102 protein-coding genes, 1 tRNA gene and 1 pseudogene (1 of these 104 running past the window's edge) are annotated in these 113,576 nt (G+C 63.3%); 56 read left to right on the top strand and 48 right to left on the bottom strand.

Going from position 1 to position 113,576, the window contains the following annotated elements:
• A protein-coding gene (locus tag JOY50_RS18830) for an ABC transporter permease (RefSeq protein WP_132842650.1) crosses the window boundary here: on the top strand, window positions 1–410 show its 3' end. Its footprint begins 454 nt before the window's first position; only the last 410 of its 864 coding nucleotides appear in the window; its start codon lies beyond the left edge, outside the window; it ends in the stop codon at window positions 408–410.
• Window positions 411–521: 111 nt separating this feature from the next.
• On the opposite strand, the gene JOY50_RS18825 is transcribed toward JOY50_RS18830, so the two are convergent.
• A complete protein-coding gene (locus JOY50_RS18825; protein WP_132842652.1) occupies window positions 522–1,079 on the bottom strand; it encodes a WYL domain-containing protein in 558 nt (185 codons plus the stop codon).
• A 207-nt stretch (window positions 1,080–1,286) separates the two neighbouring features.
• On the opposite strand from JOY50_RS18825, the gene JOY50_RS18820 reads away from it, so the two are divergent.
• From JOY50_RS18820 to JOY50_RS18790, 7 genes and pseudogenes are all read left to right on the top strand, one after another.
• Window positions 1,287–2,081 (top strand): tetratricopeptide repeat protein, encoded by a 795-nt coding sequence (locus JOY50_RS18820; protein ID WP_023047948.1) that lies wholly within the window; start codon window positions 1,287–1,289, stop codon window positions 2,079–2,081.
• A 243-nt stretch (window positions 2,082–2,324) separates the two neighbouring features.
• Window positions 2,325–2,777: a MarR family winged helix-turn-helix transcriptional regulator gene (locus tag JOY50_RS18815; protein ID WP_132842654.1), complete on the top strand. Its 453-nt coding sequence runs from the start codon at window positions 2,325–2,327 to the stop codon at window positions 2,775–2,777.
• Window positions 2,774–4,861 (top strand): FUSC family protein, encoded by a 2,088-nt coding sequence (locus tag JOY50_RS18810; RefSeq protein ID WP_132842656.1) that lies wholly within the window; start codon window positions 2,774–2,776, stop codon window positions 4,859–4,861. Before JOY50_RS18815 ends, JOY50_RS18810 begins: the two co-directional genes overlap by 4 nt.
• The gene (locus JOY50_RS18805) at window positions 4,858–5,070 is read left to right on the top strand and encodes a DUF1656 domain-containing protein (protein WP_016497473.1); all 213 of its coding nucleotides are present in this window, start codon (window positions 4,858–4,860) and stop codon (window positions 5,068–5,070) included. The genes JOY50_RS18810 and JOY50_RS18805 overlap by 4 nt, the downstream gene beginning before the upstream one ends.
• On the top strand, window positions 5,067–5,942 hold the full coding sequence (locus JOY50_RS18800; protein WP_019471695.1) for an HlyD family secretion protein: 876 nt from the start codon (window positions 5,067–5,069) through the stop codon (window positions 5,940–5,942). The genes JOY50_RS18805 and JOY50_RS18800 overlap by 4 nt, the downstream gene beginning before the upstream one ends.
• Window positions 5,939–7,369, top strand: a complete 1,431-nt coding sequence (locus JOY50_RS18795) for an efflux transporter outer membrane subunit (protein WP_132842661.1) — start codon at window positions 5,939–5,941, stop codon at window positions 7,367–7,369. Before JOY50_RS18800 ends, JOY50_RS18795 begins: the two co-directional genes overlap by 4 nt.
• Before the next feature lie 523 nt (window positions 7,370–7,892).
• A pseudogene (locus JOY50_RS18790) lies at window positions 7,893–8,136 on the top strand (DUF3077 domain-containing protein).
• A gap of 138 nt (window positions 8,137–8,274) precedes the next feature.
• Here JOY50_RS18790 and JOY50_RS18785 read toward each other — a convergent pair.
• Window positions 8,275–8,730, bottom strand: a complete 456-nt coding sequence (locus tag JOY50_RS18785; protein WP_138737773.1) for an REP-associated tyrosine transposase — start codon at window positions 8,728–8,730, stop codon at window positions 8,275–8,277.
• A 237-nt stretch (window positions 8,731–8,967) separates the two neighbouring features.
• On the opposite strand from JOY50_RS18785, the gene JOY50_RS18780 reads away from it, so the two are divergent.
• A complete protein-coding gene (locus tag JOY50_RS18780; protein ID WP_243055624.1) occupies window positions 8,968–10,911 on the top strand; it encodes an FTR1 family protein in 1,944 nt (647 codons plus the stop codon).
• A gap of 134 nt (window positions 10,912–11,045) precedes the next feature.
• Here JOY50_RS18780 and JOY50_RS18775 read toward each other — a convergent pair whose 3' ends face one another.
• Together JOY50_RS18775 and JOY50_RS18770 are read right to left on the bottom strand one after the other, a co-directional pair.
• The gene (locus JOY50_RS18775) at window positions 11,046–11,291 is read right to left on the bottom strand and encodes a TIGR02647 family protein (RefSeq protein ID WP_016484337.1); all 246 of its coding nucleotides are present in this window, start codon (window positions 11,289–11,291) and stop codon (window positions 11,046–11,048) included.
• Window positions 11,292–11,360: 69 nt separating this feature from the next.
• On the bottom strand, window positions 11,361–11,672 hold the full coding sequence (locus JOY50_RS18770; RefSeq protein WP_243055623.1) for a hypothetical protein: 312 nt from the start codon (window positions 11,670–11,672) through the stop codon (window positions 11,361–11,363).
• 146 nt (window positions 11,673–11,818) lie between these two features.
• On the opposite strand from JOY50_RS18770, the gene JOY50_RS18765 reads away from it, so the two are divergent.
• Entirely contained in the window at window positions 11,819–12,481 is a 663-nt protein-coding gene (locus JOY50_RS18765; RefSeq protein ID WP_243055622.1) for a glutathione S-transferase, read from the top strand.
• A 131-nt stretch (window positions 12,482–12,612) separates the two neighbouring features.
• Here the strand turns inward: JOY50_RS18765 and argH are convergent, their stop codons facing one another.
• Window positions 12,613–14,007: an argininosuccinate lyase gene (gene argH, locus JOY50_RS18760; protein WP_019471704.1), complete on the bottom strand. Its 1,395-nt coding sequence runs from the start codon at window positions 14,005–14,007 to the stop codon at window positions 12,613–12,615.
• Window positions 14,008–14,303: 296 nt separating this feature from the next.
• Here argH and JOY50_RS18755 point away from each other — a divergent pair, with 296 nt between their 5' ends.
• The 7 genes from JOY50_RS18755 (at window position 14,304) to JOY50_RS18725 (ending at window position 20,764) form a co-directional block, all read left to right on the top strand.
• A complete protein-coding gene (locus JOY50_RS18755) occupies window positions 14,304–15,047 on the top strand; it encodes a LytTR family DNA-binding domain-containing protein (protein WP_015268539.1) in 744 nt (247 codons plus the stop codon).
• A gap of 199 nt (window positions 15,048–15,246) precedes the next feature.
• On the top strand, window positions 15,247–16,188 hold the full coding sequence (hemC, locus tag JOY50_RS18750) for a hydroxymethylbilane synthase (protein WP_132842676.1): 942 nt from the start codon (window positions 15,247–15,249) through the stop codon (window positions 16,186–16,188).
• The gene (locus tag JOY50_RS18745) at window positions 16,185–16,952 is read left to right on the top strand and encodes a uroporphyrinogen-III synthase (protein WP_132842679.1); all 768 of its coding nucleotides are present in this window, start codon (window positions 16,185–16,187) and stop codon (window positions 16,950–16,952) included. The genes hemC and JOY50_RS18745 overlap by 4 nt, the downstream gene beginning before the upstream one ends.
• Window positions 16,953–16,997: 45 nt before the next feature.
• Entirely contained in the window at window positions 16,998–18,098 is a 1,101-nt protein-coding gene (locus tag JOY50_RS18740) for a uroporphyrinogen-III C-methyltransferase (RefSeq protein ID WP_132842681.1), read from the top strand.
• Complete coding sequence (locus tag JOY50_RS18735) at window positions 18,095–19,333, top strand: heme biosynthesis protein HemY (protein ID WP_132842683.1); 1,239 nt, start codon at window positions 18,095–18,097, stop codon at window positions 19,331–19,333. Before JOY50_RS18740 ends, JOY50_RS18735 begins: the two co-directional genes overlap by 4 nt.
• Window positions 19,334–19,555: 222 nt before the next feature.
• Window positions 19,556–20,062, top strand: coding sequence for a disulfide bond formation protein B (locus tag JOY50_RS18730; RefSeq protein ID WP_132842685.1), 507 nt, complete (start codon window positions 19,556–19,558; stop codon window positions 20,060–20,062).
• Window positions 20,063–20,293: 231 nt separating this feature from the next.
• Entirely contained in the window at window positions 20,294–20,764 is a 471-nt protein-coding gene (locus tag JOY50_RS18725) for an Rsd/AlgQ family anti-sigma factor (RefSeq protein ID WP_019471710.1), read from the top strand.
• Between the two features lie 9 nt (window positions 20,765–20,773).
• Here JOY50_RS18725 and JOY50_RS18720 read toward each other — a convergent pair whose 3' ends face one another.
• On the bottom strand, window positions 20,774–21,412 hold the full coding sequence (locus JOY50_RS18720) for an FKBP-type peptidyl-prolyl cis-trans isomerase (protein WP_243055621.1): 639 nt from the start codon (window positions 21,410–21,412) through the stop codon (window positions 20,774–20,776).
• A 179-nt stretch (window positions 21,413–21,591) separates the two neighbouring features.
• Between JOY50_RS18720 and JOY50_RS18715 the strand changes: the two genes are divergently transcribed.
• On the top strand, window positions 21,592–22,626 hold the full coding sequence (locus JOY50_RS18715) for an AlgP family protein (protein ID WP_243055620.1): 1,035 nt from the start codon (window positions 21,592–21,594) through the stop codon (window positions 22,624–22,626).
• Here the strand turns inward: JOY50_RS18715 and JOY50_RS18710 are convergent.
• On the bottom strand, window positions 22,602–23,084 hold the full coding sequence (locus JOY50_RS18710; RefSeq protein ID WP_132842691.1) for a TIGR02444 family protein: 483 nt from the start codon (window positions 23,082–23,084) through the stop codon (window positions 22,602–22,604). The genes JOY50_RS18715 and JOY50_RS18710 overlap by 25 nt on opposite strands.
• 50 nt (window positions 23,085–23,134) lie before the next feature.
• Between JOY50_RS18710 and JOY50_RS18705 the strand changes: the two genes are divergently transcribed.
• From JOY50_RS18705 to JOY50_RS18695, 3 genes are all read left to right on the top strand, one after another.
• Window positions 23,135–25,045, top strand: a complete 1,911-nt coding sequence (locus JOY50_RS18705; RefSeq protein ID WP_138737770.1) for an ATP-binding cassette domain-containing protein — start codon at window positions 23,135–23,137, stop codon at window positions 25,043–25,045.
• Window positions 25,045–25,632: a mechanosensitive ion channel family protein gene (locus JOY50_RS18700; protein WP_063423175.1), complete on the top strand. Its 588-nt coding sequence runs from the start codon at window positions 25,045–25,047 to the stop codon at window positions 25,630–25,632. Before JOY50_RS18705 ends, JOY50_RS18700 begins: the two co-directional genes overlap by 1 nt.
• A gap of 199 nt (window positions 25,633–25,831) precedes the next feature.
• Window positions 25,832–26,464, top strand: a complete 633-nt coding sequence (locus tag JOY50_RS18695; protein ID WP_019473108.1) for a LysE family transporter — start codon at window positions 25,832–25,834, stop codon at window positions 26,462–26,464.
• Between the two features lie 32 nt (window positions 26,465–26,496).
• On the opposite strand, the gene JOY50_RS18690 is transcribed toward JOY50_RS18695, so the two are convergent.
• The gene (locus JOY50_RS18690; RefSeq protein ID WP_132842693.1) at window positions 26,497–27,249 is read right to left on the bottom strand and encodes a slipin family protein; all 753 of its coding nucleotides are present in this window, start codon (window positions 27,247–27,249) and stop codon (window positions 26,497–26,499) included.
• Between the two features lie 11 nt (window positions 27,250–27,260).
• Window positions 27,261–28,598, bottom strand: a complete 1,338-nt coding sequence (locus JOY50_RS18685) for a nodulation protein NfeD (protein ID WP_132842695.1) — start codon at window positions 28,596–28,598, stop codon at window positions 27,261–27,263.
• A gap of 98 nt (window positions 28,599–28,696) precedes the next feature.
• Between JOY50_RS18685 and JOY50_RS18680 the strand changes: the two genes are divergently transcribed.
• From JOY50_RS18680 to JOY50_RS18670, 3 genes are all read left to right on the top strand, one after another.
• Window positions 28,697–29,155, top strand: a complete 459-nt coding sequence (locus tag JOY50_RS18680) for an aminoacyl-tRNA deacylase (RefSeq protein ID WP_019473110.1) — start codon at window positions 28,697–28,699, stop codon at window positions 29,153–29,155.
• Window positions 29,156–29,216: 61 nt separating this feature from the next.
• Complete coding sequence (locus JOY50_RS18675) at window positions 29,217–29,459, top strand: DUF2789 domain-containing protein (protein WP_019473111.1); 243 nt, start codon at window positions 29,217–29,219, stop codon at window positions 29,457–29,459.
• A 69-nt stretch (window positions 29,460–29,528) separates the two neighbouring features.
• The gene (locus JOY50_RS18670; protein ID WP_132842698.1) at window positions 29,529–30,167 is read left to right on the top strand and encodes an NADH:ubiquinone oxidoreductase subunit N; all 639 of its coding nucleotides are present in this window, start codon (window positions 29,529–29,531) and stop codon (window positions 30,165–30,167) included.
• Window positions 30,168–30,173: 6 nt separating this feature from the next.
• On the opposite strand, the gene JOY50_RS18665 is transcribed toward JOY50_RS18670, so the two are convergent.
• The 13 genes from JOY50_RS18665 to JOY50_RS18605 all read right to left on the bottom strand — a co-directional run bounded on the left by JOY50_RS18665 (window position 30,174) and on the right by JOY50_RS18605 (window position 48,353).
• Window positions 30,174–30,611 (bottom strand): CBS domain-containing protein, encoded by a 438-nt coding sequence (locus JOY50_RS18665; protein WP_019473113.1) that lies wholly within the window; start codon window positions 30,609–30,611, stop codon window positions 30,174–30,176.
• A 125-nt stretch (window positions 30,612–30,736) separates the two neighbouring features.
• A complete protein-coding gene (locus tag JOY50_RS18660; RefSeq protein ID WP_132842700.1) occupies window positions 30,737–32,029 on the bottom strand; it encodes a VWA domain-containing protein in 1,293 nt (430 codons plus the stop codon).
• An 8-nt stretch (window positions 32,030–32,037) separates the two neighbouring features.
• The gene (locus JOY50_RS18655; RefSeq protein WP_132842703.1) at window positions 32,038–33,273 is read right to left on the bottom strand and encodes a VWA domain-containing protein; all 1,236 of its coding nucleotides are present in this window, start codon (window positions 33,271–33,273) and stop codon (window positions 32,038–32,040) included.
• Window positions 33,274–33,319: 46 nt separating this feature from the next.
• Window positions 33,320–33,823, bottom strand: coding sequence for a hypothetical protein (locus JOY50_RS18650; protein ID WP_138736447.1), 504 nt, complete (start codon window positions 33,821–33,823; stop codon window positions 33,320–33,322).
• Window positions 33,824–33,836: 13 nt separating this feature from the next.
• The gene (locus JOY50_RS18645) at window positions 33,837–34,571 is read right to left on the bottom strand and encodes a hypothetical protein (RefSeq protein WP_243055619.1); all 735 of its coding nucleotides are present in this window, start codon (window positions 34,569–34,571) and stop codon (window positions 33,837–33,839) included.
• Between the two features lie 25 nt (window positions 34,572–34,596).
• Window positions 34,597–36,147, bottom strand: coding sequence for an SUMF1/EgtB/PvdO family nonheme iron enzyme (locus JOY50_RS18640; protein WP_243055618.1), 1,551 nt, complete (start codon window positions 36,145–36,147; stop codon window positions 34,597–34,599).
• Complete coding sequence (locus JOY50_RS18635; RefSeq protein WP_132842712.1) at window positions 36,137–37,360, bottom strand: ABC transporter permease; 1,224 nt, start codon at window positions 37,358–37,360, stop codon at window positions 36,137–36,139. The genes JOY50_RS18640 and JOY50_RS18635 overlap by 11 nt, the downstream gene beginning before the upstream one ends.
• Window positions 37,344–38,042, bottom strand: a complete 699-nt coding sequence (locus JOY50_RS18630) for an ABC transporter ATP-binding protein (protein ID WP_132842714.1) — start codon at window positions 38,040–38,042, stop codon at window positions 37,344–37,346. Before JOY50_RS18630 ends, JOY50_RS18635 begins: the two co-directional genes overlap by 17 nt.
• A 6-nt stretch (window positions 38,043–38,048) precedes the next feature.
• Window positions 38,049–40,001 carry a vWA domain-containing protein gene (locus JOY50_RS18625; RefSeq protein ID WP_132842716.1) on the bottom strand — a complete coding sequence of 651 codons (1,953 nt, stop codon included), beginning with the start codon at window positions 39,999–40,001 and terminating at the stop codon, window positions 38,049–38,051.
• The gene (locus JOY50_RS18620; RefSeq protein WP_132842719.1) at window positions 39,998–41,038 is read right to left on the bottom strand and encodes a hypothetical protein; all 1,041 of its coding nucleotides are present in this window, start codon (window positions 41,036–41,038) and stop codon (window positions 39,998–40,000) included. Before JOY50_RS18620 ends, JOY50_RS18625 begins: the two co-directional genes overlap by 4 nt.
• A 5-nt stretch (window positions 41,039–41,043) precedes the next feature.
• Window positions 41,044–43,752 (bottom strand): virulence factor SrfC family protein, encoded by a 2,709-nt coding sequence (locus JOY50_RS18615; RefSeq protein ID WP_132842721.1) that lies wholly within the window; start codon window positions 43,750–43,752, stop codon window positions 41,044–41,046.
• Window positions 43,749–46,826, bottom strand: coding sequence for a virulence factor SrfB (locus tag JOY50_RS18610; RefSeq protein ID WP_243055617.1), 3,078 nt, complete (start codon window positions 46,824–46,826; stop codon window positions 43,749–43,751). The genes JOY50_RS18615 and JOY50_RS18610 overlap by 4 nt, the downstream gene beginning before the upstream one ends.
• Window positions 46,827–46,847: 21 nt before the next feature.
• On the bottom strand, window positions 46,848–48,353 hold the full coding sequence (locus JOY50_RS18605) for an SrfA family protein (protein WP_243055616.1): 1,506 nt from the start codon (window positions 48,351–48,353) through the stop codon (window positions 46,848–46,850).
• A gap of 210 nt (window positions 48,354–48,563) precedes the next feature.
• Between JOY50_RS18605 and JOY50_RS18600 the strand changes: the two genes are divergently transcribed.
• Window positions 48,564–49,469 carry a hypothetical protein gene (locus JOY50_RS18600; protein WP_138736450.1) on the top strand — a complete coding sequence of 302 codons (906 nt, stop codon included), beginning with the start codon at window positions 48,564–48,566 and terminating at the stop codon, window positions 49,467–49,469.
• Between the two features lie 41 nt (window positions 49,470–49,510).
• On the opposite strand, the gene JOY50_RS18595 is transcribed toward JOY50_RS18600, so the two are convergent.
• A tRNA-Arg gene (locus JOY50_RS18595) sits at window positions 49,511–49,587 on the bottom strand.
• A 214-nt stretch (window positions 49,588–49,801) separates the two neighbouring features.
• Here JOY50_RS18595 and JOY50_RS18590 point away from each other — a divergent pair.
• The 8 genes from JOY50_RS18590 to JOY50_RS18555 all read left to right on the top strand — a co-directional run bounded on the left by JOY50_RS18590 (window position 49,802) and on the right by JOY50_RS18555 (window position 57,153).
• Window positions 49,802–50,551 (top strand): GntR family transcriptional regulator, encoded by a 750-nt coding sequence (locus JOY50_RS18590; protein ID WP_243055615.1) that lies wholly within the window; start codon window positions 49,802–49,804, stop codon window positions 50,549–50,551.
• Entirely contained in the window at window positions 50,548–52,272 is a 1,725-nt protein-coding gene (locus tag JOY50_RS18585; RefSeq protein ID WP_132842736.1) for a fumarate reductase/succinate dehydrogenase flavoprotein subunit, read from the top strand. The genes JOY50_RS18590 and JOY50_RS18585 overlap by 4 nt, the downstream gene beginning before the upstream one ends.
• A 163-nt stretch (window positions 52,273–52,435) precedes the next feature.
• A complete protein-coding gene (locus JOY50_RS18580) occupies window positions 52,436–52,681 on the top strand; it encodes a ferredoxin family protein (RefSeq protein ID WP_008096634.1) in 246 nt (81 codons plus the stop codon).
• Window positions 52,682–52,800: 119 nt separating this feature from the next.
• On the top strand, window positions 52,801–54,207 hold the full coding sequence (locus tag JOY50_RS18575; RefSeq protein ID WP_138736451.1) for an ABC transporter substrate-binding protein: 1,407 nt from the start codon (window positions 52,801–52,803) through the stop codon (window positions 54,205–54,207).
• A gap of 15 nt (window positions 54,208–54,222) precedes the next feature.
• The gene (locus JOY50_RS18570; protein ID WP_138736452.1) at window positions 54,223–55,005 is read left to right on the top strand and encodes an ABC transporter permease; all 783 of its coding nucleotides are present in this window, start codon (window positions 54,223–54,225) and stop codon (window positions 55,003–55,005) included.
• Window positions 55,005–55,856 carry an ABC transporter ATP-binding protein gene (locus JOY50_RS18565; RefSeq protein WP_132842740.1) on the top strand — a complete coding sequence of 284 codons (852 nt, stop codon included), beginning with the start codon at window positions 55,005–55,007 and terminating at the stop codon, window positions 55,854–55,856. Before JOY50_RS18570 ends, JOY50_RS18565 begins: the two co-directional genes overlap by 1 nt.
• Complete coding sequence (locus JOY50_RS18560) at window positions 55,853–56,818, top strand: HEAT repeat domain-containing protein (protein WP_132842743.1); 966 nt, start codon at window positions 55,853–55,855, stop codon at window positions 56,816–56,818. Before JOY50_RS18565 ends, JOY50_RS18560 begins: the two co-directional genes overlap by 4 nt.
• Entirely contained in the window at window positions 56,818–57,153 is a 336-nt protein-coding gene (locus JOY50_RS18555) for a gamma-butyrobetaine hydroxylase-like domain-containing protein (RefSeq protein WP_132842745.1), read from the top strand. The genes JOY50_RS18560 and JOY50_RS18555 overlap by 1 nt, the downstream gene beginning before the upstream one ends.
• Here the strand turns inward: JOY50_RS18555 and JOY50_RS18550 are convergent.
• Window positions 57,093–57,956, bottom strand: a complete 864-nt coding sequence (locus tag JOY50_RS18550) for an ABC transporter ATP-binding protein (protein ID WP_132842747.1) — start codon at window positions 57,954–57,956, stop codon at window positions 57,093–57,095. The genes JOY50_RS18555 and JOY50_RS18550 overlap by 61 nt on opposite strands.
• Window positions 57,953–59,554 (bottom strand): ABC transporter permease, encoded by a 1,602-nt coding sequence (locus JOY50_RS18545; RefSeq protein WP_238342092.1) that lies wholly within the window; start codon window positions 59,552–59,554, stop codon window positions 57,953–57,955. Before JOY50_RS18545 ends, JOY50_RS18550 begins: the two co-directional genes overlap by 4 nt.
• 297 nt (window positions 59,555–59,851) lie before the next feature.
• On the opposite strand from JOY50_RS18545, the gene JOY50_RS18540 reads away from it, so the two are divergent.
• Together JOY50_RS18540 and JOY50_RS18535 are read left to right on the top strand one after the other, a co-directional pair.
• The gene (locus JOY50_RS18540; protein WP_243055614.1) at window positions 59,852–60,889 is read left to right on the top strand and encodes an ABC transporter substrate-binding protein; all 1,038 of its coding nucleotides are present in this window, start codon (window positions 59,852–59,854) and stop codon (window positions 60,887–60,889) included.
• 40 nt (window positions 60,890–60,929) lie between these two features.
• On the top strand, window positions 60,930–61,835 hold the full coding sequence (locus JOY50_RS18535) for a TauD/TfdA family dioxygenase (protein ID WP_138736455.1): 906 nt from the start codon (window positions 60,930–60,932) through the stop codon (window positions 61,833–61,835).
• Between the two features lie 138 nt (window positions 61,836–61,973).
• On the opposite strand, the gene JOY50_RS18530 is transcribed toward JOY50_RS18535, so the two are convergent.
• Window positions 61,974–62,888: a LysR family transcriptional regulator gene (locus JOY50_RS18530; protein WP_019471769.1), complete on the bottom strand. Its 915-nt coding sequence runs from the start codon at window positions 62,886–62,888 to the stop codon at window positions 61,974–61,976.
• Window positions 62,889–63,080: 192 nt separating this feature from the next.
• Between JOY50_RS18530 and JOY50_RS18525 the strand changes: the two genes are divergently transcribed.
• The 5 genes from JOY50_RS18525 to JOY50_RS18505 all read left to right on the top strand — a co-directional run bounded on the left by JOY50_RS18525 (window position 63,081) and on the right by JOY50_RS18505 (window position 71,688).
• On the top strand, window positions 63,081–65,417 hold the full coding sequence (locus JOY50_RS18525) for a TonB-dependent receptor (protein ID WP_243055613.1): 2,337 nt from the start codon (window positions 63,081–63,083) through the stop codon (window positions 65,415–65,417).
• Between the two features lie 17 nt (window positions 65,418–65,434).
• Window positions 65,435–67,111 (top strand): aryl-sulfate sulfotransferase, encoded by a 1,677-nt coding sequence (locus JOY50_RS18520; RefSeq protein WP_132842756.1) that lies wholly within the window; start codon window positions 65,435–65,437, stop codon window positions 67,109–67,111.
• Between the two features lie 276 nt (window positions 67,112–67,387).
• Window positions 67,388–68,830: an NADP-dependent succinate-semialdehyde dehydrogenase gene (gene gabD / locus JOY50_RS18515; protein ID WP_016484375.1), complete on the top strand. Its 1,443-nt coding sequence runs from the start codon at window positions 67,388–67,390 to the stop codon at window positions 68,828–68,830.
• Window positions 68,831–69,012: 182 nt separating this feature from the next.
• Window positions 69,013–70,290: a 4-aminobutyrate--2-oxoglutarate transaminase gene (gabT, locus tag JOY50_RS18510; protein WP_019473946.1), complete on the top strand. Its 1,278-nt coding sequence runs from the start codon at window positions 69,013–69,015 to the stop codon at window positions 70,288–70,290.
• A gap of 138 nt (window positions 70,291–70,428) precedes the next feature.
• Window positions 70,429–71,688, top strand: coding sequence for a response regulator (locus tag JOY50_RS18505; RefSeq protein WP_132842758.1), 1,260 nt, complete (start codon window positions 70,429–70,431; stop codon window positions 71,686–71,688).
• A 52-nt stretch (window positions 71,689–71,740) separates the two neighbouring features.
• Here the strand turns inward: JOY50_RS18505 and JOY50_RS18500 are convergent, their stop codons facing one another.
• Together JOY50_RS18500 and desA are read right to left on the bottom strand one after the other, a co-directional pair.
• Window positions 71,741–72,769: a sensor domain-containing diguanylate cyclase gene (locus tag JOY50_RS18500; RefSeq protein ID WP_243055612.1), complete on the bottom strand. Its 1,029-nt coding sequence runs from the start codon at window positions 72,767–72,769 to the stop codon at window positions 71,741–71,743.
• Window positions 72,770–72,868: 99 nt separating this feature from the next.
• Window positions 72,869–74,053 carry a delta-9 fatty acid desaturase DesA gene (gene desA, locus JOY50_RS18495; protein WP_019473677.1) on the bottom strand — a complete coding sequence of 395 codons (1,185 nt, stop codon included), beginning with the start codon at window positions 74,051–74,053 and terminating at the stop codon, window positions 72,869–72,871.
• Window positions 74,054–74,237: 184 nt separating this feature from the next.
• Between desA and dibA the strand changes: the two genes are divergently transcribed.
• A complete protein-coding gene (dibA, locus tag JOY50_RS18490; RefSeq protein ID WP_132842763.1) occupies window positions 74,238–76,133 on the top strand; it encodes a phosphodiesterase DibA in 1,896 nt (631 codons plus the stop codon).
• Between the two features lie 128 nt (window positions 76,134–76,261).
• On the opposite strand, the gene JOY50_RS18485 is transcribed toward dibA, so the two are convergent.
• The 9 genes from JOY50_RS18485 to tcyJ all read right to left on the bottom strand — a co-directional run bounded on the left by JOY50_RS18485 (window position 76,262) and on the right by tcyJ (window position 85,302).
• A complete protein-coding gene (locus tag JOY50_RS18485) occupies window positions 76,262–76,906 on the bottom strand; it encodes a methionine ABC transporter permease (RefSeq protein ID WP_019473680.1) in 645 nt (214 codons plus the stop codon).
• Window positions 76,896–78,005 carry a methionine ABC transporter ATP-binding protein gene (locus tag JOY50_RS18480; RefSeq protein ID WP_243055611.1) on the bottom strand — a complete coding sequence of 370 codons (1,110 nt, stop codon included), beginning with the start codon at window positions 78,003–78,005 and terminating at the stop codon, window positions 76,896–76,898. The genes JOY50_RS18485 and JOY50_RS18480 overlap by 11 nt, the downstream gene beginning before the upstream one ends.
• 1 nt (window position 78,006) lies before the next feature.
• Window positions 78,007–78,807, bottom strand: a complete 801-nt coding sequence (locus tag JOY50_RS18475) for a MetQ/NlpA family ABC transporter substrate-binding protein (protein ID WP_019473682.1) — start codon at window positions 78,805–78,807, stop codon at window positions 78,007–78,009.
• Window positions 78,800–80,191 (bottom strand): LLM class flavin-dependent oxidoreductase, encoded by a 1,392-nt coding sequence (locus JOY50_RS18470; protein WP_132842768.1) that lies wholly within the window; start codon window positions 80,189–80,191, stop codon window positions 78,800–78,802. Before JOY50_RS18470 ends, JOY50_RS18475 begins: the two co-directional genes overlap by 8 nt.
• Window positions 80,191–81,372: an SfnB family sulfur acquisition oxidoreductase gene (locus JOY50_RS18465; RefSeq protein WP_243055610.1), complete on the bottom strand. Its 1,182-nt coding sequence runs from the start codon at window positions 81,370–81,372 to the stop codon at window positions 80,191–80,193. Before JOY50_RS18465 ends, JOY50_RS18470 begins: the two co-directional genes overlap by 1 nt.
• A gap of 141 nt (window positions 81,373–81,513) precedes the next feature.
• Window positions 81,514–82,755 (bottom strand): SfnB family sulfur acquisition oxidoreductase, encoded by a 1,242-nt coding sequence (locus JOY50_RS18460; RefSeq protein WP_132842772.1) that lies wholly within the window; start codon window positions 82,753–82,755, stop codon window positions 81,514–81,516.
• A gap of 326 nt (window positions 82,756–83,081) precedes the next feature.
• Window positions 83,082–83,840, bottom strand: a complete 759-nt coding sequence (tcyN, locus tag JOY50_RS18455) for an L-cystine ABC transporter ATP-binding protein TcyN (RefSeq protein WP_086976025.1) — start codon at window positions 83,838–83,840, stop codon at window positions 83,082–83,084.
• Window positions 83,841–83,842: 2 nt separating this feature from the next.
• The gene (tcyL, locus tag JOY50_RS18450) at window positions 83,843–84,511 is read right to left on the bottom strand and encodes a cystine ABC transporter permease (protein ID WP_016497537.1); all 669 of its coding nucleotides are present in this window, start codon (window positions 84,509–84,511) and stop codon (window positions 83,843–83,845) included.
• On the bottom strand, window positions 84,508–85,302 hold the full coding sequence (tcyJ, locus tag JOY50_RS18445) for a cystine ABC transporter substrate-binding protein (RefSeq protein ID WP_132842774.1): 795 nt from the start codon (window positions 85,300–85,302) through the stop codon (window positions 84,508–84,510). Before tcyJ ends, tcyL begins: the two co-directional genes overlap by 4 nt.
• Before the next feature lie 390 nt (window positions 85,303–85,692).
• Here tcyJ and epsC point away from each other — a divergent pair, with 390 nt between their 5' ends.
• Window positions 85,693–86,625, top strand: a complete 933-nt coding sequence (epsC, locus tag JOY50_RS18440; RefSeq protein ID WP_243055609.1) for a serine O-acetyltransferase EpsC — start codon at window positions 85,693–85,695, stop codon at window positions 86,623–86,625.
• Window positions 86,626–86,854: 229 nt separating this feature from the next.
• Entirely contained in the window at window positions 86,855–88,858 is a 2,004-nt protein-coding gene (betT, locus tag JOY50_RS18435) for a choline transporter BetT (protein WP_019472328.1), read from the top strand.
• A gap of 134 nt (window positions 88,859–88,992) precedes the next feature.
• Here the strand turns inward: betT and tauD are convergent, their stop codons facing one another.
• Genes tauD through tauA form a run of 4 tightly spaced genes read right to left on the bottom strand, consistent with a single transcriptional unit; the run spans window position 88,993 to window position 92,484 of the window.
• The gene (tauD, locus tag JOY50_RS18430) at window positions 88,993–89,826 is read right to left on the bottom strand and encodes a taurine dioxygenase (RefSeq protein ID WP_019472327.1); all 834 of its coding nucleotides are present in this window, start codon (window positions 89,824–89,826) and stop codon (window positions 88,993–88,995) included.
• A gap of 48 nt (window positions 89,827–89,874) precedes the next feature.
• Window positions 89,875–90,714, bottom strand: a complete 840-nt coding sequence (gene tauC, locus JOY50_RS18425) for a taurine ABC transporter permease TauC (RefSeq protein ID WP_132842778.1) — start codon at window positions 90,712–90,714, stop codon at window positions 89,875–89,877.
• A complete protein-coding gene (gene tauB / locus JOY50_RS18420; RefSeq protein WP_016497543.1) occupies window positions 90,711–91,499 on the bottom strand; it encodes a taurine ABC transporter ATP-binding subunit in 789 nt (262 codons plus the stop codon). The genes tauC and tauB overlap by 4 nt, the downstream gene beginning before the upstream one ends.
• 13 nt (window positions 91,500–91,512) lie before the next feature.
• Window positions 91,513–92,484, bottom strand: coding sequence for a taurine ABC transporter substrate-binding protein (gene tauA, locus JOY50_RS18415; RefSeq protein ID WP_132842780.1), 972 nt, complete (start codon window positions 92,482–92,484; stop codon window positions 91,513–91,515).
• 626 nt (window positions 92,485–93,110) lie between these two features.
• Between tauA and JOY50_RS18410 the strand changes: the two genes are divergently transcribed.
• The 8 genes from JOY50_RS18410 (at window position 93,111) to JOY50_RS18375 (ending at window position 100,265) form a co-directional block, all read left to right on the top strand.
• Window positions 93,111–94,445: an OprD family porin gene (locus JOY50_RS18410; RefSeq protein ID WP_243055608.1), complete on the top strand. Its 1,335-nt coding sequence runs from the start codon at window positions 93,111–93,113 to the stop codon at window positions 94,443–94,445.
• 165 nt (window positions 94,446–94,610) lie between these two features.
• Window positions 94,611–95,249 carry a peroxiredoxin gene (locus tag JOY50_RS18405; RefSeq protein WP_019472323.1) on the top strand — a complete coding sequence of 213 codons (639 nt, stop codon included), beginning with the start codon at window positions 94,611–94,613 and terminating at the stop codon, window positions 95,247–95,249.
• 286 nt (window positions 95,250–95,535) lie between these two features.
• Complete coding sequence (gene ssuE, locus JOY50_RS18400; RefSeq protein WP_019472322.1) at window positions 95,536–96,129, top strand: NADPH-dependent FMN reductase; 594 nt, start codon at window positions 95,536–95,538, stop codon at window positions 96,127–96,129.
• 85 nt (window positions 96,130–96,214) lie between these two features.
• Entirely contained in the window at window positions 96,215–97,180 is a 966-nt protein-coding gene (locus JOY50_RS18395) for a sulfonate ABC transporter substrate-binding protein (protein WP_243055607.1), read from the top strand.
• 59 nt (window positions 97,181–97,239) lie between these two features.
• The gene (gene ssuD / locus JOY50_RS18390; protein ID WP_016484400.1) at window positions 97,240–98,388 is read left to right on the top strand and encodes an FMNH2-dependent alkanesulfonate monooxygenase; all 1,149 of its coding nucleotides are present in this window, start codon (window positions 97,240–97,242) and stop codon (window positions 98,386–98,388) included.
• 10 nt (window positions 98,389–98,398) lie between these two features.
• Entirely contained in the window at window positions 98,399–99,196 is a 798-nt protein-coding gene (gene ssuC / locus JOY50_RS18385; protein WP_016484401.1) for an aliphatic sulfonate ABC transporter permease SsuC, read from the top strand.
• Complete coding sequence (gene ssuB, locus JOY50_RS18380; RefSeq protein WP_019472320.1) at window positions 99,193–100,005, top strand: aliphatic sulfonates ABC transporter ATP-binding protein; 813 nt, start codon at window positions 99,193–99,195, stop codon at window positions 100,003–100,005. Before ssuC ends, ssuB begins: the two co-directional genes overlap by 4 nt.
• Window positions 100,006–100,049: 44 nt before the next feature.
• The gene (locus JOY50_RS18375) at window positions 100,050–100,265 is read left to right on the top strand and encodes a molybdopterin-binding protein (RefSeq protein ID WP_008095172.1); all 216 of its coding nucleotides are present in this window, start codon (window positions 100,050–100,052) and stop codon (window positions 100,263–100,265) included.
• Between the two features lie 122 nt (window positions 100,266–100,387).
• Here JOY50_RS18375 and JOY50_RS18370 read toward each other — a convergent pair whose 3' ends face one another.
• From JOY50_RS18370 to JOY50_RS18355, 4 genes are all read right to left on the bottom strand, one after another.
• Entirely contained in the window at window positions 100,388–101,020 is a 633-nt protein-coding gene (locus JOY50_RS18370) for a TetR/AcrR family transcriptional regulator (protein ID WP_063423216.1), read from the bottom strand.
• A complete protein-coding gene (gene gshA, locus JOY50_RS18365) occupies window positions 101,020–102,597 on the bottom strand; it encodes a glutamate--cysteine ligase (RefSeq protein WP_165931619.1) in 1,578 nt (525 codons plus the stop codon). Before gshA ends, JOY50_RS18370 begins: the two co-directional genes overlap by 1 nt.
• A gap of 153 nt (window positions 102,598–102,750) precedes the next feature.
• The gene (locus JOY50_RS18360; RefSeq protein ID WP_243055606.1) at window positions 102,751–103,134 is read right to left on the bottom strand and encodes a PaaI family thioesterase; all 384 of its coding nucleotides are present in this window, start codon (window positions 103,132–103,134) and stop codon (window positions 102,751–102,753) included.
• On the bottom strand, window positions 103,134–105,458 hold the full coding sequence (locus tag JOY50_RS18355) for a Tex family protein (RefSeq protein WP_243055605.1): 2,325 nt from the start codon (window positions 105,456–105,458) through the stop codon (window positions 103,134–103,136). The genes JOY50_RS18360 and JOY50_RS18355 overlap by 1 nt, the downstream gene beginning before the upstream one ends.
• 217 nt (window positions 105,459–105,675) lie before the next feature.
• On the opposite strand from JOY50_RS18355, the gene ompR reads away from it, so the two are divergent.
• Both ompR and JOY50_RS18345 read left to right on the top strand, forming a co-directional pair.
• Window positions 105,676–106,416: a two-component system response regulator OmpR gene (gene ompR, locus JOY50_RS18350; protein WP_016484407.1), complete on the top strand. Its 741-nt coding sequence runs from the start codon at window positions 105,676–105,678 to the stop codon at window positions 106,414–106,416.
• Between the two features lie 13 nt (window positions 106,417–106,429).
• On the top strand, window positions 106,430–107,743 hold the full coding sequence (locus tag JOY50_RS18345; protein ID WP_132842800.1) for an ATP-binding protein: 1,314 nt from the start codon (window positions 106,430–106,432) through the stop codon (window positions 107,741–107,743).
• A 124-nt stretch (window positions 107,744–107,867) separates the two neighbouring features.
• Here JOY50_RS18345 and rimK read toward each other — a convergent pair whose 3' ends face one another.
• Complete coding sequence (gene rimK, locus JOY50_RS18340) at window positions 107,868–108,773, bottom strand: 30S ribosomal protein S6--L-glutamate ligase (protein WP_012316721.1); 906 nt, start codon at window positions 108,771–108,773, stop codon at window positions 107,868–107,870.
• A complete protein-coding gene (locus JOY50_RS18335; protein WP_132842803.1) occupies window positions 108,770–109,252 on the bottom strand; it encodes an ATP-dependent zinc protease in 483 nt (160 codons plus the stop codon). Before JOY50_RS18335 ends, rimK begins: the two co-directional genes overlap by 4 nt.
• Window positions 109,253–109,361: 109 nt before the next feature.
• Here JOY50_RS18335 and JOY50_RS18330 point away from each other — a divergent pair, with 109 nt between their 5' ends.
• Window positions 109,362–109,763, top strand: coding sequence for an RNA-binding S4 domain-containing protein (locus JOY50_RS18330; RefSeq protein ID WP_243055604.1), 402 nt, complete (start codon window positions 109,362–109,364; stop codon window positions 109,761–109,763).
• A 113-nt stretch (window positions 109,764–109,876) separates the two neighbouring features.
• Here JOY50_RS18330 and JOY50_RS18325 read toward each other — a convergent pair whose 3' ends face one another.
• Window positions 109,877–110,671, bottom strand: a complete 795-nt coding sequence (locus tag JOY50_RS18325) for a phosphatase PAP2 family protein (RefSeq protein WP_138736461.1) — start codon at window positions 110,669–110,671, stop codon at window positions 109,877–109,879.
• 120 nt (window positions 110,672–110,791) lie between these two features.
• Here JOY50_RS18325 and hslO point away from each other — a divergent pair, with 120 nt between their 5' ends.
• Window positions 110,792–111,691, top strand: a complete 900-nt coding sequence (gene hslO / locus JOY50_RS18320) for an Hsp33 family molecular chaperone HslO (protein ID WP_019472835.1) — start codon at window positions 110,792–110,794, stop codon at window positions 111,689–111,691.
• A 179-nt stretch (window positions 111,692–111,870) separates the two neighbouring features.
• On the top strand, window positions 111,871–113,412 hold the full coding sequence (locus JOY50_RS18315; RefSeq protein WP_063423222.1) for a phosphoenolpyruvate carboxykinase: 1,542 nt from the start codon (window positions 111,871–111,873) through the stop codon (window positions 113,410–113,412).
• The last annotated feature ends 164 nt before the right edge of the window (window positions 113,413–113,576 follow it).

The raw sequence follows: 113,576 nt of genomic DNA, 5'->3' as shown, positions 1-113,576 counted from the left end.
TGATCTTCGTGCTGGTGCATTCGGTGCTGTGGGCGTTGGCGCTGAATACCTACGCGGGCTTTCTTGGCGTCTCGGAAACACTGCGCATGGCGGGCCGCAACTATGGTCTGAAAGGGCTGCGGCTGGTGCTGCATATCCTCGTGCCGGCGGCCTTGCCGTCGATCCTGTCGGGGCTGAAGATCGGCTGGGCTTTTGCCTGGCGCACCCTGATCGCCGCCGAACTGGTGTTTGGTGCCAGCAGCGGTAAAGGCGGGCTGGGCTGGTACATCTTCCAGAACCGTAACGAGCTGTATACCGACAAGGTATTTGCCGGGTTGGCGGTGGTGATCCTGATCGGTTTGCTGGTGGAAGGCTTGGTGTTCAACACCCTGGAGCGGTTGACCGTGCGGCGTTGGGGGATGCAGCGCTGACCTGTACTGGCCCTATCCCCGGCAAGCCAGCTCCCACAGGTACTCCACAGGTCGCGAGGCTTGTGGCTTTCGTGGGAGCTGGCTTGCCGGCGATAGGGCCAGTACAGGCTATCAACTCAGGTACTGAGCTGCCGCATTGCTCAGGATCTTGCCAATCTCTTCCCGCAACACCGCAGGCTGCTCCACCACCAACCCATCCCCGTGGCTCAACAGCCACCAGCGCAATGGCCAGCCGTCACTCACCGTGGCCCGCAACCGATGCCCATGCTCCAGCGCCGTCAGCTGCATGTCGCTGCTCAACGGCGCATCGCGCAACTGCCGCGCCAGTGCATCGCTGATCCGCGCCACCAGCTCAACGCCCTCACCCTGCGCCGGTTGCAACGCATCCCCCCGCAGGTGTGTCAGCAAGTCGAAGTTACCGCGCAACTCGCCCACCGCACTCGCTGACCAGTGCCAGCCGAACGGGATGCTCTTGTCGTTGCGCTCCAGCGGAAAGATCAGCGACAGCTCGTTGAGGTCACGCTCGACAGTGCGTTTGCTGACCGTGAAGCCGACATCGCGCAGGCCCCAGACAAGCTCGGCGCTGGTAATGCCTGGGGAGCGGCTGGGCAGCAGGCGCAGCAGCGCCCACTGACGGCTGAGGGTGGCGCGAGTGGTGGCGAACGGCAAAATGTAACGTCCTTGTCTAGGCTTGCCGCAATAGGATGGCGGCACGCGTGTTGTATGGCAATTGGCCACAGCCTGCTCAGATCAAGGAACTCGCATTTGGTTGCCGTGTGCCGAATCGTTCGCGACAGGTTTTGACGTGACGTCACGCAGAATCACGCCTCATCACAGCCGAAGGTTGGGGTTGTGCGTCGTTCAATGAGGATGAACATGTCTGCTGCCAGCAATATCCATTCGCTGCTTGCCCGCCTTCTTCCCGAGCGGGTCATTGCGCCGCCGGCCCCGGTCGGGAGGCGACAGCGGCTGTTTGCCGGTGTGGGTTTGCCCAGCCAGCGCTCGATGCTGGTCAACCGACTGGATGAGGCCAGCGACCTGCAGGCGGTATATGCCGACCTGCGGCGCCAGGCGTTGCTGGGCAGCGTGGCGGCACTCAACGACCTCGGCTGGATCTGGCTCAACGGCAAGTACTGGCGTGCCGATACCGTGCTGGCCGGCCACCTGCTGCGCATGGCGGCCCTGCAAGGCAATGCCGCAGCCTGGTTCAACCTGGGGCAGCAGCATTACTTTGGCAAAGGCATCGACCCTTCCTACGTGCAGGCAGCGGAGTGCTACCGGCAGGCCTTCGAGCGGGGCATGCTCCACGCGGCCGCGGCATTGGGTGACCTGTATGAGGAGGAGGTGTGCGATGGCGACCTGGACTGGCAGGTCGACCTGGTTCAGGCCTACCAATGGTTCATGCGCGGGGCCGAGCGGGGTGAAGCACGCTGCCGCTTCGAGGTGGGTTACCGGTTGATGCACGGGCTGTATGTAGAGGCCGACCTCAAGGCCGCGCTGTACTGGCTGGAGCTGGCGGCAGCGGCCGGGGTGGTGCAGGCGGCGGAGGAGCTGGCGGTGCACTTCAGCAGCCGTGATGCAGCGCGCTATCAGGAGTGGCGGGACCGGGCGGTGCAGATGGGCAGCACACTGGCACTGACCATGAAGCTGGAAGACCAGATCCAGCCCTGAAATTTCTGCTGCTTGTACCGGCCCTATCGCCGGCGAGCCAGCTCCCACAGGGAATCCCAGCCTTCAGAATCTGTGGAGTACCTGTAGGAGCTGGCTTGCCGGCGATAGGGCCAGCACAGGCAGAAACAAAGCCCATCATGAACAACAATTCATCCTTACCCCTCATCGCCAGCTGTTGACGACAGGGGGAGGGCAAGGCGTATATTGATAGTTAGCAAACTATGAATATCCTTGGTTCCCGTCATGTCCCTTGATCTCCTGCGCCTGCAAGTCAGCAGTGGCATGGTGGTCGCCGCCCGTCATTGGCGGCGCATCTGCCATGCCGCCCTGACCGGTTACGGCATTTCCGAAGCCTGCGCTGCGCCGCTGCTGATGATCGTGCGCCTGGGCGACGGTGTGCACCAGGTGGCCGTGGCCCAGGCTGCCGGCCTGGAAAGCCCATCGCTGGTGCGTCTGCTTGACCAACTGTGCAAGGCCGGCCTGGTATGCCGCAGCGAGGACCCACTGGACCGCCGCGCCAAGGCCCTGAGCCTGACCGCCGAAGGCCGTGCCCTGGCCGAAGCCATCGAAGCCGAACTGGTACGCCTGCGCCGCGATGTGCTCAACGGTATCGACCAGGCCGACCTGGAAGCTGCCCTGCGCGTGCTGCGCGCTTTCGAAGCTGCCGGCCTGGGCAGTGCGGGCGGGGTGGCATGAACGGCTTCTTCAGCTCTGTACCGCCGGCCCGCGACTGGTTCTACGGCGTGCGTACCTTCGCCGCCTCCATGATTGCCCTGTACATCGCGTTGCTCATGCAGTTGCCGCGCCCCTACTGGGCCATGGCCACGGTATACATTGTCTCCAGCCCCTTCGTCGGCCCGACAAGTTCCAAAGCCCTGTACCGCGCCGTGGGCACGCTGCTGGGTGCCGGCGGGGCGATTTTCCTGGTGCCGCCGCTGGTGCAGTCGCCGTTGCTGCTGAGCGTCGCCATCGCCCTGTGGACCGGCACCTTGCTGTTCCTGTCGCTCAACCTGCGCACGGCCAACAACTACGTGCTGATGCTGGCTGGCTATACCCTGCCGATGATCGCCCTGGCGGTGGTCGACAACCCGCTGGCGGTGTTCGACGTGGCGTCCTCCCGTGCCCAGGAAATTTGCCTGGGGATCGTCTGCGCGGCAGTGGTCGGCGCCATTTTCTGGCCACGCCGGCTGGCCCCTGTGGTGGTCGGTGCCACCGGTAACTGGTTCACTGAAGCGATCCGCTACAGCGACACCTACCTTGCCCGCGAAGCCAGCGCCGACAAGGTCGGCGGCATGCGCGGGTCGATGGTTACCACCTTCAACTCGCTGGAGCTGATGATCGGCCAGCTAGGCCACGAAGGCGCCGGCCCCCATACCCTGAAGAATGCCCGTGAGCTGCGCGGGCGGATGATTCACCTGCTGCCGGTAATCGACGCGCTCGACGACGCCCTGGTGGCCCTGGAAGGCCGCGCCCCGGCCCAGTTCGCCCAGCTTCAACCCGTGCTTGAAGCCGCGCGCGAGTGGCTCAAAGGCACTGCCGACAGCGCTTCGGTGGCGCGCTGGACTGCGCTGCACGAGCAGATCGATCGCTTGCAGCCCGGTGCCGCCGCCCTCGACCAGCGCGCCGAGCTGCTGCTGTCCAACGCTCTGTACCGCCTGACCGAGTGGGCCGACTTGTGGCAGGACTGCTGCACCCTGCAGCACGCCTTGCGCACCGACGATGCAAAGCCTTGGCGCGCGGTGTACCGCCACTGGCGCCTGGGCCGCCTGACGGCGTTCTTCGACCGTGGCCTGATGCTGTACTCGGTGGCCTCCACCGTACTGGCGATTGTGGTCGCGTGCGGCCTGTGGATCGGCCTGGGCTGGAACGACGGCGCCAGCGCTGTGATCCTGGCTGCAGTATCGTGCAGCTTCTTCGCCGCCATGGACGACCCCGCGCCGCAGATCTACCGGTTCTTCTTCTGGACGCTGATGTCGGTCATCTTCTCCAGCTTGTACCTGTTCCTGGTGCTGCCCAACCTGCACGATTTCCCGATGCTGGTGCTGGCGTTTGCCGTGCCGTTCATTTGCATCGGTACCCTCACCGTGCAGCCGCGTTTCTACCTGGGCACCTTGCTGACCATCGTCAACACTTCGACGTTCATCAGCATCCAGGGTGCCTATGACGCCGACTTCTTCACCTTCCTCAACGCCAACCTGGCCGGCCCCGTAGGCCTGTTGTTCGCTTTCATCTGGACCCTGGTGATGCGCCCGTTCGGCGTGGAGCTGGCGGCCAAGCGCATGACCCGCTTCGCCTGGCGCGACATTGTCGAAATGACCGAACCGGCGACCCTGGCCGAACACCGTCAGGTTGGCGTGCAGATGCTCGACCGCCTGATGCAGCACCTGCCGCGGTTGTCGCAAACCGGCCAGGACAGCGGGGTGGCACTGCGTGACCTGCGTGTGGGGCTGAACCTGCTCGACCTGCTGGCCTATATGCCGCGCGCCGGCCAGCTGGCTCGCGAGCGCCTGAACACGGTGGTCGAGGAAGTCGGGGCGCACTACGCCGCCTGCCTGCGTGCCGGTGAGCGCCTGCATGCTCCAGCCGCGCTGCTGCGCAACATGGAACGTGCGCGGCTGGCGCTGAACCTGGATGAGCTGTACGAGCGTGGCGATGCCCGCACCCACCTGCTGCATGCCCTGAGCGGCCTGCGGCTGGCGCTGTTGCCAGGCGTGGAAGTGATGCTCGAACCCGCCGAACAACCGCAACTGCCCCCTGGCCTCGACGGAGCGCCCCTGTGATTGGTGAACTGGATATCAGCGGGGTGTTTCTGCCCACGCTGCTGGTGATGATGTTTGGCACCTACCTGGTGTTCCTGGGGGTGCACGCGGTGCTGGTGCGCCTGCATTTCTACCGCCTGGTCTGGCACCGGGCGTTGTTCAACGTTGCTCTGTATGCCGTGCTGCTTGGCGCGGTGGACCACTTTTGCCGAAACCTGATGCTGCCATGAAAAAACCTTTGCTGACCTTGGGCCGTGTGGTCCTGACCTTGCTGGTAGTGACCTTCGCCGCCGTGCTCGTGTGGCAGATGGTGGTGTACTACATGTTTGCCCCTTGGACCCGCGACGGCCACATTCGCGCTGACGTGATCCAGATTGCCCCCGATGTGTCGGGGTTGATCCAGAAGGTCGAGGTGCGCGACAACCAGACCGTCAAGCGCGGCGACGTGCTGTTCACCATCGACCAGGACCGCTTCAGCCTGGCCCTGCGCCAGGCCAAGGCGACCCTGGGCGAGCGCCAGGAAACCCTGGCCCAGGCTTCGCGCGAAGCGCAGCGCAACCGCAAGCTGGGCAACCTGGTGGCCGCCGAGCAGCTGGAAGAAAGCCAGTCCCGCGAGGCCCGCGCCCGCTCTGCTGTCAGCGAGGCCCAGGTGGCGGTCGACACCGCCCAGCTCAACCTCGACCGTTCGGTGGTGCGCAGCCCGGTGGACGGCTACCTCAACGACCGCGCGCCGCGTAACCACGAATTTGTCACTGCCGGCCGCCCAGTACTGTCGGTGGTCGACAGTGCCTCGTATCACGTTGATGGCTACTTTGAAGAAACCAAGCTGGGTGGCATTCACATTGGCGATGCGGTGGACATTCGCGTGATGGGCGACAACACCCGCCTGCGCGGCCATGTGCAGAGCTTTGCCGCGGGCATCGAAGACCGCGACCGCAGCAGCGGCGCCAACCTGCTGCCCAACGTCAACCCGGCGTTCAGCTGGGTGCGTCTGGCCCAGCGTATTCCGGTGCGCATCGCCTTCGATGAAGTGCCGCAGGACTTCCGCATGATTGCCGGGCGCACGGCCACGGTGTCGATCATCGAGGGCGAGCGCCCATGAAGCAGCTGATCCTGGCCGGCCTGTGCCTGTCGCTGGGGGCCTGCATGATGGTCGGGCCCGACTATGAGGTGCCCAAGGACGCGGCGGTGCAACGCAGCGACCTGAGCGGCCCGCTGCGCCAGGATGCCGACAGCGTGGTCTCGGCGCCGGTGCCCGAGGACTGGTGGCAGCTGTATCAGGACCAGCGGCTCAACACGCTGGTGCGTCAGGCCCTGAGTGCCAACACCGAGTTGCGCGTGGCGGCGGCCAACATCGCCAAGGCCCGCGCCCAGGTCGAAGTAGCCGAATCGCAAGGGGGCTTCAACGGTGGCGTCAAGCTCGGCGCCCAGCGCCTGCAGGAGTCGGGCGAAGCCTTCCTGCAGCCCGAGAAGGTTCCGGTGGCCAACATCGGCGAGGCTATCATCAGTGCCTCGTACCAATTCGACCTGTGGGGTACCTTCAAGCGCGGCACCGAGGCCGCCAAGGCCAATGCCGACGCGGTGCAGGCCGCTGCCGATACCGCCCGTATTACCCTGGTGGCGGATGTGGTCAAGGCTTACACCCAGGTGTGTTCGGCCAACGAGGAACTCCACATCGCCCGCGAGTCGCTGGACCTGCAGGAGCAGAGCGTCACGCTCAACCAGCGCCTGCGCGATGCTGGCCGCGGTGATGAAACCCAGGTCACGCGCTCGCAGACCCAGTTCAAATCCTTGCGCGCCGAACTGCCACGCTTCAAGGCCGAGCGCGAGACGGGTATGTACACCCTGGCTGCGCTGCTGGCCAAGCCGGTCGACCAGTTGCCTGCCGGCACCGCCGATTGTGCCGAGCTGCCGCACCTGAACCAGCTGGTCCCGGTGGGTGATGGCGCCGCGCTGCTCAAACGTCGCCCGGACGTGCGCCAGGCCGAGCGCCAGTTGGCTGCTGCCACTGCCTACATCGGCGTGGCCACCGGCGCGCTGTACCCGGACATCAGCATTGGTGCCCAGGTTGGCACCATCGGCATCCTGGAAAACCTCGGCGAACCGTCGACCAACCGCTGGGGCTTCGGCCCGCAGATCAGCTGGGCCATCCCCACCAACGGCACCCGTGCGCGTATTCGCATGGCCGAAGCCTCTACCCAGGCGGCGTTGGCAAACTTCGATGGCGTGGTGCTGAACGCCATTCGTGAAACCCAGACCCGCCTGGCGCAGTACAGCGCCCTGCTGGACCGGCGTGATGCGCTGGCCGAGGCAGAGAAGTCGGCCAAGGAAGCGGCCGACCAGACTCACCGGTACTATCAGGCCGGGCGTGAGTCGTTCCTGGCGGATTTGCAGGCCACACGCACCTATACCGACATGCGTGCGCAGTTGGCAGCGGCCAATAGTCAGGTAGCCATGGGGCAGATTGGGGTGTTTCTGGCATTGGGTGGGGGCTGGAAGGCAGGTACGGCTGAGCCGCCACGCCCGTAGATCTGCTAGTTACTTGTCCGAGTGAGAGTTCGCCATGCTCTGCCTGACTTAATCAGGTAGGCGGAACATGGCAAAAGTTACGTGTGGTATGCCTGATGGCACTGTGAAAGAGCGGGCTGAGCGCTCTTGTGAAAAGTTCAGCTATGCGCCCTACGGTTTTAATGTTGCCCCGTTAGCGGGCGTGTTGGGTTGGGAATAACGTCCTTGGGTCGCCTAGCAAGGCAATCGGGATTGAGCCCCCCGGCCATATAGAGTTGCACCGCTTCATGGCGGTCGTGCGCGGGCAGGCTTTAGCCTGGTCGGGTTTTCCCTGTGGCCCGGGTGTCACCCCTCGCACGACTGCCACCCTAATCCGTGAGACGAGGAGGAGTGCAGTTCATAGAAATCCACAAGGGAATCAACTATGAAAAAGCTCGTCCCCGACCCACCTCTCACCGATCTGCTCCTACTCGACCCACCAAACTTGTCACTCATCGACCCGCTCAGCATCGATGACTGCAAGCTGGTTACCAGCGCCGTAACCCTGAGCAACGACCCAAGAGACACTTCCACCGTTGGCGTGGGACCTGTTTCGCCTGCAGCCCAATGTGCCGTTCAATCACGCATTCTCCCAACTGTCAGTGTTACTTGACTGCATCCGCCACCTCACTACCGAGGCGGAAATGGAGAACGACCTCATTGCCGGGAGCGCTGCGCGGATACTCAGCGAGATGGCCAAAGCATTGATCGATGATATGGAGCGAGGACTGAACAAGGTTCTCCAATAGCCTTCAAAAACCTGGGGCCGCTGTGCGGCCCATCGCCGCCAAGCCAGCTCCCACAGGTACGTCACTTCGTTCAAGCCTCGTGAGTCACCTGTAGGAGCTGGCTTGCCGGCGATAGGGCCCTATCAGGCAACGCCCAATTCAAACCCAAATCGCATCCCAATGAGGATAATCCCCAACCCTCGCGACCAAACCCGCTCGCTTCGGGTTCAGGACAATGTACCGTGCCACCGTCTGCACATCCTCTTCCCGGCGCAAAGCCCGGTCATGAAACCCCTTTTGCCACAGCCGCCCGCTTCGTCCGTTATGCCTGTTGATCATCATGGTGCTACGGGACTTAACCAGGCGCATCAAGCGCTTCAGGCTGCCCAGGCCAAGCTCGACTAGCCAATGAAAGTGGTCAGGCATCACTACCCAGGCCAAAGATCTGATTGCACCTTCCTCTTCAGCCTGGCGGAGCTCAGCCACGAGCAAGCGGGCCGAGTGAAAATCACTGAATATCGGTGCCCTACCAAGGGTTGTGCTGGTAAGCAGATACAAGTGACTGGTTTCCGAAAACCGGCCAAGCCGTAACTGGTCTGAATGGGGACGATCCATGTTCCCTGCCTTATGTTGGTTTGCCCATCAGGCTAGTGGCAATGGCTCTATTGGCGATTAATCAATTGGTACCCGGTGTTTCCTGTGACATCGGCGTGGCCCATCATCGCCGGCAAGCCAGCTCCCGCTGATTAGCGCAGGTTATGAGGGCGGCGTGATACTTGTCATCTGATTTGTAGCAAGATTTTTCATGAAATCCTCCCAGCACCCTTGAGGGAAGGCAAGTCGGAGTGAACAATGTTCTCTTTCGCATTCCCTTCGAGACTGGCCATGAAAACCCGTTCACGTCTGCTTGCCTGGTTGCCGGCTTTATTACTCGGCCCAGTGCTGGCGCTGTGCAGTTCCCTGGCACTGGCCGAGGCCCCCGCCGAGGCCGGCAAAGCCCTGCACCTGCTGGACTACATCGGCGCCGACTACCCGCCGACCGTACAAGATGGCAAGGTGATCGACGATGGCGAGTATCGCGAACAACAGGAGTTCAGCGCGGTATTGACCGATCTGGTCAAAGGCCTGCCGGCAAACGCGGAGCAAAATGGTCTGGAGCAAGGTGTTCAAGCGCTACGCCAGGCCATCGACCAACGCCAGGAGGGCGCCGCAGTCGCCAAGCAGGCGCGCCAACTGGGCGCGCGCCTTGCCGTGGCCTATGAGGTCAGCCAAGCTCCGGTAATCACACCTGACCCGGCCCGTGGCGCTGCGTTGTACGCGCAAAACTGCTCGATCTGCCACGGCGACACCGGCGCAGGCGACGGCCCGGCTGGCGTGGGCCTGGAGCCTGCGCCCGCCAACCTGCGCGATGTTTCACGCCTGGACCAGTTGAGCCTGTTCGACCTCTACAACACCCTGGCCCTGGGTATCGACGGCACCGAGATGCCGTCCTTTGCCGACCAGCTGGATGACCGTCAGCGCTGGGATGTGGCTGCCTATATCGCCAGCTTCACCGCCAAGCCGGCAGCCGGCAAAGGTGACAAGGCCTGGAACATCGCCGACCTGGCCCGGCAAACCCCGGCCGAAGTCGCCGCCAACGAAGGCAACGCGGTCGTAGAGGCGTTCCGTGCCCAGCGTGCCGAGCCGCCGCAAGCCAAGCGCGGCCCGGCGCAACTGCTCGAATACACCGCCAGCACCCTGGACAAAAGCCTGGCGGCCTACCGCGCAGGTGACCACGACCAGGCCTATGACCTGTCGGTAGCGGCCTACCTGGAAGGCTTCGAGCTAGTGGAAAGCTCGCTGGACAACATCGATACCCAGGCGCGCAAGGACACCGAAAAATCCCTGATGGCCTACCGTCAGTCCCTGCAGGATGGCCTGCCCGTGGCCCAGGCCGAGCAGCGTCTGGCTGAGGCAAAAGGCAAGCTCGACCAGGCCGCCAAGCTATTGGGCAGCGACGGCCTGAGCTGGTCGCTGAGTTATATCTCCGGTTTGCTGATCCTGCTGCGCGAAGGCCTGGAGGCGATTCTGGTGCTGGCGGCGATCCTGGCCTTCCTGCGCAACACCGGGCAGCAGTCGGCGGTACGCAGCGTCAACATCGGGTGGGGGCTGGCGCTGGTTGCCGGCTTCGCCACCTGGGCGGTCGCGGCCTATGTGATCGATGTGGGCGGCGCCCAGCGCGAACTGCTGGAAGGCTGCACGGCGCTGTTCGCCGCGGTGATGGTGCTATGGCTCGGTGTGTGGATGCATGACCGCCGCCATGCTGCCGCCTGGAAGGACTACATCAAAAGCAGCCTGGTCAGCGGCGGCGGGCGCTTTGGCTTTGCCATGCTGGCGTTTTTCTCGGTGTACCGCGAACTGTTCGAAGTGATCCTGTTCTACGAAACCCTGTGGTTGCAGGCAGGCCCTGCCGGGCACCAGGCAGTGCTGGCGGGTGGCGCCACGGCGCTGGTGCTGCTGGTGGGCCTGGCCTGGGTGATCTTGCGCGGTTCTGCCAAGCTGCCGCTGACGCTGTTCTTCAGCATCAACGCCGCGCTGCTGTGCGCGCTGTCGGTGGTGTTTGCCGGGCATGGCGTGAAGGCGCTGCAAGAAGCCGGGGTGCTGGGCACACGGCCGGTGGCGTTCTTCGAGTTCGATTGGCTGGGCATTCACGCTGATGCCTACTCGCTGTCGGCACAGGCGGTGGCCTTGCTGGCCATCGTGTTCCTGTATGGGCGCTCGTGGCTGGTGGAAAAGCGCAGGGCAACGGCCAACTGACCGGGGGCCGCGCTGCGGCCCATCGCCGGCAAGCCAGCTCCCACCCCGACCGCATCAGTTTCAAGCCATGAGCAATACCTGTGGGAGCTGGCTTGCCGGCGATGGGCTGCATGGCAGCCCCTTGTAATCTCGGTTCAGGCTGGCTGTGGCGCCTTGAGGATGTTCTGCAGCAACTGGACACTGTCAACGGCGTCGTGACCCAGGCTGGTCAGGTAGCCGCCATCGGGTTGATCGGTCAGCCCTTTTTCATGCAGGCGTTGCGCAGCGGCGACCAGGGCAGGGGCGGCGTTGCTGTTTATCTTGATGCCTTCCTGGCTGCTGTCGTGTTTGAACAGCGCGAGGACTTCCAGTTCAGCAATCAGATCGGGGGTAAAGGACATGGCGACTCCTGACTTCCAGACAAGGATGGCGGCACCGCTTACGGTGCCTGACCTTCGAGTGTAGTCGGGTTATTCGTCCTCGCCTTGACGCAGCTCAGCAGGCAACTCAGGCAAAGCGCGCAGAGCGCTCTCATACCATTCCAGATTGAACGCCCGTTTTTCCGTCATCATGTTGTAAACCTCGACCGCCAGCACCTGCCCCATGAGGTTCAGGATGTCCTGACGCTCGTAGCCGACCAGAGTCAATTTGTTGAAGGTGGCTTTGGCCGCTGGTGGATCTCCAGCGTCGATTTGGTTCTGGACGGCTTCGACTAGCGCTCCTCTGGCGAATTCTGGATCGTCGTCGTCATCGTCATAAAGGTCGTCGTCATACTCGCTCATGGCAAATCTCCTTTTCCGGGCGCACAGTGTGCCACGCCCGTGGCGGCAATGCCCGGGCATTGACGGGGTGCATGACGCTGGTCAGGGGCGGGCTTAGGGTCTATAAAAGCCGGGCCAACCCCTTACGGCCTGGAGGCTGTTACCTCATGCTCAAGCTTCATGGATTCTCGGTCAGCAACTACTACAACATGGTCAAGCTGGCCCTGCTGGAAAAAGGCCTGCCCTTCGAAGAAGTCACCTTCTATGGCGGCCAGGCGCCACAGGCGCTGGAAGTGAGCCCGCGGGGCAAGGTGCCGGTGCTGCAGACCGAACACGGTTACCTCAGCGAAACCAGTGTGATCCTCGACTACATCGAGCAGACCCAAGGCGGCAAGGCACTGCTGCCGGCCGACCCGTTCGGGCAGGCCAAGGTGCGTGAGCTGCTCAAGGAAATCGAGCTGTACATCGAGCTACCGGCGCGTACTTGCTATGCCGAGTCGTTCTTCGGCATGTCGGTTGAGCCCTTGGTCAAAGAGAAAGCGCGTGCCGATTTGCTGGCCGGCTTTGCCACGCTCAAGCGCAACGGTCGCTTTGCGCCCTATGTTTCGGGTGAGCAGCTGACGCTGGCAGACCTGATGTTCTGCTTCTCGGTCGACCTGGCTTATGCCGTGGGCAAGAAAGTGCTGAACATCGACTTTTTGGCGGACTTCCCGCAGGCCAAGGCGTTGCTGCAGCTGATGGGCGAGAACCCGCACATGGCGCGGATCGTGGCGGACAAGGAAGCGTCGATGCCGGCCTTCATGGAGATGATTCGTAGCGGTAAACGCTAAAACCTGGGGCTGCTCCGCAGCCCATCGCCGGCAAGCCAGCTCCCACAGGTACAGTGCAACCTTCAAGTCACATGCAGTACCTGTGGGAGCTGGCTTGCCGGCGATCGAGGGCAAAGCCCTCGCGATGGGCCTTAACGGGAAGCCAGCAGCGCCTTGCCACGAACAACGGCAGCGCGTACCTGCGCCGGTGCCGTACCACCAATGTGGTTACGGGCATTCACCGAGCCTTCCAGAGTCAGCACGGCAAACACGTCCTGTTCGATCTGGTCGCTGAACTGGCGCAGTTCGTCCAGGCTCATCTCGGCCAGGTCCTTGCCGGTGTCCACGCCGTACTTCACCGCGTGGCCTACGATTTCGTGGCAGTCACGGAACGGCAGGCCACGGCGTACCAGGTAGTCGGCCAGGTCGGTTGCGGTGGAGAACCCGCGCAGGGCCGCTTCACGCATGATGGCGTGCTTGGGCTTGATTGCCGGGATCATGTCGGCAAAGGCGCGCAGCGAGTCGCGCAGGGTGTCGGCAGCGTCGAACAGCGGCTCCTTGTCCTCCTGGTTGTCCTTGTTGTAGGCCAGCGGTTGGCCTTTCATCAGGGTCAGCAGGCCGGTGAGGGCGCCGAACACGCGGCCGCTCTTGCCACGTACCAGCTCTGGCACGTCCGGGTTCTTTTTCTGCGGCATGATCGAGCTGCCGGTGCAGAAGCGGTCCGGCAGGTCGATGAACTGGAACTGCGCGCTGGTCCACAGCACCAGCTCTTCCGAGAAGCGCGACAGGTGCATCATCGCCACGCTGGCAGCGGCGCAGAATTCGATGGCGAAGTCACGGTCCGACACGCCGTCCAGCGAGTTGCCAGCCACGGCTTCGAAGCCCAGCAGCTTGCAGGTGAGCTCGCGGTCGATCGGGTAGGTGGTGCCAGCCAGCGCGGCGCTGCCCAGGGGCATGCGGTTGGTGCGCTTGCGGCAGTCGACCAGGCGCTCGTAGTCGCGGCTGAGCATTTCGAACCAGGCCAGCAGGTGGTGGCCGAAGGTGACCGGCTGGGCCGTCTGCAGGTGGGTGAAACCGGGCATGATGGTTTCGGCTTCACGCTCGGCCTGCTCCAGCAGGCCCTGCTGCAGGCGGGTGATTTCGGCCAGGATCAGGTCGATTTCGTCGCGCAGCCACAGGCGGATATCGGTGGCCACCTGGTCGTTGCGGCTACGGCCAGTGTGCAGCTTCTTGCCGGTGATGCCGATGCGGTCGGTCAGGCGTGCCTCGATGTTCATGTGCACATCTTCGAGGTCGACGCGCCAGTCGAAGTTGCCGGCTTCGATTTCGCCCTGGATGGTCTTCAGGCCATCGATGATGGTGTCGCGCTCGGCATCGCTGAGCACGCCGACCTGCGCCAGCATGGTGGCATGGGCGATCGAACCCATGATGTCGTGGCGGTACAGGCGCTTGTCGAAATCGACCGAGGCGGTGAAACGGGCGACGAAGGCGTCGACGGGCTCACTGAAGCGGCCGCCCCAGGACTGATTGGTCTTGTCGGTGCTCATGGATTCACTCATTGCAGGCGTGAACGAAAAAGTGGCGCCGATAATAGCAGGGTTGGGCTGGCTGCCGCAGGGCGCCGGTCGAGAGAAATGCCCGGAAAATGGCAGAGAAGGATTTTAAGGAATGAACGGCAGTGTTCCACGGACCGTCTACAGTTGGACAAAGGACTGGCGGTGAATCTGCCGTCCGAGTGAATCTTTGGCCATCGCACCGGTCTAGAGCGTGACCGCAGTGTCGCTCGAACCACACCTGTCTACGCTATACCTGTGCGAGACTCATTCAGGAATCCAGCGCAATTATGAATGTCCTGATCGTTGATGACGAACCCCAAGGCCGTGAACGCCTCAGCCGGCTGCTCGGAGAACTGGAGGGTTACACCGTGCTGGAGCCTAGCGCCACCAACGGCGAGGAGGCCCTTGCGCTGATCGAGAGCCTCAAGCCCGATGTCGTCCTGCTGGACATCGGCATGCCAGGCCTGGATGGCCTGCAGGTAGCCGCTCGCTTGTGCGAACGCGAGGCGCCGCCGGCGGTGGTGTTTTGCACCGGGGATGATGAATACGGTGCCGAGGCATTCAAGGACAGTACCCTCAGCCATGTGACCAAGCCCTTCCAGGCCCAGGCGCTGCGCGATGCCTTGCGCAAGGCCGAAAAACCCAACCGTGCCCAGTTGGCGGCGCTTACCCGGCCGGCCAATGAAGGTGGCGGCCCGCGCAGCCACATCAGTGCCCGCACGCGTAAAGGCATCGAGTTGATCCCTTTGCCCCAGGTGATCTATTTCATTGCCGATCACAAGTACGTGACCTTGCGTCATGAAGCCGGGGAAGTGCTGCTCGACGAGCCGCTCAAAGCCCTGGAAGACGAATTTGGCGAGCGTTTTGTGCGCATCCACCGCAATGCGCTGGTAGCCCGCGAGCGCATAGAACGCCTGCAGCGCACCCCGCTGGGGCACTTTCAGCTGTACCTGAAAGGCCTGGACGGCGACGCCTTGACCGTCAGCCGCCGGCATGTGGCCGGTGTGCGCAAGATGATGCAGACCCTCTGATACGGCGCCCGCATGGCAAGGGCTGCGCCCTTGTTCGCGGGTAAACCCGCTCCCACAGGTTGATCATTGGCCTGTAGAGCGGCACCTCACCCTGTGGGAGCGGCTTTAGCCGCGAAGAGGCCCTCAGCTGATCCACATCTGCAAGCGATAAAGGAGATGCTGTTATCATCGGCGGCATTTCTCTGGATCGGGGCGTTCCATGTCCACTCGCGAAATCCGCATTGCCACCCGTAAAAGTGCCTTGGCCCTGTGGCAGGCCGAATACGTCAAAGCCCGCCTCGAGCAGGCCCACCCCGGTCTGCTGGTGACCCTGGTGCCCATGGTCAGCCGTGGTGACAAACTGCTCGACGCGCCGCTGGCAAAAATCGGCGGCAAGGGCCTGTTCGTCAAGGAACTGGAAACCGCCCTGCTGGACAACGAAGCCGACATCGCCGTGCATTCGATGAAAGACGTGCCCATGGACTTCCCCGAAGGCCTGGGCCTGTACTGCATCTGCGAGCGTGAAGACCCGCGTGATGCCTTCGTTTCCAATACCTTTGACAGCCTTGAGGCGCTGCCAGCCGGCAGCATCGTCGGCACCTCCAGCCTGCGCCGCCAGGCCCAGTTGCTGGCGCGCCGCCCGGACCTGCAAATCCGCTTTCTGCGTGGCAACGTCAACACTCGCCTGGCCAAACTGGACGCCGGCGAGTACGACGCCATCATCCTCGCCGCCGCCGGCCTGATCCGCCTGGGCTTCGAAGACCGCATCACCGCCAGTATCAGCGTTGACGACAGCCTGCCGGCTGGCGGACAGGGCGCGGTAGGCATCGAGTGCCGCAGTGCCGACCTCGAAATCCACGCACTGCTGGCGCCGCTGCACCATGCCGACACCGCCGACCGGGTAGTGGCCGAACGCGCCCTGAACAAACACCTGAATGGCGGCTGCCAGGTGCCGATCGCCTGCTACGCGGTGCTCGAAGGTGACCAGCTTTGGCTGCGTGGCCTGGTTGGCCAGCCGAGCGGGGGTACCCTGCTGGTGGCCGAAGCCCGTGCCCCTCGCGCTGCTGCCGAGACCTTGGGCGTACAGGTGGCCGAAGACCTGCTGGGCCAAGGTGCCGAGGCCATCCTCAAGGAAGTCTACGGCGAGGCCGGCCACCCGTGAGCCAATGGCGCCTGTTGCTGACCCGGCCTGCCGAGGACTGTGCGGCGCTGGCGCAAAGCCTGGCGGCAGCGGGGGTGGGCAGCAGTTGCCTGCCGCTGCTGGCCATAGAGCCCGTCACCGTGGAGCCCCGGCAACGTCTGCTGCTGGAGGGCCTGCATGGCTTTCAGGCGATCATCGTGGTCAGCAAGCCGGCTGCCCGGTTGTTGCTTGAGCATCTGGCCGAAGCCGGCATGCAGCCTCCACGGCAAGGCTGGTTCACCGTGGGTGAGGCAACCGCTGCGGTGCTGCAGGGTGCGGGGCTGGCGGTAAGCACTCCGCCGCGTGGCGATGACAGCGAATCCTTGCTGGCGCTACCGGCCCTGCTTCAGGCAGTTGCCGTGCCTGCCGCGCGTGTTTTGGTCGTGCGCGGCGTCGGAGGTCGCGAACTGCTGGCAGAGCGTCTTGCAGAGCAAGGTGCTAGTGTCGAATATCTGGAACTGTATCGTCGCTGCCTGCCGGCTTACCCGGCGGGCACCCTGAAGCGCCGCATCGAAGCGGAACGCCTCAATGGCCTGGTGGTCAGCAGTGGGCAGGGTTTTGAACATTTGCAGCAGCTGGCCGGTGCCGATTGGCCGCAGCTTGCACGCCTGCCGTTGTTCGTGCCCAGCCCACGGGTCGCCGAACAGGCCAGGGCCGCCGGGGCCCAACAGGTTGTGGATTGCCGTGGCGCCAGTGCCACGGCCTTGCTGGCAGCCGTGCAGCGCAGCGCTGCACCTGCCTCTTAAGGCGCTAAGCTGAACGCGATGCGCCCCCATGCAAAGGATGGATACGTGAGCGAGACTGTCTTGTCCAATAACGATCAGCCGTCGGCACAGGCGCCGACGGAACCCGTCACCGCCCCACCTGCCAAGCGCTCCGGCAGTGGCCTGGCAGCGCTGGCCTTGCTGCTGGGTGCGGCCGGGGTGGTGGTAGGTGGCTGGGGTGTCTGGCAGGTGCGTCAACTGCAAGGCAGCGAGTTCAACCAGGGCCAGCACATCGAGGCGCTGAACCAGCGCGCCGAAGCCCTGCAGCAGCGCGAACAGCAGATCAGTGCGCAGCTGGCCAGCCTGCCGGCGGCCAGCGAGCTGGAAGATCGCCGGCGCCTGGTGGCGCAATTGCAGGGCGACCAGCAGCGCCTCAGCCAGCGCCTGGAAACCGTGCTGGGCGAAAGCCGCAAGGAGTGGCGCCTGGCTGAAGCCGAGCACCTGCTGCGCCTTGCTACCCTGCGCCTGTCGGCCTTGCAGGACATCACCAGCGCCAAGGCCCTGGTCGAGGGCGCCGACGAGATCCTGCGCGAGCAGAGCGACCCAGGCGCATTCGCCGCCCGCGAGCAATTGGCGCGCAGCCTGGCCACGCTCAGCAGCACCCAGCAACCGGACCGTACCGGCCTGTTCCTGAAACTGGCCGCTCAGCGTGAGATGGTGCAGCAGCTGAGCGCGCAGTCGCCCGAGTTCGATACCAATGCCGATGCGCTGGGTGCGCTGACCGCCGACGGCGATGGTGCCAGCCGGCTGTCGCAGTGGTGGGCAGAAATCTCCAAGTACTTCCAGATCGACTTCAATGCCGATGAAAACGTGCGGCCGCTGCTGGCCGGGCAGCAACTGAACCAGCTGCGCCTGGCCCTGAGCCTGACCATCGAGCAGGCCCAGTGGGCGGCGCTCAATGGTGACGCCAAGGTCTACACCCAGGCGCTGGACGACGCCCGCAGCGTGTTGCTGGCCAACTTCAACGCCGACAACCCGCAAAGCAAGGCCATGCTTGAGAGCCTCAATGCCTTGGCCGATCAGCCGGTGTCGGTGGTTACCCCCGACCTCAGCGAAAGCCTGGCGTCCGTGCAGGCCTACATCCAGCGCCGTCACCTGCCGGCCGAGGCTGAAGGGGGCAAGCCATGAAGCGTGTCTACCTGCTGGCCGTGCTGGCGATCGTGATTGCTGCGGCGCTGGGTATTGCGGTCGCCAAGCACAGCGGTTACGTACTGCTTTCCTATGGAAGCTTCCGCTATCAATCGGGGTTGTGGGCGGCACTGGCCGGCCTGCTGGCCGTGGTCGCACTGTTGTGGCTGGTGCGTTACCTGGTCGGCCTGGTGCTGACCTCCAGCGGCGTGGTCAACCCGTGGTCGCGGCGTAACCGCAGCCGGCGCATCCGCCTGGCCATCGAACAGGGCCAGCTGGACCTTGCCGAAGGCCGCTGGGCCAGCGCTCAACGCCACTTGCACCGTGCCGCCGAGGCCGAGCGCCAACCGCTGCTGTACTACCTCGGTGCCGCACGCGCTGCCAACGAGCAAGGCCGCACCGAAGACAGCGACAACCTGCTGGAGCGCGCCCTGGAGCGTCAGCCGCAAGCAGAGCTGGCTATTGCCCTGACCCATGCGCAGTTGCAGATGGACCGCGGTGAAAGTGACGGCGCCCTGGAAACCCTGTTGGCCATGCAGGAACGCCACCCGCACAACGGCCAGGTGCTGCGCCTGCTGCAGCGCCTGTACCGGCAGCGCGGTGACTGGTCGTCATTGATCCGCCTGCTGCCAGACCTGCGCAAGGGCAAGGTGCTGCCGGCCGCCGAGCTGGCCGCCCTGGAACAACGTGCCTGGGGCCAGAACCTCAGCCTGGCCACCACCCGGGGCGAAGACGCGCAAAGTGCCCGTCAGGCCCTGGAGCGCGCTTGGCAGCAGCTGACCGCAGCCCAGCGCCAGGAGCCGCAACTGGTGCTGGCCTACGCCGAGCAATTGCGCCAGGTGGGTGCCCAGGGCGAGGCCGAGCAAGTGCTGCGCACCGCCCTCAAGCGTGAATACGAAAGCCACCTGGCCCGGCTGTACGGCCTGGTGCGCGGTGATGACCCGGCGCGCCAGCTGCAAACCGCCGAAGGCTGGCTCAAGGATCACCCTCAAGACGCCAGCCTGCTGCTGACCCTGGGCCGCCTGAGCCTGCAGAATCGCCTGTGGGGCAAGGCGCGTGATTACCTGGAAAGCAGCCTGCGCATGGAGCGCAACCCCGAGGCCTGTGCCGAGCTGGCTCGCCTGCTGGCTGGCCTGGGCGAGACCGAGCGCAGCAACCAGCTGTTCCAGGAGGGCCTTGGCCTGCTGGACGAACGCCTGCTGGCGCTGCCATTGCCAGAAGGCGTACGCGCCTGACCCACCCCAGCGCCCGCGCCAAGGTGCGGGCTTTGGGGGCGGGTAATTTATCTATTGCTGCCAGTTAGATCTGCAGTCCATTTCTTTCGCCGCTTCCTACTGCATTGCTGGAAATTTCCTACGCAATTCAGCGCCTTGTCGTTGCTGTCGTGCCTTGAAACAAAGCGTGTCTTTCCTCTACCGTTTCAAACCACAACATCTACCCTGGGACTTTCACCCTCCATGCTTGCGGCCCGTTTGCGCACCTTTTTCCTTCCTGCCTGCCTGGCGGCAATGGCGGTACTGGTCGTGTCATTCCAGCTGGAGCACATACTGGGGCTGGTGCCGTGCCCTTTATGCTTCAGCCAGCGGCTGCTGCTTGCCGTGTACGCACTGCTGAGCCTGGCGGCGGTATTGCAGGCCCCGGGCACGCAAGGCATCCGCCATTATGCGCGGGCGACGCTGGGCTGCTCACTGGCCGGTGCGTTGCTGGCGGCACGGCATGTCTGGGTGCAAGGAGCCAGCGGTGCTATTGCGGTATGCCCGGCCCCTATCGGGCGTGTGTTCGAGCAATCCTGGGCTCAAGCAGCACGGCAACTGCTGCTGGGTGGGCCTGATTGCAGCTCGCTGACCTGGAGTTTTCTCGATCTGACGCTGCCTGAGTGGAGCCTGCTGGCCTTCCTGTTGCTGGCCATGCTGCCCTTGAGTTGCCTGCTGGCGTATCGTTTCCGCACCCTGGCAAGAAGTTGACCTGGAACAAGGCTGGGTCACTAGTGCGACCAATGGCGGTTGGGCAGGGTATTAAACACTTGTATGAACTTTGTCCGCTGCGTACCTTGATGGGCAGCACGCGCGGGAATAATCTCCCAGCACGCATACCGAAAATACAACTGCTCGATGCCGTCCTGCTGATCTCACCTTTGTGCTGCGCGGTCGTGGTGCGAGGTGCAGCGGCATCTACCCAGAAGGGAAGAGATTGCCATGCTCGATAGTTGTCAGAATGCCCAGGAACGCTGGGGTGGGGTTCACGACCTGATCGACCGTTGGCTGAAGGCGCGCCAGGACCTGGTGCAGTCTTTCGGCGCACTGCGCGATTTGAAGCCAGCCTTCGCCGACAAGGACACCAACGGGGACTTTTGCGCGCTCCTGGTCGACTACGTTTCGGCGTGGCACTTCGAAGTTTGCGAGCAACTGGTCAGCGAGGCCAAGGCTTTCGGAGACGAAAAGGCGCTGAGGCTGGCCGAAGAAATCAACCCACGGATCAACGACAGTACCCAGATCGCACTGGCCTTCAATGACCAATGCACCAAGGGTGAGTGCAAGGACACCGAACGCTTCGCCGAAAAGCTGGGCAAGTTGGGCGGGCTGTTGCACGAGCGCTTCGAACTTGAAGATTGCCTGATCGAGGTGCTGCACAACGCACACAAGGAAGAGGGTGCAGTCCAGGCGTGAGGGTTGGCGTCAGTCGCCAACCGCCAGCAATTCGATCTCGAACACCAGGGGTGTATAGGGTGCGATAAGGTCACCGGCGCCTTCGGCGCCATAGGCTTGCGCCGACGGAATTACCAGGCGCCATTTGGCCCCGGCATGCATCCTTGGCAAGGCCACCTGCCACCCTTCGATCACCGAGCCCAGGCTGAACCACTGGGGTGCCTGGTTCTGGTCGAACACCGAGCCATCCGGCAGCCTGCCCACATAGCGCACCTGCACTTTGCCGCCAGCTTTGGGCTGCGCGCCGGTGCCTGGCTGCAGCTCGCTGTAGAGCACACCTTCCGGTAGTTCGCGTACCCCATAACGGCCACGCTCGTTGGCCATGAAGCGTGTTTCGGCTGCCTGCAACTTCTGCGTGGCGGCATCATCTTCCTGCGCTTCGTGCTGCTGGAGCACCGCCTGCATACGTGCCTTGTCGAGCTTCAGGGGCTGCCCCTGGTAGGACTGCTTCAGGCCTTCGACCAGTGCATCCAGTTGCAGGCCTGGCATCTCCTGGCGCAGCCGCTCACCCAGGCTGGCGCCCAGGCTGTAGGCGAGGTCCTGGTCGTTGCTGTCAGCCATTGCAACTGGCACCAGCAGGCATAAACCTAATACAAGATATCGAGGCAATGCCCTGACTCCCAAATATCAGCAATGATTAATTCAGCAACTACACTTTCACGCAGCTGCAAGATAACAACTTTGCCCAGGCATGCAACGCGGCGTAAATATTACTGTCAACATGCCCTAGCGGCGGTAGCAGCAGAAGCATAGTATGAGCCGCAATCTCGTCAGCCAGGAGGTAAACCATGTCGGCCAAAAAGAAGCCAGTAAGTACGCCGTTACACCTGCTCCAGCAACTTTCGGGCAGCCTGCTCGAACACTTGGAAGATGCCTGCTCGCAAGCGCTGGCTGATGCGGAAAAACTGCTGGCCAAACTGGAAAAGCAGCGTGGCAAGGCCCAGGAAAAACTGCACAACGGTCGCCTGAAATTGCAGGATGCCGCCAAGGCAGGTAAAGGCAAGGCGCAGTCCAAAGCCCAAAAAGCCATTGGCGAACTTGAAGGGCTGCTCGATGCCCTCAAGGAACGTCAAACCCAGACCCGTTCTTATATCCAGGAACTCAAGCGCGACGCTCAGGACAGCCTCAAGCTGGCCCAAGGTGTAGGCAAAGTTCGCGAAGCAGCAGCCAAGGCACTTGACCTGCGCGCCGCCAAAACCACCAAGCCAGCTGCCAAAACCACTGCTGCCAAATCTGCAGCCAAGCCAGCCGCCCGGGCCACTGCTGCCAAGCCTGTCGCGAAGCCAGCTGCCAAAGCCGCTGCTGCTGCCAAACCTGCCGCTAAGCCAGCTGCCAAAGCGACTGCTGCTGCCAAGCCTGCCGCGAAGCCAGCTGCCAAAGCGACTGCTGCTGCCAAGCCTGCCGCGAAGCCAGCTGCCAAAGCGACTGCTGCTGCCAAGCCTGCCGCGAAGCCAGCTGGCAAAGCGACCGCGGCTACCAAGCCTGCCGCCAAGCCAGCTGCCAAAGCGACTACTGCTGCCAAACCTGCGGCCAAGCCAGCAGCCAAAGCCACTGCTGCAGCCAAGCCTGCGCCGGCCAAAGCCGCTGCCGCGAAACCAGCAGCAAAACCAGCAGCGAAACCCGCTGCCGCCAAGGCTCCAGCACGTACGGCCGCCAAGCCAGCTGCCGCCAAGCCTGTTGCCAGCAAGCCAGCCGAAACCAAACCTGCTACGCCAGCCGCAAGCACCCCGGCCGCGGCAACCAACTCGGCCACCCCGGCCCCGTCGGCAGCACCGTCAGCACCCGCCACCACCCCGGCTCAGGCACCGTCTTCGGCGTCCTGAAGCGCAGCCGCCGCGACGCGCAACTGATCCAGCGCGTCGTGGTGTCGGGCAGGGGCCGGCGCCAGCCGGGCCAGCCAGTCGTCCGTGGGCTCACTGGAGTCCGCGGGCCACTGTCGCGAGCGTTCCTGCAAGCGCGCCAGCAAAGTTCTTTCCGCCTGCAACTCCAAACCCTTTACCTGTTCACGCAACGCCGCCAGCTGCGTATCACCAGCCGCGCACGCGCGCCATTGCTGGCGAAGGCTGCGTAACGGGGCGACCACTTCACGCTGCCAAGGCTCGGCAACTTCGTGCAGCGCTTGCACGCGCTCGTCCAGCACGGCCACGGTATGTGCCTGCAGCCAGCTTGCGCATAGCAGCAGGCAGACATCGCCACCCTGCGCCTGTAGTTCAAGGCAGGCCGCTTCCACGCCGGGCCTGGCATACAGGGCCAAGGCGTAATTCCACAGGTCGGTGTGCATGGTTCCACTCGCGCTATGGGCCGAGGAAGCTGGTAGACTCCGCGACCATCATGATCAGACTATCCAACCTCACTTTACAGCGTGGTCCGCAGCGCTTGCTAGACGGCGCCGACATGACCCTGCACGCCGGTCACAAGGCCGGCCTGATCGGCGCCAACGGCGCCGGAAAATCCAGCCTGTTCGCCTTGCTGCGCGGTGAGCTGTCGCCCGATGGCGGCGATTGCCTGCTGCCCGGCGACTGGCGCATCGCCCACATGCGCCAGGAGGTCGACACCCTCGACCGCCTGGCCGTGGACTATGTGCTCGACGGCGATGCGCGCCTGCGCAAGGTCCAGGCCGAACTGGCCGCAGCCGAGCAGGCTCACGATGGCACCGCCCTGGCGCGCCTGCACAGTGAGCTGGAAGGCGCCGACGGCTATACCGCCGACGCCCGTGCGCGCAAGTTGTTGGCAGGCCTGGGCTTCACCAACGAGCAGATGGACCGCCGCGTCGGCGACTTCTCCGGTGGCTGGCGGATGCGCCTGAACCTGGCTCAGGCGCTGATGTGCCCGTCCGACCTGCTGCTGCTCGACGAGCCCACCAACCACCTGGACCTCGACGCCATCCTGTGGCTGGAAGACTGGCTCAAGGGCTACCCCGGCACGCTGTTGCTGATCTCCCACGACCGTGACTTCCTCGACGCCGTGGTCGACCATGTGCTGCACGTCGAGCAGCGCAAGCTGAACCTGTACAAGGGCGGCTACTCCGCTTTCGAACGCACCCGTGCCGAACGCCTGGCGCAGCAGCAGCAAGCCTACGAGAAGCAGCAGGCACAGCGCGCGCATATGGAAAAGTACATCGCCCGCTTCAAGGCCCAGGCCACCAAGGCACGTCAGGCACAAAGCCGGATCAAGGCCCTGGAGCGCATGGAGGAGCTGTCGGCGGCGCATGTCGACTCGCCGTTCGACTTCGTCTTCCGCGAGTCGCAAAAAATCTCCAGCCCGTTGCTGAGCCTGTCCGAAGGCTGCCTGGGTTATGGCGACAAGGCCATCCTCGACAAGGTCAAGCTGCAGCTCACCCCAGGTGCGCGTATTGGCCTGCTCGGGCCCAACGGCGCCGGCAAGTCGACCCTGATCAAAAACCTTGCGGGTGAGCTGGAGCCGTTGACGGGCCGCCTGGTCCGTGGCGAGAACCTGGCGGTTGGCTACTTTGCCCAGCACCAGCTGGACTCGCTGGACGACAAGGCCAGCCCGCTGCTGCACCTGCAGCGTATTGCCCCCACCGAGCGCGAACAGACCCTGCGCGACTTCCTCGGCGGCTTCGACTTCCATGGCGCCCGCACCGACGAGCCGGTTGTGAACTTCTCCGGTGGCGAAAAGGCCCGCCTGGCGCTGGCGCTGATTGCCTGGGAACGGCCGAACCTGCTGCTGCTCGACGAACCGACCAACCACCTGGACCTGGAAATGCGCCTGGCGCTGACCATGGCGTTGCAGGAGTTTGCCGGTGCCGTGGTGGTGGTGTCTCACGACCGCCACCTGCTCAAGAGCACCACCGACGACTTTTTGCTGGTAGCCGACGGCAAGGTCGAACCCTTTGACGGAGACCTGGACGACTACAGCCGCTGGCTGGTCGAGTACCGCCAGCGCAGCGCGCCGGCCAGTACCACCCCGGTCAACCCGGACAAGACCGACAAGAAAGCCCAGCGTCAGGCTGCCGCAGCCTTGCGCCAGCAATTGGCACCGCACAAGAAGGCGGCCGACAAGCTGGAAACCGAGCTTAACCAGGTGCACGTGCAACTGGCCGAGATCGAGGCCGCGCTGGGTGACGGTGGCCTCTACGAAGCGGCGCGCAAGGACGAGTTGCGTGACCTGCTGGCGCGCCAGACCAAGCTCAAGCAACGCGAAGGTGAGCTGGAAGAAGCCTGGATGGAAGCGCTGGAAACCCTCGAAAGCATGCAGGCCGAACTCGAGGCGCTGTCCTGATGGAGGAACTGCGTTCGCTGCTGCCAGGGCAATGGATGGACACCTTCTGGCTGGGCTTGCAGATTCTGTTGATCCTGGTGGCGGCCTTCGTCCTGCAGCGCATCGTTGCTCGCGGGTTGAGCCGCCTGGGCCAGCGTTATCCGCTGCCGCCTGAGCTGCTGGTACCGGTGCGTGGCGGCCTGCGCTGGCTGATCATGGGCAGCGCGCTGCTGTTCGTGCTGGAGCGCCTGGGGGTTTCGGCGACCGTGCTGTGGACGGCGCTGTCCGGCTTTGTCGCGGTGGCGGCGGTGGCCTTCTTCGCCATGTGGAGCGTGCTGTCCAACCTGCTGTGCGCGGTGCTGATCTTCACGGTCGGGCCGTTTCGCATTGGTGATGTGGTCGAACTGGTCGACACCCTGGACAAGCCGGGCGTGAAAGGCCGGGTGATAGCGATCAACCTGCTGTTTACCACCCTGCTGGAAATGCCCGAAGCGGGCGGGGCGTTGGTGCAGGTGCCCAATAGCCAGTTCTTCCAGAAGTCGGTACGGCGCTGGCGCGGGGCTGAGGTGCAGGCCTTGCACAAAGACACCGCGGCCGAAGCTGATTAAACCTGTACCGGCCTCTTCGCGGGTAAACCCGCTCCCACAGGATCTCCACAGGCCTTGAATGTGGCGCAGTACCTGTGGGAGCGGGTTTACCCGCGAAGGGGCCGGTACAGGCGATAGAAATCCATCAGAAATCGCTGGTTATTTTTTCACCAAAACCTTAGCTTAACCTTTTGCAACAAGTGTTCGAGCGAGGTGTGTGATGTCGATGGAAGTATGGTTGGGCTTCTTTGCCGCCTGTTGGGTGATCAGCCTGTCACCCGGTGCCGGGGCAATTGCCTCGATGTCCAGCGGCCTGCAATACGGCTTCTGGCGTGGTTACTGGAACGCCCTGGGCCTGCAACTGGGTCTGATTGTGCAAATCGCCATCATTGCCGCCGGCGTCGGCGCCATCCTGGCCGCCTCGGCCACGGCCTTCCAGGTCATCAAATGGTTCGGCGTCGCCTACCTTGTCTACCTGGCCTACAAGCAATGGCGTGCCTTGCCGATGGACATGTCCGATGAGTCCGGCGTGCGCCCTATCGGCAAACCGCTGAGCCTGGTGTTCCGCGGGTTCCTGGTCAACGTCAGCAACCCCAAGGCGCTGGTGTTCATGCTGGCGGTACTGCCGCAGTTCATCAACCCGCATGCACCGCTGCTGCCGCAGTATGTGGCAATCACCGTGACCATGATCACCGTGGACATGCTGGTGATGGCGGGGTACACCGGTTTGGCTTCGCGGGTGTTGCGCTTGCTGCGTACACCCAAGCAGCAGAAGCGTTTGAACCGGACTTTTGCCGGGTTGTTCATTGGTGCGGCCACCTTCCTGGCGACCCTGCGCCGCGCACCTCTTTAACAGACCGCTGGGGCCTCGTCCGGGCCCCAGCTCTATTTCTGCTTGGCTACCAGCCCCGTCAGCAAGTCCACCGGCATCGGGAAGACAATGGTCGAGGTCCTGTCTCCCGCAATCGCCCCCAGCGTCTGCATATAGCGCAACTGCATCGCCCCAGGCTCCTTGCCCAGCATCTGCGCAGCCTGCATCAGCTTCTCTGACGCCTGCAATTCCCCCTCGGCATGGATCACCTTGGCCCGCCGTTCGCGTTCGGCCTCGGCCTGCCGGGCGATGGCGCGGACCATCGATTCGTTGAGGTCGACATGCTTGATCTCGACGTTGGCCACCTTGATGCCCCAGGCATCGGTTTGCGCGTCCAGCACCTGGCGAATGTCCGCGTTCAGTTGCTCACGTTCGGCCAGCAGCTCATCCAGTTCGTGCTTGCCCAGCACCGCACGCAGCGTGGTCTGGGCCAACTGGCTGGTCGCCACCAGAAAGTCCTCCACCTGGATAATCGCCTTTTGCGGGTCGAGCACGCGGAAGTAGAGGACCGCGTTGACCTTGACCGAGACGTTGTCGCGGGTAATTACATCCTGTGGGGGTACATCCAGCACCACCGTGCGCAGGTCGACCCGCACCATTTGCTGTATCACCGGGATCAGCAGGATCAGCCCCGGCCCCTTCACCTGCCAGAAGCGCCCCAGCTGGAACACCACGCCGCGCTCGTATTCGCGCAGGATGCGAAACGTCGACAGCAACAGCATCACCAGCACGATCAGCACGGCAGCGAAACCCACTTGCATGAACATGGTCATTCTCCTTACGCCGCAGGCGCGGCGGCGCTCACGTCCAGCATCACGCCATGGCGCGCGGTCACCCGCACGTTTTGGCCAGCGTGCAGCGGCGTTGCGCACTGCACCTGCCATTGCTCGCCTTGGGCCAGTACCACGCCTCGGAACGGGTTGCCTGCCATCACCTGGGTGACGGGGACCAGGCTGCCGACCAGGCCGGCGTCACCGCTGACCAGCGCCCGTTGGCGTGCCTTCAGGGCCATGCCCAGCACGCCGCCGATCAACAGCGCCGAGAGCACTGCCAGGGTACCGATCAAGGCCAGCGGGATGCCGAAGCCGGGTGCGTCGGTGTCGATCAGGATCAGCGCACCGACCACAAAGGCAACGATGCCGCCAAACCCGACCACGCCGAAACTGGGCAGGAAAGCTTCGGCGATCATGAAGGCGATGCCCAGCACGATCAGCGCCACCCCGGCGAAGCTCACCGGCAACAGCTGCAGGGCGTACAGCGCCAGTAGCAGGCAGATGCCGCCGACCACACCACCCACCGTAGAGCCGGGGCTCATGAATTCGAACAACAGGCCGTACACGCCGATCATGATCAGGATCAGCGCCACGCTGGGGTTGGTGATAACTGCCAGTACCCGTGTGCGCCAATCCGGCGGGTGTTCCACCAGGCTGGCGCCGGCGGTGTTCAGCTGGTGTGGCTGGCCAGCGACCTCTAGCGTTTTGCCATCGAGCTTGCGCAGCAGGGCGGGCAGGTCGTCGGCTACCTGGTCGATCACATTCAGCCGCAAGGCTTCGCTGGCAGAGAGGCTGACGGCCTCGCGCACGGCCTTCTCCGCCCAATCGGCATTGCGCCCGCGCAGCTGCGCCAGGCCGCGGATGTACGCAGCGGCATCGTTGACCTGCTTGCGTGCCAGGGTTTCATCGTCGCTGCCCCTGGCCTTGTCGTCCTTGGGTGCACCTGGTGGGCCGCCAATCTGTACGGGCGTGGCGGCACCCAGGTTGGTCCCGGGGGCCATCGCGGCAACATGGCTGGCGTAGAGAATATAGGTGCCGGCGCTGGCAGCGCGGGCACCGCTGGGGGCCACATAGGTGGCAACCGGCACGGGGCTGGCGAGAATCGCCTTGATCATCTGGCGCATGGCGCTGTCCAGGCCACCGGGGGTGTCCATGCGGATCACCACCAGTTGCGCGCCCTGGGCCTGGGCCTGGTCGAGGCTGCGTACCAGGTAGTCGGCGCTGGCCGGGCCAATGGCATCATCGATGCCCAGCACCCACACCGCACCGGGCGCTGCCTGGCCGCCTGGCGTGATGCCAAGCAGCAACAGCAGCAATAGCCAGCGCCAGCAGCGGGCGATCACCTGTCGTCACCTCGTTTGCCCGTATTACACAAGTTTAGCCCTGGCTGGCGCTAGCCGGCCTAAAATTGCAGATTGGGGGGCGAAACCGGAGGTGCATCATGCGTATGGCAAAGACCCTGCAGGCCCGCCTGGACAAGGCCAACTGCGACTACGACATCATTCCACATCCACACTCGGCCACCAGCCTGGAGTCGGCCCGTACGGCCGGCGTGCCCGCCGAGCGGGTCGCCAAGTCGGTGATGCTCGATGACCGTCATGGCAACTACATCATGGCCGTGTTACCGGCCAACCGGCACCTGGACATGACCAAGGTGCGCATGTCCGGGGCCTGGCACCTGACCCGCGAAAGCGGCCTGCCGAGCCTGTTCGGCGACTGCGAACGCGGCGCCGTGCCGGCCCTTGGCGACGCTTACCAGATAAAAATGTTGCTCGATCCGAGTCTTACTCGCCAGGGTGATGTCTACCTTGAGGCGGGTGACCACGATCACTTGATCCACATGAGCATGGAGCAGTACATGAAATTGGTGCCGCACGCCGAAGTGCGCGAGCTGTGCTGATGTTTTCACACCACTGCCAGACGGGCGTCGTGGACGGCCTGCCTGGCGCTCAGGAGGAACCATGGAAGCGCCGATCCATCCCTTTGCCGACCTGTTCAAACAGTTGGGCTTGCCCGACGATCCCGAGAGTATCGATCAGTTCATCACCAGCCATTCTCCGCTGAAGAACGAGATAAAGCTGGTGGATGCGCCGTTCTGGACCGACTCGCAGCGTGCTTTTCTCAAGGAAAGCATCATTGAAGATTCCGATTGGGCCGTGCCCTTCGATCAACTCAACGAAGCGTTGCGCCGCCCCCGAAAATAAAGCGCCGAGCGGCACCTGACGAGTGATCGGCCGTTGCTATGCTCAGGAAAACAATAAGGGGATAGCGCGATGAAAGATCCCTATGCACCAGGTTTCTGGTGCTCCGTGACGATCCTGGGCACCCTGACGGCCAGTTACTTCTATGGCATCAGGCAGACGCAACAGATGAACCAGGCGGTGCACTTCCTGTATGCGGCTGCCGCTGTCACCGTGGCGGTGGTTTTGGTGGCGCTGACCTGGATCGCCTGGCAGCAGTTACACCTGAACAAGCGCGAAGTGATTCAGGGACGAACGTTGCTCACCATCTGGAACACCAAGGTGGCGCTGCGCCGCGTCGAGACGGTATTCGACCGCTATTTCTGGGGCAGCTACTGGCATTCGGGGCGTACGTTCGAAGAGGTCATGGGCGAGCTCAAGGGCACACCGCTGGAGCAGAGCCTTGATGCCCTGAAGCGCCAGTGCCGTGTACTCGACCGTGAACTCCATGACCACCATCACCATTGGCTGGCCAACGCCCGCGACCTGTCCAGCGTGGCCCAGGCCATGGCCCGTGAACGCTACCAGCTGGACCTGGGCGAGCCTACCTGCAGTGGCAATGGCAATACTGCTGTGCTCAACCGTGACCTGGAGGTGCTGGTGTACACCTGGTCGGCGCGCCTGCGCAGCTTCGACCATCAACTGGACGAGCTGGAGCGCGCCTACCACTAAGGGGCTTCACTCGCCGCGGATGTATTGCTCCAGTTGCTGAATCAGGCTGGCCTGTTCAGTGATGGTTTCCTTGACCAGGTCGCCGATCGACAGCAGGCCGAGCAGCTTGCCGTTGTCGACCACCGGCAGGTGACGCAGGTGACGGTCGGTCATCAGGTTCATGCAGAAATCGAGCTTCTGCTTGGGCTCCACGGTGACCACGGGTGCACTCATGATTTCGCGCACCGGGGTGGCGGCGGAAGAGCGACCTTTGAGTACCAGTTTGCGCGCATAGTCCCGTTCACTGACGATACCCACCACCTGGTTGCCCTCGACCACGGGCAACGCACCGACGTTTTTCTCCGCCAGCATTTTCAGGGCGTCGAGCACCGAGTCATCCGGGCCGATGGTGTACACGGTCTGGTGCTGGGACTTGGTCCTGAGGATTTGTTCGACGGTCTTCATACGGGCCTCTGCGGGTAAAAAAAGCACTGTCTCGGAGTAACTAAAGCATCCGGCACGGCGCTCTGCACGGCAATGCAGGAAACGGCATTGAGTCGATTGAAAAACGTCATTAGTCGTTATTGCCCCTACGGGCAACCCGTCGCGGCCACCTCCTGGCTCGCTTCCTTGAGTGCCGCCGCCACAGCAGCGGCATCGTTGGCGGTATACACCCGCCCGCCGGTGTTGGTGGCTGCGCAGTTGGAACCGGTGCTGGCGCTGATATTGACCACGTTGATCCGCAGGCGTGGCTGGTTTTTGGCGATTTGTTCCGACACGCTGCACACACTGGTGCCGCAACTGTCCCGGCCATCCACGAACATCACGATCACGCCATCTCGATCGCGCCCGTTCATCTTGCTTGCGGCCGCTTGCAGGCTTATACCCAGCCCGGTCCCGCCACGTGCTTTCAGGTCGGCCACACGCTTGACCAGGTCTGCGCGCTGGCCTTGCCCGAAGACGCCGTGATCCACCGGGCTGCGGCAGCCATCGAAAGTTACCAGGCGCATGTCCACGGCGTTGTCCAGGTCGCCGATCACGGCGGTCAGCGAGCTTTTCGCCACGTCCATGCGGGTGAGCCGTTGCGGCTGGTTGTTGGCCAGCAGCTCATCGACGAAAGGAATGCGCGCCAGCAAGCCGAGGTACCAAGGGTCATCTTCCTTTTTCACGCGGATGCGCTGGTCCATGGAGCCCGAGGTGTCCAGCACCACCGCAAATTCCGACGCCTGGAAGGCGCCCCCCGGGGTACAGATTGCAGTCTGCGTATAGCCCTGCCAGCGCTGGTACAGCACAGGCCAGCTGCTGTACAGCCAGTAGAGCAGGAGCAGTAACAGGCCAAACAGCAGCCAGGGCCACAGGCGCAGGCGGCGGCGTTCGGTCATCACCACGGTTCGTGTCCGGGTGGGCTTGGGGGTTGGTGCTGGTTTTGGCTTGGCCGGCGCTGGCTGTCGCGGTGCCGGAGGTGGCGACACCACGGGCGGCGCAGCGACAGGTGCCGGCTGCCCCCAGCGAATCACCAGGGGTTCGTCGTTGATGCTGTACAGGTTGGCAAGGTCGGGTCGGCCGATCAGTGTGCGCAACGCTTCGGCTGCGGGCGCCTGGCCGCGCCGTTGCAGCTCATCGGCCAATTGGCTGACGGCTGCCTGGCGCTCTTCATAGCGCTTGAGCAAGGCAGCCTGCTGCTCTCGGCCGAGCGTGGTATACAGATGCGGTTGCCCCTCCAGTTCAGACCACCATTCCAGCACACCGTCGCGGCCCTGCCGGGGTATTGCGTACAGGTGAGCGATGCCCGGCGGAAAGTGCTGACGGATCAACGCCACCCTGAGTTCGAGCGCGCTGGCAGCATCCTGGCTGGCGTGGGTGTCGCGGTTTACCCTTTGCATGGTTTGTCCTAGTCGCAATCGGCTGTGCTGGAGACTTCCTGGCTGGCAAGCTTGATGGCAGTGGCAACCTGCCCGGCATCGGTGGCGGAATAGATGCTCCCCCCCGTGCTCTGGGCGACACAGCTGGCCAGGTTGCTGTTGCTGATATCGACCAGGTTGACGCGCAACCGCGGCTGCTCGCGGGCAATCCGCTGCGCCACTGCACAAACGTCCTGGTCACAGCCATCGGCACCGTCGATGAACATCAGGATCACCCCATCGCGGTCGCGACCGTTCATGGTCCTGGCCGCCACATCAAGGCTGGCTGCCAGGGCGGTGCCATCATCGGGCACCAGTGCCTGAATACCTTTGATCAACGCCGGGCGCTGGGCCAGGGTGAACACGCCGTGGTCCAGCGGCGCGCGGCAGCCATCGAAGGTCACCACGCGCATGTCGATTGCCGGGTGCAGGTCGTTGATCAGGCGGGTCAGGCTGCTCTTGGCCACGTCCATGCGCACGGGGGCTTGGGTGATTTGCGCAACACGCTGCTGATCAATGTTCGGGTCGTTATTGATGTGCTTGAAGAACCATTGCTCGTCTTCAAGGGTGGTGGCCACGTTGAGTTGCATCGAGCCCGAGGTGTCCAGTACCACGGAAAACTCGGGCGGCTGTATACGGGTGTCTTTCACACAGGCGAAGGGCGTGGCGTGGCGGTTGCCAAGCCAATGCTGCAGATAGGGCCAGCCCAACCACAAGGCCAGGGCCAGCAACAGCAGGCCGAGCAGCGGCAGCAAGAACCACGGCAGCCAGACCCAGCGCCGACGAATCACCGGCGCGGGTCGTGGTGGCACCGATGCGGGCAGCGGCTTGACGGGGGCAGGTTCGGCCCACCGCACAACCAGCGGTTGGCCGTTGATGCTGTACAGGTTGTTCAGGTCGGCAGGCGCGATGAGCTTGCGCAGCATTGCAGCATCGTTGGCCTGGCCGAGGCTTTGCAGTTTGCTTACCAGCTGGTGAACGGCTTCTTGGCGCTCGTCGTAGAGGCGCAGCAAGGCTGCCTGTTGCTCGGCGCCGAGGTCGTGGTAGCGGTGCGGTTGGCCTTGCAGTTCCGACCACCATTCGCGCAGGCCATCCTTGCCGTTGCGTGGGGTGGCAAACAGATGAGCAATGCTTGGGGGAAAATGCCTGACGATGATCGCCATGGCCTGTTCGAGCACCCGCAGGTCGTCCTTGGCGGGGCTGGTGTCGCGGGTGACCCGCTGCATGTGGATATCCTGAAAAGAGTCGGCAGCCGAAGCTGCCGATGAGGTTTCACTCGTAACCCAGGCTCAGCTGAAGGCGGCTGACCTGTTGTTGAAGGGCCGCCAGCTTCTGCTTGCGGGCTTCGATCTGGGCGTTGCTGGCATTTTGCGAGGGTGCGGCCTGGTTAGCCTTGAGCTGTTGCTCCAGGCCGGCGATCTGCTTTTGCACATCGCTCTTGTTGCCATGGCGCGCCTTGAGCGTGCCCAGCAGGTCGTTCAACGATTTTTCCAGGCTGGCCTGCTGCCGCTGCTGGCTTAGCAGGTCCTGGCGGGTCGAGGCCTGCAGTGCACTCAGTTGTGCGTACACTTCGTTGAACTGGCGGTTCTGCTCCTTGGCGCTGAGCAGTTCCTGTTCGCTGTTGCGCACACCCTCGGCATAACCTCCGCCGTAATCGCAGTTGAGCTTGCCGATCAGGCTGGCGCTGCTGTCGGAGGCATTGCACTGGGAGGCAGTGGTCGCACAACCGGCAAGGCTGGCCAGCATTGCCAGGCACAGGCAGTTACGTAGAAACATGGCGTGCACTCCTTCAGCCCAAGGTGATTGCCGAACGCTGGCTGTAGAGGCCATCGACCTCCTGCTGCAGCGAGGCGACCTTGGTGTTCATCTTGGTGATCTCGGCTTCGACCTTTTGCACTTCGGCCTGGCTGGCGCCGCCATCACGTTCAAGCTTGGCCACCTGCTGGTATTCGTTAACGCGTTTTTTCATGTTGGTCAGATCTTTGCGCATCAACCCGATGTTCTGGTCGATGTTGGCGATATCCCGCTGGGCCTTGGCCTTGTCCAGGGTCTTGGCTTTCATGCTCTGCTGGATGCTGGCAATTTGTTGCTTGTTGTCATTGATGACACGTTGCAGCGTATCGGTACGCTGCGCGACTTTGGCGGTTTCACCCTGCACTTCGGCAGTCATCGCATTCAGGCGCTCGGTGGTATTGGCATATTTCGCCCGGCGCTGATCGAGGTAGTAGTTGGCGCCCATGGCCACGCCACACGCGCCGACACCGGCGATGATCGAACAGGCTGCCTTGTTGCCGGAGTTGGACAGCATGCAGGCAAGAATGCCGGCGCTGGCCGCGATGGCACAGGCCTGGAAGCCCGATGTGGTGAAGAACTTGGCATCGTTGCCACTGGTCAGGCGCGGGTCCGCCGTGCCCTGGCTGCCGGTCATCGAACTGCCGGTATTGGCACAACCGGTAACGGCCAGGCAAGCAGCCATCAGCAGACCCAGCCAGGGATTGATACGGGTGGATGTCGGGAAGTTCATGGTGTGGCTCCTGGATGTCCTTGGGTCAATGTGCGACGGTCTTGCAGCTGTTCAGCCATGCATTGGCATCAATCTTCTGGGTCTTGAGGAACGACGCCTGGTTGGCCCAGTGGGTACGCAGGTAGGGCGACAGATCCTTGAGGTTCTTGTTGGCCTTGAACGAGCCGTCCAGCACCGGCACCTGGGCTTCGAGCAAGTCCTTGCCGTACAGCGAACCCGACTCCACCAGGGAGCTGGCGTAGTAGCGGCTGAGCTTGTGCAGGCGCTCCTGCTGCTCTTCGAGCTTGACCTTGCGCACGCCACAGGTCGGGTCTTCTTCGCCGGCCTTGCAGTTGGCGGCGTAGTTTTTCTGCAAAAAGTCCAGGTACTGGCCATCGTCGAGCATCTTGGTGCACAGGAAGGCGCCAAGGTTGAGGCTGGCGCGAATCGCCTGGTCACGGGCTTCCTGCTGTTGCTGGTTGCTGGCGCGCAGCTGGTTCTCGACCGTCTTGAGCTGGTTCTTGAGGGCTTCGTCTTCCACGTTGGAGGCGAGCTCTTCCAGCGCCTTGACGGTGCCTTTCTGTTTGCTTTCGGCAGCCGGTTGATCGCTGCCCAGCTTGCTCCAGCTCTTTTCGATGTTTTTTACCCGGTCCCGCGAGGTCAGGGTCGGGGAAACCATGGCCAGGCGCAGGCCGTTGGTCTTCTTGGCGACTGCGCCCTCGGCGTTGTAGTACGGCTCTTCCTGACGCAGCGAGGTGCGCAGTTCACCTTCGCTGGTCAGGTAGTTGCCCCCGCGCACCACATAGCCACCGGCCTGGCCGTGCTGGCGGTCGAGCTTGTTCAGGCGGAACGGCTCGAACATCATCTCGCTGGCATTGCCCAGCATGTCATGCAGGCCCAGCGGGTTGGGCTTGAGCAGCCCGCTCAGCTGCAACTGGCCGTTGGCGGACTGCGCGCCGGCGAACCACTCGTAGGCATTCAGGCCTTCGGGCATGGGGTAGCGGCCATCGCGGAATTCGGCCGTGCTGACTTGCAAACCGCCACGCGCGGCGAACTCCCACTCCACCTCGGTTGGCAGGCGCAAGAAGCCTTGCGCGCCATCTTCCCGGGGCAGCTTGTCGGGTGCATTGGCACGCAACCAGCGGTTGTACTTGTCGGCAGCCTGCAGGGCGTCCAGCCACGACACCGATACAACCGGCAGGCGCTGCTTGTTGGAGGCGCTCGGGCAGGTTTCGTCCATCAACGCCTTGTACTGCAGCTGGCTCATCTCGTACTTGGCCAGCAGGTAGTAGCGCGACTTCTCACCCTTGGCACTGCTGAAACTGCCAGCAATGAACGCCGGGCGGGTCTGCTCGACATAGCCCCACTCGGCGCTGTCCTGGCCGATGTTGATGGGGTAGTCGTCCAGCGGGCCGGCCACCGGGATCATCACCTTGCGAAAGGCCATGGCACCGTCACAGGGCATGGGCAGTACCACGTCGTCGGCGTCGGCCATGGGGTTGTAGTACTTCTCTTCCCAGGTCGCCGCTGTGGCTTGCAGCGCAAAGCCGAGAGCAAGTGGCGCCAGAAGCAGGTGGCTGTAGGCTTTAGAGTTCACGCAGGCTCTCCGCAGGTTGTATCCGTATGGCACGCAAGGCGCCGATCAGGGCGACCAGGCCGGCGACCAGGAACGCCAGCAGCAGGGCGACCACGCCATGCCATACGGTGATGTGACAAATGAAGGCGCCGGTTGCCTGGCTGCTGACCAGCAACCGGTCGAACAGCAGGCTGCCGAGGTAGTAGCTGCCGAGGCCGCCCAGGTAGCCCACCAGGCTCAGCACGAGTGCTTGAAGCACCACGTAGGCCGATACCGCGAGGCTGCTGAAGCCCAACAGGCGCAGCACGGCCAGGTGGCGGCGCTTGCGATCAATGTTGGCCAGGAAGGCGCCGACCAGCGAGGCGATGCAGCCGATCAGGGCGGCCCCGGCAATAACGCTGAAAATCAGCCCCAGCACGTGGTTGATCGCCTTGACGCTGTTGATCTCTGCCAGGCGGCTGGCGGTTTCGATGCGCTGTTCATTGAGCCAGCGCTCCAGTGGTGCCACGCTGTCGATGTCCCGCGCATAGACCCGGGCCCGGGCGTAGCCGACGTTCAGGGTATCCAGGGCCTGGCCACTGCTTGCCCCGAGGCTGGCGACCAGATAACCGTCGCGATAGTGTTCCAGCTCCATCAGCAGCTCGGGGCTGACGAAGGCTGCAGGGCGGGCGAAGCGCACCGAGCTGACGATGGCACGCACCTGCAACGTGCGCTCGCCACGCTCGTTGACTTCGTTCAGGCGCCGGGCAACGCGCAAGCGCAAGGTGTCACCGGCCTTGGCGTCGAGGCGTTCGGCGGCACGTTCGCTGAGAATCACCTGGTCGGGCGCCAGCTCACTCAGGTCTGTTGCCAATAAGGGATCGCTGGCCCGGGTAGGGATGACCTCGACGTTGTCGGCGAAGCGGCCGTGTGCACCCAGCAGGTCGGCCTGGGTGTTCAGCGAGCGGGTCTGGCCGATGGCGAAGCCCACCTCCGGGCGATCCTGCAACCGTTGCAGCCAGGCTTGGTCGAAGTGGCCACTGCTGAGCATCTTGACCTCAAGGTTGCGGGGGTCGCTGAGCAGTTCCTGTTGCAACTGGCTGACCACCCCGTGCTTGAGGCCGAACAGCAACAACAGGGGGGCAATGACGGCGACCAGTGAGGCCGCCATGCACAAGGAAACATTACGGTCGTGCCAGAGATCGGCCAGGGATAACCGTGCCAGCAATGCCAGGCGTTTATGCCACGGGTTCAAAGCGTGTTTCCCCTTGACCGTTGATGGCACCCAGGCGCGGCAGGCCGAAGCGTTCGACCAGAGCCCAGTCGTGGGACACGATCAAGGCGCTCAGCCCTAGCTCAGCCACTAGTTGCAGCAGCAGTTCGAACAGCCGCTCTGCATTGTGCGGGTCGAGTGCGGCGGTGGGCTCGTCGGCCAATAGCACCCGTGGTTCATGGGCGATGGCACGCACGCAGGCCACCCGCTGGCGTTCGCCGATGGACAGCGCTTGGGGAAGTTTGCCCAGCAGTGGTGCCAGGCGCAGTGCCTCGACAGCCTTGTCCACCGCCGTGCTGGCAGGTGGCAGGCCGAGCAGCCGGCGTGGCAGCAGGATGTTGTCGCGCACACTGAGAAAAGGCAGCAGCCCGCCGTTCTGCAGCACAAAGCCAAGCTCGCGCGAACGCAATGCCGCCAACGCGGGCTGCTGGTCGCTGGCCAGCAGGCTGGCCACATCCTGGCGTTGCGGGCCAAGCCTGTAGTGCGTCAGTTGCTCAGGCTTGAGCAGCAGGCCAATGGCCTCCAGCAGTGTGCTCTTGCCGCAGCCGCTCTCGCCCGTGATGGCACGTACTTCGCCGGGTTGCAGGCACAGCGTGTCCAGCCGTACCCGGTGAGCCTGCGATCCTTCGCCTCGAACGACTTGTAATCCCTTGATATCGAGCATATGGGGTCAGGGCATCATTTCCAGCGGTACCGGGTAGACGTTGTCGCGGCTGTCACTGCCCGGCGCCAAGGCAACCCAGCGGTCGACATCGGCGTTGTAGCGTTGGTAATGGCGCAGCTTGGTGCTCAGGCTGCGGATGAATTTCTCCTGGGCCAGGCCATCCCAGCCCTTCCAGGTTTCTTCGTCCAGGTTCAGCACTTCGCTCTGGTAGGGCAGGTCTTGCAGGTACTCGCCAAGCACGCCCAGGTCTGCCACGCGGGTGGTCGAGCCCTGCTTCAGCTGGTTGGGGTCGGCACCCATGGTTGCTGCAACCGAGCGCAGGCGGGTGAACATTTCGTCGGGCGAAATCATGCCTTCGTTGGCGGCATCCAGGATCTGCTTGAGTACATCGCTCAGGTCGCTGAGTTGCGCCTTGGTCAGCAATACGCGCACATCGGTGGTTGGCACGTTCTGTTTGATCAGGTCGCGGTCGCTGATCCAGGCCTGGAACACCGGTGGCGCCTGGGTTCCGTTGGCCTTGCCCAGGTAGGCCAGCTGCATGGCGTGGCCAATCAGTGCGGCATCCTCGAGCATTTTCTTCTCGGCAGGATCGGCCTTGGCGTTGGTTGCGCTGCCGATGGCCGCCTCGCCCATGTAGGCCGCCCGCACTTGCTGGGTGATGGCGGCAGCCAGGCCGTCGACCTTGCGGCCAAAGGCCTCCACATCGCCGGCATTGACCGGGTAGTACAGCGAGGTGTTGGTACCCGGGTAATTCGACAGGGTACGGTACTGCGCTTCGGCGGAGCTGTGGTTCTTGGCGCCGCTCGGGGTTTTCAGGTGCAGGGTATACAGGGCCACGCCAGGGTTGCTGGCTTCGATCTTGACCTGTTCGGCGCCAAGGCCGGTGCTCGACAGCTTGTCACCCCCGTCAATGGCGCCGGCATCGGTGATCAGCACCACATAGCGGGCACCAAACTGGCTCCAGTCGATCTGGTCCACGGCAGACATGACACCGGCGTAGGCATCTTCGTTGAACTCGCTGCTGGACACCTTGGCCTGCTTCAGGTCCGCGACCTTGGCCATGAAATCGGCACCATCTTTCACCGTGTTGGGGTCGGCGTACATCTTGCTGACGTACTCCAGGCCCGGCACGGCCTTGGTGCTGGAACGGTAGGCAACCAGGCCGAACTTGACCTGCTTGCCGAGGTTTTCCTTCTCGATCTGCCCGTACACGCGCTTGATCGCCTCACGGGTGCGATCGATGTACGGGTCCATCGAAATGGTCGAGTCGATGACGAACACCACGGCCGCACTGAACGCCTTCAACTGCTGGTTGGCAGCGCCCTGGGCAGGTGCAGGCGTTGCGGCTGCGGCACTGTCGGCCTTGCTGACCGACGCCACATTGAGGATGCGCGTGCGGAAGCCTTCCTCGGTCATCACTTCTTCGCCGCTGAGCACTGGCAGCAGGTAGAAGTTTTTCTGCAGGTCGACGAAATATTCGGGCTCTTCGGCCAGCACGCCGGGTGCCTCGGTGCCGTGCTTGAGCTTGGCGCGTAGCGGGGCGACATGGCTGACCGGATCGGGGGCGTTGAGAATGCCTTCGAGCTGGTTGCGCTCCTTGAAGAACATCAGCCGATCACGGTTGGCGGGGTTGGTAAACGCCAGGGTCAGCTGCATTTTCCATTCGACGGTGCAATCGGCAGGCAGCCAACCGATGCTCTTGCCCTGGGTGTCAGGCCCGACCCGCAGCCACTCGCGGGCGTCAGCCTGGGCGCGTTCGTACACGTAGAAGCGGCTGAAGGTGGGTTGTGCGGCGCCAGGGGCTGCCCCGGCGTTATCGCTCAGTTTGCAGCCCGGCGTGGTCAACACGCGCTGGAACAGGGTTTTCTTGCCATTCTGCAGCAGGGGCTTGTCGGCTGCCTGCAGGGCAGGGCTGAGCGACAAGGCCAGCAGCGCGGCGCCAATGCTACGCATCTTCATGGCTTGAGCTCCTCGTAGCGCTGCTTGGCTTCGGCGTTGTTTTCATCGAAGCTGAGGATGGTCTCGTACCAGGAGGCTGCGGTGGCGGCTTCCGGCGCCTTGAAGCAGTTGCTTGGCTGGTGGTACTTGGGGTCGTATTCGTGGGCGTAGGCCGTGGCGATCTGGATGTCACCGGCATTGGCGCGGTTGGCATAAAGGCGCTGGGCCACATCGCACTGGTCGTTGGCCTTGGCCAACCTGATCACCTCAAGCAGCGCTGCGCTGTCCGGTTTGCTCTGGATGCACGACTGCAGGAACGCCAGTGACGTCTGGCCTTGCATGCTTTCCAGCGAACAAGGTTTGGCCGCGTCGGCCTGTGCGACGGGCTTGTCCTCAGGCGGCACGGCTGCAGGTGCTTCGCCTGCGCTGCGGTTGAACCACCACCAACCGCCGCCGGCGGCAAGCGCCAGCAGGATCAGGATCAACAGGGGCAGCAGCCACTTCTGGCCTTGCTTGGCAGGCGCCTTCGGCGGCGGAGCCACAGGTGCCGGCTGGGGGGCTGGCGCGGCCTCGGGCTCGGGCTCTGCCGCCACTGCCGGAGCAGGCTCAGGGGTGGTCACCGCAGGTGGCTCGACAACCACCGTCGCGCTGGGCAAGGGTGCCGGGGGCGGCGATTTCTCCAGCGCTGGCCCAGACTCGACAGACGCGATGATGGCGCTGTTGATACGCACCATGCCAAGGTCGCTGCGACCGGTCTGTGGGTTGCTGACCTCGATGCGGAAGGTGGCGGTGCCGCTGGCTTGCAGCAATGGGTTGATCAGGTTGGGGCCGATCCGCGTCTCGATGGCCGGTGCGCCTGCAACGGCAGTGAGGTTATCCAGGCGGAACCAATGGGCGACGTTGCCCCAGTGCCCGCCTTCATGCAGGAACTCATGGGACTGGCTGCTTTGCAGGGAGCATTGCAACCCTTCACTGGCGCCCTCCCAGCCGGTGATCCGCAGCAGGCCTTGGCCTGGTGTGTTCACGTCCAGTGGCAGCACATCAACTCTGATACCCATTGCAATCAACTCGCTTGGAAGGTGTTCAGCAGCACCGCCAACTGGCGTCGCTGCTCGGTGGTAATTTCCGGGTCGGCGCCGCTCTTGGCGTTTTCCTGGGTCAGCCAGGCGAGGCCCGACAGCCAGTCAACCAGGAAGCGTTGTTCATGGTGCGGAGGTTGTTCGGGCAGCATCGGCAGCTCGCCCAAGGGCACGCTCTGGTAAAAGTCGAACACCGGCTCGCGCGAACCCAGCAGGCTGTTCGGGCGTTCTGCGGCGGGTTTCTCCAGCAAGCCGAACCAGGACAGGAAGTCGCGCATGGCCAGCTGCACCGTCAGCACCTGGCGCTGGACCATCTGGTCACGGCGCATGCCGTTTAGCACCCGACGCATGACGGCTGTGTCCAGCTGCTCGATGAACAACGGGCGGCGCACTGCGCTGACCAACTCTTCGACCAAGGCCTCGACCACTTCACGGCTGATGCGCAGGCTGACCAGGCGCATGGGTTGGGTGCCCAGATCGCGCATGTGCTTGATCCACGCCTTCAGTGCCGCGCGGACAAAGCGCTGCTCAGAAGTAAGGCGTTTGGCCAGTGGCTTGGCAGCAGGTGCCGGTGCTGCGGCAGGGGTATTGGCGAACAGGTTACCGAAGCTGATGGCCGGGGCCTTGTTGGCCGGGGCTTTGGCGGCTTGTTCCGGCTCTTCAGTGGCGTCGCCGTCAATCCCGTCGATGTCGTACACACCGCCCAGATAAAGGTCACGCAGCTGTTCGACAGGCACCTGCAAGGCATGGATCAGTTCGCTGATCGCGTCCGGGTCGGCACCCAGGTTGTCGAGCAGGTATTGGGTCTTTTCCCGCTTCTTGTTCAGCAGTTGTTCGAAATCTTCTTCGCGCCAGGTGTTCAGGCCGTGTTCCAGCAGGTCGGTGCGGCACTGTTCCAGCTGTTCTTCGATACGGGTGAGCTTGAAGTCGATGTTGCTGATGCCCCGGAAGCTGCCACTGAAGCGGCTGATCCCGCCGTCATTGAGTTCGAGCATCGCGGCCCAGGCGTCAGCCGGGTCCTTGATGTGCCGCAGCACCGACGGGCTTTGCGCGAAGCATTGTTGTAACTGTACAAGGCGCGGTGCATGGCGCTCGTTCAGGCTGGTTTCTTCGCCGTTGCCGATATCGCGCTCGATGAACGCGGTGTCCAGGCGCGGCTTGCGCACCAGGTAGGTGTTGTTGAACGGTACTCCGGACCAGTCTTTCATCCACTCCTGGCTGCCGAAACGCTCGATCATGGTCAGCTTCATCATGTTCTCGCAGCCTTCGGGCAGCTGCCCTTCGCTCAGGGCGAGGGTGTTGCCGATGAAACCATCGAGCATGGTCAGCGCCCAGATCAGGCCGGGGGTGCGCTGGCTGCGTTCTTTGGGCGTGGCGCCCTGTGTCTTGTGGATCCAGCGGGTCAGCACCGGCCCCACGCTGACCACTTCGCTTTGCTTGAACGAACTGGTGCACAGCACCAGGCCATTCATCTGCTGGGCGTCGGTATAGCGCTCGAACAGATAGGCGACCTTGCCACGCAGGATCAGGCTGGCGGCCGGATTGACCTCTTCTACCACGTCCGGGCTTGCCGCATCTTCGATACGCAGCAACTTCTGGCGAGTGCGGTAACCGGGGAAGTCGAGCAGGTCGACTTCTTCTACGACTGGGTCCTTGGGGCTGTTGGTCAGGCGGAAGGTCATCTCGGCAGTCAGTGCCGCCAGTTGCGCGACCGACAGTGTCACGCTGCCCTGCACCTTGTCGCCCTGCAGCGGCAGTACGTTTACGGGCAGGTCGCGGCCAGTACCCAGGCGGCCGAGAATATCGACGTTCATGATGCTGTTGGCCTGGGTGTAGGCGCCGTTTTCTTCCTTCACCAGCACGCTCAAGGGGGCGTAGACGGTGTCGGGGAAACCCAGTTTCTGCAGGCTGCCGACCAGCAGTTCATAAATTTCGGTGAGGGCGTCCTGTTCGCCCCACAGTACCGAAAACAACTTGGCGCGCTGGCGCGGGTTCAGGCGTGGCGCCAGCTTGATCACCCGTGGCCAGTAAAGCTCGTTGAGCTTGCGCACCGACTTTTCGTAGTTGCCTTTGAGGTAGTCCCACAGGGCGACCACGTCATCGCCGTTGACGCCCGGTTGCAGGCCTTCGTTCTCGCGGCCCTCGAAGCCGGCTAGCAGGGTCTGGATGCGTTCGTCTGTATAGGTGTAATCCAGCTTTTCCTGGTCGAAATCCTCGAACCAGGCATTGGACAGGATCTTTGCCACTTCGATTTCGCTGAACAGCTTCAGCTCGACCGGATGGTTGGCATCCGGGCTGGGCTTGGCGCGCCGGCTGAAACGGGTGACCAGGCCGGTGGCTTCCTTGCCTAGGCCGGTCGGGTTCACATGTTCGATGAAGTCCAGGATGCGGCCGCCGAAATCGGTTTCCAGGCGGCCACTGCGGTCAGCGGCCAATGCCGAGATCAGGTACGACTTGCCCGCCTGGGACAGGCCGAAGAAGCCGATCACCATGGGTGTGGAAGCGGCACGCTGCAGGTCCTTGGCGCGGTTGCGGGCCTGGCGCAGGCGCAGGTTGAGGCCATCGGCCTCGGCCTCGACACTGGCAGCATTGCCACGCACCTGCTCGATCCAGTCAAGGGCCTCGCCGGCGCCTTTGTGAATGGCGCCCCAGGCACCCATCAACTGCTGTTGCTTTGGCGTTAGGTCGCTCATTTTCCTTTGACGTTCCCGCTGTCGAGCCAATAGTCGCTGTCACTCAAACTCATGGTCGGCATGGTGTTGAGTGAGAGTTCAAGATCCCGGTCGAAATCGAAGTCGGCATCCTGGATGTTCGATTCGAGCTTCTGGATGATCAATTTGTCGCTGATCAACCCCTGTTCGCGTTCCTCCTGGTCGAACTGCTCGATTTCCAGGCGAATGCGCAGCACTGGAGCCTCGCCGTTCTTGCCCACCGCGTGGGAAAACTTTGCGCTGCCCGAGGACGTGAAGCGCAGGGTGTACAGCGGTGAGGCAGACCAGCGTTCGGCGGCCAGCTGACGGTAGCCCAGGTGCATGTCTCCACGCATTTCCAGCCAAGGCGTACCGCGCTCCTCACCTTCGCCGACGATTGGCAGCTCGATCAGCCCCTTGTCGGACTTGAGGTCGTGGTAGAGCACGTCGGCGCGCTTGATGGTGCCGGCATTGTCGATCTGGCCAAAGTGCTTGATGATCGAGTACGGCTTGAGCGCGGCAGTGCGGAAATAGAAGTTCGGCACGCTGTGCTTGGAGCACAGCAGGCAGATCATTGCGCCCACCGAGGCGGTGCTTTTCGGGTCGTCGATCAGGCCATTGCGGTGGAACGGGTACCAGCCGCCGGTGCGGTAGTTCTGCATCGGCAGGATGCGCCCTGGCGGCAGCGGCAGGCGCTGGCGAATGAAGGCCTGGATGCCGGGCAGGCGAGAAGGGCGGCCGGTCAGCAGGAGCATGTCGCAAGGGTAGTTAAACACCACCTCGCACAATTCGCCGAGCACCTTGGTGATGTTGATCTGGCCACCCATGAAGGCGGCGTGAACGCGCTCCAGGTCGAAGACAATCGGGGTCTGCAGCAGGTTCAGAGCGCCGTCGCGGCCGACTTCGCGGCGTACGGCGGCATTGACGAACGCCAGTACGCTGTCATTGATCTGTGCCTCACCCAATACCTGCTGCCACGTCTGCTCCACGGCAGCCTGTGGTTGCGCCGGGTCAAACTGCTCATAGGCCTTGAGCAGGGCCAGGCCCAGCGGTACGAACACCTGCAGGTTCAATTGCTGGCGCAGCAAGCGCTCCTGGGCGGTGGCATCGCCATTGCCGCACAGGCGCGACATCAGGGCATCGGGTGCCGGGACACCCGCCGTGCGCAGTGCATTGGCGAAGGACGGCAGGATGAACTCCTGGATTACGTCCAGCAGGATGTCATCACCGGCAATCTTGAAGCCGTCACGGAAGCGCTGGGTCGGCACGATGTGCACGTTGGCACCGGCACCGCCACCCGCGCCACGGTCCAGGCGGTAATCGGTAATCACCAGATCGGTGGTGCCGCCGCCGATGTCGATGGTCGCCAGGGTGATCTGTTCGTGTTCTTGCTTGTCCGGGCGAGCCAGCGTGGCAAAGAACTCCTCCGGGTGGCCGGCAAAGTTCTCGTTGACCTCGTTGTACAGGTAAACCAGCTGGCCACAGCTGGCTTCGTCCCACTCCACGCGCACACTGGGGAACGGGGTACGGGTCTTGACGTCCTTGCCCTTGAATGGGTTGCTCTCGTCCTGGTGCCAGCCCAGGCTCTTCCAGACCAGGCCGATGGCCTCGTACAGGCGGTTGCTGAGCAGGCTGCGCTCGGCCTGGGGCATGCCCGGCGGCACCGTCAGGGTAATGCTGTTGAGCAGGCGCGGCACCCGCGCATGGCCTTGGCGCGAACGCTGGGCCGGGCTGTTGATCTGGGTCAGCGCCTGGGTCACCACTTCGGCCAGCATGAACGTCATCAGGTTGCTGCGCGAATAGCGCGGGTTGAAGACCGGCATGTCGAAGGGCTTGAGGTACAGCGGCTGGCCACGGTCGTTGATCAGGTTGGCGAATGGCGCGGCGACGGCCATTGGCTCCTTGTCGGTCTTGACGTAGGCGGTGTTGAAGCGCCAGCCATGGCCGTAGGCCTTTTCATCCCACAGGTAGCGTTTTGGGCTGGAGAGGCCGGTCGAGCCTTCGGTGCCGCGGTTGCGGCTGGCCAGGCGGCCAGCTTCGCCGCCGACGCGGGCGATGGTCGGCCACTGGAAGGCGTTGTGGCGGCCGCTCTTGATCGACAGGTGGTCTTTGCCAAAGGCGGCGTGGGTGAACTCGACCCGGCTCTCGAAGGGCTGGTTGTAGACCTTTTCCGGCTCGCTCAGGTCGCGCAGTGCCAGTACGTAGTTGTGGCGCATGCCCGAACCCGCCTGGCCATGGTCCTCGATGAGGATGCCGCAGGTGCGCGAGTTGCCGACGTCCAGCACCAGGTCCACCGGGATCGGCTTGACGATGCCATTGGCCTCGTTGGCGATCACCTTGATTTCCGGGATCTCGACTTTCGGCTTTTCGTTGCTCTGCTCGGCCGGCACCGGGCGGCGCAACAGGCTCAGCAGGTTCAGATAATGGCCAAGGTGGCGGTTGCCCTGCAGGTCGCGATCCAGGCGTTCGCGGGTCCACTCGGCACGCGCCTCGGTGTACACCTCCGCCAGCCAGTCGCGGATCCATGTGTGGGTCAGGAACCAGCCATATTCGCGGGCACTGCAGGCCAGCTTGAACGCCACGCCGGAGCGCACGTCGTCTTCGTTGGGCGCCAGGTACGGTGCGCCGGTAACCACTGGCATGGTACGGCTGTCGAAGCCGAGGGTGAGGCGGTGGGTGTTGCCGTCGACATCGGGCTCCGCGAGCTTGACCAGGCGCATGCGCGCCCAGTTGTTCGGGCCCTCGTCAAAACGATAGGGCGGTGTGAAACGCAGGACCGGTATCGGCAACCAGACCCCGTCCAGCAACTTCAGGCTGTCTTCCATGGGCAGGCGGAAGTGGCTCTCTTCGCTGGTGTCGAACTCCACCTGCACCACTTTGTCCGGCTCGGGCTCGTAGAAGTCCTTGTACTCCTTGGACCACAGCAGGCGCGTAGGCACCATGCCGTTGTTGAGCTGGACGAATTTGCCGGTCTGCTCGCCATCCGGGCCGAGACGCAGGGCGAAATCCATGAATTGAATTCCGGTATCGCTGACCAGCGTGACCGTTTCTTCGAACTGGGTGATTTCGGGCAACATCTTCTGCGTTTCTCGTCTGGGTTAGCCGGCTTTGTTCATTTGCATCGGGAAGCCTTGGGTGCCGTAATTAGCGTTGCAGTTGGTTGCGCCGCTGGCGTTGGGTGTGCAATCCACTTGTGGTAGGTCGTAGCTGCTGCCGTCGGCACAAGCGGCTTGGCCTGCGCTATTGATCGACAGCTGACCACCCTGCATGGCCGCCGATACCGGCGCCTGGCAACGCACGCCGTCCGAGCGGCTGACCGTGGCCTGGCCTTTGCCATTTTCGAACTCGTACTTCAGGCGCAGGGGCTTGCTGGTACCCGCTTCCTGAATACCTGTTCCTGCCCACTTGCCATTGAGGAAGTCAGCGTTGCCATCGGCCGCATCTGGCGGAATGCTCAGCTGGTTTGGCTGGGGTGGTTGGTTGCCGGCTTGCTCGTCGGGTATCTGTGGTGGCGCGGGAGGCGTGTTTTCGGGCTGCAGGGCATCGGGGGTGTCGGCCGTCTGCTCTGGCGCAGCCTGTTCGCCCGGCGCTTGCTGTGCCTCTGGTGTGCCTTCTGGCGTGTTCTCGGCAGTACCCTCTTGCGCGGGCGCTTCGCTACCGAGTTGTGGCGCTTCGCCGCCTGCGTCGGGCGGGTTGGTCGGCACGCTGGAGGGACCACCTGCAGGCGTCAACTCGCCTGGGGCAGGCCCGCTGGCATTGCCGTTCGGAGCGCCGACAAGGGCCGACGGGGCCCCTTGGGTCCTGGAAAGGGTATCGACCTGAGTAGAGGAATCGCGGCCAATGTCCGGGATGCCTGGCCCGGAAAGGTTTACCCCAGGGATGCAGCCGCGCAGCCCGAACAACAGCAGGAGCAGCAGTGCCAGCAGCAACAGCAATGGCAGCAGCCAGCGCCAGTTGCGCCACCACGGCAGGCGTGCGACGGCAGCGGCTGGCGCTACCGCTGCTGCTGCTGCTGCCGGCGCAATGGGCGCGGCTGGGGGAACCGGCGGCGTGGCCACGGGTTCGGCGATGGGTGCGGTGCGCGGATACAGGCAGTGCAGGGGCTGTCGGCTGCGCTCGGCACCGGCATGTATAAAGCCCCAGAAGGTCAGTACAGGGCGGCCATCGACCAGGTAGACGAAGTTTTCGTCTGGGAAGGGCACCACACAGGTCAGCAGCTTGCCGAACACCGCGTTATCACCTTCGGCGGCCTTTCTGGCCGTTGCCGAGGGTTGGCCGTTGGCGTCCAGGCCAAGCAAGGTGTTGCTCAGGGCGTTGATCTTGCTTTGCAACACCTCGAGCTGCACACGTGCCGGCGCGCGTTCTTCCTCGGTGGCGCTGCTCCAAGGGATCACATCGCCAGGGCGGTCACTGTACCAATCGATTGTGCGGCCCTGCTCATCGCTCTGCGGGATGGCCAGGTGCTCGATCAGCTCCGGGTGCTCCGGGTACTTGCGCCGAATCGCTTCGCGAATCTGCAAAGCAGCGCGATAGACGGGTTGGCCAGTCTCGCCCAATGCGGTGAAGTGCTCACTTCTACCGCTGCGTAGTAATACTCCGCGCATCCTTGTAGACCTACCTAGTCTATTAGCCGAATCCATTCGGTATCCATTAAACAATACCGAAAAACCGAGCAACACTAATGGCAAAGTGCTTTTTTCGTCAATTCATATGGATGGCTTTTTGACGTCAAAGGACGTTTTATCCGGTTACACTCCCCCTGGTCCGATCAACGGCATCGGCAACTCATCATCGACGAATGGAGCACGAAGAGCATGAGCCTTTGGGATGACCTGAAGAAAAAGGCCTACGATGCCAACCCGGAGCTGGCCGCCAAGGCCGCCCAGGCGTTGGAGAAGGCCCGGGACCTGGCGGTGGAGGCAGGGCAGAAAGCCGCGCCCTTGATCAAGGAAGCCAGTGACAAGGCCGCGGGCTATGCCCAGGAGAAGACCCCCTTGCTCAAGGCCCAGGCCCTGAAGGCGATTGACGATGCCAAGCAGCGTCGTGCCCAGTTGCAAGAGCAGGCCAAGCGCGACAAGGCCGCGCGCGCGGAAATGATCCGCACCATGTATGACATCACCTTAACCCCGGAAGACGTCAATTTCGTCGAGGAGCCGTTCAACCATTTTGAGCGGCAGTTGATGTTCTTCGTGCGTAACGGCGAGGTGCTGGAAAGCGAAAAGCGCAACCAGACGCACCTGGACGCCTACCACTCGCACCGCACCACCGGTGGCCACATGTGGAAGGGCACGGGTCATACCGGTAGCAGCTCATCGACCATGCAGGTCACTGCGCACAATGTTCAGGAGCACGAGTTCTGGGTGCGCCTGGAGAATGGCACCGAGGCGTGTTTCCAGCTGAACAACAATGGTGTGCGCCTGCGGCCTGGGCAGTACGTGAGCATGGCGTTTGTGCGCAACGCCAACCAGGACATGGGGCAGATGGTGGCGCTGTACAACCATAACGCCGGGCAAAACTTCGTGACCCTCTCGCCGAGGCAGATCAACCAGCAGTTTCAGCTGTACTTGAAAGAGCCCGGTATTTTCAACGCCAACGAAGTGAACAGCACGCGCGACAGGCTGCTGCAGGCGCTGGACAAGCGTCTGGGCGAACTGGCCAGGTACATGGCGCTGCACGGTGACAGGCGTGCCGGCCAGTTGATAGAAGCGCAGGCGGAATAAACGAAAAAGCCCCGGGAGATTCTCCCAGGGCTTTTTTGATATGGCGCACTCGGCGGGATTCGAACCCACGACCCCTGCCTTCGGAGGGCAGTACTCTATCCAGCTGAGCTACGAGTGCAACGCGCACGCATGATACCCATCTGTGTCGTTGACGTCCATCGCCTTGATCTGTGGCCTTTTTCCTCTTTTTGCGCAGGCGGCGTTTGCGGGCCGCTGGCCTGCGCAAATTTATCTATCCATATGCGATATCAATATTTCCCACACCCTTCTTATGCCCTCTATCCTCTGGTCACAACTTGTTATAACAAGTCATCGATCAGCGAAGAGATCCCATGGCCGAACTGCTCCCCCTGTCCCCGGTACCGCTCTACACCCAGCTCAAGGACTTGCTGCGCGAGCGCATCCTCGACGGCACGTATCCACCGCACAGCTGCATGCCGTCTGAAAGCGAACTGGGCAAGGCCTTCGACGTCAGCCGCATCACCGTGCGCCAGGCGCTGGGCGACCTGCAGAAGGAAGGGTTGATCTTCAAGATTCACGGCAAAGGCACTTTCGTCGCCAAGCCCAAGGCGTTCCAGAACGTCAGTACCCTGCAGGGCCTGGGTGAGTCGATGACGCAGATGGGCTACGAAGTGATCAACCGCCTGCGCAGCTTCCGCCATGTCCCGGCCAATGCGTTGGTGGCCGCGCGGCTACAGGTCGAGGAGGGCAGCCTGGTGACCGAGATCCGCCGGGTGCGGCTGATCAACCGCGAGCCGGTATCGCTTGAGCTGACCTGGCTGCCCAAGGCCGTCGGCGAAAAACTGGAGAAGGCCGACCTGGTCACCCGCGACATCTTCCTGCTGCTGGAGAACGACTGCGGCATCGCCCTTGGCCACGCCGACCTGGCCATCGATGCGGTACTGGCCGACAGCGACCTGACCCAGGCCCTGGATGTTGAAGAAGGCTCGCCGATCATGCGAATCGAGCGCCTGACCCATGCTGCCGACGGCACGCCGCTGGACTTCGAACACCTTTACTACCGCGGCGATGCCTTCCAGTACCGCCTGCGCATTGATCGCCAGAAAGGGGGCAAGGCATGAGCATCCAGACCCAGGACTACGACATCATCGTCATCGGTGGCGGCACCGCCGGGCCGATGGCGGCGATCAAGGCCAAGGAGCAGGACAAAAGCCTGCGCGTGCTGCTGCTGGACAAGGCCAACGTCAAGCGCAGCGGTGCCATCAGCATGGGCATGGACGGCTTGAACAACGCCATCATCCCCGGCCACGCCACCCCCGAGCAGTACACCAAGGAAATCACCGTGGCCAATGACGGCATCGTCAACCAGGCCACGGTGCATGCCTACGCAACCCACAGTTTTGAAACCATCGAGCAACTCGACCGCTGGGGCGTGAAGTTCGAGAAGGACGAGACCGGCGACTACGCGGTGAAGAAGGTTCACCACATGGGCGCCTACGTGCTGCCCATGCCCGAAGGCCACGACATCAAGAAGGTGTTGTACCGCCAGCTCAAGCGTGCCCGGGTGGAGATCAGCAACCGCATGGTCTGCACCCGTGTGCTGCTCGATGGCGAAGGCGCCGCCGCGGGTGTGTTGGGCTTCGACTGCCGCAGCGGCGAGTTTCGGGTGGTGCGGGCCAAGGCGGTGATCCTTGCCTGCGGCGCCGCCGGGCGCCTGGGCCTGCCGTCGTCGGGTTATTTGATGGGTACCTACGAGAACCCGACCAACGCCGGTGACGGCTACGCAATGGCCTACCATGCAGGCGCCGAGCTGGCCAACCTCGAGTGCTTCCAGATCAACCCGCTGATCAAGGACTACAACGGTCCGGCCTGTGCCTACGTCACCGGCCCGCTGGGTGGGTACACCGCCAACAGCAAGGGTGAGCGATTCATCGAGTGCGACTACTGGAGCGGCCAGATGATGTGGGAGTTCCATCAGGAGCTCGAAGGCGGCAATGGCCCGGTGTTCCTCAAACTGGACCACCTGGCCGAAGAGACCATCCAGAACATCGAAGAGATCCTGCACAGCAACGAGCGCCCCAGCCGTGGCCAGTTTCACGCAGGGCGTGGCACCGACTACCGCCAGCACATGGTCGAGATGCATATCTCCGAGATCGGTTTCTGCTCCGGGCATTCGGCGTCGGGCGTGTGGGTCAACGAAAAGGCCGAAACCAGCGTCAAAGGGCTGTATGCCGCGGGCGACATGGCTGCGGTGCCGCACAACTACATGCTGGGCGCCTTTACCTATGGCTGGTTTGCCGGTGTGAACGCCGCGCATTACGTGGCCGGGCGCGAACTCGCCGAGGTCGATGCCGAACAGGTCGAACGCGAGCGCGCGCGGGTGTTTGCCCCGCTGCAGCGTGAGCATGGCCTGCCGCCAGCCCAGGTTGAGTACAAGCTCAGGCGCATGGTCAACGACTACCTGCAGCCGCCGAAGGTGACCAAGAAGATGGAGATCGGCCTGGCGCGCTTTGCCGAGATTGAGCGTGACCTTGAGCAGATGAAGGCCAGCAACCCCCATGAACTGATGCGTGCGATGGAAGTGTCGGTGATTCGCGACTGCGCCGAGATGGCGGCGCGCGCCTCGCTGTTCCGCGAGGAAAGCCGCTGGGGGCTGTACCACCACCGGGTGGACTTCCCTGAGCGCAACGATGGCGAGTGGTTTTGCCATTGCCACCTGAAAAAGGGTGAGAACGGTGAAATGACCAGTTTCAAGAAGGCCGTCGAACCCTACCTGATTGCCCTGGATGCCGATGAGCAGACTGCCTATGACCGGTTGCGAGTGAAGGCTGATGCAGCGTGAATGGGGCCGCTTCGCAGCCCAATCGCCGGCAAGCCAGCTCCCACAGGTACTGCATCGGCGGTGAAGTCTGCACCCTCCTGTAGGAGCTGGCTTGCCGGCGATGGGGCCATCAGCCTCTGCAAAAAACAGAACGAGGGCCACAGGCCCCAAGGACTCCGTGAAAATGGCCTACCAGCCGCAAGAAATCTTCTTCCGCAGCAGCGCCCCGGTCACCATCGACGAAGACAAATGCATCGCCGAAAAAGGCTGCACCGTGTGCGTCGAGGTCTGCCCCATGGACCTGCTGGCGATCAACCCGGCCACGCAAAAGGCCTACATGGCCTTCGACGAATGCTGGTACTGCATGCCCTGCGAGAAGGACTGCCCCACCGGTGCGGTGAAGGTCGACATCCCGTACCTGCTGCGCTGATTCATCCTGCCATCCGGCGAACCACCGGACGCCCTCCTGCTGTGCCCCTCGTTTCCCACCACCCAAGCCGGGCGGCGGAGACGACGCCAACTCTTATAATGATTCGAGGGGAAACACCCATGCGCCTTGTTGCAACCGTGGCCGGCCTCGCGCTGGCGCTCACTGGCCTGAACGCCAGCGCCGAAACCATCCGCATCGCCATCGGCACCCAGGACACCACCATCAACTGCGTCACCGGTGGCCTGCTGATCCGTGAGCTGGGCCTGCTGGACAAGTACCTGCCGCACGACGGCAAGTACAAGGACGCCACCTACCAGGTCGAGTGGAAGAACTTCACCAGCGGTGCGCCGCTGACCAACGAAATGGTCGCCGGCAAACTCGACTTCGGCGCCATGGCCGACTTCCCAGGGTCGTTCAACGGGGTTGCGCACCTGGATGCCGGCAAGCGGAGCCTGTTCATCAGTGTGCTGTCGGGCAGCGTGCATGGCAGCGGCAATGGTATCGTCGTACCCGCGGCGTCCAGCGTGCAGTCGCTGGCTGAACTCAAGGGCAAGACCATTTCCGTGCCGTTCGCCTCCACTGCCCACGGCATGCTGTTGCGCGCCGTCGCCGCTCAGGGCTGGGACCCGCAGAAGGATGTGCGGATCATCGCCCAGGCGCCGGAAATCGCCGGCTCCGCCCTGCGCAGCAACCGCATCGAAGCCCACGCCGACTTCGTGCCGTTCGCCGAGTTGTTCCCCAACCGCGGCTTCGCCCGCAAGATCTACGATGGCGCCCAGGCCAACGCACCGACCTTCCATGGTGCCCTGGTCGATGCCGATTACGCGAAGAAGTACCCGGAAGTGGTCACCGCCTACCTGCGGGCCAGCCTTGAAGCCGACCGCCTGATCGCTGCGCAGCCTGAGAAGTACAGCGAGTTGATCGAGAAGGTCACGGGGATCGAAGCCGAGGTCAATTACCTGTTCCACGGCCCGCTCGGCTTGCAGACCCGCGACCTGACCTGGAAGCCTGAATACCGCCAGGCAGTGGCTACATCCATCGATACGCTCAAGCTGCTGAAAAAGACCGACCGTGGCCTGGACACCGACAAGTTCATCGACGACCAGTACATCCGTGCCGCCTTCAAACAGGCTGGCCTGGACTACGACAAGGCGCTGAAAGACTACGACCCGCTGCCACTCAAGGCCAATGACGCGCTGACCGGCAAACCGATCACCGACTTCAGCCGCCTGGCGCAGATCTGGGTGCGCGGTGAAGACAAGGTCCGCCACTACGCTTCGCCGGAGGCCGCCCTTGGTGCCTTGGCCCAGCTGGAGCAGGAGGGTAAGGACATCCGCGCCATCTACGCCCAGGCCGCCGACAGCGGCATCAAGTTGCTGGCCAACCAGGCCTGGTTCGTGCGCAACGCCAAAGGCGAACTGGCGGCGTTCCTGCTCAAGGACCAGGCCGAGCAGTATGCCAAGGCCCATGGTGGCGAGGCGCTGGACTTCGTCAGCGCCAACCAGAAGCGGGTCGCCCAGCGCTGACCGGGAGGCACCGACATGACCCGCAACCTCAAGCGCTGGCCGGTGCGCCTGGCGTCGCTGTTGGCCTGCCTGCTGTTTTGGCAGCTGGCGGCACACGTGAAACTGGACCTTGGTCTGCTGACGTTCACCTATGTCCCCACACCCAAGGCGGTGCTGGACGCTGCCTGGCAGTTGCTCACCTCCAGCACCCTGCTGGCGCACCTGGGCAGCAGCCTGTCGCGGGTATTTGCCGGTTATGCCACTGCGGCACTGGTTGGCGTGGCCCTGGGGTTGCTGATCGGCCGCTCGAAATGGGCGGAGGACACCCTGCTGCCGCCGCTGGAAGTGCTGCGGCCGATTCCGGCGGTGGCGTGGATCCCGCTGGCGATCCTGATGTTCCCGTCGTCGGAACTGTCGATGGTGTTCATCACCTTCACCGGCGCGTTGTTCCCCATCCTGCTCAACACCGTGCATGGCGTTGAAGCTGTCGACCCGCGCCTGGTGGCATCGGCGCGCAGCCTCGGCGCCGGGCGCTGGGCGATCCTGCGCGAGGTGGTGTTGCCTGGGGCGTTGCCGAGCATCGTCACAGGCCTTGCCATCGGCATGGGTACGTCATGGTTCTGCCTGGTCACTGCCGAGATGATTTCCGGGCAGTTCGGCATCGGCTACTACACCTGGGAGTCCTACACCTTGCAAAACTACCCGGACATCATCGTCGGCATGCTGCTGATCGGCGTGCTGGGCATGGGCAGCAGCGCCCTGGTCAAGCGCCTGGGGGCGCTGGCCACGCCGTGGTACCGCACGCGGAGGGCCAGTTGATGAACAGTTATCAACAGGCGCCGGGGCGTATCGATGGTCGTGGCCTGTCGATTCGCCTGGGGCACGGCAGCGAAGCGTTCGAGGCGGTGCAGCGCCTGGACTTTGCCGTGGAGCCGGGCGAGTTCGTCTGCATCCTCGGCCCCTCCGGTTGTGGCAAGTCGACGTTGCTCGGCGCCCTGGCCGGGCACCTGGTGCCGAGCAGCGGCCAGCTGAACGTGGACGGCCAGCCCGTTGCCGGGCCGTCACCGCAGCGGGGCATGGTGTTTCAGCATCACACCTTGCTGCCCTGGCGTAGCGTGCTCGACAACGTGGCCTTCGGCCTGAAGATGCAGGGCCTGGGCCGCGCCGAACGTCACCGGCAGGCGCGCGAAATGCTGCAGCTGGTGGGGCTGGCCGACTTTGCCAGGCGCTGGCCCAACCAGCTGTCCGGCGGTATGCAGCAGCGGGCCGAAATCGCCCGGGTGCTGATCAACCGCCCACGGCTGTTGCTGATGGACGAACCTTTCGGCGCACTGGACGCGCAAACCCGTGCCCGCATGCAGGAGCTGTTGCTGGATATCTGGGCCAGCATCCGCACCACCGTGGTGTTCGTCACCCACGATATCGACGAAGCGCTGTTCCTCGCCGACCGCATCCTGGTGATGAGCCCGCGCCCCGGTCGCTTTATCGAAGACCTGCGCCTGGACTTTGCGCGCCCACGCCGCGCCAGCCTGCTGACCAGCCCTGAATTCACTCACCTCAAGCGTCACTGCCTGGCGTTGCTGCGCCACGAGGAAGGCCGCGAACTGCCGCGCCTGACCCCGCTGGGCCTGCCGGACACTGACCACCCACCGCTACGGATCGCGCTATGACTGACCGAACGACCGACAACCCCGACATCCTTGCCCTGTTGCCTCGCCTTGATGCCACCGACGCTGGCGTGCGCCGCATCGCCCTGATCGAGCTGGCCGACCTGGAAGACCCGGATGGCTTGCCTTGGCTCACCGATGCCCTGCTGGTGGACGCCGCCGACGAGGTGCGTGCCGAGGCCGCGCGCCTGCTTGAGGCCTGGGAAGAACCCGAAGTTGTGCAAGCCCTGTGCGCTGCGCTGGCCGATGCCGCCGAACCGGTACGGCTGGCAGCTGCGCAGAGCCTCAGCGAACTCAAGAGCCTTGAGGCCGGCCAGCTGATCCTCCCGTGGGTCAAACACGCCGATGCCTTCGTCCGCGCCAGTGCCTTGCGTGCCTTGCGCGAGCTGCGCCTGGAAGATGCTGCCGAACCTGCGCTGCTGGCGCTGGCCGATGACGACCCCGCCGTGCGGCGTGAGGCAGTGGGCATTCTTGGCTGGCTCAAGCACCAGCCGGCGTTGCGGGCGTTGGCAGCGCTCGCCGAGGCCGAGCCGGACACCGAGGTACGCCGCGCGGCCATCGGCGCGCTGGGCCTTGCCCGGGACAACTCGGTGTTGCCTGCGTTGGTGGCGGCATTGACTGACCAGGCCTGGCAAGTGCGCGAGGAAGCCGCCACCACGTTAGGCAAAGTCGGTCAGGACCAGGCAGGCCCGGCGCTGGTGGATGCCCTTGCCGATGACTTCTGGCAGGTCCGCCTGCGGGCAGCGCGCTCACTGGGTCGGCTGCGCTATGCCGCTGCACTGGACGCGCTTGGCGCGTTGCTTGGCCATGGCATTGCCAACCTGCGCAAGGAAGCGGCGCTGGCCCTGGGCGAGCTGGGCCAGGCGCGTGCCTTGCCGGTGCTGCAGGCCGCCGAGGCCGACAGCGACCCCGAGGTGCGCAAGGCGGTGCGGATTGCCCTGGCGCAACTGCGCGGGGCTGCCTGATGAACGCCCCGCAAGCCATTCGCAACTTGCGCGGGCCAGGGCAGTTGCTGCTGCAATGGGAAGACGGCGAACACAGCCTCAGCCATACCCGTTTGCGCGGTGCCTGCCCTTGTTCAGAATGCCGTGCGGCGCGCCTCTCCGGCGGGATCAGCCTGGTGCGCGACGATGTGCGTGTGCAGCGGATTACCTCGCAGGGGTATGGCGTGCAGCTGGTGTTCAGCGATGGGCATGAGCGCGGGATCTACCCTTGGGCTTACTTGCGTGACCTGGTCATTCACAATGCAATCAGCTCCGGCCGCAGCCCTTCGACCCGTCGCACCGGCGGTGGCAGGTAGCCGCCATCCCCGGTGATCTGGTGCAGCACCTTCTCGCGCAGCCCATGCAGGGCAACACCGGTGCGCAAGCGTGGATGCGGCAGGTCTATCTCGACCACCGACTTGATCCTGCCCGGACGTGGCTCCAGCACCACAACCCGATCAGCCAGGTACGTCGCCTCCTCGGCATCGTGGGTCACCAGCAAGGTTGTGATACCTGCCCGTTCGCGAATGGCCAGCAGCTCGTCCTGCAGTTGCTGGCGGGTCAGGGCATCCAGCGCGCCGAACGGCTCGTCGAGCAGCAGGATACGCGGGCTGGCTACAAGGCCACGGGCAATGGCCACGCGCTGCGCCATGCCGCCCGACAGCTGGTGCGGATATGCCGACTCGAAGCCGACCAGCCCCACCAGTTGCACGAATTCATGCACCCGCCGGGCACGTTCACCCTGGGTGAGCGACTCGTTGACCAGCCCCAAGGCAATGTTCTGTTCCACGTTCAACCATGGGAACAGCCGGTGCTCCTGGAACACGATGCCGCGTTCGCCACCAATGCCGCTGACAGCGCGGCCATCGACGCGGATGCTGCCGCTGTATTCGGTATCCAGCCCCACCAACAGCCGTAGCAGGGTGGACTTGCCGCAACCGGAAGCCCCGACGATGGCGATGAACTCGCCCTCGTTGATCGACAGGTTGAAGTTGCGGATAGCCTCGAGCGGCTGGCCGTCCACGCTGAACACCTTGCCGACCCCCTCGAAGCTGACCAGAGGCGGGGTGGTGTCGGGCTGGTTGGCCGCCTGCAGGTGCGAAGTGTTGAATGCGTTCATGCGGTTCTCCAGCGCGTGGCGCGCGATTCGAGGCGTTGTCCAAGGGTGCCGAGCAGGGCGCCCACCAGGCCGATCAGGACCATGGCGGCCATCACCTGGTCCATGCGGAACAGTTGCTGGGCGCCGATCATCAGGCTGGCGATGCCGCCGTCCGACGGCATGAAGTATTCGGCGCCGATGGTGCCCAGCCAGGCGTAGATCAGCGACAGGCGCAGGCCGGCGAAAATCGCCGGGGCCGCGCCGGGCAGCACCAGCAGGCGCAGGCGTTGCCACAGGTTCAGGCGCAGGGTGCGGGCCGCTTCGCCCAGTTGTGGCGAAAGGCTGGCGATACCGCGCTGGGTAGCGATCAGCAGCGGGAAGAATGCGGCCAGGCCAACGAACACAAGCTTGGCCCCTTCACCCAGGCCGAACCACGCAGTCAGCAATGGCACCCAGGCGAACAGTGCAACTTGGCGCAAGGCCGACAGGCTCGGCCCGAAGAGGCGTTCGGCTGTGCTGGAAAGCCCCAGCAGCAATCCGCCCAGCAAGCCCGCGGCGCCGCCCAGCAACAGGCCGCTCAGGGTGCGTTGCAGGCTCAGCAACAAGGCTTGCGGCAGCGACCCATCGGCCAGGCCGACCAACAGCGTGCGCAGTACCTCAAGTGGCGAGGTGAGGATGTTCGGGTCAACCCAGCCAAAGCTGTTGCTGGCCTGCCACAGCGCCAATAGCCCCAAGGGCAGCAGCAGGCTTTGCCAGCCGCGTGGCACAGGCCCGCGCTGCTGCTCGCCAGTGGCCGGCTGCGGCCAATACAGCAGGCGCTTTTCCAGGGCTGAGAAGCTGCGCTCCAGCACCGCGCCGACCAGGCCGATCACCAGAATGCACAACATCACCAGGTCGAGCATGAACAGTTGCCGCCCCCACACCATCAGGTAACCGATCCCTTCGCTGGAGGCCAGCAACTCGACCGCCAACAGCGAGGTCCAGCCGGTGGCCAGGGCCAGGCGCACACCCGTGAGGAAGGCGGGCAGGGCAGCTGGCAGTAACAGGCGCAGGAGCAGCAGGTGCCTGGGCAGGCGAAGAGCCGCAGCGGCCTCACGCAGTTTTGGCTGGGCATCGCGCACACCCACCAGCGTGTGCAAGGTAACGGGGACCACCACGGCTTTTACCAGCACCACCAGCTTGAGCAGCTCGCCGATGCCGAAGAACAGCATGAACAACGGAATCCAGGCCAGCGTAGGGATCTGGGCCAGCGCTACGAAGGTCGGCAGTACCAGCGTCTGCGCCCGGCGCGAAGCGCCCAGCCACACACCTAGCAGCAGGCCGCTGGCAATGCCCGCCGCGAGCCCCCAGAACAACCGTTGCAGGCTTATCCACAGGTGCCCCCAGAGCTCGCCGGAGCCAAACTCCACTGCGCTTTGCCACACCAGCGCCGGTGCCGGCAGGATCTGCTCGCTCATCCAGTGCTGCCGGCTCGCCACCACCCACAGCAGCGCAATCAGCACAGGTAACAACCAAGGCAACAAGCGCTCACGGCCTAGGTGGGAGCGGCCTTGTGTCGCGATAGGGCCGCGAAGCGGCCCCCGAAGCCACCTCCGATTCCTGCTCAGAACTCCATTCATCAGCCATCACTCGAAGCGTTGTTAGGTTATTCACTTATGGAATTAAAAAAACAATAAAGTGAATTTCAAGAGATAAGAGCATGCGTTCCCTGCATACGGAAGCCCCCCGCCGTTGCGTTTTCCTCATATTTTCCATGCGTTTTCCGCAAGCTCCCCGCAGGCCCGCATAGCGCTTGGTTTATGCCTTTCAGTTACTAAAAAATGAAGTTTTGATCTTTGTAGGTTCTAACCAGACCTGCCTAGCTTCTGGCCAAAGCGCCGGCCATCGCCGGTGGCAGCCTGCCAAGGAGCCTTGCCATGAAAACCCCGTTGCGCCACCTGATCACCGCCCTTGGGCTGGCCTTCACCCTCGGTGCCCACGCGGCTGAACCCGCCAAGCCAGAAAGCATTCGCATCGCCGTGCCCGACCTCAGTGCCGGCAGCAAGCCCAGCGCCGGTGGGGTGGTCGATGTGCTGCGTGACCAGGAGCTGCTAGAGAAGGAATTTGCCAAGGACGGCATCCGCATCGACTGGCACTTCTTCAAGGGCGCCGGGCCTGTGGTGAACGAAGCGCTGGCCAACGGCCAGGCCGACTTCGCCTATCTGGGCGACCTGGCCGCGATCGTCGGCAAGGCCAATGGCCTGGACACTCGGGTGTTGTCGGCGGGCGTGCGTGGGGTCAAGAGTTACCTGGGCGTGGTGCCCGGCTCTGGCATCAAGACCCTGCAGGACCTCAAGGGCAAGCGTGTGGCGGTGTTCCGCGGTACAGCCAACCAGCTGTCGTTCGCCAGCGCCCTGGCCAGCCAGGGGCTGACCGAGCGCGAGCTGAAGGTGATCAACCTGGACTTCAACGCCGCCAACGCTGCGCTGGCCGCCAAACAGATCGACGCCACCTGGGGTTTGTCGAACCTGCTGTCGTTGCGAGAGCGCGGGCTGGTCGAACTACCGGTCAATTCGCGTGACCTGGAAGGCGCCGGCAGCACCCAGGCAGTGCTGCTGGGTACCGGCGATTTCATCCGTAAATACCCCGAGCTGGTCCAGCGCCTGGTCAACGCCCAGGAGCACGCCAGTACCTGGCTGCGCGATGAACACAACCGCCAGGCCTATATCGATCTTGTGGCCAGCAACGCCAACTGGCCGCGCACCATCCTCAGCGATGACCTGGCCAAAGAAGACCTTGCCCACTACTTCGACCCGCGCCTGGACGCTGACTTCGTAGGCCAGTTGCAGAAGGGCGTGGACCTGGCTGCCAAGGAGCGCCTGATCCGCCGTGGCTTCCAGGTCGCCGACTGGGTCGAGCCACGCTTCCTCGATGCTGCGCTGAAACAGGAACAGGCCGTGCAGGCCGCCCGCTAAACCTTCAAAAAACCCGACAATGACCGCAAGGACCACGACCATGAGCAATGCCGCCCTGGCCACCGCGCCACAAACGCTCGAACTCGACATTCACCCGGTTGCCGGCCGTATCGGCGCCGAAATCCGCGGTGTGCAACTGTCCGCCGACCTCGATGCTGCCACCATCGAGGCTATCCAGGCTGCACTGGTACAGCACAAGGTGATCTTCTTCCGCGACCAGACCCACCTGGATGACCAGAGCCAGGAAGGCTTTGCCAAACTGCTCGGCGAGCCGGTCGCCCACCCCACCGTACCGGTGGTGGATGGCACCAGCTACCTGCTGCAACTCGATGGCGCCGAAGGCCAGCGGGCCAACTCCTGGCACACCGACGTAACCTTCGTCGATGCCTACCCCAAGGCCTCGATCCTGCGCAGCGTGGTAGCGCCGGCTTCGGGTGGCGATACCGTTTGGGCCAACACGGCTGCGGCTTATCAGGAACTGCCCGAGCCGCTGCGCGAGCTGGCCGACAAGCTGTGGGCGGTGCACAGCAACGAATACGACTACGCCAGCATCAAGCCCGACGTGGACCCGGCCAAGCTGGAGCGCTATCGCAAGGTGTTCACATCGACCGTTTACGAGACCGAGCACCCGGTAGTGCGTGTGCACCCGATCAGTGGTGAGCGGGCACTGCAACTGGGGCACTTCGTGAAGCGCATCAAGGGGTATTCGCTGGCGGATTCGCAGCACCTGTTCGGTGTGCTGCAAGGGCATGTGACGCGGCTGGAAAACACCGTGCGCTGGCGCTGGCAGGCGGGGGACGTGGCGATCTGGGATAACCGCGCGACGCAGCATTATGCGGTGGATGATTACGGCACCCAGCCGCGTGTGGTCCGTCGGGTGACATTGGCGGGGGAGGTGCCGGTGGGTGTGGATGGCCAGTTGAGCCGGACTACGCGTAAAGGCTGATATTGCCGGGGCCGCTTTGCGGCCCTTTCGCCGGCAAGCCAGCTCCCACAGGTACCTCACAGGTAACTCAGGGCAGGAGGCAGCGGTGATCTTGTGGGAGCTGGCTTGCCGGCGCTTCGGCGGCGAAGCCCCCGCCCGTCACAACCCGGTATCACAGGCAATCAACTGCCTGACCAGCCCCTGCGCCAACGGCGACAAACCATACCCCACCCGGCTTACCACCCCATAGCGGGTATGGCACGCCTCTTCCTGCTCGGGCGTCAGGTCTGCCAGCTTCAACTTCACCAACCCGCCCTCGCGTTGATATGGCCGCAAGTTGGCATTGCAGGCAATGCCGATGGTGTCCGAATGCATCACCACATTCAGCAACGCATACCCGTGCTCGCACTCCACCGCTGGCAAGAAGTCCTGCCGCCCGCTGAGGTCGCTGAGGATCTTGCGGATGTTCGGCGGGCGGAAGGTAGTGGCCATCGGGAAGTCGAACAGGTCGCGCGCCTGCACGGCCTCCTGCTCGGTCAGCGGGTGCCCGGCGCGGCAGCAGAAATGCCAGCGCTGTGGTGTCAGCTTGTGCACCTGGTAGTCCGGGTCAGACTCGAACTGGCGGGTGTCGGCGACAAAGAACTCGATCTCTTCGGCCACCAGCTTGCGGTTCAGCGCCTGCCAATTGTCCACCTGGAAGCAGGTGCGCGCCGCCGGGTACTCGGCCACGAAGCGCGCTACCGCGCGCGGCACCAGGCCGCCGGCTGGCGCAGGGCCGGAGCCAAAGCGCACCACCCCGGTGGTGGCGCCATTGAACTGGTGGATCTCGTTGACCAGGTTGTGCGCCCCATGCACCAGCCGCCGCGAATGCTCCAGCACCAGCAGGCCTTGGCGGGTGGGCGCGAGTTCCTTGCTGGCGCGGTCCACCAGGCGGCAGCCAATGTTGTGCTCCAGGGTCTGGATGCTGCGGCTGAAGGCCGATTGCGACAGGTTCACGGCCGCCGCAGCGGCCACGAAACTGCGGTGCTCGACAAGGGCGATGTAGTGGCGCAGCTGACGCAGATCGATATGCATTTTTTACATTAAAACCTTCGGTCAAATGCAATTGCTGACAAGGGTGAGTCCCCTTATAAAGGGTGTTACTTATTCCACTAAATATGAATTACAACTATTTATATCACTTAAAAGAATATAAGCCCGACTGACCGCGATTCGGTTCCGCCAACGGAAATGCTCGCCAGGGCCCACGCCTCAAGGAGCATTTGCATGTCCGGACTTTCCAGTTGGCCTGCGCGCGCGTCGCGTTTCACCTTGCAACCCTTGGCCGCTGGCGTGTTGCTGGCGGCGTCCTCTGGCAGCTTTGCCGAAGAGCCGGTCAGCGCCACCCCAGCGGTAGAGCAGGAAGCCAAGCTCGGCACCGTCACAGTCAATGCCCGCCGCCGTGAAGAAACCGCGCAAAGCGTGCCCACGCCCATCAGCGTGCTGGACAGCGAAACCCTGGAAACCCAGCGCATCTCCCGCGTGCAGGATTTGCAACAGCTGGTGCCCAGCACCAACGTCGCCTACGTGCATGCACGCCAGTCGAGCATCTCGATCCGTGGCCTGGGCAACAACCCGGCCAGCGATGGCCTGGAGGGCAGCGTCGGCATCTACCTGGACAACGTCTACCTCGGTCGCCCCGGCATGGCGGTATTCGATCTGCTGGATGTGGAGCAGCTGGAAGTGCTGCGCGGCCCGCAGGGCACGCTGTTCGGCAAGAACACTACGGCCGGCGTGCTGAATATCACCACGCGCAAGCCCACCTTCCACCGCGAAGGCAGCATCCAGCAGTCGATTGGCGAAGACGGCTATCTGCAAACCCAAGGCAGCTTCTCGGGGCCGATCAGCGAGACCCTGGCCGGGCGCATCAGTGCCTACCGCACCGAAGACGACGGCTATGTGAAGAACATCCACAACGGTGACGACCTCAACGGTGGCAAGCGCCAGGGCTTTCGCACCCAGCTGCTGTTCAAGCCCAGCGAAACGTTCAACCTGCGCTGGATTGGCGAATACAACGAAGAAGATTCCAATAACGGCATCCTCAGTCTGTACAGCACCGGGCCGACCATCAATGGCGTCAACCGCTACGAAAGCCTGGCTGCCCAGGCGGGCGCGACGCTGGTGTCGGGCAAGGACCGCAAAGTCAATTTCGACGCCGACCAGCAGGTGACGGTGTTCCAGGGCGGCACTTCGGTGGAGGCCAACTGGACCCTGCCCAATGATTTCACCCTGACTTCGATCACTGCCTACCGCTGGTGGGACTTCACCCCGCGCAACGACGATGGTCTGGACGTGCCGGTGTTCTATAGCGCCGGGGTATCGGTACGCGACAAGCAGTACTCGCAGGAAATCCGCCTGGCTTCGCCTACCGGTGGCGCCTTCGACTACGTGCTGGGTGCCTACTACTTCAAGCAGGACCTGGACAACAAATCCTTCACTTACTACGGGCCGCAGGCGGATGTCTGGAACCTCACCCCGGCCGGTGCGCTGAACAACGTCAACACCATTGGTGACGGGCACATCGATACCGACAGCTATGCGCTGTTCGCCCAGGGCACCTGGCATGTCACCGACCGCCTGGATTTCACCGCCGGCGTGCGCGGTACCTATGAAGAAAAGAGCGCCTGGGTAACCCGCGATGCACCTGACGGTGGTGCGGCTGTAACCGGGGCTGCTGCCACCGCGCGCCAGGCGCGGATAGGGGCCTACGATTCGGGTGACCTCAACCAGTACAGCTTCAGCCCTTCCGGCCTGCTGGGCCTGAGCTACCGCTTCAACGAACAACTGCTGGGCTACGCCACCCTGACCCACGGCGAGAAGTCGGGTGGCGTCAACCTCACCGTCGGCGCGGCACCACGGCTGGGTACCGATTCGCTGCTGGTGGGTACCGAGCGGGTCAACAACGCCGAACTGGGCCTGAAAAGCACCCTGTTCGACGGTCGCTTGCAACTCAACAGCAACCTGTTCTGGGCCGAGGTGCATGGCTACCAGGCCAACGTCTACGACCAGATCAACCGCGTGCAGTACCTGGCCAACGCTGGCAGCGTGCGCTCGCGCGGCCTGGAGTTCGAAGCCACGGCGCTGCCGATCCGTGGCCTCACGGTCAACTTCAATGGCTCGTGGAACGACGTGCGCTACACCGAATACAAGGATGCCCCATGCCCGCCTGAGGTGAGCCTGGCCAATGCCACCGCCACCTGCGACCTCTCCGGCCACCAGGTGGTTGGCGCCTCCAAGTACATCGCCAACCTCAACACCCAGTACAAGTGGCAGGCCACCCAGCACGTCGAGCCCTACGTCACTGCCAGCTACGCCTTCCGCTCGAAGGCCGTGGGCACCATCGACGATTCCGATTTCGGCCAGATCCCCAGCTACGCGCTGGTCAACCTTTCCGCCGGTGTGCGCCTGGACCAGGGCGACGGCGTGGTCGACCTGTCGCTGTGGGTGAAAAACGCCGGCGACAAAACCTACTTCACCAGCCTGTGGAACTCCGCCAACGGTGGCTATGCCGGCGTGCTCGGCACCCCGCGCACCTTCGGCGCCACCGCCCGTTACGACTTCTGAGCACAAGGAGCTTTGCCATGAATGCCAAGACCGAAACCCCTGCACTGCCTGAAGGCGCCTGCCTTACCGCGAAAGTCCCGGAACGCGACCAAGCGCTGCTCGGCGACGTGGTGGTCAACCCGTACCGCTTGGCGCCGCTGACCGCGATCATCCGCGACGGTGGGCGCAGCCTGAGTGATGCGCATGTGCGTGTGCTGGGGCGTGGTGAGGGCGGTGTGGACATTGTCTATGACGTGTCTGACCGTTCGTTGTGGACCTACGGCGGGATCCCGGTATTCGGGCTGTACCCGGACTACGTCAACCAGGTCGAGGTGACCTACAAGCTCGACGGCGAGCGCATTCGCGAGCAGTACCAGATCTACGCCCCGGCCGTGCGCCTGCCGGTGGTGGCCAGGCAGACCGCCGCGCTGCCGGAAGTGCAGCCGGTCAAGGTGGCGCCCGGCTTTGAAAAGCGCCTGTACCTGTTCAACCACCTGCAGGGTGACATCCCGGGCGGCCGCGCCTTCAAGTGGAATGCCCTGGGTGGCGCAGCGGAATGGGACCAGGTGGGCAACAACTGGATTGCCGACAGCAATGGCGATGTGCGCTGGTACCTGGATATCGAGCAGATCCACGACTCCAACCGCCGCGACGGCCTGGGCGGCACCATGGGCTTCCAGCAGACCCGCGACGGCAAGCTGATCTGGGGCCAGGGCCAGACCTACTCCAAGTACGACCTGCTGGGCCGGCGCATCTGGCAGCGCAGCCTGCCCGACAAATTCGCCGACTTTTCCCACGAAATCCGCGAAACCGCCAACGGCACCTACCTGCTGCGGGTGGGCACCAGCGACTACCGCCGCCCCGACGGCACGCGTGTGCGTTCGATTCGCGACCACATCATCGAGGTCAGCGAAGCCGGGGATGTACTGGACTTCTGGGACCTCAACCAGATCCTCGACCCGTACCGTGGCGACTTGCTGGAAACCCTCGGCAAGGCAGCGATCCAGTTGCCCGAAGGGGTGCAGAAGCAGGACGACCGCCTGGCCAACGAACTGGCCGAGGGTAGCCTGCCCTTTGGCGACACCCCGGGTGTGGGCACCGGGCGCAACTGGGCACACGTCAATGCCATCGATTACGACGCCGATGACGACAGCATCATCGTTTCAGCACGGCATCAGGGTGTGGTGAAGATTGGTCGCGACAAGCAGGTGAGGTGGATTCTTGCCTCGCCCCAAGGCTGGCCTGAGCGCCTACGCGACAAAGTGCTGACACCGGTTGCGAGCGAAGACTTCGACTGGTCGTGGACCCAGCACACCGCCTGGCTGACTGGCAAAGGCACGCTGACCGTGTTCGACAATGGCTGGGGGCGCGACTTTGCGCCGACCAAGCTTGTCGGCAACTACAGCCGGGCGGTGGAGTACCGCATCGACGAAGCCAAGGGCACCGTCGAGCAGGTGTGGGAGTACGGCAAGGAACGCGGCGACGAGTGGTATAGCCCGGTGACCTCGGTGGTGGCCTACCGGCCAGAGACCGACACCCAGTTCATCTACTCGGCTTCGGTGAACTTCCTTACCCCCGAGAAACTGACCACCACCGTGCTCAACGAGGTGCGGCGCGGGACCCAGGAGGTGCTGGTGGAGTTGAAGGTGCACAGCCGGCAGCCGGGCAGTGTTGGTTATCGGGCTCTGGTGATCGACCTGGCCAAGGCATTCTGATCCATCCCCTTCGGGAGGGCCGTCGGTCCTCCCTTCACATTTCTTTCAGTTCATTCGTCTAACCTGTAACGGCCCTTTCGCGGGCGTGCCCGCGGAGAGGCCGGTTGCCACTACCCAAATGATGAATTTTCCGCCCGGCTGTTCAACCATTCGTTCTTTTTTTCGAACAGCCTATTGTCCAACACCCCAGCAGCCGCTTAGCATTCGTTTGAGATTTCAAACGCTCGATGCCCTGCCTTGGGCGCTTTTCAACAATCAACAATTCGGGAAGCCGACATGCAGCTCAAAGACGCTCAGTTGTTCCGCCAGCAAGCCTATATCAATGGTGAGTGGCTGGATGCGGACAATGGCCAGACCATCAAGGTGACCAACCCGGCCACCGGTGAAGTCATCGGTACCGTGCCGAAGATGGGCACCGCGGAAACTCGCCGCGCCATCGAAGCCGCCGACAAGGCCCTGCCGGCCTGGCGTGCACTGACCGCCAAAGAGCGTTCGGCCAAGCTGCGTCGCTGGTTCGAACTGATGATCGAGAACCAGGACGACCTGGCTCGCCTGATGACCACCGAGCAGGGCAAGCCACTGGCTGAAGCCAAGGGCGAAATCGCCTATGCCGCCTCGTTCATCGAGTGGTTCGCCGAAGAAGCCAAGCGCGTCTACGGTGACACCATCCCGGGCCACCAGCCAGACAAGCGCCTGATCGTCATCAAGCAGCCAATCGGCGTTACCGCGGCCATCACCCCGTGGAACTTCCCGGCTGCCATGATCACCCGTAAAGCCGGCCCGGCCCTGGCCGCTGGCTGCACCATGGTGCTCAAGCCTGCATCGCAAACCCCTTACTCCGCCCTGGCCCTGGTCGAGCTGGCACACCGTGCCGGTATCCCGGCTGGCGTGCTGAGTGTCGTTACCGGCAGCGCTGGCGAAGTTGGCGGCGAACTGACCGGCAACTCCCTGGTACGCAAGCTGTCCTTCACCGGCTCGACCGAAATCGGTCGCCAGCTGATGCAAGAATGCGCCAAGGACATCAAGAAGGTTTCCCTGGAGCTGGGTGGCAACGCCCCGTTCATCGTGTTCGACGACGCCGACCTGGACAAGGCGGTCGAGGGCGCGATCATCTCCAAGTACCGTAACAACGGCCAGACCTGCGTCTGCGCCAACCGTATCTACGTGCAGGACGGTGTCTACGACGCGTTCGCCCAGAAGCTGGCCGCTGCAGTTGCCAAGCTGAAGATCGGTAACGGCCTGGAAGACGGCACCACCACTGGCCCGTTGATCGACGGTAAAGCTGTCGCCAAGGTTCAGGAACACATCGAAGACGCCGTCTCCAAAGGCGCCAAGGTGCTGTCCGGTGGCAAGCTGATCGAAGGCAACTTCTTCGAGCCGACCATCCTGGTCGACGTGCCGAAGACCGCAGCTGTCGCCAAGGAAGAAACCTTCGGCCCACTGGCGCCGCTGTTCCGCTTCAAAGACGAAGCCGAAGTCATCGCCATGTCCAACGACACCGAGTTCGGCCTGGCTTCGTACTTCTACGCCCGCGACATGAGCCGTGTGTTCCGTGTTGCCGAAGCCCTGGAATACGGCATGGTGGGTATCAACACCGGCCTGATTTCCAACGAAGTAGCACCGTTCGGTGGCATCAAGGCTTCGGGCCTGGGCCGCGAAGGTTCCAAATACGGTATCGAGGACTACCTCGAAATCAAATACCTGTGCATCAGCGTCTGATAGCACGGTAAAGGCTTTACCTCTGCCAGCGGGGCGCGAGAGCGACGTCTCGCTGGCCTTTTTTACATCGCAGTACCTGGTGGCCAGGGCGTTTACGGCAGTCGATCAACGAATACTGTGCGCGAGCACTCCCAGCCACCCCCGAATAAAAGCGCCATTCCTGTCGGCGCAATGAGGGCATTATGAGCAAGACCAACGAATCCTTGATGCAACGTCGTGTAGCCGCCGTCCCACGTGGCGTTGGCCAGATCCACCCGATCTTCGTCGACACCGCGAAGAACTCGACCGTGATCGACGTTGAAGGCCGCGAACTGATCGACTTCGCCGGCGGCATCGCAGTACTGAACACCGGCCACCTGCACCCGAAAGTGGTTGCCGCCGTGCAAGAGCAGCTGACCAAAGTCAGCCACACCTGCTTCCAGGTGCTGGCCTACGAACCCTACGTAGAGCTGTGCGAAAAGATCAACAAGCTGGTACCAGGCGACTTCGACAAGAAGACCCTGCTGGTTACCACCGGCTCCGAAGCCGTTGAAAACGCCGTCAAGATCGCCCGTGCCGCCACCGGCCGTGCTGGCGTCATCGCCTTCACCGGCGCTTACCACGGCCGTACCATGATGACCCTGGGCCTGACCGGTAAGGTCGTGCCGTACTCCGCTGGCATGGGCCTGATGCCAGGCGGCGTGTTCCGCGCGCTGTTCCCGAACGAGCTGCACGGTGTGAGCGTTGACGAAGCCATCGCTTCGGTCGAGCGTATCTTCAAGAACGACGCCGAGCCGAAAGACATCGCCGCGATCATCCTCGAGCCGGTACAAGGCGAAGGCGGCTTCCTGCCAGCGCCGAAAGAGCTAATGAAGCGCCTGCGCGCCCTGTGCGACCAGCACGGCATCCTGCTGATCGCCGACGAAGTACAGACTGGCGCTGGCCGTACCGGTACCTTCTTCGCCATGGAACAGATGGGCGTTGCGCCTGACCTGACCACCTTCGCCAAATCCATCGCTGGCGGCTTCCCGCTGGCCGGTGTGTGCGGCAAGGCCGAGTACATGGACGCCATCGCGCCGGGCGGCCTGGGCGGCACCTATGCCGGTTCGCCGATCGCTTGCGCCGCGGCCCTGGCCGTGATCGAAGTGTTCGAAGAAGAGAAACTGCTGGACCGCAGCAAGGCTGTAGGCGAGCGCCTGACCACCGGCCTTCGCGAAATCCAGAAGAAGCACCCGATCATCGGCGACGTCCGTGGTCTGGGCTCGATGATTGCTGTTGAAGTCTTCGAGAAAGGCACTCACACCCCGAACGCTGCTGCCGTTGGCCAGGTTGTTGCCAAGGCACGCGACAAGGGTCTGATCCTGCTGTCCTGCGGCACCTACGGCAACGTTCTGCGTATCCTGGTACCGCTGACTGCTGAAGACGCACTGCTGGACAAAGGCCTGGCCATCATCGAAGAGTGCTTCGCTGAACTCGCTTGATGTGACGCGCTTCTGAAAAAACCCGCTTCGGCGGGTTTTTTTTGTGCCCAGAAAAGCCATGTGGCGCTATGGTTAGCGGAGGATTTGCTTTGGAAGCTGCGACGGACTGCGTGTCAGGCTATTCAGGAGTAGTTGGCGATGAGCGCTGTAGACCCCACCCCACCCAGCGTACTGATTGTCGAAGGCGACCCTTGGGTGCGTGACATGCTCAGCGAGATGCTGCTCAGCGTGCGCTGCGATGCCCGCCTGCAGGTATGCGCCGATGGGTCGCAGGCACTCAGCGCACTGTCCAGCAAGCCAGACCTGATTATCGCCGCCCGCGAGCTGGCCGGTGTCGACGGCCTGGACCTGTTGCGCAAGGTGCGCGCCAAAGGGCCGGGGTTGCCGTTCATCCTCATGAGCAACCGCAGCGACAGCGCCAGTGTGCACGAGGTGTTGCCCCTGCACCCTACCGCCTACCTGAGCAAACCACTGAACCTGGACAACCTGCGCAAGCGCCTGGAAGAGCTGCTGCTGGCCGTTGGCGAAGAAATCGCCTGCCCCGTGCCGGCCTTGCAGCCAGGTGCCAGCTTGCCCGCCTACCTTGAGCAGCGCCGCTCCACCGCCGATGGCGGGCCGCTGTTGGCCGATGTGCAGGTGGCGATCAAGCGGGCGCTCAACCCTCAGGGCCTGAACCTGAAGGTGCTCGAAGAGGAGGTGCGTAACGATCCGCAGGTTACCGCCGTGTTGATCGCGGCCGCCAACAGCGCCGCGCTGCACCGTGAAGCGCCGGTGCAAACGTTGCTGCAGGCCCTGAACAAGCTTGGCAGCACCCAGAGCATGAACCTGATTCTGGGCATGACCCTCAAGCGCAGCGCGCGGCTCAGCGACCCGTTGCTGGCGCAGCACGCTGCCGGGTACTGGGACCTTTCACTGCATACGGCCGAATATGGCCGTACCTTGGCGCGCATGCTCGAGCTGGACGAAGGGCGCTGCTATTGCGCGGGGTTGCTACATTGCCTGGGCGACCTGGCGGTGTTGCGCTGCCTGCAAGAGTGGCGGTTGGCCGGGGGCGAGCTGGACGAACGCGACGTGCAGCAATCGCTGGATGAGTTCGGGGCGGCGTTCGGCTCAGCGCTGCGTACACGCTGGCGTTTGCCGCTGGCCCTGCGCGAATTGATCGCGGCGATCTACCAGTTGGGCGGCGGCGTGTATTCGCGGGAGATCCTGGCCATGAACCTGGCGGGGCAGTTGTCGCGGCTGCCGGCCGAGCAGGGGCTGGAGAAAGTGGCCAGTGGCAAGACCGCGCGCTTGCTCAAGCTTGGCCTGCCGGAGCTGAACCGGCTGCGCAAGGTGGATAACCCGGAGGTGAAGCCCCAGGAAGAGCCTCCTGTGGCGGAGGCTGAAGCGCCCAGCTGAGTTTTTGGGGCTGCAAAGCAGCCCCAGTTATACCTTTCCAGCGGGGGATGGGTCAGCCGCGGACGATCTGGTTCTTGCCCTGCCGCTTGGCCTGGTACATCGCCGCATCGGCCCGGGCATACAGGCTGTCCAGGGCCACATCTTCTTCTGTCAGCCCAGTCAGCCCCTGGCTCACGGTCACCCCGTACGTCTGCTCGCCATGGTTGAAGCTCAAACGCTGAATCTGCCGCTGCAAGCGTTCGGCAATCTGCTCGGCCACTTGCGTGTTGCAACCGGGGAACACCGCCGCAAACTCCTCGCCGCCAATGCGCCCGAACAGGTCGCCACGGCGGAGCACGGCCTTGCCGCTGTCGGCGATGTGTTGCAGCACCTGGTCGCCTTCCTGGTGCCCGTAGCTGTCATTGATGCGTTTGAAGTCGTCGATGTCCAGCAGCAGAAAGGCCAGCGGCGTACCGTCTTCGCGGGCGCTGTCAAAGGCCTGCTGGGCGCATTCGAAGAAGTGCCTGCGGTTGCTGCTCTGGGTCAGCACATCAGTGGTGGCCAGGCGCTGCAGTTCGCCTTCAAGCTGCTTCTTCTCGGTGATGTCTTCGGCGATACCGACAATGATTACCCGGTCGCCCTCGTGTTGCTGGTTGATGTAGCACTTGTCGCTCAGCCAGCGCAGTTGCCCGTCGGCATTGAGGATGCGGTACTCGCGGTCTTCCACCGAGCCCTTGAGCAGCACCTGGGCGAGGCTGCGTTCGGCAAACTCGAGGTCGTCAGGGTAGATGCTGTCGCGCCATTCGTTGTAGTCGGCCAGCACCAGGCTGGCCGGGCGGCCAAAGATGCGCTCGTAGGCGGGGCTTACGTACAGCACCTGACGGGTTTCCCAGTCGAAGGCCCACAGCACCGCGTTAACGCTGTCCAGCAACGAGCTGAACAACTGGTCGCGCTCGCTCAGGCGGGCTACCTCGCCTTGGGCGTGGAGTAGCGCCAGTAAAGTCTGGGCGGCTTCGGGAGGTGAGGTGCCGGGCAATGTCGTTGGAATGTTCTTGGCCATGTGCACGAAGCGGGTCTCGACGTAAAAGCGTGCGGCCAGCATCTGGCCCGCCACGCGGGCGATGTGCCAGATTTGAGTGGCGTCGAGGTGGCTAAGTTCCGAACGACACGCACCGCAATGGGGCGTGCCGATCAACGGCGGTCAGGCGCCAGTCGGGCGCAGGGAGTAGGTTTTCAGTTGTGCTGCGAAGTCGCGCAGGGCGTGGATGCCGCTGGTTTCGGCCTCGTGTATCCAGTCCTTCATGGCAGCCAGCATGTCGTGGCCGTTGGCGCTGGTGCGCGCCCAGATCTGCTGCAGGGCCAGGCGTTTTTCGTAAATGGTCTTCAGCGCCTGGCTATGGGCAAGCATGGACTCGATACGCACATGGTGGCGGTCTTCCAGCAGGCTGGTTTCGCGCGACAGCAGGCGCTTGGCGCGGCGGAAATGGTGGCGCACCGAGGCGTCCACCCGGGCCAGTTCCTGCTTGACCAGCGGGCCGATCACCAGCTTGCGGTACTGGGCCATGATCTGGAAGCGGTTGTTGAGGATGGCCATGGCAGTGTCCATGTCCAGGCTGGCCTTGCCCGCCACGCGGTGGGCGATGGGTGCCACGCGCTGCACCTTGGCCAGGCGCAACAGGCAGAACAGGCGGATCCACGCCCAGCCCATGTCGAACTCCCAGCGCTTGACCGACAGCTTGGCCGAATTGGGGTAGGTGTGGTGGTTGTTGTGCAGCTCTTCGCCACCGATGACGATGCCCCATGGCACCAGGTTGGTGGCAGCGTCGCGGCATTCGAAGTTGCGATAGCCGAGCGCGTGGCCCAGGCCGTTGACCACGCCGGCGGCCCAGAACGGAATCCACATCATCTGTACTGCCCAGATGGTGATGCCGGCGGTGCCGAACAGCAGCAGGTCGATCACTGCCATCAGCACGATGCCACCCAGCTTGTAGCGCGAGTAGAGGTTACGCTCGATCCAGTCATCCGGGCAGTTCTTGCCGTAGATACGCAGGGTTTCGGGGTTGCGCGCCTCTTCACGGTACAGCTCGGCGCCCTTGCGCAGCACCGTGCCCAGGCCCTTGTACACCGGGCTGTGCGGGTCGTCGGGGGTTTCGCACTTGGCGTGGTGCTTGCGGTGGACGGCGGTCCATTCGCGGGTGTTCTGCGCTGTGGTCAGCCACAGCCAGAAGCGGAAGAAATGCTTGAGCGCGCCATTGAGCTCCAGGGCCCGGTGCGCGGAGTAGCGATGCAGGTAGACCGTGACGCTGACAATGGTCACGTGGGTCATCAGCAGAGTGATGCCGACCAGTTGCCAGGCCGACAAGTCGAGCAGGCCGTTGTACCACATAGGTGTAAATACCCTCGAAATGCGGGGGGGAAGGGCTGATTATCCCTTGGCGGGGAAATAAAACCAGTCAAAGCTGACCACGCGATGTTTCACGCGGTCGAGGTGGGAGCGGGCGCGCCCGCCCCCATAGAGCACCAGAACCTTTATAATCGCCCTTCCTTTCTGATGGCCAATCCCACCCGACATGTCTGTTTCCGTTCGCGACGCCTTGCGCATGGCTGCGCTGTATGTGGTGCTCTCGATCCTCTGGCTGGCGCTGGCCGAGGTGATGCTGCACGGCATGACTGACGACCCCCTGGCGCTGACTGTGGGGCGGCAGATCAATGTGGTGTTGTGGGTGCTGTTCAGCGCCGTGCTCATTTATATTTCGCGCGTGAGGCTGTTGAACTTCATCGGCATTGGAGCACGCTTGCGTGGGGAGGACCGGGAGCGGCTGCGTATGGCTGCTGCAGTGTTCGACAGCACCCTCGAAGGTGTGCTGGTCACCGACCGCCAGGGCCTGATCGTGCACGTCAACCGCGCCTTCATGCGCATCACCGGCTACCAGCAGGACGAGGTGATCGGCCAGCGCCCGAGCAAGTTCAAATCGGGCCGCCATGGCCAGGCGTTCTACCAGCAGATCTTTGCCACCCTGGCCACGCGGGGCGAGTGGAGCGGCGAAATCTGGAACAGGCGCAAAAGCGGCGAGATCTACCCGCAATGGCAGACCATCTGCGCCATCCGCGATGACGACGGTGAGCTGAGCCATTACGTGGCGGTGTTCAGTGATATCAGTGCGATCAAGCATTCGGAGCAGGAGCTGGCCTACCTGGCCCACCACGATCCGCTGACCGGCCTGCCTAACCGCCTGCTGTTCAGCGACCGGGTCGAGCAAGCCCTGGCGGCCGCCCAGGCCAACAAGCGCGGCTGTGCCCTGTTGTTGCTGGACCTGGACCATTTCCAGAGTATCAATGACGGCCTGGGCCACACCATCGGTGACCAGTTGCTGAAGCTGGTGGGCGAGCGCCTGGGCGAGGTGCTGGGCAACGGCGTGACCCTGGCGCGCCTGGGCGGCGACGAGTTTGGCGTGCTGGCCGAGAACTGCCAGCAGGTCGGCCAGGCGGGCAAGCTGGCGCAGTGCATCATCGAGCGTATGCGCGAGCCATTCCTGCTCGAGGAAAATCGCCTGTTCATCAGTGCCAGCGTCGGTATCAGCCTGTTCCCCAGCGACGCCTTGAGCGCCGAGCAGTTGCTGCGTAATGCTGACGCAGCGTTGTACAAGGCCAAAAGCAATGGTCGGGCCTGCTATGCGCTGTACACCGAAGAGCTGACCGCTCACGCCCAGCACCGGGTCGAGACCGCCGGTGAGCTGCGTCGGGCCCTGGAGCAGGACGAGCTGCGGGTGTACTTCCAGCCGGTACATGACCTGGCGACAGGCCGGCAGGTCGGGGTCGAGACGCTGGTGCGCTGGCAGCACCCGCAGCGCGGCCTGGTTCCGCCGGGCGAGTTCATCCCGATTGCCGAGCGCACCGGGCTGATCGCCGAGATCGACACTTGGGTGCTGCGCCAGGCCTGTCGGCAAATGGTGCAGTGGCAGGCCGAAGGCCGGCAGTTGGCGTTTGTGGCGGTGAACATCTCCAGCCGGCTGTTTGGCCAGCACGAGCTGTACCGGCAGGTTGCCCAAGTGCTGCACGACACCGGCCTGGCCCCGGCCCTGTTGGAGCTGGAAGTCACCGAGAGCGCCGTGATGGAAGACCCGGAAGTGGCGCTGGAGCAACTGCATCGTCTACGCGAGCTGGGGGTGACCCTGGCCATCGATGACTTTGGCACCGGGTATTCGTCGTTGCTGCGGCTCAAGCGTTTGCCGGTGCAGAAGCTGAAGATCGACCAGGGCTTCGTTGCCGGGTTGCCGCTGGATGAGGATGACATCGCGATCGTGCGGGTAATCATTGCCCTGGCACGCAGCATGGGCATGCAGGTGCATGCCGAGGGCATCGAACAGGCGGAGCAGGCCAGCTTCCTGCTGCAGGAGCAGTGCCAGCTGGGGCAGGGGTACTGGTTCGGGCGGCCGGTGCCGGCTGCGGATCTGCGCTGGGATTGAGACCCAGGGGCCGCTTTGCGGCCCTTTCGCCGGCAAGCCAGCTCCCACAAGGATTGCACAAGCCCTGAGGTCGGCGCGCTACCTGTGGGAGCTGGCTTGCCGGCGATGGGGCGCGCAGCGGCCCCCGTCTATCGCTTGTTCAAGCCCTTCGCCAGGCGGTCCCCACCCAGCTGGATCAACGCCACCAGTGCCACAAGCATGGCAATCACGGTCAGCATGATCTGGCTGTCAAAGCGCTGGTAGCCATACCGATAAGCAATGTCGCCCAAGCCTCCGGCACCGATTGCCCCGGCCATGGCCGATGAGTTGATCAGGGTCACCAGGGTAATGGTGAAACCCCCGACGATGCCCGGCAGCGCCTCGGGCAACAGCACGTGCCAGACGATGTGCCAGCGCCGGCAGCCCATGGCCTGTGCAGCTTCCACCAAACCATGGTCGACTTCGCGCAGGCTGACCTCGGCAATGCGCGCAAAGAACGGCGTGGCGGCAATGGTCAGCGGCACCACCGCCGCCCACACCCCGTAGGTGGTACCTACCACCAGGCGGGTGAAGGGGATCAGCGCGACCATCAGGATCAGGAACGGGATCGAGCGGAACAGGTTGACGAAGGCGCCCAGCACCCGGTTCAGCAGCGGTGCTTCGAATATTCCGCCCTTGTCGCTGGTGACCAGCAGCACCGCCATAGGCACCCCCACCACCAGGGCAACCAGTGACGACACGCCGACCATCAGCAAGGTATCGAGCAAGCCTTCCAGCAGGCGATCAAACCACATGACCCAGTACCTCCACATCCTCGGCCCAGCGGCGGGCACGTTCCAGCAATTGATGGGTGTCGTGCGGCGAGTGTTGCACCGACAGGATCAGTTGCCCCAAGGCATGCTCGCCGATGGTTTCCACGCCGCCCTGCAGCAGGCGCACGCTGCCGCCCAGGTCGTTGAACAAAGCAGACAGCTCGGGTTCGCCGAGCAGGGTCAGTTTCAGCACCACAGCGCTGTCGCGGCTTGTCGGGCTGGCCCGCAAGCTGGCTTGCAGCGTGGCAGGCAACCTGGCCCGCAACGGCGCAAGCAGGGTGCGGGTGACCTCGTGGCATGGAGCACCAAACACCCGCCAGACTTCGCCCTGCTCGACCACTTCGCCGCGCTCCAGCACGACCACCCGGTGGCAGATATCGCGGATCACCGCCATTTCATGCGTGATCAGCACGATGGTCAGGCCCAGGCGCTGGTTGATGTCGCGCAGCAACTCAAGGATCGAAGCGGTGGTTTCCGGGTCCAGCGCCGAGGTAGCCTCGTCGCACAGCAGAATCTCGGGGTCGTGCACCAGCGCCCGGGCAATGCCGACGCGCTGTTTCTGCCCGCCGGACAGTTGCGCCGGGTACACGTGGTGTTTTTCCTCCAAGCCGACCAGCTCCAGCAGCTCGCGCACCTTGCGTTGGCGCTCGGCCTTGGCCACGCCGGCCACTTTCAACGGCAGCTCGACGTTCTGCCACACGGTCTTGGCCGACATCAGGTTGAAGTGCTGGAAGATCATGCCGATGCGCCGGCGCAGCGCCACCAGGTGGTCCTCGTCGAAAGGCGCAATGTCCACCTGGTCGATCAGTACCCGGCCCTGGCTGGGTTGCTCCAGGCGGTTGATGGTACGCAGCAGTGAAGATTTGCCGGCACCGCTGCGGCCAATGATGCCGAAGATCTCGCCATGACGGATGTTCAGGTCGATGCCTTGCAAGGCCGGTTGTGCCTGGCCAGGGTAGGTCTTGCCCAGGCCGATGAAGCGCACATGGGCGTCGTTGACCTCCGGGCGCAGGGCCTGTTCCTTGACCGTTGGCGGCAATGGTTGTGGTGTAGGCGCCCTGAGCGCGCTGGCCTGGCTCATGTCAGCCTTCCCAGCCGGCTTGGTAGAGCTTGCCGTGGGCTTTGTCCAACGCTGCGCGCACCTCGGGCGAGTGCTGGTAGATGTCGACGAACCTGGCCAGGCGCGGGTCGTCCTTGCTTTGCGGGCGGATGACGAACTGGATCACGTACTCCTTGTTTTCCAGGCCGTCGAACAGCAATGCCGAGGTGGCATCGAAGGTGTTGGCCAGGCGGATGTAGGCCGGGTAGCCCTGCACCAGGTCGGCATCGTCGTAGGCGCGAACCAGCTGAACCGCCTCCACCTGAAGGATTTTCAGCTTTTTCGGGTTGGCGACGATGTCGTCTTCGGTGGCCTTGTAGCCAACACCTGGCTTCAGGGTGATCAGCCCGGCCTTGGCCAGCAGTAGCAGGCCACGGCCGCTGTTGATCGGGTCGTTGGCGATGGCCACGCTGGCGCCTTCAGGCAGCTCGGCGAAGCTCTTGTACTTTTTCGAGTACAGGCCAACGTTGTTGATGATGCCCGGCGCGTAAGGCACCAGGTTGAAGCCTGCCGCAGCCTTGGCGTTCTCAAGGAACGGGATGTGCTGGAAGTAGTTAACGTCGATGTCACCGCTGTTGAGGCTGACGTTGGGCGCGATCCAGTCGCTGAACTCGATCAGCTTCACTTCCAGACCTTGCTTGTGCGCTTCTTCCACGGCAGCCTCCAGCGGGATGGCGAAGGCAGAAGTGGTGCCGATCTTCAGCGGTTCGGCAGCCAGGGCACTGGCGGACAGGCCCAGGGTGAGGGCAAAGGCCGCGACGGGCCGGAACAGTTTCTCAAGCATGGTGCAGGGCTCCAGTCGGGGCAGGGGTCGGGGTAAAGCGATAGGTCGAGCCCGGGTGATCGGCGGGCAGGTGCGCGTGGTCAGCCTGGAACAGCTTTTCGCGCAGGGTGCCTTCGGCGTAGGCGGTCTTGTAGCGGCCACGCTGTTGCAGCTGCGGGATGACCAGGTCGATGAAGTCCTCGAAGCTTTCCGGGGTGACAGTGCGGGTCAGGTTGAAGCCGTCCAGCCCGGTTTCGTCGACCCAGGCGATCAACTGTTGGGCCACCTGTTCCGGTGAGCCGACCAGGGTTACGTAGCGGCCACCCAGGGCGTGCTGTTCAAGCAGGCGACGGCGGGTCCAGGCGTTGTCCTGCAACTGGCGCGTGGCGGACTGGATGGCATTGCCCTGGCTGAAGCCAATCGGCTCGTCCAGCCCGTAGGCCGCAAAGTCGATGCCGGTGGATGCGGCGAAGTGCGCGACGCCGGCCTCGGGGCTTGCATGGCGCAGGTATTCGGCATGCTTGGCCTGGGCCGTTTGCTCGGTGGCGGCGACGATCACCGTGATGCCCATGAACACTTTGACCGCTTGCGGGTCGCGCCCGGCGGCCCGGGCGGCCGCGCGTACCTTGTCGACCTGGGCGCGGGTGGCGGCCTTGTTTTGGCCACTGATGAACACGCATTCGGCATGGTTGCCGGCGAACGCCAGGCCACGCTGCGAGCTGCCGGCCTGGAACAATACCGGGGTGCGTTGCGGTGAGGGTTCGCTCAGGTGATAGCCCTCGACGTTGTAGAACTCGCCGTGGTGGCTGACCTTGCGCACCTTTTCGGGCTGGGCATAGACACGCTGCTCGCGGTCGGCGACCACGGCGTCGTCGGCCCAGCTGCCTTCCAGCAGCTTGTACAGCACTTGCAGGTATTCGTCGGCCTGGTCGTAGCGGCGGTCGTGCTCGGGCTGCTGCTCAAGGCCCATGGCCCGGGCGGCGCTGTCCAGGTAGCCGGTGACGATGTTCCAGCCCACCCGGCCATTGCTCAGGTGGTCGAGGGTGGAAAGGCGCCGGGCGAACAGGTACGGCGCCTCGTAGGTGAGGTTGGCGGTAAGGCCGAAACCCAGGTGGCGGGTGACCGCAGCCATGGCCGAAACCAGCAGCAGCGGGTCGTTGACCGGCAGCTGGATCGACTCCTTCAGGGTGACGTCCAGCGACTGGCCGTAGATGTCGTAGGTGCCGACGATGTCGGCAATGAACAGCCCGTCGAACAGGCCGCGCTCCAGCAGGCGTGCCAGGTCGGTCCAGTATTCCAGCGACTTGTATTGGGTCGAGGTGTCCCGTGGGTGGGTCCACAGGCCGTGGTTGATGTGCCCGATGCAGTTCATGTTGAAGGCATTGAGCAGAATCTGCTTGGCCATCAGATGGTCCCCCGGCGTGGTGGGTTGGCATCGTTGAGGTAGTAGTTGCCGATGGCGTGATACTTCCAGCGCACCGGGTCGTGCAGGGTGTGCACGCGGGCGTTGCGCCAGTGGCGGTCGAGGTTGTGCTCTGCCAGGGTGGCCTGGCTGCCGCCCAGTTCGAACAGCGCGGTACCGGCGGCGAGGGAAATCTCGGTGCTGATGGCCCGCGCTTCGGCCACGGCAATGGAGGCGGCGGCAACGTTGTCGGCAGTGCTGTCGTCGCGGGCGCGGTCGAGGTATTCGCCGGCGCGCTCCAGCAGGGCTTCGGCGGCATGCAGGCGGATCGCCAGGTGGCCGAAACTCTTCAGCGTCAGCGGGTCATCCGTGGCCTTGTCCAGGCCGGAGTCGACCCACGGGCGGCTGCGGGTGCGCACGAAGTGCAGGGCATCTTCATAAGCGGCGCGGGCGATGCCAGTGTCGATGGCAGCATGGAGGATCTGCGCCAGCGGCCCGACCGGCGTGGGGCGCTCGAATGCGCTCTGGAACGGCACCACATCAGCGGCGCTGACATACACGTTGTCGAACACCACCGAACCGCTGCCGGTGGTGCGCTGGCCGAAGCCGCTCCAGTCGTCGATCACCTGCAAGCCCTGGCTGTCGGCCGTGACGAAGGCCAGCTGCTGCACGCCTTGCTCATCGACAACCGAGGTAGGAATGCGCTGGGCGTAGATGGCGCCGGTGGAATAGAACTTGCGGCCGTTGATGCGAAAGCCCTCGCCGTCTCGGCTCAGGCGGGTGGTGCGTTCGTTGGCGGTCTTGGTGCCCAGCTCGGCCAGGGCATTGCCGAAGCGGCGGCCGGCGAGTACTTCGGCGTACAGGCGCTGTTGCTGCTCGGGGCTGCCGTTTACCCGCAGCACTTCCAGGCCGTAGAAATGGTTTTGCGGGATTTGCCCGAGCGAGCCGTCGGCCTGGGCGATACGGGCGATGACCTTGGCCAGGGTGACGTTGGACACGCCGGCGCCGCCAAAGGCCTTGGGCACGCTGATGGCCCACAGGCCGGAGCGAGTGAACAGCTCGAGTTCGGCGTGGGGCAGGCGGCGCTCGCGGTCGCGCAGGGCGCTGTCGCGGCGCAGTTGCTGGGCGATGTCCTCGGCGACGGCCAGGGCCTGGGCGTCGCTGGTGATGATAGCGATTGTCATAGAGTTCTCCGGGGGCCGCTTCGCGGCCCTTCGCGGGCTTGCCCGCTCCCACAGGTAAAGTGATGCCAGTTCAGGCGGCGGTAATCCTGTGGGAGCGGGCAAGCCCGCGAAGGGCTGCGCAGCAGCCCCAAAGGCAGCAAATCAGATCCAGGAATGCCGCGCAGGCAGGGTCCCGTTGAGGTGGTATGCGCCCACCGCGTGGTACTTCCAGCGCACCGGGTCGTGCAGGGTGTGCACCCGGGCATTGCGCCAGTGGCGGTCGAGGTTGAACTCGGCAAGGGTGGCGCGGCTGCCGGCCAGCTCGAACAGCTTCTCGCTGGCCTGCAGGGCAATTTCGGTGGTCAGCACCTTGGCCTCGGCTACCGCAATCGAGGCCCGGGCCGCGCCGGCTGAGTCGATGGGCGCAGCATTGACCTCGTCGAGTACCCGCGCGGCCCTGCGCAGCAGCGCTTCGGCGGCGTGCAGCTCAAGCTTCAGCTTGCCGATGTCGGCGATCACATAAGGGTCGTCGCTGGCGCGGTCCACGTTGGCTTCAATCCACGGGCGGGACTTTTCACGCACGAAGGTGATCGCATCATCGATTGCCGCTTCGGCAATGCCGGCGTCAATCGCCGCCTGAATCAGCTGCGAGGCTGCGCCCTGGATGTTGGGGATGTCCCGCTGGCGCCAGTTGTCGATCACCAGCTCCGCGTCTACCGGCACCTGGTCCAGCAGCACAGTGCCGCTGGCGGTGGTGCGCTGGCCGAACCCGGACCAGTCATCGACGATGCGCAGCCCCGGGCTGCCACGGCGCACGAACGCCAGGCGCTGACGGCCTTCCTCGTCGAGGGCTTTTACCGCCACCCAGTGGGCGAACAGGGCGCCGGTGGAGTAGAACTTCTCGCCGCTGATGCGATAGCTGTCGCCGGCACGGGTGATCCGGGCCCTGAGGGTAAGCGTGTCCTTGGTGCCGCGCTCGGGGCCGGCATTGCCGATGCGCCAGCCGTCGAGCACGCTGCGGAAGATCAGCGCCTGTTGCGCCTCGGTCGCCGTCAGGCGAATCAGTTGCAGCATGCCGAACTGGTTCTGTGGGATCTGCCCCAGCGCCGGGTCGGCGGCGCTGATCAGGCGGAACACTTCGGCTACGGTTTCGAACGACACGTCGGGGCCGCCGTGGGCCTTGGGTACGCTGATGCTGCCCAGGCCACTGCGGGTGAACAGCTCGATCTCCGCCCACGGCAGTTTGCGTTGCTGGTCGCGGCGGGCGGCTTGCTCGCGGGCAACCTCGGCCAGTTCGCGGGCCGCTTGCAAGGCTTCGGCATCGTTGCGCAGTACCTTGGCCGGCAGCAGCAGGGGCGAGCTGTCGAGATCGCTATGGAATTGGGTATTTGGCTGGCTGGACATCAGTACCGCTCCTTGGCTGCACTCAATGCCCTGGCGATACGCACTGGGGTGATTGTGATCCTGACCATTCCTGACCTCACAAAAAAGTTGTGTCGCTACAGCTGGTCGCGACAAAAGTGTGCTGGTCCGGTGGTCCGGTTTATATACCCTAATGCTTTATAAAAAGTTTATGAACTAACTCTTTGGAATATGTATAGAAGGATGGGATTTGCTTTTCATGTAGTGGCCCTATCGCCGGCAAGCCAGCTCCCACAGGTACGCCACATCATTCGAGCCCTGTGATGTACCTGTGGGAGCTGGCTTGCTGGCGATAGGGCCGGAACAGGTTACTCGGAGGCAGCAGTACCGAGGAACTTGCGCAGGAACTGGCGGGTACGCTCTTCCTTCGGCGCCGCAAACAGTGCCTTGGCCTCGCCCTGTTCCACGATCACGCCCTTGTCGAAGAAGATCACCCGGTTCGCCACGTCGCGGGCAAAGCTCATCTCGTGGGTGACGATGATCATGGTGCGCTTTTCCTCGGCCAGGCCGCGGATGGTCGCCAGCACTTCGCCCACCAGCTCCGGGTCCAGTGCCGAGGTGGGTTCGTCGAACAGGATCACCTCCGGCTCCATGGCCAGGGCGCGGGCGATGGCCACCCGTTGCTGCTGGCCGCCGGACAGGCGCCGTGGGTAGGCGTCTTCCTTGCCCGCCAGGCCAACCTTGGCCATCAGGCGCCGACCCAACTCGATGGCTTGCTCGCGGGGCGTCTTCTTGACGATCACCGGCCCCTCGATCACGTTCTCCAGGGCGGTGCGGTGGGGGAACAGGTTGAAGTTCTGGAACACGAACCCGGCCTGCTGGCGCAAGCGGCGTATCGCACTTTGCTGGCCACCCAGCGGGCGGTTGGCATCGATGCTGATGGCGCCGATCTTGATCTGCCCGGCGTCGGGGGTTTCCAGCAGGTTCAGGCAGCGCAGGAAGGTGGTCTTGCCCGAGCCGCTGGGGCCGATGATGGCCACCACTTCGCCGGGTTGCACGGTCAGGTCGATGCCGTTGAGCACGGTCTGGCCCTTGAACTGCTTGGTCAGGCCTTTGACTTCAATCATGCTCATTGCTCCTGATCATGCTGGTTGACCCGCGCTTCCATGCGGTTCTGGAAGTGCGCAAGGATGCTGCACAGCACCCAGTAGATGACCGCAACTGCCACGTACATGGTGAACACTTCGAAAGTGCGCGCGGTAATCAGCTGCGCCTGGCGGAACAGCTCGGGCACCTGGATGGTTGCCGCCAGCGCGGTGTCCTTGACCAGCGAAATGAAGCTGTTGCCCAGCGGGGGCAGGGCGGTGCGCAAGGCTTGGGGCAGGATCGCCCGGCGCATGGCCTGGACGCGGGTCATGCCGATACTGGCGGCGGCTTCCCACTGGCCACGGTCGATCGAGGAAATTGCAGCGCGCAGGATTTCGCAGATGTAGGCCGCCATGTTCAGCGACAGGCCGATCAGCGAAGCCGGGATGGGGTCGAGTTCGATGCCGATCTGCGGCATGCCGAAATAGATCACGAACAGCTGCACCAGCAGCGGCGTGCCGCGGAAGAACGACACGTAGATCCGCGCCAGCCAGTTCAGTGGCAAGATCTTCGACAGCCGCATCAGCGCCAGGGCAAAGCCCAGCAGCAGGCCGAAGAACATGCCGCCAACACTGAGCAGCACTGTATAACCCGCGCCCTTCAGCAGGAAGGGCGCGGAGTCGACAACGAGTTGCAGGCTTTCAGCAATCATTTGGTGACATCGGCACCGAAGTATTTTTCGGACAGCTTGGCCAGCGTGCCGTCAGCCTTGAGCTTGTCGATGGCCTTGTTGATTGCCGCCAGCAGTTCAGGCTCGCCCTTACGCAGCGCCACGCCGCTTTCCAGACGCGAGAAGGCATCGCCGGCCAGTTCGGTGTCTTTGGCTTTTTGCGCGTATTCCAGCGCGGCCAGGCGGTCGATCAGGATGGCGTCGATACGGCCGTTGCGCAGGTCGGCGAACTTGCTCGGGTCGTCTTCATAGGTGCGCACTTCGGCTTTCGGGACGTCCTGCTTGACCCACTGTTCGTAGTTGGTGCCCAGGCCCACGCCGACTTTCTTGCCGGCCAGGTCTTGCGCGGTCTTGATGTTCAACTGCTCGGCTTTCTTCTTCAGGATCAGGGCCTGGATACCCGAAACGGTGTAGGGCTCGGAGAAGTCGTATTTCTTCTTGCGCTCCTCGGAGATGGTCACCTGATTGACCACCACGTCCAGGCGCTTGGATTCCAGCGCGGCAAGGATGCCGTCCCACTTGGTCGGCTGGATCTTGGCCTTGACCCCCAGCTCCTTGGCCAGCAGTTCCGAAAGCTCCACCTCGAAGCCGGCCAGCTTGCCGTTCTCGTCCTGGAAGCTGAACGGTGGGTAGGTGCCCTCCAGGCCGACGTTGATCACGCCTTTTTCCTGGATGGTCTTCAACTGCTCGCCGGCGAACGCCTGGCTGAGCAGGCCGGCACCCAGCAGGATGGCCAGGCTGGCGTTGAGTAGCGGTTTGGCGAATTTCGACATGTCAGAGCCCCGCGCTTGTTGTGTAAGTAGTGAGGTGGCGACTATAGGGTTGGCTTCTTAGGCCAGGAAATAATAAAAAATTATTTTGTTATTCCCTTTTATATATTTGCCAGGGGTTGGCTGCTTTGAGGGTAGGCGAGGATGCTCACTCCGTCATCGCGGCTTATGCCCGACTTAGCGCAGGATGGAATAAAGCGATGTTTTTTCCAAGGGACGGATTTGCCGTAGAGTGGATCGCATGTAGGCAGGCCCGGCCCTTTCGCGGGCACGCCCGCTCCCACAGGTACAGCACAGGGCTCAATAGCGGTGCTGTACCTGTGGGAGCGGGCGTGCCCGCGAAAGGGCCGGGCCTGGCGAAAAACCAGATGGCCTATACGGCAGGAGAAAACCGTGAGCGAACAACCTTCATCCGCGCACTGGCAGTTGCAGAGCATTGTCACCGGCCTGCGCGGCGCCCGTGAGCAGTGGCGCACCCGCAATGGCCGTAGCATTGGCGAGCAGGGCGGGCGCGAGTTGCCGTCGCGCGAAGCAATGCGGCAGATCCTGGAGCAACTGTGCGGCGCGGTGTTCCCCATGCGCCTTGGGCCTGTGGACCTGCGCGAAGAGAGTGAAGACTTCTACGTTGGCCATACCCTGGATGCCGCGCTGACCGCCTTGCTGACCCAGGCGCGCCTGGAATTGCGCTATGCCGCCCGGCAAAGCAAGGCTGAACTGGCCAGCGTCGATGGCCATGCGTTGAAGCTGATCCAGGGCTTTGCTGCTGCGCTGCCGGAATTGCGGGTGCTGCTCGACACCGACGTGCTGGCCGCCTATCACGGCGACCCCGCCGCGCGCAGCGTCGATGAGGTACTGCTGTGCTACCCGGGTATACTGGCGATCATCCATCACCGCCTGGCGCATCACCTGTACAAGGCCGGCCTGCCGCTGCTGGCGCGGATCAGTTCGGAGCTGGCACATTCGGCCACCGGTATCGACATTCACCCAGGCGCACAGATCGGCCCGAGCTTCTTCATCGACCACGGCACCGGCGTGGTCATCGGCGAAACCGCGATCATCGGCGAGCGCGTGCGCATCTACCAGGCGGTGACCCTGGGCGCGAAGCGCTTCCCCAGCGATGAGTCGGGCACCCTGCACAAAGGCCTGCCGCGCCATCCGATTGTCGAGGACGATGTGGTGATCTATGCCGGGGCCACAGTGCTGGGGCGCATTACCATCGGCAAAGGTTCGACCATTGGTGGCAATGTGTGGCTGACCCGCAGTGTGCCTGCTGAAAGCAACATCACCCAGGCCAACCTGCAGCTGGATTGCCAGGACAAGAATTGATCTAGCATTGATATTGGCTGTTCCGGCCTCTTCGCGGGCAAGCCCGCGAAGAGGCCAGTGCAGGAGGACGCCAATCAGCGCCCCAATTCGCATTGAAATCCGATCCATGTTTAACTTGAACGCTTGTTCAATGTAAAAACGCTGGTCCGCTGCCGGTGTTCAACAGGAGGATTCCTTTGCTGAACCCGTTCATTCCGAACCTCACGTCATTCGACGAGGTGCACGCCCGATGAGTGCACCGAACCCTTCCGCCGCCAACGGCAAAATCCGCATGAACCCCCCGGTGTTCTACTTTGCGGCAAGTTTCATCCTCATCTTTGGCCTGGTGGTCATCTCCAACCCGCAAGCCGCAGGCGACTGGCTGCTGGCGGCGCAGAACTGGGCGGCCAACACGGTCGGCTGGTACTACATGTTGGCCATGACGCTGTACCTGGTCTTCGTGGTGGTCACCGCCTTGTCCGGCTACGGCAAGATCAAGCTCGGTGCCGACCACGACGAACCCGAGTTCAGTTACCTCTCGTGGGCCGGCATGCTGTTCGCCGCCGGCATCAGCATTACCCTGTTCTTCTTCTGTGTTTCCGAGCCGCTGACGCACATGCTGCAACCGCCCCAGGGCGAAGCGGGCACGGCCGAGGCCGGGCGCCAGGCGATGCAGATCCTGTTCCTGCACTGGGGCCTGCATGGCTGGGGCGTATTCGCCTTCGTCGGCATGGCGCTGGCCTACTTCGCCTACCGCCACAACCTGCCGCTGGCGTTGCGTTCGGCGCTGTACCCGCTGATCGGCAAGCGCATCAACGGCCCGATCGGCTACGCAGTGGATGGCTTCGGCATCATCGCCACAGTGTTCGGCCTGGGTGCCGACATGGGCTTTGGCGTACTGCACCTGAACGCAGGCCTGGACTACCTGTTCGGCATCAGCCACAGCCAGTGGGTGCAGGTGATCCTCATCACCCTGATGATGGGCGCGGCGGTGGCCGTGGCCGTCGCCGGGGTGGAGAAGGGCGTGCGGGTGATGAGCGACATCAACCTGTTCCTGGCCTGCGCGCTGCTGTTGTTCGTGCTGTTTGCCGGGCCTACCCAGCACCTGTTCAACACGCTGATCCAGAACCTTGGTGATTACCTGGGCGCTCTGCCACGCAAGAGCTTCGATGTGTATGCCTACGGTGATAACCGCGACTGGCTGGGCGGCTGGACCGTGTTCTACTGGGCCTGGTGGATTGCCTGGGCACCGTTCGTGGGCCTGTTTATCGCCCGTATCTCCCGTGGCCGCACCATCCGCGAGTTCGTCTTTGGCGTACTGCTGATTCCGCTGGGCTTCACCCTGGCGTGGATGTCGATTTTCGGCAACAGCGCCCTCGACCAGGTGATCAACCACGGCATGACCGCGTTGGGCCAGTCGGCACTGGATAACCCGTCGATGAGCTTGTACCTGCTGCTGGAAACCTACCCGTGGAGCAAGGCGGTGATCGCCACCACGGTGTTCATCAGCTTCGTGTTCTTCGTGACCTCAGCCGACTCGGGCACCGTGGTGCTGTCGACCTTGTCGGCGAAGGGTGGCGACGCAGACGAGGACGGGCCGAACTGGCTGCGTATCTTCTGGGGCGCGATGACCGCGCTGATCACCAGCGCACTGCTGTTCGCCGGCAGCATCGATTCGCTGAAGTCGGCGGTGGTGCTGACCTCGTTGCCGTTCTCGCTGATTCTGCTGTGCATGATGTGGGGGCTGCACAAGGCGTTTTACCTGGAGTCGCAACGGCAGATCGCGCAAATGCACTCGCTGGCCCCGTTCGCCCAGTCACGTCGCGGCCGTGGCGGCTGGCGCCAGCGCCTGAGCCAGGCGGTGCACTTCCCGTCGCGTGATGAGGTGTACCGCTTCATGGACGACGTGGTGCGCCCGGCGATTGCCGATGTGCGTGAGGTGTTCGAGCAGAAGGGCTTGGTGCTGATTACGCAGGACGACCCGAGCCACGACAACGTCAGCCTGAAGATTGGCCATGGCGAGGAACAGCCGTTCATTTACCAGGTGCAGATGCGTGGCTACTTCACGCCATCGTTCGCCCTGGGTGGGCTGGGTACGCAGGAGTTGAAGAACCGCCGCTATTACCGGGCGGAAGTGCACCTGAGCGAAGGCAGCCAGAACTATGACCTGGTGGGCTACAGCAAGGAGCAGATCATCAACGACATCCTCGACCAGTACGAGCGGCACATGCAGTACCTGCATCTGGTCCGTTAGATTGCCGGGGCCGCTTTGCGGCCCATCGCCGGCAAGCCAGCTCCCACAGGTAGCCCACAATCTTCAAACCTGTGGTAATCCTGTGGGAGCTGGCTTGCCGGCGATTGGAGGCCGAAGGCCTCCCCATCGGACTATCAGAAGGGTGCATCCCCAAGGATGGTTGCCCGGTGCATCACCCGCCGGTTCGGCCGGTAATCATCCACCGCAAAATGCTGGGTCACGCGGTTGTCCCAGAACGCCACGTCATTCTCCTGCCAACGCCAGCGAATGCTGAACTCCGGTCGCGTCGCATGGGCGAACAGCAGCCTCAGCAGCGCATCGCTTTCCAGTTCGCTCAGTTCATTGATGCGTGTCGTGAACCCCTCATTGACGAATAACGCCTTGCGCCCACTCACCGGATGCGTGCGCACCACCGGGTGCGACAGCGGCGGGTTGTTGCGCCGCGTGGCCTCCCAGCGCGCCAGGTCCTCCGGCGTGGTGCCAAAGCGCTCCAGCGGAAACGACTTGGTGAAGTCGTGGGTGGCGGTCAGCCCATCAAGCATCTCACGCAGTGGCGCCGACAAGGCTTCGAAGGCCGCAATGCCGCTGGCCCACAGGGTATCGCCACCGTAAGCCGGCAACTGCTTGGCGCTGAGCACCGCGCCCAGTGCCGGGGTCGGCAAAAAGGTCACGTCGGTGTGCCACACGGCGTTGTCGCGTACATCGGTGACCGCCGTGTCAAGTACCAGCACCTGCGGGGTTTCCGGCACGTTAGGGTAGATGGGGTGGATGTGCAGGTCACCGAAACGGGCAGCAAAGCGCGCCTGCTGCTCCGGGTTGATCGGCTGGTCGCGGAAGAACAGCACCTGATGCTGGAGCAGCGCCTGTTCGATGGCGTCGCGCTCTTCTGCAGTGATATCGCGGCTGATGTCCACGCCGCTGATCTGGGCACCAAGGGCCGGGCTGAGAGGGGTAACGGTCAGGCTCATGTCTTTTCTCGTTCTAGGCGCCGGGTTGCCGGCGTGGTCAGTCGGCAATCAGTGGCTCTGCCCGTGCCAGGGCACCAGTTTGCGTTGCAGGGCACGCAGGCTCATTTCCAGGGCGAAGGCGATCAGGGCGATCAGCAAAATGCCCAGCACCACCACATCAGTGACCAGGAACTGCGCCGCCGACTGGACCATGAAGCCCAGGCCGCTGGTGGCCGCAATCAGCTCGGCGGCTACCAGTGTCGACCAGCCGACCCCCAGGCCGATGCGGATGCCGGTGAGGATGTCGGGCAGCGCACTGGGCAGGATCACATGGCGGATCAGCTGTGCCTTGGTCGCGCCCAGCGACTGCGCCGCTCGCAGCTTGGCCGGGTCGACCGTGCGCACACCGGTGGCGGTGGCAATGGCGATCGGGGCGAAGATCGCCAGGTAGATCAGCAGCACCTTCGACAGCTCGCCGATACCGCACCAGATGACGATCAGCGGCAGGTAGGCCAGCGGCGGGATGGGCCGGTAGAACTCGATCAGCGGGTCGAGGATGCCGCGGGCCACGCGGTTGTAGCCGATGGCGATGCCGACCGGGATCGCGGTCAGGGTAGCGGCTACCAGCGCCAGGCCGATGCGGCCCAGGCTTGCGCCCAGGTGCTGCCACAGGCTGGCGTCCATGTAGCCTTGGGTCAGCAGGGTCCAGGCCCTGGCCAGGATGTCACCGGGCGAAGGCAGGAACAGGGGTTCGATCCAGCCGGCGGCTGTCACCAGCCACCAGACCAGCAGCAGGCTGCCCAGGGTCAGGGTGCTGATCCAGCGAGTGGACAGTGGCCGGCGTAGCTTGGCGGCTGGCCGGGTTTGGGCGTTGTGTTTGCCGGCTACCGGCAGGTCCAGGCTGCTCATGCGCGCTCCTGCAGGCTTTGGCGTTGGGAGAACACCCGCGCCAGTACATGCTCGCGGGTTTCGATGAAGGCGGGGTCGGACTTGATGGCCCGGGCCGATTCGCCAGCGGCATAGCGCTGGCCGAAGTCCAGTTGCAGGCGCTCCACTACGCGCCCCGGGTTGGGCGCCAGCAGTACCAGCTCGCTGGCAAGGAACACCGCTTCTTCGATGTCGTGGGTAATCAGGAACACCGGCTTGGCGGTGCGCTGCCACACCTGCAGCAGCAGTTCCTGCATCTGTTCGCGGGTGAACGCGTCGAGGGCGCCGAACGGCTCATCCATCAGCAGTACCCGTGGGTCGGCCGCCAGCGCCCGGGCCAAGCCGACGCGCTGCTTCTGGCCACCGGACAATTGCCAGATGCGCCGCTCGCCGAAGCCATCGAGGTCGACGAGGGCGAGCATTTCACGGGCCTTGGCCTCACGCTGGGCGCGGGGTACACCGGCCAGTTCGAGGCCGAAGGCGACGTTGCCCAGCACGTTCTGCCATGGCAGCAGGGCATCGTCCTGGAACACCACACCGCGCTCGGCACCAGGGCCCTGCACAGGTACGCCGTCGAGGGTGATGCGCCCGCCGCTGGGGGCGACGAAGCCGGCGATCAGGTTGAGCAGCGAGGTCTTGCCGCTGCCGGAAGGCCCCAGGGCCACCAGCAGCTGGCGTGGACCCAGGCTCAGGTTGATGTCGGCCAGCACCGGGGTGCTGGCGCCAGGGTACTGTGCGCTGATGCGCTCCAGTTCGAGCAAGGCCATGACGGGCTCCGGATCAGTTTGGAAGGAACTTGGCGCTGACGTACGGCGAGTAGTCCGGCAGTACGGCGTCGACCTTGCCTTGCTGCTTGAGGAAGTTGGCTGTGTCGGTCAGTGCCTGGGTGGTCGGCGCGCCCAGGGCGTTGGCCTGGTCTGCGGCCAATGGGTAGACGTTGCCCTCCAGCAGCACCGGGATGTCGCTGGCCTTGGCGCCGGACAGCTTCACCAGCTTGTCTACGTTGCCCTTGTCGGCCAGCCAGGCTTTCGGGTCCTTGCGGTAGTCGGCGTAGGCATCGAGGGTGACCTTGGCAAAGGCCTTGACCACCTCTGGGTGCTTCTCGGCGAAGTCCTTGCGCACAATCCAGGCATCGAAAGTGGGTGCGCCTTTCTGGGCCAGTTCGCCCGAGGTGATCAGCACCTTGCCGTTTTCCTTGGCCACGCCCAAGGCGGGGTCCCAGACGTAGGTGGCATCGATGTCACCGCGCTTCCAGGCGGCAATGATGGCCGGTGGCGCCAGGTTGAGGATCTGTACCTTGGACGGGTCGATGTTCCAGCTTTTCAGGGCGGCCAGCAGGCTGTAGTGGCCGGTGGAAACGAACGGCACGGCGACCTTCTTGCCGACCAGGTCTTGCGGGGTCTTGATGCTGTCGCGGGCGACCAGCGCTTCACCGGCGCCAATCTGGGTGGCGATGAGGAAGGTCTCGACCGGCAGCTTGCGGGTGGCGGCAGCGGCCAGCGGGCTGGAGCCCAGGTAGCCGATCTGCACGTCGCCGCTGGCCACTGCAGTGATCACGTCGGCGCCGTTATCGAATTTGCGCCAGTCGATGCTGGCCTTGCTGGCTTTTTCGTAGTCGCCATCGACCTGTGCCACTTTGGCCGGGTCGACGGTGGTCTGGTAGGCCACGGTCAGGTCAGCGGCCTGGGCAAACCAGCTGGTGCTGGCGAGAGTCAGGGCGGCGAACAGGCGCAGCGGAGCGTGCGGGATCATGGTGAACCTCTCGTCAGGCAATCAGGGCGATGGATGGCGAGAAGACTAAATGATCTAAGAATTTGTAAATAAATAACCTTTTTGCATTAGCTTAGGAGCCAAATGCTTTAAGCCCAAGGGGAGTGCGGTCTTTGTGGGAGCGGCCTTGTGTCGCGATGGGCCGCAATCTACGCGGCGAAGCTGAAATCCTGGGGCCGCTTCGCGCCCCATCGCGACACATTGACCGTAAAAGGCCGCCGCTACTGTGGGGCAATCCTGCCCAGTGGCGAAATCAGAGCGGGCTGCTAGGCTCTTTCGACCCTATAGAACGATACGGAATTAGGTTATGAGCAAACGTTTGCAAATAACCAGCGGTTATGAATGGTTTGATTGCTACAACGTTTGGCAGTAAAGGTTCCAACCATATTCCGTAAAAATCTTACCGATTCATAAAACAGTCATTTTGGATTTATAGGATTGTCATTATCCTGTAGCGCAGGTGGCGTCTTAGACCAAAGTCGCGAAACGTTTAGAAACGATTGACTTAATGGTCACGCTTTGGGACTAAATCGCCAATCCACGGTGAGAAGGGGCAGCAGATCCCTCCGCCAGAGATACACAAAAATTAGAACGTAGAGGAGCAAAACATGCACAAGTCCAGCCTGGCCCTGGCCGTGGCACTGGGGGTTCTCGCCCAACAAGCAGGCGCTGCCGGTTTCGTTGAAGACAGCAAACTGTCGCTCAGCTCGCGCACCATGTACTTCAACAATGACACCCGTGAAGGTGGGGTGAACGACAACCGTGAGTCGGGTCAGGGCTTCAAGCTCGATTACCTGTCCGGTTTCACTGAAGGCACCGTTGGTTTCGGTGTGGACGTCCAGGCCCTGTGGGGTATTCACCTGGATGGCGGGCGCGGCAAGCACCCAGACAACAGCTCCTTCTTCCCAAGCGACACCGACGGCTCGGCTGTAAGCCAGTGGGCCCGCGTGGGCGGTAACGCCAAGGCGCGCTTCTCGAAGACCGAAATTCACTACGGTAGCGCCCTGGCGCCGAACCTGCCGATCCTGGTCTCCAACGATGGCCGTCTGCTGCCGCAAACCTTCGAGGGTGGCACCATCCAGTCGAAGGAAATCGACAACCTGACCATCAACGCCGGTCAGCTGACCCACGCCATGGGCCGTGCTTCGAGCAACCGTACTGGCCTGTCGGTTAACGGTGCTACCGCCGACAGCAACAAATTCATCTACGGCGGCCTGGACTACAAGCTCACGCCTGACCTGACCTTGCAGTACTACTACTCGAACCTGAAAGACTTCTACAAACAGCACTTCCTCGGTGCGACCCACGTCTTCAAGATTGCCGACGACCAGTCGTTCAAGACCGACCTGCGCTACTTCGATAGCAGCAGCGATGGCAAGAACGGCGGCCCAGGCGCGTATAACTTCAACAACAACGGTGGTTACGAGAAGAATGACGGCAAGGTCGACAACAAGACCTGGTCGGCCATGTTCACGTACACCTTGGGTGGCCATTCGCTGATGCTGGGCCACCAGCAAGTCAGCGACGATGGCGGTTTTGTCTGGTTGAACCAAGGCGCTGTCCGTGATGGTAATGGCCGTCCGGAAGGCGCCGGCGGTTCCAGCTTCTACCTGTTCACCGACAGCATGATCAACCAGTTCGCCAAGGCCGGTGAAAACACCACCTTCGGTCAGTACGCCTACGACTTCGCTCGCCTGGGCGTGCCGGGCCTGAAAGCCTCGGTTGCCTACCTGAAAGGTGAAGATGGCAAGAACGCCGTTGGCGGCGGTACCTTCAGCGAATGGGAACGTGACGCTCGCGTCGATTACGTTATCCAGGAAGGCACCTTCAAGGGCCTGGGCGCCAGCCTGCGTCACGGTGTTTACCGCGGCACCGGCACCAGCTCGCTGGCTGACCAGGATCAGACCCGTCTGATCTTCAACTACACTTACAACTTCCTGTAAGCCGTAGCTGAACAAGAAGCCTCGCTTGATGCGAGGCTTTTTTGTGCCTGCATTTTCGTATGAATTTTGGTTATAAATAAATCGTTATTTATTCTTTTTATTTTTAACAGAATGCAGGCACATTGAACCCATACGGTACAGAACCCAGCCAAGGAGCCGCAGCCCATGAGCCTCAAACTCGGCGATATCGCCCCCGATTTCGAACAGGATTCCAGCGAAGGCAAAATCCGCTTCCACGAGTGGCTGGGCAACAGCTGGGGGGTGTTGTTCTCCCATCCGGCCGACTTCACCCCGGTGTGCACCACCGAGCTGGGCCTGACCGCCAAGCTCAAGGACGACTTCGCCAAGCGCGGGGTCAAGGCCATCGCCCTGTCGGTAGACCCGGTCGACTCGCACCATAAATGGATCGATGACATCAACGAAACCCAGAACACGGTGGTCAACTTCCCGATCATTGCCGACGCCGACCGCAAGGTGTCCGACCTGTACGACCTGATCCATCCGAACGCCAGCGACACCCTGACTGTGCGCTCGCTGTTCGTCATCGACCCGAACAAGAAGGTGCGCCTGACCATCACCTATCCGGCCAGTACCGGGCGCAACTTCAATGAAATTTTGCGGGTGATCGACTCGCTGCAGCTGACCGACAACCACAAGGTCGCCACGCCCGGTAACTGGCAGGACGGCGACGAGGTGGTGATCGTGCCTTCGCTCAAAGATGAGGAAGAGATCAAGCAGCGCTTCCCCAAAGGTTACCGGGCGGTCAAACCCTATCTGCGCCTGACCCCTCAGCCAAATCGTTAATGGATTCCTCGTTGCATTGCTCTTAGCCAAGCAGGGATTTTCGGGCCGTTTCGACGGCCCTTTTTTATGCCAGCGCAGAATGTGTGGGCCTCTTCGCGGGCACGCCCGCTCCCACAGAAACAGTGCAGACCCGGCTTTCCACAGAATCCTGTGGGAGCGGGCGCGCCCGCGAAGAGGCCCTCGCGGGTAAAGACCATAATGGAATAAACAAATGAAAAAATATGATTTCTAGATATATGTAGCAGCTGTTAATGTCACCTCCAACAGAACACAAGGAAGCGCAGCAATGCTGGTCGTCTCAATCGGTGGTAGCCCAAGTCCTCGTTCACGCTCCGGCGTGCTGCTTGAGCGTTCGCGCCAGTGGCTGCAGGACCGTGGCGTCGAGGTGGTGACGTTCCAGGTACGTGACTTCCCCGCCGAAGACCTGCTGCATGCCCGTTTCGACAGCCCGCATGTGCAGCATTTCCAGCAGCTGGTAGCCCAGGCCGATGGCCTGATCGTTTCCACCCCGGTGTACAAGGCATCGTTTGCCGGTGCCCTTAAAACCTTGCTCGACCTGCTGCCCGAACGCGCCCTGGCCCACAAGATCGTGCTGCCAATCGCCACCGGCGGCAGCATCGCCCACATGCTGGCGGTGGACTACGCATTAAAGCCGGTGCTGTCGGCACTCAAGGCGCAAGAGACCCTGCAAGGGATCTTCGCCGACGATAGCCAGGTGGCTTACGCAGAAGGCACAAAGCCCGCGCAGTTGGTACAAGCGCTGGAAGAACGCCTGCACGACTCGCTGGAAACCTTCCACGTTGCCCTGGCCCGCCGGCCACGCCCCGTGGCCCCCGGCGTGTTGAACGAACGGCTGATCAGCGCACGCTGGAGCATCTGAACGGCACTACCCGCTTCACCACCTTACTCGCCCGACAACGAGGCAAGCAGGTGCTACCCGAACCTCATTCGCACAGGAGAGCGCCATGCGCACAGTCTTCTTGCGTCGCGGTCTGGTCGCCCTGTTTGCGGCGGCTGTGTCCTTCGGCGCCATTACCCAAGCCCAGGCCGAAAGCCTGCGTATCGGTTACCAGAAATACGGCACCCTGGTGCTGCTCAAAGCCAAGGGCACGCTGGAGAAGCGCTTGGCCGACCAGGGCGTGCAGGTGCAGTGGACCGAATTCCCCGGTGGCCCGCAGCTGCTTGAAGGGCTGAACGTCGGCTCCATCGACTTTGGTGTTACCGGCGAGACCCCGCCCGTATTCGCCCAGGCCGCCGGCGCTGATCTGCTCTACGTGGCCTACGAGCCGCCAGCGCCGCACAGCGAGGCGATCCTGGTGCCGAAGGGTTCGCCAATCCAGTCGGTCAAGGAACTCAAGGGCAAGAAAGTCGCCCTCAACAAAGGCTCCAACGTGCACTACCTGCTGGTCCGCGCCCTGGAAGACGCCGGCCTCAAGTACAGCGATATCCAGCCGGTCTACCTGCCCCCTGCCGATGCCCGCGCCGCGTTCGAGCGTGGCAGCGTCGATGCCTGGGTGATCTGGGACCCGTACCAGGCCGCTGCGGAAAAACAATTGCAGGCCCGTACCCTGCGTGACGGCAAGGGCCTGGTCGACAACCACCAGTTCTACCTTGCCACCCGCAACTACGCGACCCAGCACCCGGCGGTGATCAACACCCTGATCGAAGAAGTGCGCGCCGTGGGCGAGTGGTCCCAGGCCAACCCGCAGGAAGTGACCGATCAGGTCGCACCGCTGCTTGGCCTGCCCGCAGACATCACCCTGACCTCGGTCAAGCGCCAAGGCTACGGTGCTGCGCCGCTGACCCCAGAGGTAGTGGCCGCGCAACAGAAGATTGCCGATGCCTTCCAGGCGCTCAAGCTGATACCCAAGCCACTGAGCATCAAGGACGTGATCTGGACACCCCCGGCCAAGGTCGCTAGCGCGCCTTGATTGATTCGCCTGTGCCGGGGCGCCGCCCTGGCTGAGCCACCCTTGAGGAGACAACTCCAATGAGCCTTAACATTTTCTGGTTCCTCCCGACCCACGGTGACGGCAAGTACCTGGGCACTTCCGACGGCGCGCGTGCGGTCGACCACGGTTACCTGCAGCAGATCGCGCAGGCCGCCGATCGCCTTGGTTTTGGTGGGGTGCTGATCCCTACCGGCCGTTCCTGCGAGGACTCCTGGCTGGTGGCCGCGTCGCTGATCCCTGTGACCCAGCATCTGAAATTCCTGGTTGCCCTGCGCCCAGGCATCATTTCGCCGACCGTGGCTGCACGCCAGGCGGCAACCTTGGACCGCCTGTCCAATGGCCGTGCGCTGTTCAACCTGGTGACCGGTGGCGACCCGGACGAACTGGCCGGTGATGGCCTGCACCTGAACCATCAGGAACGCTACGAAGCCTCGGTCGAGTTCACCCGTATCTGGCGCAAGGTGCTGGAAGGCGAAAACGTCGATTACGACGGCAAGCACATCCAGGTTAAGGGCGCCAAGCTGCTCTACCCGCCGATTCAACAACCACGCCCACCGCTGTATTTCGGCGGTTCGTCCGAGGCCGCTCAGGACCTGGCTGCCGAACAGGTCGAGTTGTATCTGACCTGGGGCGAGCCGCCATCAGCCGTTGCCGAGAAAATCGCCCAAGTGCGCGAAAAAGCGGCCGCTCAAGGCCGTGAAGTACGCTTCGGTATCCGCCTGCACGTGATCGTGCGGGAAACCAACGAAGAAGCCTGGGCCGCGGCTGACCGGCTGATCTCGCACCTGGACGATGACACCATCGCCCGTGCCCAGGCCTCGCTGGCGCGCTTCGACTCGGTGGGCCAGCAGCGCATGGCTGCCCTGCACGGCGGCAACCGCGACAATCTGGAAGTCAGCCCCAACCTGTGGGCCGGCGTTGGCCTGGTACGTGGCGGCGCCGGTACCGCACTGGTAGGCGACGGCCCGACTGTTGCGGCGCGGGTGAAGGAATATGCCGACCTGGGGATCGATACTTTCATCTTCTCGGGTTATCCACACCTCGAAGAGTCTTACCGCGTTGCCGAGCTGCTGTTCCCGCACCTTGATGTTCAGCGCCCGGAGCAACCGAAAACCGGTGGCTACGTAAGCCCGTTCGGCGAGATGGTGGCCAACGACATCCTGCCCAAGTCCGTGTCGCAGAGCTGAGGGCCGGGCCATGAGTCGTGCAACTTCCTCCACCCTGACCCAGCGCCTGGCGCCGTGGGCGCTGCCGGTGCTGCTATTGGCAGTCTGGCAACTGGCGGTCAGCGCTGGCTGGCTGTCGACGCGGATCCTGCCGGCACCTAGCGCAGTGGTCAGCGCCGGCGTTGAGCTGGTGCGCAGCGGCGACATCTGGACCCACCTTGCCATCAGTGGCTGGCGTGCCGGGCTGGGCTTCGCCATCGGCGGCAGCATCGGCCTGGTACTGGGCTTCATCACCGGTCTGTCGAACTGGGGCGAACGCCTGCTCGACAGCTCGGTGCAGATGATCCGTAACGTGCCGCACCTGGCGCTGATCCCGCTGGTGATCCTGTGGTTCGGTATCGACGAGTCGGCAAAGATCTTTTTGGTCGCGCTGGGCACGCTGTTCCCGATCTACCTGAACACCTATCACGGCATCCGTAACGTCGACCCTGCGCTGGTAGAAATGGCGCGCAGCTACGGTTTGTCTGGCTTCGGCCTGTTCCGCCAGGTGATCTTGCCGGGGGCGTTGCCTTCGATCCTGGTAGGCGTGCGCTTCGCCCTGGGCTTCATGTGGCTGACCCTCATCGTTGCCGAGACCATTTCGGCCAACGCCGGCATTGGTTACCTGGCAATGAATGCGCGTGAATTCCTGCAGACCGACGTGGTGGTACTGGCCATCGTCCTGTATGCCGTGCTCGGCAAACTCGCCGACCTCGCCGCCCGCGGCCTGGAACGTGTGTGGCTGCGCTGGCACCCGGCCTATCAAGTGGCCAAGAAGGAGGGCGCATGACCGTGCTCAAGGAACAGCCGCCACGCCTGCTGCGTGGCATCCCGCTGGCCTCCAACGGCCTGCGCAAGACCTTTGGCCAGCGCGAAGTGTTGAAGGGCATCGACCTGCACATTCCGGCCGGCCAGTTCGTTGCCATCGTCGGCCGCAGCGGCTGCGGCAAAAGCACCCTGCTGCGGCTGCTGGCCGGGCTCGACCAGCCTACTGCCGGGCAGTTGCTGGCCGGTGCTGCGCCGCTGGAAGAGGCCCGTGAAGAAACCCGCCTGATGTTCCAGGACGCACGCCTGCTGCCGTGGAAGAAGGTGATCGACAACGTTGGCCTGGGCCTGTCGGGTGATTGGCGCCCACGTGCGCTGGAAGCGCTGGATGCGGTTGGCCTGGCCGACCGCGCCAATGAATGGCCTGCAGCCCTCTCGGGTGGCCAGAAGCAGCGTGTGGCCTTGGCCCGCGCCTTGATTCATCAGCCACGCCTGCTGCTGCTGGATGAGCCGCTGGGTGCGCTGGATGCATTGACCCGTATCGAAATGCAGCAACTGATCGAACGCCTGTGGCGTCAGCACGGCTTCACTGTGCTGCTGGTCACCCACGATGTCAGCGAGGCGGTTGCCGTGGCTGACCGGGTGATCCTGATCGAGGACGGCGAAGTCGGGCTTGACCTTACGGTCGACCTGGCACGGCCCAGGGCGCGTGGTTCGCACCGCCTGGCCGCGCTGGAAAGCGAAGTGCTCAACCGTGTTCTGTCGGCCCCGGGCACTGCGCCCGAGCCGGACCCTGTAGCCCCTCTGCCCACGCAGTTGCGTTGGGCGCACTGAACCACTCACTTACCTGACTGAAGCCATAGAGAAGGAATGACATCATGACCATCAAAGCCATCAACGTCCGCAACCAGTTCAAAGGCACCGTGAAAGAAATCCTCGAAGGCCCGGTACTGTCGGAAATCGACGTGCAGACCGCCTCGGGTATCGTCACATCGGTCATCACCACCCGCTCGGTAAAAGAGCTGGAGCTGCAAGTGGGCAGCGAAGTGATTGCCTTTGTGAAGTCGACTGAAGTGTCTATCGCCAAGCTGTGATGAAACTGGCCCATGGGGCTGCTTTGCAGCCCAATCGCCGGCAAGCCAGCTCCCACAGGTACTACACAGGTTTCAAGGCTTGTGCCGTACCTGTGGGAGCTGGCTTGCCGGCGATGAGGCCTTCAAGGCTGACGCTTGGCTAGAAACGGCGGCAGGTACAACCCCAGATACGCCTCGAACACCCGCTTGCCTTCTTCGGCCATGCGCGGGGTGATCGCCTCGTGCAGCTGCACCGACCGCGCATACACCCGGTCGCTCAGCTCCATGGCCAGGGCAAACACATCCACATCCAGCGGCATCACCGGCAGGTGAAAATGCTGGTCGAACAACTTGTGCATCAAGTCGCCCAGTTCCATGTCGTGCTGCCGATCGGCCTGCACCACCTCGCTCAGGCCATGCTGCGCCAGAATCAGCTGCCGCGCCGCCGCATCCTCGTTATAGATATCAAGCATGCGTTCTTCGATCAGGCGTGACAGTTCGTGCCAGGTGCTGAACGCGCTGCTGTCGATCGGTGCGCTCAGGGCTTCGCGAAACGCCCGGTGCACATCGGCCGTCAGCGCTTCCAGCAAGGCCGGCACGCTGGCGAAAAAGTGATACACCGACGACGGTGGAATCTGCGCCCGCTCGGCCACGCTGTAGATGGAAAGTGCCGCCACCCCTTGTTCGGCCAGCAGCTCACGCGCAGCCGCCAAAATCGCCTCGATCCTGGCCTGGCTACTGGCGCGCGGCTTGCGCGGGGTGGCGGTGCGGTTCATCAGTTGCTGATTGCCAGGATGCTGGCCTGGTAGGCGCCGACGAACAGGTCGAAGTCGCCGACTTCGTCTTGCTCCAGCTCGGACTGCTTGGCGAGCGATTCGCGGGCCAGCGTTTCGAATGCCTGCTGTTTTTCGTGGCTTAGGGGTTGCTCGCGGAACGTTTCGGCGTGGACACGGCTCTGGCGCAGCGAGAACTGGACGAAGCTTTCGTCATGCTCGGTCATGTGTGCCAGCACCTGGGCCGACGGGGTCAGCGAGGTGTCGTCGACCTTGGCCTGCTGGGCATCCAGGGCCTTGGCGTGCTCATCAGAACCTTGCGCCTGGTCGAGCAGGTTGGCCAATTGGCGGATACGCTCGATCAGTTCGCCGGCCCAGTCTTTCAGGCTGATCGGCTGGCCATTGCGGTGCAGCTCCAGGCCCGGGCGTCGACCTTCCTTGACCACGGTCAGGAAGTTGTCGGTGCACTGGCCGCACTCGCCGTTGTCCAGCTGCGGGCTGTCTTCCAGGGCGCAGAACAGCAGGAACGCGTCGAGGAAGCGCGCCTCGGTCAGGTCGATACCTACCGGCAGGAACGGGTTGATGTCCAGGCAACGCACTTCCACATACTGCACGCCCCGCGAGGTCAGGGCCTGGATCGGCCGCTCGCCGGTGTACGTGACGCGCTTGGGGCGGATGTTGGAGTAGTACTCGTTCTCGATCTGCAGAATGTTGGTGTTCAGCTGCACCCACTCGCCGTCCACGTGCGTACCGACCTCGACATAAGGCGGGTAGGGCGTGCCCACGGCCTTGCGCAGGCTGTCGGTGTAGCTGGCCAGGTTGTTGTAGCAAGGCGTGAGGCCGGCCTGGGCGTTGCTCTGGTAGCCCAGGTCGCTCATGCGCAGGCTGGTGGCGTAGGGTAGGAACAGGGTTTCGGCGTCCAGCTCTTCGAGCTGGTGCGGGCGGCCACGCAGGAAGCCTTTGTCCAGCGCTGGCGAGGCGCCGAACAGGTACATCAGCAGCCAGCTGTAGCGGCGGAAGTTGCGGATCAGCGCGATGTAGGCTGACGACTGGTAGTCGCGGTTGTCTTGCGTGCTGCCTTCGGCTTCGCGCAGCAGAGGCCACAGGGCTTCGGGCAGCGAGAAGTTGTAATGGATACCGGCGATGCACTGCATGGTGCGGCCGTAGCGCAGGGCCAGGCCCTTGCGGTAGACGTGCTTGAGCTTGCCGATGTTCGAGCTGCCGTACTCGGCGATCGGGATGTCCTCCTCGGCCGGCAGCGTGCACGGCATCGACGGGCTCCACAGGTATTCTTCGCCCAGCTTGGTGTAGACGAAACGGTGGGTCTCTTCGAGGCTTTCGAGCACCTTGGCCGGGTCGGCCAGCGCTGGGGTGATGAACTCCAGCAACGACTCGGAATAATCGGTGGTGATCTGCTCGTTGGTAAGCGCCGATCCCAGTGCTTCCGGATGCGGGGTCTGGGCCAGGCGACCTTCGTCGGTCACGCGCAGGCATTCGCGCTCAATGCCGTGCAGGCACTGCTTGAGCAGGGGGAGATTTGCGCCGAGCAGGCTCAGGCGGCGGTTGAGGAGTTCGCTCAAGATGTATTCCTTCACGCGTCAGTCGCCCCAATATGGGGGTAGAGATAACGGTCTACAAGGGTAGGAAGAAAGGAACTGGCGTTGTCGCCTGGTTTACGCGGTTCCAGCAGTGCCAGCGCACTGCTGAAAATACCGCAGATACGGCTTGGTGAGCTAGAGAACCGCGAAGGTTCCTTGCGCTTTTGCCACCAGCTTGTCGCCCTGGACTACATCGGCGTCGACCACCAGGGTGCGCCGCCCGGCGTGCAGCACACGGGCGGTGCACAGCACTTCGCCGTCGCTGACGGCGCGCATGTAGTTGATTTTGCACTCGATGGTGACGCTTTGCTGGTCAAAGCCATGGCTGGCCGAGCAGGCCAGGCCCATGGCGATGTCCACCAGGCTGAAGATTGCCCCGCCGTGCAGTTTCTGGCCACGGTTGCGCAAGTGCGGCTCGAGCGACAGGGCCACCTCGGCAACACCTGTGTCCAGGCGTTGCAGGCGGCAGCCCAGCAGCTGGCTGAAGGCGCTTTCGACGTATTCGCGGGGTACGTCCATCACTTCTTCTTCAACTGCTTGGCGTTGGCGAACAGCGAGGCCATGGCGTTGTTGGCCGGCGCGGCAGTGGCGGTTTCACGCGGGCGTTGGGCCTGCTGCTGGCGGTTGCCGCCATTGCCACGGTTACCACCGCGGTTGCCCTCGACCTTTTCGCCTGGGGTGTCGCTCATGCGCATGGACAGGCCGACGCGCTTGCGCGGGATGTCCACTTCCATGACCTTGACCTTGACCACGTCGCCGGCCTTGACCGCTTCACGCGGGTCCTTGATGAACTTCTCCGACAGCGCCGAGATGTGCACCAGGCCGTCCTGGTGCACGCCGATGTCGACGAAGGCGCCGAAGTTGGTGACGTTGGTCACCACGCCTTCCAGGATCATGCCGGGCTCGAGGTCCTTGAGGTCTTCGACGCCGTCCTGGAAGGTGGCGGTCTTGAACTCGGGGCGTGGGTCGCGTCCAGGCTTGTCCAGCTCTTGCAGGATGTCGGTGACGGTCGGCAGGCCGAAGGACTCGTCGGTGAACTTCTTCGGGTCCAGGCGCTTGAGGAAGCTGCTGTCGCCGATCAGCGAGCGGATGTCGCGGTCGGTGCCGGCGGCGATGCGCTGCACCAGCGGGTAGGCCTCCGGGTGTACTGCGGAGGCGTCCAGCGGGTTGTCGCCGTTCATCACACGCAGGAAGCCGGCGGCTTGCTCGAAGGTTTTTTCACCCAGGCGGCTGACTTTTTTCAGCGCTGCACGGGTGGCGAACGGGCCGTTGGCATCGCGATGGGCGACGATGTTCTGTGCCAATGTGGCGTTGAGGCCGGAGATACGGGTCAGCAGCGCCACCGAGGCGGTGTTGACGTCCACGCCCACGGCGTTCACGCAGTCCTCGACCACCGCGTCCAGGCCACGCGCCAGTTTCAGCTGGGACACGTCGTGCTGGTACTGGCCGACACCGATGGATTTCGGGTCGATCTTCACCAGCTCGGCCAGCGGGTCCTGCAGGCGGCGGGCAATCGACACGGCGCCACGGATCGACACGTCCAGGTCCGGGAACTCGCGGGCGGCCAGTTCCGATGCCGAGTACACCGACGCACCGGCCTCGGAGACCATGATCTTGGTAATTTTCAGTGCTGGGTATTTTTTGACCAGTTCGGCCACCAGCTTGTCGCTCTCGCGGCTGGCGGTGCCGTTGCCGATGGCGATCAGTTCCACCGAGTGCTTGGCGCACAGTGCGGCCATGATGGAAATGGTGCGGTCCCAGTCATTCTTCGGCGCGTGCGGGTATACCGTGGTGTAGTCCAGCAGCTTGCCGGTGGCATCGACCACGGCGATCTTGCAACCGGTGCGCAGGCCCGGGTCGAAGCCCAGGGTGGCGCGCGGGCCGGCCGGGGCGGCCAGCAGCAGGTCGTGCAGGTTGTGGGCGAACACGTTGATCGCCTCGCCTTCGGCGTTGTCGCGCAGTTCGCCGAACAGGTCGGTTTCCAGGTGGGTGTACAGCTTGACCTTCCAGGTCCAGCGCACCACCTCGCCCAGCCATTTGTCGGCCGGGCGGCTGCGGTTTTCAACGCCGACGTGGTTGCCGATCATCACTTCGCACGGGTGCAGGGTGCCAGGCAGTTCTTCGCCCACTTTCAGCGAGGCGCTCAGCACGCCTTCGTTGCGCCCGCGGAAGATTGCCAGGGCACGGTGCGACGGGGCGTTGCGCAGCAGTTCGTCGTGGGCGAAGTAGTCGCGGAACTTGGCGCCTTCTTCTTCCTTGCCAGCCACCACCCGGGCACTGAGCACGGCTTCCTGCTTGAGGAAGCTGCGCAACTTGTCGAGCAGGGCGGCGTCCTCGGCAAAGCGCTCCATGAGGATGTACTTTGCGCCCTCCAGCGCGGCCTTGACGTCGGCCACGCCTTTTTCGGCGTTGACGAAGCGTGCGGCTTCGCTTTCCGGGGCCAGGGTGGGGTCGTTGAACAGGCCGTCGGCCAGTTCGCCCAGGCCGGCTTCCAGGGCGATCTGGCCCTTGGTGCGGCGCTTCTGCTTGTACGGCAGGTACAGGTCTTCGAGGCGGGTCTTGGTGTCGGCCAGCTTGATTTCGCGGGCCAGTTCCGGGGTCAGCTTGCCCTGTTCCTCGATGCTGGACAGGATGCTGGCGCGACGGTCGTCGAGTTCGCGCAGATAGCGCAGGCGCTCTTCCAGATGGCGCAGCTGGGTGTCGTCCAGGCTACCGGTCACTTCCTTGCGGTACCGGGCGATGAAGGGCACGGTCGAGCCTTCGTCCAACAGGCCCACGGCCGCCTCGACCTGCTGGGGGCGTACGCCCAGTTCCTCGGCGATACGGCTGTTGATGCTGTCCATGAAAACCACCTGACATTTGTGAATACGGGGGTCGCCTGTGGGCTTTTCGCCCGGCGGCGCTGGATGAAAGCCGCGCATTATACCCATCGCAAACGGCTTGCGGTGATGGCGCCCAGCCAGCTGGAACTGGCGCCGGGGGAAAAATCTGCTAACAATGCTCACGCAACGTGCAGCAATGGCTACGCCATAATGCGCGGCGATATCAGAGGAGTTATTCATGACCGGCACTGCAAACACCGCTGAAGGTGACAAGATTCTCATCGTCGACGACGATCCGGGGCTTAGCAGCCTGCTGGAACGTTTCTTCACCAGCAAGGGCTACCGTGCCCGCGCGGTGCCCAACACCGAGCAGATGGACCGCCTGCTGCAGCGCGAGGTGTTCAACCTGGTGGTGCTCGACCTGATGCTGCCGGGTGAGGATGGCTTGTCCGCATGCAAGCGCCTGCGCCAGCAGAACAACCAGATTCCGATCATCATGCTGACCGCCAAGGGCGACGAGCTGAGCCGTATCAAGGGCCTGGAACTGGGCGCTGACGACTACCTGGGCAAGCCGTTCAACCCGGACGAGCTGATGGCGCGCGTCAAGGCTGTGCTGCGCCGCCAGGCGCCTGCCGTGCCGGGTGCGCCGGGCAGCGAGGACGAATCGGTCACCTTTGGCGACTACGAGCTGTCGCTGGCCACCCGCGAACTCAAGCGTGGCGACGAAGTGCACATGCTCACCACCGGTGAGTTTGCCGTGCTCAAGGCCCTGGTGATGCACGCCCGCGAGCCGCTGACCCGCGACAAGCTGATGAACCTGGCCCGTGGCCGCGAGTGGGATGCACTGGAACGCTCCATCGACGTGCAGATCTCGCGCCTGCGCCGCATGATCGAGCCGGACCCGTCCAAACCGCGTTACATCCAGACCGTCTGGGGCGTGGGCTACGTGTTCGTGCCAGACGGAAACGCGGGTAAATGATGCTGCGTCGTCCATGAAAACACCGCTCTGGTTTCCGCAGAGTTTCTTCGCCCGCACCCTGTGGCTGGTGTTGATCGTCGTCCTGTTCAGCAAGGCCTTGACCCTGGTCTACCTGCTGATGAACGAGGACGTGCTGGTCGACCGTCAGTACAGCCACGGTGTGGCGCTGACCTTGCGCGCCTATTGGGCTGCCGACGAAGAAAACCGCGACAAGATTGCCGAGGCGGCGGGCCTTATTCGGGTGACCGGCTCGGGCGTGCCCGAGGGTGAGCAGCACTGGCCTTACAGCGAAATCTACCAACGGCAGATGCAGGCGGAGCTGGGCGAAGACACCGAAGTGCGCCTGCGCATTCATGCGCCACCGGCGTTGTGGGTCAATGCGCCAAGCCTGGGCCCCGGCTGGCTGAAAGTGCCGCTGTACCCGCACCCGCTGCGTGGGCAGAAGATCTGGAACGTGCTGGGTTGGTTCCTGGCCATCGGCCTGTTGTCCACCGCCTCGGCCTGGATCTTCGTGCGCCAGTTGAACCAGCCGCTCAAGCGCCTGGTGTTTGCCGCGCGTCAGCTGGGCCAGGGGCGCAGCGTGCGCCTGCCGATCAGCGATACACCCAGCGAGATGACCGAGGTGTACAAGGCCTTCAACCAGATGGCCGAAGATGTCGAGCAAGCCGGGCGCGAGCGCGAGCTGATGCTGGCCGGGGTTTCCCACGACCTGCGCACACCGTTGACGCGCCTGCGCCTGTCGTTGTCCTTGCTGGACAGCGACAGCGACCTGAGTGACGACATGGTCCGCGATATCGAGGACATGGATGCGATCCTCGATCAGTTCCTGGCTTTCATCCGCGATGGCCGTGACGAGCCGTTGGAAGAGGTCGATCTGGCTGACCTGGTGCGTGAAGTGGTGGCGCCGTACAACCAGCCGAAAGAACGTGTGCGCCTGTGCCTTGAGCCAATTCCACCGTTCCCGCTGCGCCGCGTTTCGCTCAAGCGCATGTTGGGCAACCTGATCGGCAACGCCCTGCACCATGCAGGCAAGGGGGTCGAAGTGGCTGCCTATGTGTCGGGTGACGAGAGCGCACCGTACGTGGTGCTGAGCGTGCTGGACCGTGGCACCGGGATCGACGAATCGGAGCTGGAGACCATCTTCAACCCGTTCATTCGTGGGGATCGGGCGCGGGGCGGCAAGGGCACCGGGCTGGGGCTGGCGATCGTCAAGCGGATCGCGGCCCAGCATGGCGGCAATGTGGAGCTGCGTAACCGGTCTGGCGGGGGGATCGAGGCGCGGGTGCGTTTGCCGTTGGGGCTTTTGCTGCCGCGTAATGCTGTATGAATTTGGTTGACCGCACCGGCCCTATCGCCGGCACGCCAGCTCCCACAGGTAATCTACAAGCCTGGAGGATGTGGTAATCCTGTGGGAGCTGGCTTGCCGGCGATAGGGCCGGTACAGGCTTGAATCAGCCCTTGCCTTTGGTCCGGGTCTGATTCGGCCCGCCGTTCTTCTCAAGGTGCTCGATGATCATCCCGGCCACGTTCTTGCCGGTGGTCACCTCGATCCCCTCCAGCCCCGGCGACGAGTTCACCTCCATCACCAATGGCCCATGGTTGGACCGCAGGATATCCACACCCGCCACGCTCAGCCCCATCACCTTGGCCGCCCGGATCGCGGTAATGCGTTCTTCAGGGGTGATCTTGATCAGGCTGGCGACGCCGCCCCGGTGCAGGTTGGAGCGGAACTCGCCCGGCTTGGCCTGACGCTTCATCGAGGCAATCACCTTGTCTCCCACCACGAAGCAGCGAATGTCCGCCCCGCCAGCCTCCTTGATGTACTCCTGAACCATGATGTTCTGCTTGAGGCCCATGAACGCCTCGATCACCGACTCGGCAGCCTGGGTAGTTTCGCACAGCACCACGCCGATGCCCTGGGTGCCTTCCAGCACCTTGATCACCAGCGGGGCGCCATTGACCATCTGGATCAGGTCGGGGATGTCGTCGGGTGAGTGGGCGAAGCCGGTAATGGGCAGGCCGATACCGCGCCGCGACAGCAACTGCAGCGAGCGCAGTTTGTCACGCGAGCGGGCAATGGCCACCGATTCGTTGAGCGGGTACACGCCCATCATTTCGAACTGGCGCAGCACCGCGCAGCCGTAAAAGGTGACCGAAGCCCCGATGCGCGGGATCACTGCATCGAAGCCTTCCAGCGGCTTGCCGCGGTAGTGGATCTGCGGCTTGTGGCTGGCAATGTTCATGTAGGCCCGCAGGGTATCGATCACCACCATTTCGTGGCCACGCTGGGTACCGGCTTCGACCAGGCGGCGGGTGGAATACAGACGCGGATTGCGCGACAGCACAGCGATCTTCATGCAGCACCTGTGACAGGGGAAAGGGTGGCCGGGAAGGCCGGTTTATCTTGTACATACTTTAAGCCGGGGTTCACTACCAGTTGGCCCTGGATCAAGGCCTTGGAACCGAGCAGCAGGCGGTAGCGCATGTTCTTGCGGCAGGCCAGGGTGAATTCCACCTCCCACACACCATCGCCCAGCGCCAGTGACGTGCGGATGACATAACGGGTCTGGGCGTGGCCGTTGGAGCTCTTGATGGTTTTCATGGTGACCAGCGGTGCCTCGCAGCGGCGGTGACGCAACTGCACCACCGACCCCAGGTGCGCAGTGAAACGGACCCAGGGCTGGCCGTCGCGCTCGAACGGTTCCACCTCGGTAGCGTGCAGGCTGGAGGTGCTGGCGCCGGTGTCGATCTTGGCGCGCAGCCCGGCGACGCCAAGGTCGGGCAGGGCTATCCACTCACGCAGGCCGATCACTTTCAAATGGTCAAATGTCTTCACGAAGCGCACCCTGCGAATGAGGTGGTGAACTGTAAGCACGGCGGGGATTTTTTGCATCCGCTCGTTACGGTAGTACAGTTCGATGAAAGACAGAATCCGAGGTAACGGGATGGCACAAAAAGCCGAAGATGACGACAAGGTTCGCCTGGACAAGTGGCTATGGGCGGCGCGCTTCTACAAGACGCGAGCGCTGGCCAAGGCGGCGATCGAGAGCGGCAAGGTGCATTGCCGGGGCGAGCGTTGCAAGCCGGGCAAGGAGCCGCGGGTGGGCGACGAATTTGTGCTGCGCACCGGGTTCGATGAGCGCACTGTGGTGGTGAAGGCATTGTCGGTGGTACGGCGTGGGGCACCAGAGGCCCAGGCGTTGTATGAGGAAACCGAACAAAGTGTGCGGCGCCGTGAGCAGGCGGCCGAATTGCGCAAGGCGGGGGCAATGGGCGTGACTACCGATGGGCGGCCGACCAAGAAGCAGCGGCGGCAGATTCACCAGTTGCATGGGAGCTTTGAATAGCCGGGGCCGCTTTGCGGCCCATCGCCGGCAAGCCAGCTCCCACAGAGCCTTGTGGGAGCGGCCTTGCCGGGGCGCCAGACCGGTCGGATGGGCTGCGCAGCAGCCTCAACGGTCTAGCGGAGCACGGCCATCCGCCCGACAAGCGGTAACCTGGCCAGCAGGTTGAACAACGGCGCCGTCCAGCGCATCAAAGCCTCACTGCCCTTGGCCGCCAGCGGCGTGTAGTAGCTCCAGCCCAACGCCAGCACCGCCATCAGCAAGCCGCCAATGTAGTCATCCTGCCCCCAGTGGGCACCCGCCACCAGGCGCGGCAGCATGAACAGCACCGCCAGCCCCCAGATCACCAGGTACTGCACAAGGCGGCGGCTGAACACGCTCATGAACAGCGCCCAGATCAGCAGCACCGAGGCGTGATCCCCCGGGAAACTCTTGCTGGAACGGTCCTTGAGCTCCCAGGCGGCCTCCAGGTTCGGGTAGTAGTCACTCAGGTGCACCACGTCGTCGAACATCATCGACGGGCTCTTGTGCTGCCAGCCGGCTGCATCCACCCACTTGGAAAACAGCGCGCGAATCACCACTAAGAGGAGTAGCGTGACCAGAAAGCCGAAAAACGCCTGACGAACCTGAGCTGCCTTGAACACCCAGTCACCACGGATGAGCACTGCCAGCAGGATCAGGCCGACGACGATGTCGAACGGGCGTAGGCTGCCGACGGTCCAGATGTAGCGCCAGGTGGTGTTTTCGGCTAGCGGCGCATTCAGGCTGTGGAACAGCCACTCGTCGAAAGTCAGGCACAGGATCTGGCCAAATGGCCATAACCAGAAACACAGTAGAGCGACGGGAAGCAGCGTACAGGCTGCCAATGGCCCCCAGGACCACCTTGCTTGGAACAGTGGTCGATTGTCCATAAAATACCTCTATTGCAAACAGGAATCGGAGCGCCTTGTGAGCGCTCTGTCACGGGTTCTCGCAGGTTTTCGACAACCCTTGTAACCATTTTGTCATCATTTTTTAGATAGCCGAAACCTATGAGCGAATTGCCTGATACCGATTTCACCCAACGTTTCATCTTCGACGAGCGCGACGTGCGCGGCGAGTGGGTGTCTCTCGATGACAGCTACGCCGCAGTGTTGGCGCGTCATGAGTACCCTCAGCCGGTCCAGGCGTTGCTCGGCGAGCTGATGGCCGCCACCGCCTTGCTGGTGGGCGCGATGAAGTTCGATGGCTTGCTGATTTTGCAGGCGCGTTCGGCTGGGCCTATTCCGCTGCTGATGGTGGAGTGTTCCGGCGACCGCGAAATCCGCGGCATGGCCCGCTACGAAGCGGACCAGATCCCGGCAGGTGCCACACTTTCGCAGCTGATGCCCGACGGCCATTTGACCCTGACCATCGACCCGGTCAAGGGCCAGCGCTACCAGGGTACCGTCGACCTCGATGGCGCCAACCTGTCGGAATGCTTCACCAACTACTTCATTCAGTCCCAGCAGCTGAACACGCGTTTCTGGCTCAACGCCGAAAACGGCAAGGCCCGTGGCCTGCTGCTGCAGCAGCTGCCGCGTGATCGCCAGCCGGATGATGAAGAGCGTGAGGACAGCTGGCAGCACGTGGTCGCTCTGGCCAAGACCCTCAAGCCGCAAGAGTGGGCTGAAAACAACGAAACGCTACTGCACCGCCTGTATCACGAGGATGCCGTCCGGCTGTTCGACATCCAGCCGTTGCGCTTCAATTGCAGCTGTTCGCGCGAGCGTTCCGGCAATGCACTGGTCAGCCTGGGCGAACACGACGCCAAGGCGTTGGTGGAAGAATGCGGCGGCCAGGTGGAGATCGATTGCCAGTTCTGCAACGAGCGCTATTTCTTCGATGCCAGCGATGTGGCGCAATTGTTTGCAGGTGGCGGTACTGACGTGGCCTCAGAAACTCGCCACTGAAACGTTTAATCACAGGACAATCTCCCGTCGAATTGCGCAAAAGCGCAGTTCTGACAGGAGGGGCCTACTTTTTTTGGGCGTTTCTGGCATAATCCGGCCACTTTTTTCGCTGTAGTAGTTTTTTCAAGACAACTACAAAACGTTTGGAGCACTCGGCCTCGGGCCGGATGGGGTATCTCATGACGCAAGCCAACAACACCGTGTACACCGACCTGAGCGTCGATGAGCTGGTAAAAGAAGCGCTGCAACGCGGTGAAGGCGTACTAGCCGATACTGGCGCACTGGTCGTAGAGACTGGTCACCGTACTGGCCGTTCGCCGGCTGACCGTTTCATCGTCGAAGAACCTTCCACCCAGGACGCCATTTCCTGGGGCCCGATCAACCGCAAGTTCCCGGCCGACAAGTTCGATGCCCTGTGGGACCGCGTCGAGGCGTTCAACAACGCCCAGGATCACTTCGTTTCCTACGTTCACGTAGGTGCGGCCGCCGAACACTACCTGCCGGTGAAGATGACCACCCAGACTGCCTGGCAGAACCTGTTTGGCCGTTGCCTGTTCATCAACCCTGAGCAGTTCAACCCGGCTGGCCGCGATCAGTGGCAGGTGCTCAACGTTGCCAACTTCGTGTGCGAGCCTGAGCGTGACGGCACTAACTCCGACGGTTGCGTGATCATCAACTTCGCCGCCAAGAAAGTGCTGATCGCAGGCATGCGTTACGCCGGCGAAATGAAGAAAGCCATGTTCTCGGTGCAGAACTTCCTGCTGCCGGCTGCCGACGTACTGCCAATGCACTGCGCGGCCAACATCGGTGAAGAAGGCGATGTGACCCTGTTCTTCGGCCTGTCCGGCACCGGCAAGACCACCCTGTCGGCCGACGAAAGCCGTTACCTGATCGGTGACGACGAGCACGGCTGGGGCGAAGGCGTTGTCTTCAACATGGAAGGCGGCTGCTACGCCAAGTGCATCGACCTGTCCGAGAAGAACGAGCCGGTCATCTGGAAAGCCATCAAGCACGGCGCAGTGCTGGAAAACGTCGTTCTCGACGCCAACAAGCACGCCGACTACACCGATGTCAGCCTGACCCAGAACAGCCGTGCTGCCTACCCGCTGGAGCACGTTGCCAAGCGTTCCGAAGCGAACCTGGGCGGCGAGCCTAACGCGGTCATCTTCCTGACCTGCGACCTGACCGGTGTTCTGCCTCCAGTTTCGATCCTGAACAACGAGCAGGCGGCCTACCACTTCCTGTCCGGTTACACCGCGCTGGTTGGTTCTACCGAAATGGGTTCGGGCGGCGGCATCAAGTCGACCTTCTCCACCTGCTTCGGCGCACCGTTCTTCCCGCGCCCGGCTGGCGAGTACGCCGAGCTGCTGATCAAGCGTATCAACGGCTTCAACTCCAAGGTCTACCTGGTCAACACCGGCTGGACCGGCGGTGGCTACGGCGTTGGCAAGCGCTTCAGCATCCCGACCACCCGTGCGGTGATCGCTGCTATCCAGAGCGGCGCGCTGGTCGGTGCCGAAACCGAGCACCTGGACATCATCAACCTGGACGTGCCAAAAGTCGTCCCGGGCGTTGAAACCGAGCTGCTCAACCCGCGCACCAACTGGGCTGACAAAGCTGCCTACGACGAGGCCGCCAAAGGCTTGGCCAAGCTGTTCATCGAAAACTTCAAGAAGTTCGAAGTTTCCGACGCCATCAAGGCCGCTGGCCCGCAGCTGTAAGCTGAGCCAGCCGTAACAAGAAAGCCGCCCTCAGGGGTAATGCCAGTCAGTTAAGCTGACTGGCATTTTTATTTTCGGGTCGGGTATTTTGCTGGTCGCTGTTTCACCACCCGCGGAAACCATCGATCCGGTCGCCGATGCGGTAGAACATACTGCGCCGCCGA

Origin of the sequence: Pseudomonas sp. BP01 (genome assembly GCF_022760795.1) — a bacterium.
GTDB lineage: Bacteria > Pseudomonadota > Gammaproteobacteria > Pseudomonadales > Pseudomonadaceae > Aquipseudomonas > Aquipseudomonas putida_Q.
This window is presented reverse-complemented; position numbering and strand designations above follow the sequence as displayed.

Bases quoted from the DNA above. Each gene is read 5' to 3' on its own strand.
- JOY50_RS18630 (WP_132842714.1), bottom strand. From the start codon at position 38,042: ATGCTCGATATCAAGGGATTACAAGTCGTTCGAGGCGAAGGATCGCAG.
- JOY50_RS18540 (WP_243055614.1), top strand. From the start codon at position 59,852: ATGAAAACCCCGTTGCGCCACCTGATCACCGCCCTTGGGCTGGCCTTC.
- dibA (WP_132842763.1), top strand. From the start codon at position 74,238: ATGTCTGTTTCCGTTCGCGACGCCTTGCGCATGGCTGCGCTGTATGTG.
- JOY50_RS18460 (WP_132842772.1), bottom strand. From the start codon at position 82,755: ATGTCCAGCCAGCCAAATACCCAATTCCATAGCGATCTCGACAGCTCG.
- JOY50_RS18600 (WP_138736450.1), top strand. From the start codon at position 48,564: ATGAGCCTTTGGGATGACCTGAAGAAAAAGGCCTACGATGCCAACCCG.
- tauA (WP_132842780.1), bottom strand. From the start codon at position 92,484: ATGATCCCGCACGCTCCGCTGCGCCTGTTCGCCGCCCTGACTCTCGCC.
- gabT (WP_019473946.1), top strand. From the start codon at position 69,013: ATGAGCAAGACCAACGAATCCTTGATGCAACGTCGTGTAGCCGCCGTC.
- JOY50_RS18500 (WP_243055612.1), bottom strand. From the start codon at position 72,769: ATGCTGGCCGCACGCTTTTACGTCGAGACCCGCTTCGTGCACATGGCC.
- argH (WP_019471704.1), bottom strand. From the start codon at position 14,007: ATGAGCACCGACAAGACCAATCAGTCCTGGGGCGGCCGCTTCAGTGAG.
- JOY50_RS18395 (WP_243055607.1), top strand. From the start codon at position 96,215: ATGCGCACAGTCTTCTTGCGTCGCGGTCTGGTCGCCCTGTTTGCGGCG.
- JOY50_RS18670 (WP_132842698.1), top strand. From the start codon at position 29,529: ATGAAAGATCCCTATGCACCAGGTTTCTGGTGCTCCGTGACGATCCTG.
- JOY50_RS18475 (WP_019473682.1), bottom strand. From the start codon at position 78,807: ATGCTTGAGAAACTGTTCCGGCCCGTCGCGGCCTTTGCCCTCACCCTG.
- JOY50_RS18330 (WP_243055604.1), top strand. From the start codon at position 109,362: ATGGCACAAAAAGCCGAAGATGACGACAAGGTTCGCCTGGACAAGTGG.
- betT (WP_019472328.1), top strand. From the start codon at position 86,855: ATGAGTGCACCGAACCCTTCCGCCGCCAACGGCAAAATCCGCATGAAC.
- JOY50_RS18355 (WP_243055605.1), bottom strand. From the start codon at position 105,458: ATGGACAGCATCAACAGCCGTATCGCCGAGGAACTGGGCGTACGCCCC.
- JOY50_RS18610 (WP_243055617.1), bottom strand. From the start codon at position 46,826: ATGTTGCCCGAAATCACCCAGTTCGAAGAAACGGTCACGCTGGTCAGC.
- ompR (WP_016484407.1), top strand. From the start codon at position 105,676: ATGACCGGCACTGCAAACACCGCTGAAGGTGACAAGATTCTCATCGTC.
- hslO (WP_019472835.1), top strand. From the start codon at position 110,792: ATGAGCGAATTGCCTGATACCGATTTCACCCAACGTTTCATCTTCGAC.
- JOY50_RS18545 (WP_238342092.1), bottom strand. From the start codon at position 59,554: ATGAATGGAGTTCTGAGCAGGAATCGGAGGTGGCTTCGGGGGCCGCTT.
- JOY50_RS18710 (WP_132842691.1), bottom strand. From the start codon at position 23,084: ATGCACACCGACCTGTGGAATTACGCCTTGGCCCTGTATGCCAGGCCC.
- JOY50_RS18695 (WP_019473108.1), top strand. From the start codon at position 25,832: ATGTCGATGGAAGTATGGTTGGGCTTCTTTGCCGCCTGTTGGGTGATC.
- JOY50_RS18470 (WP_132842768.1), bottom strand. From the start codon at position 80,191: ATGGCCAAGCAGATTCTGCTCAATGCCTTCAACATGAACTGCATCGGG.
- JOY50_RS18765 (WP_243055622.1), top strand. From the start codon at position 11,819: ATGCTCAAGCTTCATGGATTCTCGGTCAGCAACTACTACAACATGGTC.
- ssuB (WP_019472320.1), top strand. From the start codon at position 99,193: ATGACCGTGCTCAAGGAACAGCCGCCACGCCTGCTGCGTGGCATCCCG.
- JOY50_RS18680 (WP_019473110.1), top strand. From the start codon at position 28,697: ATGCGTATGGCAAAGACCCTGCAGGCCCGCCTGGACAAGGCCAACTGC.
- JOY50_RS18800 (WP_019471695.1), top strand. From the start codon at position 5,067: ATGAAAAAACCTTTGCTGACCTTGGGCCGTGTGGTCCTGACCTTGCTG.
- JOY50_RS18565 (WP_132842740.1), top strand. From the start codon at position 55,005: ATGAACAGTTATCAACAGGCGCCGGGGCGTATCGATGGTCGTGGCCTG.
- JOY50_RS18590 (WP_243055615.1), top strand. From the start codon at position 49,802: ATGGCCGAACTGCTCCCCCTGTCCCCGGTACCGCTCTACACCCAGCTC.
- JOY50_RS18315 (WP_063423222.1), top strand. From the start codon at position 111,871: ATGACGCAAGCCAACAACACCGTGTACACCGACCTGAGCGTCGATGAG.
- JOY50_RS18625 (WP_132842716.1), bottom strand. From the start codon at position 40,001: ATGAAGATGCGTAGCATTGGCGCCGCGCTGCTGGCCTTGTCGCTCAGC.
- rimK (WP_012316721.1), bottom strand. From the start codon at position 108,773: ATGAAGATCGCTGTGCTGTCGCGCAATCCGCGTCTGTATTCCACCCGC.
- JOY50_RS18580 (WP_008096634.1), top strand. From the start codon at position 52,436: ATGGCCTACCAGCCGCAAGAAATCTTCTTCCGCAGCAGCGCCCCGGTC.
- JOY50_RS18555 (WP_132842745.1), top strand. From the start codon at position 56,818: ATGAACGCCCCGCAAGCCATTCGCAACTTGCGCGGGCCAGGGCAGTTG.
- JOY50_RS18570 (WP_138736452.1), top strand. From the start codon at position 54,223: ATGACCCGCAACCTCAAGCGCTGGCCGGTGCGCCTGGCGTCGCTGTTG.
- tauB (WP_016497543.1), bottom strand. From the start codon at position 91,499: ATGGCCTTGCTCGAACTGGAGCGCATCAGCGCACAGTACCCTGGCGCC.
- ssuC (WP_016484401.1), top strand. From the start codon at position 98,399: ATGAGTCGTGCAACTTCCTCCACCCTGACCCAGCGCCTGGCGCCGTGG.
- JOY50_RS18650 (WP_138736447.1), bottom strand. From the start codon at position 33,823: ATGTTTCTACGTAACTGCCTGTGCCTGGCAATGCTGGCCAGCCTTGCC.
- JOY50_RS18810 (WP_132842656.1), top strand. From the start codon at position 2,774: ATGAACGGCTTCTTCAGCTCTGTACCGCCGGCCCGCGACTGGTTCTAC.
- ssuE (WP_019472322.1), top strand. From the start codon at position 95,536: ATGCTGGTCGTCTCAATCGGTGGTAGCCCAAGTCCTCGTTCACGCTCC.
- JOY50_RS18325 (WP_138736461.1), bottom strand. From the start codon at position 110,671: ATGGACAATCGACCACTGTTCCAAGCAAGGTGGTCCTGGGGGCCATTG.
- JOY50_RS18530 (WP_019471769.1), bottom strand. From the start codon at position 62,888: ATGCATATCGATCTGCGTCAGCTGCGCCACTACATCGCCCTTGTCGAG.
- JOY50_RS18550 (WP_132842747.1), bottom strand. From the start codon at position 57,956: ATGAACGCATTCAACACTTCGCACCTGCAGGCGGCCAACCAGCCCGAC.
- JOY50_RS18480 (WP_243055611.1), bottom strand. From the start codon at position 78,005: ATGAGCCAGGCCAGCGCGCTCAGGGCGCCTACACCACAACCATTGCCG.
- JOY50_RS18785 (WP_138737773.1), bottom strand. From the start codon at position 8,730: ATGGATCGTCCCCATTCAGACCAGTTACGGCTTGGCCGGTTTTCGGAA.
- JOY50_RS18575 (WP_138736451.1), top strand. From the start codon at position 52,801: ATGCGCCTTGTTGCAACCGTGGCCGGCCTCGCGCTGGCGCTCACTGGC.
- JOY50_RS18485 (WP_019473680.1), bottom strand. From the start codon at position 76,906: ATGTGGTTTGATCGCCTGCTGGAAGGCTTGCTCGATACCTTGCTGATG.
- JOY50_RS18505 (WP_132842758.1), top strand. From the start codon at position 70,429: ATGAGCGCTGTAGACCCCACCCCACCCAGCGTACTGATTGTCGAAGGC.
- JOY50_RS18620 (WP_132842719.1), bottom strand. From the start codon at position 41,038: ATGGGTATCAGAGTTGATGTGCTGCCACTGGACGTGAACACACCAGGC.
- JOY50_RS18655 (WP_132842703.1), bottom strand. From the start codon at position 33,273: ATGCAGCGGGTCACCCGCGACACCAGCCCCGCCAAGGACGACCTGCGG.
- JOY50_RS18665 (WP_019473113.1), bottom strand. From the start codon at position 30,611: ATGAAGACCGTCGAACAAATCCTCAGGACCAAGTCCCAGCACCAGACC.
- JOY50_RS18405 (WP_019472323.1), top strand. From the start codon at position 94,611: ATGAGCCTCAAACTCGGCGATATCGCCCCCGATTTCGAACAGGATTCC.
- JOY50_RS18345 (WP_132842800.1), top strand. From the start codon at position 106,430: ATGAAAACACCGCTCTGGTTTCCGCAGAGTTTCTTCGCCCGCACCCTG.
- tcyL (WP_016497537.1), bottom strand. From the start codon at position 84,511: ATGATTGCTGAAAGCCTGCAACTCGTTGTCGACTCCGCGCCCTTCCTG.
- JOY50_RS18690 (WP_132842693.1), bottom strand. From the start codon at position 27,249: ATGTTCATGCAAGTGGGTTTCGCTGCCGTGCTGATCGTGCTGGTGATG.
- JOY50_RS18675 (WP_019473111.1), top strand. From the start codon at position 29,217: ATGGAAGCGCCGATCCATCCCTTTGCCGACCTGTTCAAACAGTTGGGC.
- JOY50_RS18370 (WP_063423216.1), bottom strand. From the start codon at position 101,020: ATGAACCGCACCGCCACCCCGCGCAAGCCGCGCGCCAGTAGCCAGGCC.
- JOY50_RS18525 (WP_243055613.1), top strand. From the start codon at position 63,081: ATGTCCGGACTTTCCAGTTGGCCTGCGCGCGCGTCGCGTTTCACCTTG.
- tauC (WP_132842778.1), bottom strand. From the start codon at position 90,714: ATGAGCAGCCTGGACCTGCCGGTAGCCGGCAAACACAACGCCCAAACC.
- JOY50_RS18410 (WP_243055608.1), top strand. From the start codon at position 93,111: ATGCACAAGTCCAGCCTGGCCCTGGCCGTGGCACTGGGGGTTCTCGCC.
- JOY50_RS18730 (WP_132842685.1), top strand. From the start codon at position 19,556: ATGCTTGCGGCCCGTTTGCGCACCTTTTTCCTTCCTGCCTGCCTGGCG.
- JOY50_RS18780 (WP_243055624.1), top strand. From the start codon at position 8,968: ATGTTCTCTTTCGCATTCCCTTCGAGACTGGCCATGAAAACCCGTTCA.
- hemC (WP_132842676.1), top strand. From the start codon at position 15,247: ATGTCCACTCGCGAAATCCGCATTGCCACCCGTAAAAGTGCCTTGGCC.
- JOY50_RS18375 (WP_008095172.1), top strand. From the start codon at position 100,050: ATGACCATCAAAGCCATCAACGTCCGCAACCAGTTCAAAGGCACCGTG.
- JOY50_RS18520 (WP_132842756.1), top strand. From the start codon at position 65,435: ATGAATGCCAAGACCGAAACCCCTGCACTGCCTGAAGGCGCCTGCCTT.
- JOY50_RS18725 (WP_019471710.1), top strand. From the start codon at position 20,294: ATGCTCGATAGTTGTCAGAATGCCCAGGAACGCTGGGGTGGGGTTCAC.
- JOY50_RS18535 (WP_138736455.1), top strand. From the start codon at position 60,930: ATGAGCAATGCCGCCCTGGCCACCGCGCCACAAACGCTCGAACTCGAC.
- JOY50_RS18585 (WP_132842736.1), top strand. From the start codon at position 50,548: ATGAGCATCCAGACCCAGGACTACGACATCATCGTCATCGGTGGCGGC.
- ssuD (WP_016484400.1), top strand. From the start codon at position 97,240: ATGAGCCTTAACATTTTCTGGTTCCTCCCGACCCACGGTGACGGCAAG.
- tauD (WP_019472327.1), bottom strand. From the start codon at position 89,826: ATGAGCCTGACCGTTACCCCTCTCAGCCCGGCCCTTGGTGCCCAGATC.
- JOY50_RS18795 (WP_132842661.1), top strand. From the start codon at position 5,939: ATGAAGCAGCTGATCCTGGCCGGCCTGTGCCTGTCGCTGGGGGCCTGC.
- JOY50_RS18360 (WP_243055606.1), bottom strand. From the start codon at position 103,134: ATGGACGTACCCCGCGAATACGTCGAAAGCGCCTTCAGCCAGCTGCTG.
- JOY50_RS18815 (WP_132842654.1), top strand. From the start codon at position 2,325: ATGTCCCTTGATCTCCTGCGCCTGCAAGTCAGCAGTGGCATGGTGGTC.
- JOY50_RS18820 (WP_023047948.1), top strand. From the start codon at position 1,287: ATGTCTGCTGCCAGCAATATCCATTCGCTGCTTGCCCGCCTTCTTCCC.
- JOY50_RS18615 (WP_132842721.1), bottom strand. From the start codon at position 43,752: ATGAGCGACCTAACGCCAAAGCAACAGCAGTTGATGGGTGCCTGGGGC.
- JOY50_RS18605 (WP_243055616.1), bottom strand. From the start codon at position 48,353: ATGCGCGGAGTATTACTACGCAGCGGTAGAAGTGAGCACTTCACCGCA.
- JOY50_RS18770 (WP_243055623.1), bottom strand. From the start codon at position 11,672: ATGAGCGAGTATGACGACGACCTTTATGACGATGACGACGACGATCCA.
- tcyJ (WP_132842774.1), bottom strand. From the start codon at position 85,302: ATGTCGAAATTCGCCAAACCGCTACTCAACGCCAGCCTGGCCATCCTG.
- JOY50_RS18560 (WP_132842743.1), top strand. From the start codon at position 55,853: ATGACTGACCGAACGACCGACAACCCCGACATCCTTGCCCTGTTGCCT.
- JOY50_RS18715 (WP_243055620.1), top strand. From the start codon at position 21,592: ATGTCGGCCAAAAAGAAGCCAGTAAGTACGCCGTTACACCTGCTCCAG.
- JOY50_RS18660 (WP_132842700.1), bottom strand. From the start codon at position 32,029: ATGCAAAGGGTAAACCGCGACACCCACGCCAGCCAGGATGCTGCCAGC.
- tcyN (WP_086976025.1), bottom strand. From the start codon at position 83,840: ATGATTGAAGTCAAAGGCCTGACCAAGCAGTTCAAGGGCCAGACCGTG.
- JOY50_RS18645 (WP_243055619.1), bottom strand. From the start codon at position 34,571: ATGAACTTCCCGACATCCACCCGTATCAATCCCTGGCTGGGTCTGCTG.
- JOY50_RS18775 (WP_016484337.1), bottom strand. From the start codon at position 11,291: ATGTCCTTTACCCCCGATCTGATTGCTGAACTGGAAGTCCTCGCGCTG.
- JOY50_RS18755 (WP_015268539.1), top strand. From the start codon at position 14,304: ATGAATGTCCTGATCGTTGATGACGAACCCCAAGGCCGTGAACGCCTC.
- JOY50_RS18465 (WP_243055610.1), bottom strand. From the start codon at position 81,372: ATGACAATCGCTATCATCACCAGCGACGCCCAGGCCCTGGCCGTCGCC.
- JOY50_RS18705 (WP_138737770.1), top strand. From the start codon at position 23,135: ATGATCAGACTATCCAACCTCACTTTACAGCGTGGTCCGCAGCGCTTG.
- JOY50_RS18700 (WP_063423175.1), top strand. From the start codon at position 25,045: ATGGAGGAACTGCGTTCGCTGCTGCCAGGGCAATGGATGGACACCTTC.
- gabD (WP_016484375.1), top strand. From the start codon at position 67,388: ATGCAGCTCAAAGACGCTCAGTTGTTCCGCCAGCAAGCCTATATCAAT.
- desA (WP_019473677.1), bottom strand. From the start codon at position 74,053: ATGTGGTACAACGGCCTGCTCGACTTGTCGGCCTGGCAACTGGTCGGC.
- JOY50_RS18735 (WP_132842683.1), top strand. From the start codon at position 18,095: ATGAAGCGTGTCTACCTGCTGGCCGTGCTGGCGATCGTGATTGCTGCG.